General features: G+C 54.9%; 93 protein-coding genes, 3 tRNA genes and 1 other RNA gene (2 of these 97 cut by a window edge). 45 read left to right on the forward strand and 52 right to left on the reverse strand.

What is annotated here, in order from left to right; all coding sequences use genetic code 11:
- The 14 genes from SH678x_RS18115 to SH678x_RS18180 all read right to left on the reverse strand — a co-directional run.
- Positions 1–1016, reverse strand: the 5' portion of a protein-coding gene (locus tag SH678x_RS18115; protein ID WP_496919860.1) for a lipopolysaccharide biosynthesis protein. The gene continues 502 nt to the left of window position 1, outside the view; only the first 1016 of its 1518 coding nucleotides appear in the window; its start codon is at positions 1014–1016; its stop codon lies beyond the left edge, outside the window.
- Positions 1017–1106: 90 nt separating this feature from the next.
- The gene (locus SH678x_RS18120) at positions 1107–2624 is read right to left on the reverse strand and encodes an MraY family glycosyltransferase (protein WP_496919861.1); all 1518 of its coding nucleotides are present in this window, start codon (positions 2622–2624) and stop codon (positions 1107–1109) included.
- Between the two features lie 626 nt (positions 2625–3250).
- Complete coding sequence (locus tag SH678x_RS18125) at positions 3251–4942, reverse strand: hypothetical protein (protein ID WP_496919862.1); 1692 nt, start codon at positions 4940–4942, stop codon at positions 3251–3253.
- Between the two features lie 98 nt (positions 4943–5040).
- Complete coding sequence (locus SH678x_RS18130; RefSeq protein ID WP_496919863.1) at positions 5041–6258, reverse strand: class I SAM-dependent methyltransferase; 1218 nt, start codon at positions 6256–6258, stop codon at positions 5041–5043.
- A 13-nt stretch (positions 6259–6271) separates the two neighbouring features.
- Entirely contained in the window at positions 6272–7036 is a 765-nt protein-coding gene (locus tag SH678x_RS18135) for a cephalosporin hydroxylase family protein (RefSeq protein WP_496919864.1), read from the reverse strand.
- Positions 7037–7098: 62 nt separating this feature from the next.
- Positions 7099–8037, reverse strand: coding sequence for an NAD-dependent epimerase/dehydratase family protein (locus tag SH678x_RS18140; protein WP_496919865.1), 939 nt, complete (start codon positions 8035–8037; stop codon positions 7099–7101).
- Positions 8034–8561: a dTDP-4-dehydrorhamnose 3,5-epimerase gene (gene rfbC, locus SH678x_RS18145; protein WP_496919866.1), complete on the reverse strand. Its 528-nt coding sequence runs from the start codon at positions 8559–8561 to the stop codon at positions 8034–8036. Before rfbC ends, SH678x_RS18140 begins: the two co-directional genes overlap by 4 nt.
- A gap of 14 nt (positions 8562–8575) precedes the next feature.
- Positions 8576–9838, reverse strand: a complete 1263-nt coding sequence (locus tag SH678x_RS18150; RefSeq protein ID WP_496919867.1) for a class I SAM-dependent methyltransferase — start codon at positions 9836–9838, stop codon at positions 8576–8578.
- Entirely contained in the window at positions 9760–10803 is a 1044-nt protein-coding gene (locus SH678x_RS18155; protein ID WP_496919868.1) for a GDP-mannose 4,6-dehydratase, read from the reverse strand. Before SH678x_RS18155 ends, SH678x_RS18150 begins: the two co-directional genes overlap by 79 nt.
- Before the next feature lie 38 nt (positions 10804–10841).
- Complete coding sequence (rfbF, locus tag SH678x_RS18160) at positions 10842–11681, reverse strand: glucose-1-phosphate cytidylyltransferase (protein WP_496919869.1); 840 nt, start codon at positions 11679–11681, stop codon at positions 10842–10844.
- 110 nt (positions 11682–11791) lie between these two features.
- Positions 11792–12862 carry a TIGR00180 family glycosyltransferase gene (locus SH678x_RS18165; RefSeq protein ID WP_496919870.1) on the reverse strand — a complete coding sequence of 357 codons (1071 nt, stop codon included), beginning with the start codon at positions 12860–12862 and terminating at the stop codon, positions 11792–11794.
- Positions 12863–12888: 26 nt separating this feature from the next.
- Complete coding sequence (locus SH678x_RS18170) at positions 12889–13761, reverse strand: hypothetical protein (protein WP_496919871.1); 873 nt, start codon at positions 13759–13761, stop codon at positions 12889–12891.
- Between the two features lie 76 nt (positions 13762–13837).
- Positions 13838–14611, reverse strand: a complete 774-nt coding sequence (locus tag SH678x_RS18175) for a glycosyltransferase family 25 protein (RefSeq protein ID WP_496919872.1) — start codon at positions 14609–14611, stop codon at positions 13838–13840.
- Positions 14612–14627: 16 nt separating this feature from the next.
- On the reverse strand, positions 14628–15686 hold the full coding sequence (locus tag SH678x_RS18180) for a glycosyltransferase family 4 protein (protein ID WP_496919873.1): 1059 nt from the start codon (positions 15684–15686) through the stop codon (positions 14628–14630).
- A gap of 227 nt (positions 15687–15913) precedes the next feature.
- Here SH678x_RS18180 and SH678x_RS18185 point away from each other — a divergent pair, with 227 nt between their 5' ends.
- From SH678x_RS18185 to SH678x_RS18195, 3 genes are read left to right on the forward strand one after another with little or no spacing between them, the layout of a single operon-like run.
- Positions 15914–18157 (forward strand): lipopolysaccharide kinase InaA family protein, encoded by a 2244-nt coding sequence (locus tag SH678x_RS18185; RefSeq protein WP_496919874.1) that lies wholly within the window; start codon positions 15914–15916, stop codon positions 18155–18157.
- A gap of 57 nt (positions 18158–18214) precedes the next feature.
- Positions 18215–19174: a M28 family peptidase gene (locus SH678x_RS18190; protein ID WP_496919875.1), complete on the forward strand. Its 960-nt coding sequence runs from the start codon at positions 18215–18217 to the stop codon at positions 19172–19174.
- A gap of 38 nt (positions 19175–19212) precedes the next feature.
- A complete protein-coding gene (locus SH678x_RS18195) occupies positions 19213–19869 on the forward strand; it encodes a hypothetical protein (protein ID WP_496919876.1) in 657 nt (218 codons plus the stop codon).
- 660 nt (positions 19870–20529) lie between these two features.
- Here SH678x_RS18195 and SH678x_RS18200 read toward each other — a convergent pair.
- The 3 genes from SH678x_RS18200 to SH678x_RS18210 form a co-directional block, all read right to left on the reverse strand.
- Complete coding sequence (locus tag SH678x_RS18200; RefSeq protein WP_496919877.1) at positions 20530–23025, reverse strand: beta strand repeat-containing protein; 2496 nt, start codon at positions 23023–23025, stop codon at positions 20530–20532.
- Between the two features lie 173 nt (positions 23026–23198).
- The gene (locus SH678x_RS18205) at positions 23199–24599 is read right to left on the reverse strand and encodes a WS/DGAT domain-containing protein (RefSeq protein ID WP_496919878.1); all 1401 of its coding nucleotides are present in this window, start codon (positions 24597–24599) and stop codon (positions 23199–23201) included.
- Positions 24600–24668: 69 nt separating this feature from the next.
- The gene (locus SH678x_RS18210; RefSeq protein ID WP_496919879.1) at positions 24669–24983 is read right to left on the reverse strand and encodes a hypothetical protein; all 315 of its coding nucleotides are present in this window, start codon (positions 24981–24983) and stop codon (positions 24669–24671) included.
- A gap of 215 nt (positions 24984–25198) precedes the next feature.
- Here SH678x_RS18210 and SH678x_RS18215 point away from each other — a divergent pair.
- From SH678x_RS18215 to SH678x_RS18245, 7 genes are all read left to right on the forward strand, one after another.
- Positions 25199–25271 (forward strand) — tRNA-Gly (locus SH678x_RS18215).
- Between the two features lie 230 nt (positions 25272–25501).
- Positions 25502–27010 (forward strand): trigger factor, encoded by a 1509-nt coding sequence (gene tig / locus SH678x_RS18220; protein WP_496919880.1) that lies wholly within the window; start codon positions 25502–25504, stop codon positions 27008–27010.
- Between the two features lie 119 nt (positions 27011–27129).
- A complete protein-coding gene (locus tag SH678x_RS18225; protein WP_496919881.1) occupies positions 27130–27786 on the forward strand; it encodes a ClpP family protease in 657 nt (218 codons plus the stop codon).
- An 83-nt stretch (positions 27787–27869) separates the two neighbouring features.
- On the forward strand, positions 27870–28469 hold the full coding sequence (locus tag SH678x_RS18230) for an ATP-dependent Clp protease proteolytic subunit (RefSeq protein WP_496919882.1): 600 nt from the start codon (positions 27870–27872) through the stop codon (positions 28467–28469).
- Positions 28470–28653: 184 nt separating this feature from the next.
- Positions 28654–30078, forward strand: coding sequence for a hypothetical protein (locus tag SH678x_RS18235; RefSeq protein ID WP_496919883.1), 1425 nt, complete (start codon positions 28654–28656; stop codon positions 30076–30078).
- A gap of 131 nt (positions 30079–30209) precedes the next feature.
- Positions 30210–31700 (forward strand): hypothetical protein, encoded by a 1491-nt coding sequence (locus SH678x_RS18240; protein WP_496919884.1) that lies wholly within the window; start codon positions 30210–30212, stop codon positions 31698–31700.
- Between the two features lie 349 nt (positions 31701–32049).
- On the forward strand, positions 32050–32601 hold the full coding sequence (locus SH678x_RS18245) for a helix-turn-helix transcriptional regulator (protein ID WP_496919885.1): 552 nt from the start codon (positions 32050–32052) through the stop codon (positions 32599–32601).
- A gap of 130 nt (positions 32602–32731) precedes the next feature.
- On the opposite strand, the gene gap is transcribed toward SH678x_RS18245, so the two are convergent.
- On the reverse strand, positions 32732–33754 hold the full coding sequence (gap, locus tag SH678x_RS18250; protein WP_496919886.1) for a type I glyceraldehyde-3-phosphate dehydrogenase: 1023 nt from the start codon (positions 33752–33754) through the stop codon (positions 32732–32734).
- Positions 33755–34005: 251 nt separating this feature from the next.
- On the opposite strand from gap, the gene SH678x_RS18255 reads away from it, so the two are divergent.
- Positions 34006–34788 (forward strand): class I SAM-dependent methyltransferase, encoded by a 783-nt coding sequence (locus tag SH678x_RS18255; protein WP_496919887.1) that lies wholly within the window; start codon positions 34006–34008, stop codon positions 34786–34788.
- On the opposite strand, the gene SH678x_RS18260 is transcribed toward SH678x_RS18255, so the two are convergent.
- The 4 genes from SH678x_RS18260 to SH678x_RS18275 all read right to left on the reverse strand — a co-directional run bounded on the left by SH678x_RS18260 (position 34789) and on the right by SH678x_RS18275 (position 43502).
- The gene (locus tag SH678x_RS18260) at positions 34789–38094 is read right to left on the reverse strand and encodes a sulfatase-like hydrolase/transferase (protein WP_496919888.1); all 3306 of its coding nucleotides are present in this window, start codon (positions 38092–38094) and stop codon (positions 34789–34791) included.
- A gap of 147 nt (positions 38095–38241) precedes the next feature.
- Entirely contained in the window at positions 38242–39909 is a 1668-nt protein-coding gene (locus SH678x_RS18265) for a PQQ-dependent sugar dehydrogenase (RefSeq protein ID WP_496919889.1), read from the reverse strand.
- Between the two features lie 193 nt (positions 39910–40102).
- Positions 40103–41611, reverse strand: coding sequence for a hypothetical protein (locus tag SH678x_RS18270; protein ID WP_496919890.1), 1509 nt, complete (start codon positions 41609–41611; stop codon positions 40103–40105).
- A gap of 364 nt (positions 41612–41975) precedes the next feature.
- The gene (locus SH678x_RS18275) at positions 41976–43502 is read right to left on the reverse strand and encodes a hypothetical protein (protein ID WP_496919891.1); all 1527 of its coding nucleotides are present in this window, start codon (positions 43500–43502) and stop codon (positions 41976–41978) included.
- A 474-nt stretch (positions 43503–43976) separates the two neighbouring features.
- Here SH678x_RS18275 and SH678x_RS18280 point away from each other — a divergent pair, with 474 nt between their 5' ends.
- The 5 genes from SH678x_RS18280 to SH678x_RS18300 all read left to right on the forward strand — a co-directional run bounded on the left by SH678x_RS18280 (position 43977) and on the right by SH678x_RS18300 (position 49471).
- Positions 43977–44861 (forward strand): sulfotransferase family protein, encoded by an 885-nt coding sequence (locus SH678x_RS18280; RefSeq protein ID WP_496919892.1) that lies wholly within the window; start codon positions 43977–43979, stop codon positions 44859–44861.
- 104 nt (positions 44862–44965) lie between these two features.
- Positions 44966–45979 (forward strand): GDP-mannose 4,6-dehydratase, encoded by a 1014-nt coding sequence (gene gmd, locus SH678x_RS18285; protein WP_496919893.1) that lies wholly within the window; start codon positions 44966–44968, stop codon positions 45977–45979.
- A gap of 13 nt (positions 45980–45992) precedes the next feature.
- A complete protein-coding gene (locus SH678x_RS18290; protein WP_496923083.1) occupies positions 45993–46997 on the forward strand; it encodes a GDP-L-fucose synthase family protein in 1005 nt (334 codons plus the stop codon).
- A 55-nt stretch (positions 46998–47052) separates the two neighbouring features.
- Positions 47053–48360 carry a glycosyltransferase family 4 protein gene (locus SH678x_RS18295; protein WP_496919894.1) on the forward strand — a complete coding sequence of 436 codons (1308 nt, stop codon included), beginning with the start codon at positions 47053–47055 and terminating at the stop codon, positions 48358–48360.
- A gap of 121 nt (positions 48361–48481) precedes the next feature.
- Positions 48482–49471 (forward strand): NAD-dependent epimerase/dehydratase family protein, encoded by a 990-nt coding sequence (locus SH678x_RS18300; protein WP_496919895.1) that lies wholly within the window; start codon positions 48482–48484, stop codon positions 49469–49471.
- 87 nt (positions 49472–49558) lie between these two features.
- Here SH678x_RS18300 and SH678x_RS18305 read toward each other — a convergent pair whose 3' ends face one another.
- Both SH678x_RS18305 and SH678x_RS18310 read right to left on the reverse strand, forming a co-directional pair.
- Positions 49559–50005: a heavy-metal-associated domain-containing protein gene (locus SH678x_RS18305; RefSeq protein ID WP_496919896.1), complete on the reverse strand. Its 447-nt coding sequence runs from the start codon at positions 50003–50005 to the stop codon at positions 49559–49561.
- 116 nt (positions 50006–50121) lie between these two features.
- Positions 50122–50853, reverse strand: coding sequence for a hypothetical protein (locus tag SH678x_RS18310; protein ID WP_496919897.1), 732 nt, complete (start codon positions 50851–50853; stop codon positions 50122–50124).
- Between the two features lie 329 nt (positions 50854–51182).
- Here SH678x_RS18310 and SH678x_RS18315 point away from each other — a divergent pair, with 329 nt between their 5' ends.
- From SH678x_RS18315 to SH678x_RS18340, 6 genes are all read left to right on the forward strand, one after another.
- On the forward strand, positions 51183–51995 hold the full coding sequence (locus SH678x_RS18315) for a hypothetical protein (RefSeq protein WP_496919898.1): 813 nt from the start codon (positions 51183–51185) through the stop codon (positions 51993–51995).
- Between the two features lie 123 nt (positions 51996–52118).
- Positions 52119–53531: an FHA domain-containing protein gene (locus SH678x_RS18320; RefSeq protein ID WP_496919899.1), complete on the forward strand. Its 1413-nt coding sequence runs from the start codon at positions 52119–52121 to the stop codon at positions 53529–53531.
- Between the two features lie 118 nt (positions 53532–53649).
- Positions 53650–55710, forward strand: coding sequence for a serine/threonine-protein kinase (locus SH678x_RS18325; protein ID WP_496919900.1), 2061 nt, complete (start codon positions 53650–53652; stop codon positions 55708–55710).
- Entirely contained in the window at positions 55707–56654 is a 948-nt protein-coding gene (locus SH678x_RS18330) for a hypothetical protein (RefSeq protein ID WP_496919901.1), read from the forward strand. The genes SH678x_RS18325 and SH678x_RS18330 overlap by 4 nt, the downstream gene beginning before the upstream one ends.
- A 32-nt stretch (positions 56655–56686) precedes the next feature.
- A complete protein-coding gene (locus tag SH678x_RS18335; RefSeq protein ID WP_496919902.1) occupies positions 56687–57325 on the forward strand; it encodes an RNA polymerase sigma factor in 639 nt (212 codons plus the stop codon).
- A gap of 2 nt (positions 57326–57327) precedes the next feature.
- A complete protein-coding gene (locus SH678x_RS18340) occupies positions 57328–57741 on the forward strand; it encodes a hypothetical protein (protein WP_496919903.1) in 414 nt (137 codons plus the stop codon).
- An 8-nt stretch (positions 57742–57749) separates the two neighbouring features.
- Here SH678x_RS18340 and SH678x_RS18345 read toward each other — a convergent pair whose 3' ends face one another.
- The 6 genes from SH678x_RS18345 to SH678x_RS18370 form a co-directional block, all read right to left on the reverse strand.
- On the reverse strand, positions 57750–58919 hold the full coding sequence (locus tag SH678x_RS18345) for a rhomboid family intramembrane serine protease (protein WP_496919904.1): 1170 nt from the start codon (positions 58917–58919) through the stop codon (positions 57750–57752).
- 72 nt (positions 58920–58991) lie between these two features.
- Positions 58992–60374: a GNAT family N-acetyltransferase gene (locus SH678x_RS18350; protein ID WP_496919905.1), complete on the reverse strand. Its 1383-nt coding sequence runs from the start codon at positions 60372–60374 to the stop codon at positions 58992–58994.
- Positions 60375–60588: 214 nt separating this feature from the next.
- The gene (locus SH678x_RS18355; RefSeq protein WP_496919906.1) at positions 60589–62124 is read right to left on the reverse strand and encodes a hypothetical protein; all 1536 of its coding nucleotides are present in this window, start codon (positions 62122–62124) and stop codon (positions 60589–60591) included.
- A 59-nt stretch (positions 62125–62183) separates the two neighbouring features.
- The gene (locus SH678x_RS18360) at positions 62184–62978 is read right to left on the reverse strand and encodes a glycosyltransferase family 2 protein (protein WP_496919907.1); all 795 of its coding nucleotides are present in this window, start codon (positions 62976–62978) and stop codon (positions 62184–62186) included.
- A 200-nt stretch (positions 62979–63178) separates the two neighbouring features.
- Positions 63179–63970 carry a Nif3-like dinuclear metal center hexameric protein gene (locus tag SH678x_RS18365; RefSeq protein WP_496919908.1) on the reverse strand — a complete coding sequence of 264 codons (792 nt, stop codon included), beginning with the start codon at positions 63968–63970 and terminating at the stop codon, positions 63179–63181.
- A 104-nt stretch (positions 63971–64074) separates the two neighbouring features.
- On the reverse strand, positions 64075–66714 hold the full coding sequence (locus SH678x_RS18370) for a hypothetical protein (RefSeq protein ID WP_496919909.1): 2640 nt from the start codon (positions 66712–66714) through the stop codon (positions 64075–64077).
- Between the two features lie 26 nt (positions 66715–66740).
- Between SH678x_RS18370 and SH678x_RS18375 the strand changes: the two genes are divergently transcribed.
- On the forward strand, positions 66741–67538 hold the full coding sequence (locus SH678x_RS18375) for a sugar phosphate isomerase/epimerase family protein (protein ID WP_496919910.1): 798 nt from the start codon (positions 66741–66743) through the stop codon (positions 67536–67538).
- Positions 67539–67935: 397 nt separating this feature from the next.
- On the opposite strand, the gene SH678x_RS18380 is transcribed toward SH678x_RS18375, so the two are convergent.
- A tRNA-Val gene (locus SH678x_RS18380) sits at positions 67936–68009 on the reverse strand.
- Positions 68010–68273: 264 nt separating this feature from the next.
- Here SH678x_RS18380 and SH678x_RS18385 point away from each other — a divergent pair.
- A complete protein-coding gene (locus tag SH678x_RS18385; RefSeq protein ID WP_496919911.1) occupies positions 68274–68444 on the forward strand; it encodes a hypothetical protein in 171 nt (56 codons plus the stop codon).
- Positions 68445–68503: 59 nt separating this feature from the next.
- Here the strand turns inward: SH678x_RS18385 and der are convergent, their stop codons facing one another.
- Positions 68504–69967, reverse strand: a complete 1464-nt coding sequence (gene der / locus SH678x_RS18390; protein ID WP_496919912.1) for a ribosome biogenesis GTPase Der — start codon at positions 69965–69967, stop codon at positions 68504–68506.
- A 180-nt stretch (positions 69968–70147) separates the two neighbouring features.
- Between der and SH678x_RS18395 the strand changes: the two genes are divergently transcribed.
- On the forward strand, positions 70148–70975 hold the full coding sequence (locus tag SH678x_RS18395) for a uracil-DNA glycosylase (RefSeq protein ID WP_496919913.1): 828 nt from the start codon (positions 70148–70150) through the stop codon (positions 70973–70975).
- A gap of 278 nt (positions 70976–71253) precedes the next feature.
- Complete coding sequence (locus SH678x_RS18400; protein ID WP_496919914.1) at positions 71254–71823, forward strand: hypothetical protein; 570 nt, start codon at positions 71254–71256, stop codon at positions 71821–71823.
- A gap of 63 nt (positions 71824–71886) precedes the next feature.
- Here the strand turns inward: SH678x_RS18400 and hemW are convergent, their stop codons facing one another.
- From hemW to nrdR, 5 genes are all read right to left on the reverse strand, one after another.
- On the reverse strand, positions 71887–73017 hold the full coding sequence (gene hemW, locus SH678x_RS18405; protein WP_496919915.1) for a radical SAM family heme chaperone HemW: 1131 nt from the start codon (positions 73015–73017) through the stop codon (positions 71887–71889).
- Positions 73018–73101: 84 nt separating this feature from the next.
- Positions 73102–73174: transfer RNA gene (locus SH678x_RS18410), tRNA-Ala, on the reverse strand.
- A gap of 73 nt (positions 73175–73247) precedes the next feature.
- Positions 73248–73598 carry a type II toxin-antitoxin system PemK/MazF family toxin gene (locus SH678x_RS18415; protein WP_496919916.1) on the reverse strand — a complete coding sequence of 117 codons (351 nt, stop codon included), beginning with the start codon at positions 73596–73598 and terminating at the stop codon, positions 73248–73250.
- Positions 73591–73803, reverse strand: coding sequence for a hypothetical protein (locus SH678x_RS18420; protein ID WP_496919917.1), 213 nt, complete (start codon positions 73801–73803; stop codon positions 73591–73593). Before SH678x_RS18420 ends, SH678x_RS18415 begins: the two co-directional genes overlap by 8 nt.
- A gap of 69 nt (positions 73804–73872) precedes the next feature.
- Positions 73873–74343 (reverse strand): transcriptional regulator NrdR, encoded by a 471-nt coding sequence (nrdR, locus tag SH678x_RS18425; protein WP_496919918.1) that lies wholly within the window; start codon positions 74341–74343, stop codon positions 73873–73875.
- 238 nt (positions 74344–74581) lie between these two features.
- On the opposite strand from nrdR, the gene SH678x_RS18430 reads away from it, so the two are divergent.
- Complete coding sequence (locus tag SH678x_RS18430) at positions 74582–75220, forward strand: PH domain-containing protein (protein ID WP_496919919.1); 639 nt, start codon at positions 74582–74584, stop codon at positions 75218–75220.
- A gap of 42 nt (positions 75221–75262) precedes the next feature.
- Here the strand turns inward: SH678x_RS18430 and rpoN are convergent, their stop codons facing one another.
- The 4 genes from rpoN to ffs all read right to left on the reverse strand — a co-directional run bounded on the left by rpoN (position 75263) and on the right by ffs (position 79370).
- A complete protein-coding gene (gene rpoN, locus SH678x_RS18435) occupies positions 75263–76774 on the reverse strand; it encodes an RNA polymerase factor sigma-54 (RefSeq protein ID WP_496919920.1) in 1512 nt (503 codons plus the stop codon).
- Between the two features lie 310 nt (positions 76775–77084).
- Entirely contained in the window at positions 77085–77453 is a 369-nt protein-coding gene (locus tag SH678x_RS18440; RefSeq protein ID WP_496919921.1) for a YbaB/EbfC family nucleoid-associated protein, read from the reverse strand.
- Positions 77454–77456: 3 nt separating this feature from the next.
- Positions 77457–79232: a DNA polymerase III subunit gamma/tau gene (gene dnaX, locus SH678x_RS18445; RefSeq protein ID WP_496919922.1), complete on the reverse strand. Its 1776-nt coding sequence runs from the start codon at positions 79230–79232 to the stop codon at positions 77457–77459.
- A gap of 43 nt (positions 79233–79275) precedes the next feature.
- An RNA gene (gene ffs, locus SH678x_RS18450) (signal recognition particle sRNA small type) lies at positions 79276–79370 on the reverse strand.
- A gap of 313 nt (positions 79371–79683) precedes the next feature.
- Here ffs and SH678x_RS18455 point away from each other — a divergent pair.
- The 5 genes from SH678x_RS18455 (at position 79684) to mutS (ending at position 85910) form a co-directional block, all read left to right on the forward strand.
- The gene (locus SH678x_RS18455; RefSeq protein WP_496919923.1) at positions 79684–80568 is read left to right on the forward strand and encodes an alpha/beta fold hydrolase; all 885 of its coding nucleotides are present in this window, start codon (positions 79684–79686) and stop codon (positions 80566–80568) included.
- Positions 80565–81398, forward strand: a complete 834-nt coding sequence (locus SH678x_RS18460) for a triphosphoribosyl-dephospho-CoA synthase (RefSeq protein ID WP_496919924.1) — start codon at positions 80565–80567, stop codon at positions 81396–81398. The genes SH678x_RS18455 and SH678x_RS18460 overlap by 4 nt, the downstream gene beginning before the upstream one ends.
- 105 nt (positions 81399–81503) lie before the next feature.
- Positions 81504–81989 carry a 6-pyruvoyl trahydropterin synthase family protein gene (locus tag SH678x_RS18465; RefSeq protein WP_496919925.1) on the forward strand — a complete coding sequence of 162 codons (486 nt, stop codon included), beginning with the start codon at positions 81504–81506 and terminating at the stop codon, positions 81987–81989.
- 137 nt (positions 81990–82126) lie between these two features.
- Complete coding sequence (gene fliG, locus SH678x_RS18470) at positions 82127–83119, forward strand: flagellar motor switch protein FliG (protein ID WP_496919926.1); 993 nt, start codon at positions 82127–82129, stop codon at positions 83117–83119.
- Positions 83120–83261: 142 nt separating this feature from the next.
- Complete coding sequence (gene mutS / locus SH678x_RS18475; RefSeq protein WP_496919927.1) at positions 83262–85910, forward strand: DNA mismatch repair protein MutS; 2649 nt, start codon at positions 83262–83264, stop codon at positions 85908–85910.
- Positions 85911–85944: 34 nt separating this feature from the next.
- Here the strand turns inward: mutS and aspS are convergent, their stop codons facing one another.
- The 3 genes from aspS to SH678x_RS18490 all read right to left on the reverse strand — a co-directional run bounded on the left by aspS (position 85945) and on the right by SH678x_RS18490 (position 90562).
- Entirely contained in the window at positions 85945–87711 is a 1767-nt protein-coding gene (gene aspS / locus SH678x_RS18480; protein WP_496923084.1) for an aspartate--tRNA ligase, read from the reverse strand.
- An 83-nt stretch (positions 87712–87794) separates the two neighbouring features.
- Positions 87795–88808 (reverse strand): NAD-dependent epimerase/dehydratase family protein, encoded by a 1014-nt coding sequence (locus SH678x_RS18485; protein ID WP_496919928.1) that lies wholly within the window; start codon positions 88806–88808, stop codon positions 87795–87797.
- The gene (locus tag SH678x_RS18490) at positions 88805–90562 is read right to left on the reverse strand and encodes a fatty acid CoA ligase family protein (RefSeq protein ID WP_496919929.1); all 1758 of its coding nucleotides are present in this window, start codon (positions 90560–90562) and stop codon (positions 88805–88807) included. Before SH678x_RS18490 ends, SH678x_RS18485 begins: the two co-directional genes overlap by 4 nt.
- 126 nt (positions 90563–90688) lie before the next feature.
- Here SH678x_RS18490 and panB point away from each other — a divergent pair, with 126 nt between their 5' ends.
- On the forward strand, positions 90689–91516 hold the full coding sequence (panB, locus tag SH678x_RS18495; protein WP_496919930.1) for a 3-methyl-2-oxobutanoate hydroxymethyltransferase: 828 nt from the start codon (positions 90689–90691) through the stop codon (positions 91514–91516).
- A 102-nt stretch (positions 91517–91618) separates the two neighbouring features.
- Positions 91619–92839 carry a TolB-like translocation protein gene (locus SH678x_RS18500; protein ID WP_496919931.1) on the forward strand — a complete coding sequence of 407 codons (1221 nt, stop codon included), beginning with the start codon at positions 91619–91621 and terminating at the stop codon, positions 92837–92839.
- Here the strand turns inward: SH678x_RS18500 and SH678x_RS18505 are convergent.
- Complete coding sequence (locus SH678x_RS18505; protein ID WP_496919932.1) at positions 92776–93204, reverse strand: thiol-disulfide oxidoreductase DCC family protein; 429 nt, start codon at positions 93202–93204, stop codon at positions 92776–92778. The two genes, SH678x_RS18500 and SH678x_RS18505, sit on opposite strands and share 64 nt — an antisense overlap.
- Positions 93205–93455: 251 nt before the next feature.
- Between SH678x_RS18505 and SH678x_RS18510 the strand changes: the two genes are divergently transcribed.
- The 9 genes from SH678x_RS18510 (at position 93456) to SH678x_RS18550 (ending at position 105446) form a co-directional block, all read left to right on the forward strand.
- Positions 93456–95117: a hypothetical protein gene (locus tag SH678x_RS18510; RefSeq protein ID WP_496919933.1), complete on the forward strand. Its 1662-nt coding sequence runs from the start codon at positions 93456–93458 to the stop codon at positions 95115–95117.
- A 287-nt stretch (positions 95118–95404) separates the two neighbouring features.
- On the forward strand, positions 95405–97408 hold the full coding sequence (locus tag SH678x_RS18515; RefSeq protein ID WP_496919934.1) for a hypothetical protein: 2004 nt from the start codon (positions 95405–95407) through the stop codon (positions 97406–97408).
- A gap of 211 nt (positions 97409–97619) precedes the next feature.
- Positions 97620–98093, forward strand: coding sequence for a hypothetical protein (locus SH678x_RS18520; protein WP_496919935.1), 474 nt, complete (start codon positions 97620–97622; stop codon positions 98091–98093).
- A gap of 329 nt (positions 98094–98422) precedes the next feature.
- On the forward strand, positions 98423–101011 hold the full coding sequence (locus SH678x_RS18525; protein ID WP_496919936.1) for a TolC family protein: 2589 nt from the start codon (positions 98423–98425) through the stop codon (positions 101009–101011).
- Complete coding sequence (locus SH678x_RS18530) at positions 100944–101918, forward strand: helix-turn-helix transcriptional regulator (protein WP_496919937.1); 975 nt, start codon at positions 100944–100946, stop codon at positions 101916–101918. The genes SH678x_RS18525 and SH678x_RS18530 overlap by 68 nt, the downstream gene beginning before the upstream one ends.
- 82 nt (positions 101919–102000) lie before the next feature.
- The gene (gene tmk, locus SH678x_RS18535) at positions 102001–102609 is read left to right on the forward strand and encodes a dTMP kinase (RefSeq protein WP_496919938.1); all 609 of its coding nucleotides are present in this window, start codon (positions 102001–102003) and stop codon (positions 102607–102609) included.
- 326 nt (positions 102610–102935) lie between these two features.
- Positions 102936–103880, forward strand: a complete 945-nt coding sequence (locus SH678x_RS18540; RefSeq protein ID WP_496919939.1) for a 4-(cytidine 5'-diphospho)-2-C-methyl-D-erythritol kinase — start codon at positions 102936–102938, stop codon at positions 103878–103880.
- 28 nt (positions 103881–103908) lie between these two features.
- On the forward strand, positions 103909–104475 hold the full coding sequence (locus tag SH678x_RS18545; RefSeq protein ID WP_496919940.1) for a septation protein SpoVG family protein: 567 nt from the start codon (positions 103909–103911) through the stop codon (positions 104473–104475).
- A 755-nt stretch (positions 104476–105230) separates the two neighbouring features.
- Entirely contained in the window at positions 105231–105446 is a 216-nt protein-coding gene (locus SH678x_RS18550) for a carbon storage regulator (protein ID WP_496919941.1), read from the forward strand.
- A gap of 157 nt (positions 105447–105603) precedes the next feature.
- On the opposite strand, the gene SH678x_RS18555 is transcribed toward SH678x_RS18550, so the two are convergent.
- Complete coding sequence (locus SH678x_RS18555) at positions 105604–105834, reverse strand: hypothetical protein (RefSeq protein ID WP_496919942.1); 231 nt, start codon at positions 105832–105834, stop codon at positions 105604–105606.
- A 498-nt stretch (positions 105835–106332) separates the two neighbouring features.
- On the opposite strand from SH678x_RS18555, the gene SH678x_RS18560 reads away from it, so the two are divergent.
- Together SH678x_RS18560 and SH678x_RS18565 are read left to right on the forward strand one after the other, a co-directional pair.
- Positions 106333–106770 carry a secondary thiamine-phosphate synthase enzyme YjbQ gene (locus SH678x_RS18560; protein ID WP_496919943.1) on the forward strand — a complete coding sequence of 146 codons (438 nt, stop codon included), beginning with the start codon at positions 106333–106335 and terminating at the stop codon, positions 106768–106770.
- 107 nt (positions 106771–106877) lie between these two features.
- Positions 106878–107768, forward strand: coding sequence for a hypothetical protein (locus tag SH678x_RS18565; protein WP_496919944.1), 891 nt, complete (start codon positions 106878–106880; stop codon positions 107766–107768).
- 68 nt (positions 107769–107836) lie between these two features.
- On the opposite strand, the gene SH678x_RS18570 is transcribed toward SH678x_RS18565, so the two are convergent.
- From SH678x_RS18570 to SH678x_RS18595, 6 genes are all read right to left on the reverse strand, one after another.
- Positions 107837–109408: an endonuclease NucS domain-containing protein gene (locus SH678x_RS18570; protein ID WP_496919945.1), complete on the reverse strand. Its 1572-nt coding sequence runs from the start codon at positions 109406–109408 to the stop codon at positions 107837–107839.
- 464 nt (positions 109409–109872) lie between these two features.
- Positions 109873–110205: a type II toxin-antitoxin system RelE/ParE family toxin gene (locus SH678x_RS18575; RefSeq protein WP_496919946.1), complete on the reverse strand. Its 333-nt coding sequence runs from the start codon at positions 110203–110205 to the stop codon at positions 109873–109875.
- The gene (locus SH678x_RS18580; protein WP_496919947.1) at positions 110202–110471 is read right to left on the reverse strand and encodes a hypothetical protein; all 270 of its coding nucleotides are present in this window, start codon (positions 110469–110471) and stop codon (positions 110202–110204) included. Before SH678x_RS18580 ends, SH678x_RS18575 begins: the two co-directional genes overlap by 4 nt.
- Positions 110472–111266: 795 nt before the next feature.
- Positions 111267–112370, reverse strand: a complete 1104-nt coding sequence (gene ribD / locus SH678x_RS18585; RefSeq protein ID WP_496919948.1) for a bifunctional diaminohydroxyphosphoribosylaminopyrimidine deaminase/5-amino-6-(5-phosphoribosylamino)uracil reductase RibD — start codon at positions 112368–112370, stop codon at positions 111267–111269.
- A gap of 86 nt (positions 112371–112456) precedes the next feature.
- Entirely contained in the window at positions 112457–114583 is a 2127-nt protein-coding gene (locus SH678x_RS18590; protein ID WP_496919949.1) for a YecA family protein, read from the reverse strand.
- Between the two features lie 106 nt (positions 114584–114689).
- A protein-coding gene (locus SH678x_RS18595) for a transaldolase family protein (protein ID WP_496919950.1) crosses the window boundary here: on the reverse strand, positions 114690–115343 show its 3' portion. The gene runs 402 nt beyond the window's last position; only the last 654 of its 1056 coding nucleotides appear in the window; its start codon lies beyond the right edge, outside the window — the gene reads right to left on this strand; the stop codon is at positions 114690–114692.

The following is a 115343-nucleotide window of genomic DNA, read 5'->3' on the forward strand; positions in this document are numbered from 1 at the left end:
AAGATTGGCCCAGATTCCTCATAGCCGTGCCCGAATACGATAGTGACTATCTGATGCGCCATTACGGCCACAAAAATCATGATAGGACATGATACTATCTGCAAAATTGCAATTGCTTGAAAATAGGCTTCACGATATTTCTTAGGCTGCTTAATGACTCGACTAAGGGCTGGAACCATTAAATGAGTTAAAGGTGCATTAATTTGCTGCAACGGCGCCATCATAAGCTTATAAGCACGCTCGTAGAATCCTAGAAGCTCCGCTCCCCACCACCAGCCAATCAGCATGTTGTCACCAGACCGAGCGAAATAGTTGAGGAAATTGAATCCGGTAAGGTTTGCTCCAAACCCAATCATGGTGCGAACTCCAGCACCTTTTCTCGGTCGATTCGGCAACCATCGACAAGCGATCCAAGTTCCTGACGCTCGAACCGCGGCAGCAGAAATCGTTAAAACAACTAACGCCCAGTAAGAGCGATAGTACCAAGCGATAGTAATAGCAAGAACGTATGAAATAAGAGTGGCGAGAACTTGAATTAAACTGATCTGTCGTAGCCTCATAGTCCGACGGAGTAATGCTTGATGCTGGATAGTAAGGCCAGCCAAAAGTGGTGTTATCGCAAGAGCTAAACTGATAGGCAGTAAGCGAGGCTCACTATAAAACCAGGCGATCGCTGGTGCAGCTGCCGCCATGATCAGGGAAATCACCAGTCCTAATCCTGCAGCGAGCCAAAACAGATTACTCACTTGCTGATGAGTGATCTCGTCTCTTTGGATAGTTGACATCGAAAGACCGGCGTCGACAAACATCGCTGAAAAGCCGGTAAAAACTGTTACCATGGCCACAAGACCGAAGTCTGTTGCATCGAGGAGCCGAGTTAAGATCGGAATGCTAATAAACTGCATCGCAACGATCATTCCCTGCGAACCTAAAGTCCAAAGCCCTCCTCGCACGGTTTTGCCTTTGAGGTCCCTGCGCAGGTTTTCAGTCGAAAAATAGTCGATTGAACGGCTCAATCTAGTCGCCTTCGGGATAACAGGTATTGTTAGGAGTCGCGATCTCTGTGGTCTGCCGACTAAACACAAGCAATACCGAGAGAGCTTACCTCATGCCACGGGCACTTGGGAGGGGATGCTGGCGGGGGAACTTTGTGGGGCAGGAAGCCTGGAGATATCCTTACCGCTATTGTTTGCCGCGAGAGCGACAATTTCTGCCTCCAATGGCTCAAGAAGCTCCATCAATTGATTGATCGTTTCGCACGATGACATTCCCACGGGTCTGTTACCACAGACCGATAACCGCCCGATGACATGCTCTCCCGAGAAAAGCGGGACTTCCGCTCCCCAGCGTTGCGACTTCTCGGTGCGACTCGGACGACGCCACGAAGCATGAAAACCTTCTTGGAGGGCCGCGAGATTCACGTCGAGCTTCACTTCAATGAGATCAAGCTTCTCGGCATATTCGATCACCGATTGCCACATCAAATTCCAGTCACGAGAACCCTGTAGTCGGAACACATACTGCCGCGCTCCTCCGGATCGGAAGATAGACATCAGCAATCCTTTTAGCCGACTGATCACCATGACCAATTCAATATGACCGAACATCTGCGTGAGGATCAAAATGAATAATACAGAGAGTATCGTGAGCAAAGCAATAATGTCATTGCTCATGAAAATGCTGATCAAAGCCCCAGCACACGTTATTGCGCAACATACGGCAACCACGGCCAGCACCCGTGTGTTCTTGCCGAAGACAGCCATCAGACGATGGTGCAAATGTCCACGATCGGTGGCATAGATGCTGCGACCGGAGAGCTTGCGACGAACAATTGCCGCCACAGAGTCGAAGATCGGTAACGCCCAAATCGCTAGTGGAGCCGCCATGGCCACCGTCGCCGGGCCTTTCATCGAACCACCAATAGCCAAGGTCCCCACAACCAATCCGATCAACATGCTTCCAGCATCGCCCAAAAACATTCGGGCAGGCGGGAAGTTGAATGGCAAGAAGCCAAGCAGACTACCCACAAATACGGCAGCAACAACGGCCACGGCAGGTTGGGTGAAGAAAACTGCGATAACTGAGATCGTGGCACACAAAATAATACCGATCGTCGTGGCTAGACCATCGATCCCATCAAGCAAATTGAGGGAATTAATAGCCCCCAGGAGCCAGAACACCGTAAACGGTATCGAAAAGTACCCCAGCGATAACTTGTAGTCGAAGACGACAATACTATTAATTTGAAGGCCAGACGCGATCACAATAAGCGTTGCTATAAACTGGCCCACCAGCTTGTAGCGGCCTTTCATACCGAAGCGGTCGTCCCATAATCCCAGCAAAACAATCCAACCACAAGCGAGCAAAAGTCCCCCCAAAAGGGACTCGTTCTCACCCAACAATTTTTGCAATCGCGAGGATGAAAAGTATTCGACCGCAAAAGTGATGGCGGCGGCCAAGAACACTGCTAATCCGCCGCCCAAGGCGACTTCCCGCTTGTGGCTTTTGTGATGTCCATCAGGACGATCAACCAATCCCCAGCGCGGGGCAAAAATGCCGACAAAGTTTGTGATCGTGTAACTCACAAACGCAGCAATGCAGCAAACAGCCAAGAGGTAAAACATGTTGGTAAAGACTCCTCAGCGTTACCGCTGATCAGCATTAAAATCCCTGCTGAGTCGCTTGTGATCTACTCACAAATCATTGTAATTAATCTTGTTAAGGAACTGGGAACGTATTGTTGGGAAGTATTACTTCAAAAATCGCCATCAAGATCGATGGTCGAATTTCCTTTTGAATACTCGTAATTCTCTATTCTCCATAGCCACATCCCCAGCCGTAAAGGCCTTACGTTTCCAGGGAATAAAAAGAAGTGGCTCATTTGTCGGCGAACTTGCTTCAACCCACTTCACGCGACCAACCCTCAAAACCCGCAATCTCCGGTTTCCGTTGATCCTGCCCCGCATCAAGGCAACTGGCGGGCCAGAACCACGAATTCCGCGAAATCTGGACATCACGCCCTTGGAGGAAGCAGCACGCAACCCATTATTTGAAAAGCAGTTACCTGCAGCCAGCCTAGCAGTAAAACGAGCCTGTCTGCTTCAATTCATCTTTGCGGGAACCCCAAAACGTGTCAACAAATTCGACACAAGAAGAGTAAATGCTGCAAATTCTCAACGCACTCGCTACCAAGACATTTGGCGAATATCGTTTAGAACTTAATAGTTAATGGTGATAGCATCCGCGAAAACTACTCGCCGATCACCACTCGCAAGGGCTGTGATCGCAATCCATTTTCGCCTGCGGCGACGGCCATTAACGTAACGGGTCCAGATCCAAGATTGCTTTTCTCAATTGTGAATGGCCCTTCGCCACTGGGCACTTTGGCAACCTCCACTCCGTTGGAGATGATTGAAGTAGGGGCTGGTTGCGTCGCAGAAAGTCTAAAACTCAAAGTTGGCAATTTAGTTTCCGATGTCATAGAGAGTTGGATCGCATTGCGACCATTTTTGATGTTTAGCGAGCCGATCCAGCGGCCCTGAGTTTCAATCGGAGTATTGTCCGTGGCCACGACGCGAACTTCGTGATAGCCGTCAGCGAGCTTGGTCGTATCGAGTTTGAATCGCTCGCCAGGAAATATTTGCTGATGCATTAGCCCGTCAAGAAACAACTGAAACGATGCAACTGGCTGAACTGTACCATTCGTAGAAGGCACAATTTCGACTTCGCCCTTGGCAAATTCTCCCGCGGCGATTCCTGTCACGTTGACCTTAGGAATCTTTGCCCAGGGTTGGCACAAGGGATCACCCACCAAAATCTGTTGAAATGGACTGGCCACTGCCTGATAAAACGATTCGGCAAGCGAGCAGCCATGCACATAATGCACATGCAATGATGCATTGGGGAACTTTTGAGGCAATGCCGTCGGTTCAACGACCGTACCACAAGCGCCCGCTGCACCCATCCTCAAAAACTCGCTAATGACTGTTTGACCTTTATCCGGCAAGAACTGCCCACCCGAGCTAGTCAAATTGTCGCAGAAGGCCCCGGGAAGAAATCGACTTCCCGAACCCGCGGGATTCACATTGCTATGACCACATGTCACGCCCGCCATGTCTTGCCGATTTTGAGGAAAAAATTCCTGCACGATCTGGGCTCGCACACCTGCCAATTGAATTAGTCGCACGGCTGCGGGAAAGTCTTGGTCGCGAACTCTAGAACGAATCGTCTTGTTCGCGGCGAAGTAGATCGTCCCACCAGGAGCACTACCATCGGCGGGCACGGAGCGTTCTAAATTCCAGACAATCTCAGCTACAGTATTGCCAGGCACTGTGTTAACGCCCAATATGGCCGACATCATATAGGGAAGGCCTTCTTGTCCTGCACGCTTACCGCCCAGCGACCAACGATAGTTCGCTCGAAAGGCCCTCGACACTACCACGAGAGGATCAAAAGGCGCAGCATAGAAATTGGCATTGAGACCAAACATTTCCTTGCGATGTTGTTGAACAAAAGCATAGAGATAGGTGGCACTCGTGAGTGAACACATCGGCGTGAATGAGCGCCCTAAATTCTCTGCGGCGAACTGTTTCTTAAAATCCACTCGCCAAGGAAAATCACACGAGTAGACGACGCAGTCGATTTGCTTTGATAACTTGCGCTTTTCAATCTCCAGTAAAATAGGCGCTAGAATTCGTTGCTCGAAAAGATTGCTGGGAATCGAAACCCTACCTGGGGGAAACTTCAAATAAAAAACATTCTGCGACGGAACTTTGCGTAAATCGATATAGTAGTTAGCAACCGTCTTCGACGCTTCGCTGTTCGCATTGACAACGAGTAACAAGTTTTCGGGCCCCCCACCAGCGCGGCAGACTAGCGGGCAAAGCACAGCACTTTGAAAGCTGGCGAGTAAACAGCAGCAAGCAAATAAAGAACGAACCATAACGGCCTACATTTCGATGGAGCTGGAAAGTCTCACATCGATTGTAGGCGTTCTAGCACACGCGAACAACTTGCCCAAGGATATTCAAGAGGTATCTGTCAGCTTGCCACGGCAAGATTGCCCAAAGGTTGGCAACTGGCGTTTATCAAGATGGGATCGACACCTTGCGCTTCGCAGCAAGAGAGGATTTCTCGCCAGTAATTCTCGTTCATTACAATCACAACTATTGGTTTTTGTGACTGAGCTTGCAATACTGAAGGTGCATCAATTCGGTGACCAACAATCGGCGTATAGCAACCTTGCTTATTGGGATTGATGTCGATTCGATAGTCAATCAGCGTCGCTTTGGGATCCACCAAGTAAGAGAACAAAGTTCCTTTGGTAGCCATTCCCCAAAGCACAATCTGATAATTCTTGCGCTTTAGATCTAAAAGATGTTCGCGAGCATTCTCAATGAGCGAATCTTCTTGACGCACATACTGCATCGCTTCTGAAATTAATCGCTGTCCCGCCGTGCCTGTATCGACCGAAGCTTGAAAGGAAGATGTCCTTGCCTCAAGCCACATATATTGGTCGCCAAACGCTGGCCGTACCTGTTGCACTCGCATACCTGCCAACGTCGCAGCCGTGGCTAAGCTCGTAGGCGTAAAATAGTTGCAATGCTCGTAGCAATAATCCCAAAAGGCTCGTTCTTTGAGAATCCAACCCAAATCCGGCACTTCCACAAACATCGGTACATCGGGGAAGGCTCTCAGCGCTTCGTGAATTGTTGCAAGAAACTCGACCGGCTGAGGAATGTGTTCCAGCACATGGCGGCAAATGACTAAGCTTGGCTTTTCTTGCAGCTGTCCTTCGGCAAAAAAATCGCGAATGAATCGCAAGCGGCCTTGGTTTTCTATGAGATCCCCTTCGTAGCTAGGATCGATTCCTAAGCCACGGACATTGGGATATTTTTCGCAAAGGGCTTTCAGGAATGTCCCTTTACCGCAACCGACGTCGACGATGAATCCTTCATCGTGGAGATAAGTTTTGTTGAAATAGTCTGCCAGGCTTCCGTAGTAGTTGGCCATCGCCGTCGAAGGAACACTGTTGTCATATCCTTCATCGTACGTCAGCAATTCGGGATCGAACTGGCCGTTGAATGCGAAACCGCAGCTCTCACAAATGGTCAACGCGAATTGCCCCGGCTTCACGGCATGCGCAAGTTCCGCGCTGCGATACACATAATTTTGCATCGCTGGCAAGCGATGACGCTTAACGGTATTGACCGTTGGCTGGTTCTTACAGACGGGGCATGGTGAACTATGATCGCTCAAGATGACTCTCCGCTTACGCAACTCGTTTCAGCCACGCACTTGGCCAGTGAGTCACGTTGTCGCACAATGGACTTTCGTTAAAGGTCCATTCGGGTTGCTCCAGCAGAAACTCGGGATGCTCCTCGGCAAATTCCACAGCAGCCGCTTCAGGATGATCATCTTTCCACGTTGGATTACCACGAGGTACGTCATGGACGAATTTCATGATGCCGTCGGTGGCAACGATGTAGGATCCCAGCGAAACGAGTGGATAATAGGCTTCTAGCTCGGCACGCACGTGAGACTTGGTGTGGCAGGAGTCGAGGATCACTAAGACCTTTTCACCTGGCTTGATGAGCGACCTCACTTGGTCCAACGTTTCTGATCCTGCCGAATCCCCTTCAATAAGCGAAATGTATGATGCCAGCTCATGGTTCTCGATGGCCTTGCGGTTGTGTGGGCGGATTTCGATATCTACGCCAACCACACGGCCTTTGCCCAAAACTTTGCAAAGGCTAGCATAAAAAATCAACGAGCCGCCGTGGGCCACGCCCGTCTCTAGAATCACATCGGGCTTAAGACGATAAATGACTTCCTGAGTCCGAATCATATCTTCAGGAAGCTGGATAATCGGGCGGCCCAGCCACGAAAATGTATAGGGATATTTTTGATCCCAGCCAATTCTCAGCCACTCGCGCGAAAGAATGTTAAATGCTTCAGGTGAATAGAGCTTCATCGTCCGGTGTTCGCCATCAATTTCCGTCAGCGTGCCGGCAACGGTATCGATCGTCAATTTCATAAATTCATCCCTGAAAGTCTCGACGGAAATACGCGGCTATCCGAATCCGCGATTGGATAATCTCAACTGGCTCCACTTTTCGCAAGATCAACACCCTGAGTGCTGGCATCATGGGAACTCCAAGCGGAAATCGTCGCTTGTAGTCCCTCGGCAAGCGAAAATCGTGGTCGCCAACCAACCTCTTGGATCAAGCGAACGTTATTTCCTTCGATCAAAGCCGGGTCGTTCGGGCGAGTTGGCAACGCCCCGAGTCTCAAGAGCGACTCACCATCCATAAGTCTTGCCGCTTGCTCGGCCATTGAAGCAATCGAGATCGCCGATCCTGAGCAAACATTGATCGGTCCCGTCGCTCCACTCTCTAAGATCGCGACAATCGCACGAGCAACATCTTGAATGTAAAGGAAATCCCTCCGTTGCTCGCCCGTTGAGCACAATGCCGGTTCGCCACGAGAGATGGCCGAGATCACCGAGCCAGGCATCCGGTCAATGCTAGCGCCCGGGCCATACATGAAAAACAGTCGTGTCCAGGCCGTGCTTATCCCTTGGCGACCTAATTGATCCAGATAACGCCCCGCGGCTAGTTTTGCTTCACCGTAAGGCGTAGTGGGGCGGCAAGGCGTTTCATGCTCTGTGCAGATACCCTGGTTCCAATCGTATTCCGCACACGAACCGAGCCCAACAATTCGTGATCCGCCGCATTCAACAAAAGTTTCAAAGAGTTCAAGACTCGCTTCCAGCCACTCGTGGTTATCCGGCGAGTGCCAAAAATCTTTGGGATTGGTACACCAAGCAGCATGCAACAAGTGCGTGGGCTTCACATTTTGCAACAGCGCCCGAATTTCGCGCGGCTCCTTCATGTCGGCGCAATGCGAATGAACCTGCGGAATGTGTTCATCTATGTTGCGCGAGACGGTATGAATTTCCCATTTCTGCCGATCAAACCACGGCAGGCAAGCGCGGCCAACAAACCCTGTCGCTCCAGTTATTAATAGCCGCTTCATGCTAACCTCGGCCAATCTTGATCTCGCTGCGAAATCACTTTGACCTCGCCCGGCCAGTCGATGCCCAGCGCAGGATCATCCCATCGCAGTCCTCGCGCGCTTTCAGCAGAATAGCCTGTCGACATTTGATAGTAGACTTCCACGTCATCGCTCAGGGTGAGAAATCCGTGGGCAAACCCCTCGGGAATGTAGAGCATGTCGCCATTCGCCTGATTGAGCTGAAATCCTTGCCAACGGTAATACGTGGGTGAATCGGACCTCACGTCCACCACCACGTCGAAAATGCTTCCGCGGTTACAGCGAACGATTTTGATCTCAGCATGCGGGGAGATTTGAAAATGCATCCCTCGCAGTGTCCCTCGCACACGATTGTGCGAGACATTGATTTGCGTCAAGTTCGTGTTCAAACCTTGTTCCGCAAACTCACGTTCGCACCATAAGCGTGCGAAATAGCCACGCTCGTCTTCATGACGTTCGGGCTGTAAGAGCATTACGCCATCGAGTTCCGTAGGCAGAAATCGCACACGCCTCTCCCAGGCTATGCCACGCGCAGTTCTGGGATCGGAATAATGAATTTCCCACCGTTAGCGCGATATTCGTGCTGTTGTTCGAGAATTTCGTCTGCAAAATTCCAAGTCAACAACAAACAGTAGTCGGGTTGATCTTCAACTAGTTTCTCAGGATGACATATCTTCAGATGCGTACCAGGAGTGTAGTGGCCTTGCTTGACCGTGCTACGATCGACAACGTACTCCAGCACCTCGGAGCCAATTCCAAAGTAATTGAGCAGCGTGCTTCCTTTTGCGGAAGCGCCATAAACCGCGATACGCTTGTTGTCGGATTTCAATTGCTCTAGCAAACCCACGAGTTCCCGGCGAAGCCTAGCGACCCGTGTGCCAAAGCCAAGGTAAAATTCTTCGCTCTCAACCCACTGAGCCTCTTCAGCCAACAATTGCGAAACAGCAGGCTGAATCTCTGCTACCTTGCTGGGCGTGGCAAAAATGCGAAGCGAACCGCCATGAATCGCCAACTTCTCAACGTTCACAATCGTCAGACCATGTCGTTGGAACAACTTGTCTAATGCAGTCAATGAGAAATAACACAAATGTTCGTGATAGATCGTATCGAATTCGACGTTCTCGATCATATCATGCAGGTAAGGGCACTCCACGACTGCCATGCCCTCAGGTTTGAGCAACTTGCTAAAACCTTCGACAATTCCGTTTAGATCGGCCACGTGAGCCAATACGTTATTGGCGTGTATGATGTCGGCGCGCTGACCTTCAGCAGCTAGTTTGGCGGCAATCTTTGAACCAAAGAATTCGGAAATCGTGTTAACGCCCCGTTCCTTGATTGCCACCGCTGCGATGTTGCGGGCCGGTTCGATTCCCAAGACCGGCACACCTGATCGGTGATACCACTGCAACAAATAGCCGTCGTTGCTTGCGATTTCCACAACGAGGCTGTCGCTGTTTAACTTGCGTTCGCCTATCAGTCGCTCGGCAATCGTCTTCGCATGCGAAACCATCGTGTCGGAGAACGAAGAAAAGTACGCATAATCACGGAACAGAATCTCGGGTGCCACCGTCTCGGTGATTTGAACGAGCGAACATTTAGGACACCATGCCAAATCTAAAGGCCAAGTCGGTTCTTGTTCGCCGAGTTGCTCGTCGGTGAGCAATCGATTGGCGAGCGGTGTACGGCCCAGAGTAAGGATTTCCGTCAGGCCATCTTGGCCGCAGGAACGGCAGCAGACGTGCTTGCAGGTTTCTGATCGCCGTGAAAGTAGTTCATGTACCATTGAATCGTCCTTGATAGTCCTTCATCCAACGTGAATAGTGGCTGCCAATCGAGCACCTCACGCGCTTTCGTAGCATCTAAATACTGATGCTTAATTTCATTCGAAGCTTCGCCGAGAATTTGAGGAGTAAGTTTGGAATCCAACTGCTGCAATACGCGTTCGACAAGATCCAATACTGTCAGTTGAATTTCATTAGAAAGATTAAATGCCTGTCCGATGAGGCTGGAATTTTCCACCATTTTTTCAGCCAGATGCATGTAAGCTGCCGCGCCATCTTCGACATAAAAATAGTCGCGCACGAATGTCCCATCCGATCGAATAACCGGACGCTGACCACGCAATAACGACCGAATCGTTCCAGGTAGGATTCGATTCCAGTTCAAATCGCCGCCACCGTAAAAATTTCCGCACCGCGTGATACACACGGGCGTGCCGTAAGTGTGCGCATACGTTTGTGCAATCAGATCACTGCACGATTTGCTTACGTCGTATGGGTGTTGCCCTGCCAGCGCGGTTTCTTCCGTATACGGCAAAGTCAGACAATCTCCATAAGCTTTGTCCGACGAAGCAACAACAATCTGTTTGACACGAGGACTGCGACGGCAGGCTTCCAGCAATTTCCAAGTTCCACCAATATTTGCTTCAAATGTCGATAGTGGATTGCGATTGGCAATCCCAACGATCGTTTGGGCAGCCAAATGCATGACTGTCTCGATTTCAAACTCGCCTAAGGCACGTTCCAAAACAGTCGAATCGCAAATATCACCGCGAACTATCGTAACTTGGTCGATCATGCTGCTACGCATGAGTTCAGCCTGTGGAGTCCAATCTCGCACCAAGCAAACAACGTCGGCCTCAGCTTCGAGTAACCGCCGCACCAACCAGCTTCCAACCAAACCCGTAGCGCCCGTGACAAATACGCGACGATCTCTCCAGAAATCACGATTGGGCGTGATGTTGACCATTCTCAATTGCTTTCGATGCTTCGGTTGTTCGTCTACTTTTAGGCCGATTGGCGCAAGATATTCATTTGCTCGTTCTGAGGCTTGAGTTCGAGACGAGCTGGCTTGGTTTCATCCCAAGTCTTCCACGGAGCTTCTCCAGATTGCCACAGATTCTCGAGGGTGTGCTTGTCGCGAAGAGTGTCCATACACTGCCAAAAATCCTCGTGACGATAAGCAGCCAGTTGATCGTCAGCGGCTATTTTCTCCAGCGCATCGATTTCGAGACTGAATTGATTATCCTGCAGATAATCAAACACGCCGGGTTCAAACACGAAATAGCCTCCGTTGATCCAGCCCTCGCCAGCAACTGGTTTTTCGGTAAATCTTTCGACTCGGTCGCCATCCAATACCAAACCGCCAAAGCGAGCCGGCGGACGCACCGCCGACACCGTAGCCAACTTGCCGTGGCTACGATGAAAATCCAACAGTGCTCTTACGTCGATGTTGCTAACACCATCGCCATAGGTGAGCATAAAAGTCTCACCTTCCAACCAACGCCGGAGACGAAACAACCGTCCCCCTGTCAGGGTATGCAATCCGGTATCAATCAAATTGAGTCGCCATTCTTCGCTTTCAACGTCTTCACGTGTGACCATTCGCCGAGCGAAGTCCACCGTGAGATTTCCGTTGAGGTTGAATCCTTGCAAGAAATAATTCTTGATGAACTCACCCATGTAGCCAAGCGCAACGTAGAAATCATCACATCCATAGCTGGCGTAATGTTTCATGATGTGCCAAAGAATCGGTTTGCCGCCGATCTCCACCATAGGCTTGGGGCGAAATGACGTCTCTTCTTGAAGACGTGTGCCCATGCCTCCCGCAAGTAGCACCACTCGCATCGATATTATCCCCTGGGTCAATCCTTGATCCGCCGGAATGGACCCGCAGATACTACTTCAGAGGCATAGCAGCGACAAGATCAGGTTCTGCTAGCACTTATTCCAGATGCTCACGCAGCGGCAGTTTGATCGATTTGAGATCTCACGAAGGGAGCCTCAGTTTCTGAAATTCCATTAGGAAATTTACAGATCAGTCGATGAGCGCATTGCCAAGCCGGGTCCTGCCATTTGGGATTACGCGGAGTCAGGGTGCGCCGTTCTAAGTATTCGTCTTTCTTAAACATTCCTTCGATACGACGCACGACTCGCATGATCTCGGATTTCACTTTTGAGGTCAGTCGTTGATTGGAAACACGCCCATTGATCAACGAAGCAAAATTCCTATCAACAATATCCAAACAAAGATCGTGGTTCAGCTTGGAATAGCGCGCCAACTCTGCGGCCAAAACCTCTTGGAAATGCTCATAGTGCTTGATGCCAGCTGTCAATTCTTGCACGGCAGGCAATTTACGATGCTCGTTCAAAGCATGAGTTTGCCAAACACCATAAATCTCTGGGAAAAATTTGACTTTACCCAGAAGCACGGCCATCTGTGATAACATAAATTCAGGATAGATTCGTGCTTGTTCGTATTTGGGGCCTTCTAAAGTGACGCGAAAACATTCTTGTAATTCCGCAGTTCGATTGACGGCATAAAACGTCGAATACCAATACTTAGCAATTTGCTCGAAACGATGCACCGCTGAGTTTGAAGATAGATCGTAACCTCGCATGATTCGGCAACGATAATCAGTGACCGAACGTACGCTGACGATCATTCCTTGCGCGCACACATAATCCGGCGACTGACGTAGTATTTCCAGACTTGTGTTCACACCCGTCGGCAGAATGAAATCGTCGTCCGCACAGAAGAATGCAAATTGCGTCTTAACCAAATTGGCAGCTGCTGCCATCTTCACGATGATCGGCAAATCAATGTGCTCATAACGCAGTGGTAAACGCCGCGAAAACTCCCGGGCGATTCGCTCGTTTTCCCGGCGTGCGTCCCCTTTACTCGAATCGACAACGATGATCGGGGCTGGCGCAGAGACATGGTCCCAAAAGGTGAGCAAGCGACGCATAAAAGCCGGACGGTTATAAGTCGGGACGAGGCACGTCAGATCAGTAGGAATCTTGGTCATGGCATTCTACGGAATAAACGAATCTTTTATGCGGCGTAACGAGATGACAAACGATCTTCATCTACCAGGAACTTGGCCATCGTCACCCGTGGGTCGAGGTACTCTTTTGCTCGCTTCCAGTTGTCCAGCAAAAATGGCCGGCGGCTCTCGTACTCTTTGATATCTGCTCGCTCGATGGCTTCGCGCATCTCTGTCTCATTGCTACAGAGAATTAGTCCTCGAGGATCAAAGAAATGCGCCACGTCAGGCGGTCCCCAATAAATGGGTAGGCAAAAACATAACAGGCTATCAATCAGTTTTTCGGTGAAATAACCTTGTTCTCGGCAATTCTCAATCACAACCGAATAACGATATGGCACGAGACCGTCGGACTTTCTCTCTAAAGGAGAGTATCCTCGCCCTAAAAGTTTTAGATCGACTCCGGACTGCTGAGACCAATCGGCCAAACGATGTCGCAAGCGATGGCCCGATGTTTTTCGTTTCTTCGAAGCGATCATCGAAATCCGCTGCGACTTTTCATCGTAGTCGACGGGCAGATCCAAAAAACAGCCGCCATGTGCTTGAAATCGCGCATTCGGAATACGGCTTAGTAGCGATGTGTTGTAGGTAAATATCCTATGGAACTTGTGCGATATATACGGCAAGACGTGATAGTAGCGGCCGTGAATCGCGGGCGGCTCGAACAACGCCAACGACAACCGGCAACTCAATCCGCTGCGATTAGCCAGCAGCGCCCGTGAGCTCACACACATGATGACATGATCTTTGGCAGTCAAATCTCCCACAACGCCTTGCGTACGACTCTCACCCAACGGCCAATTCAGGTCCGTAAGTTTGATGTCGGCAAGCCGTTCGAATTTGCAACTAGGCAATCCGTATGGAAGAAATCCTACTGCCATAGAGGCTCCTTGCCCCAGTGAATACTTTTTTAGATGAGATATTGTGACGGCATGCTTTCAAGGGTGTCGTATTGAACTAAGCGGCACGGCTTTTGGCCGCGCCGACGAATTCTTCGTTGTTTCTCCAGGATTGATACCAGTACGAATAGGCACACAGTTTGGCGCGATAAACTGGTCGCATCAAGTTGCGGTGCAGGCGACTCAAGAGACTTCGCGACTTCTGACGTACAGTGGTGCCTCCCAGATTCCGCGAAATCTCCGCCACATAGGAGGGGCTTACAACGTGGGTTTCAATCTGCGAGAGCCATTTCATCTGCACGAACGTGTCGATCGGCCGATCAAACTGCTCGGTGCACTTCAAAAGTCTTCTCGCCGCTTCTCGGCCCACCAACTGCGAGGTGGCCCCTAATGGCACGATACTTGTCGGTGCCATCGAAGCAGGCTTGCTAGGATGCTGCTCACCCCAAAAGACCCGAAATTGGATGTACGACTGAGTTTTAAGGTGCTCGATTGCTAACTGCAGTGAATTCGCAAATCCCGGTAACTCCAATTCGATATCGTCTTCCAGAATCAAACCCGCATCCAGGTTACGTTCTACAATCGCGGCCCAGGCCTTACGATGGCTGAGGAAAGCACCGATTTCGCCTCGCTGCAATTCAAACGGATATTTCGGACGATAAATGTTCTTTTTGTAAACACGAGCGATTTCTTGATCGCTCAACTGGCTGCCATCCACCGCCTCGATCACATGACAAGGCAACGGACAATCACGCTGAAGCTTAGCAACCTGCGCATGCCGCTCTTTGGCCCGAGGCAGTGAGATCACAAATGCTTCCACGCGAGACTTCATCAATAACTCGGCTTTCCTAAGCGGCCTTATTCCACATCTGCTTGTAAACGTCGACTATTCGTTCGGCTTCGATCTGAGCGGAAAACTTCTGTACGACCCGTTCGCGGCCAGCCTTGCCCATTTCGATCAAGCGTTCTGGTGACTTCATGATCCCACGCAACGCTTGCGTCAATGTTTTTTGATCGCCGAGGGGTACCAATTCGCCCGTCACACCAGGAACTATCACATCGGGGTAACAGCCTGTGCGACTCGCCACGACCGCGGCACCGGTGGCCATGGCTTCCAACGGCACGACTCCAAATCCTTCATACAATGGCGGCGCCACGCACAAAGCCATCGCCGCGTGAAACCGTGGCATTTGGTCGTAAGGAATTTCATCCAGCCACAAAATCCGCCCCGTCAAATTGGCCGCTTCGATTTTCTTGACCAGCCGAGCACGAAACGCAACATGTTCGGGTGCGGTTCTACCTACAATGCATGCCGTGAACTCGGGATGTTCTGGCAGGACTTCTAGCATGGCTTCGACAAAGAAATGCGTTCCCTTTTCAGGTCGAACACGTCCGTAGATTCCAATGCCGTACTTGCCGGGGATACCAAGCTCTCGAAGCGCTTGCTTCCGGTCTGCAATGGGATGAAATCGCTCGCAATCCACCCCATGTGGAATCACAGCGGTGACATCATCCAAATAGCTGGCGGCCTCGTCGCTAGTGGCGATCACGGCATCCATTGCGGAAATCAGTTGCCGGGGGACCCAAGAATGTTTGCGTATGGCACAGGAAGTCAGCACGACCTTCAACCGGCAACGAAAAACATGCTTGAACACCAAGGCCCAAAACATTTCATTATTTCGCCGAGCGTGCCAAATTCGAAAAGGTTTTCTCTGCGGCAATCGGCGGCATGTTTTCAAAGCGTCAACGATTCCAATAGCACCACGTTTCTCCTGATCGAGATTGGAGACCAACGCCGTGGCTTCGCGCGCGGCAATGTAAGGCATAAGCGTACGAATCGTCGTACTCACGCCCGTAATCCGGCGATGCAAATCGGAAACCATAATTTCGGGGTCATTTTGTGACATAGCGTCGCCTGCTGACACTCAGCGCTCTCAAGTGAGTCAAGGTTGAAAATACTGTCAAAAATATTGGACTCGGCAAAGGTCAATCTGCACTTCTACACAGTGCTGGCACTTTTTGGTCACAAGCCGCTCTTGCGGCAATGTGGGCCTTCCTCCACAATCTCGCCGCTTTATCAGATATCCCTGAATTGAGATCGAGTCTTACTTCGTTATCACGAAAGCCAACTCGCATGCGCCTGCCTGCTGCCAAAGTTCAATCGCATAGCCCCCCCGAGCCCCGGCAGCTGAAGCTCTATCTCCCTGAAGAAGGACTGCAAACAAATCACTTTCTCTATGGCTTCGAAAAACTCGATGAGCAAACTCGCTTTTCCGGTGAACTCTCGAAACGCTTGTGCATCCCCGAATTCAATCAGTGGCTGGAAGAGCTGACGGCCGATCTTGAGAATCACTCCGATGCGCTCATCTATCGCGTTCGAAACCGCATCTATCATCTCGACGATCCGTTGAAACTCTACCCCAATGGGTTTTGTCTCAAGGCGTTCAAAACACCTTCCGTCTTACGATCGATTCATTATCGCTCCTATGGCAGCAAGGCGGCACGAGCACATCGCTACGCAGCGCATTTGTTCGAGAACCAAGTTAGCAACGCCGAGCCGCTGGGTTATTTCGAACGCTGGCAAGGACATCAACTCGCCGAAAGTTACTTGCTGACCTCGTTCGTCAGCGGTTCGACAGACCTCTTCTCCGAAACCAACAGGCTCCTGGCAGAGAACCCCGACAGCACGACTTACCTCAATCTGCTTCAGTTCGCGGCCAACTCCATTCGCCGCATGCATGACAGCGGATACATCCACTACGACCTCGGCGGGCAAAACTTTCTGTTTCAGCAAACAGCTGCCGACGGTTGGGATCAACCCACCTTCATCGATCTGAATCGCGGACGCTTGCTCGATAATGTGACGCTCCGCCATCGGGCTCGTGATCTGGCCAAGCTTGAGATCCCATCGCATTATCTCACCATCTTTTACCACATGTACTTCGAGAACCATGATCTCCCGCGAGAATTTAAGCGTTGGGAGAAGTGGTATCGGTCGCGGATATCATTTCATAATCGAACCCGTAAATACCGCCATCCCATTCGCGAATATCGGGCAAGCCGCACTCAGAAAGTTGTCTCCACGGGCAAACCCGCGGAACGCGATTTTTGGCTCTGGGACGAAAAGTCAGGCCAACCAGCCGTGGTCTTCAATTCCAAAGACCGCCATCGCTTCCGCCGTTCGGCCGATTGGCTCAACGTCGCTTGGAGTTCGTTAAGCAATGCTCGCACGATTCGCAATCACTATCGCCAGTTGTCGTCGACCGTTTTCTCGCAGTCCGTCGACATGCGGCAACGGTTCGGCATGGCCATCGAAGTCACTGAAGACTTCCCCGAACAATTGAAGCTCGTTTCGCAACTCCCCGGCATGCCCCTGCTGGTGCGGTGCTATCTCCACAAAGGCGCTACTGGACTCAACGCCTGTGAAGCCGCCGTTAAACAACTTTATGAACGTGGCCACGAAGTTTCGCTCGGACTTGTTCAATCTCGCCAAGCCGCCGTCAAACCAGAGACCTGGCGGGAATTTACAAACGACACCCTAACGCGACTCCACGACAAAGTCCGTTTCGTCGAGTTCGGCCATGCGGTCAATCGGGTCAAATGGGGTCATTGGAACCTCAAAGAAACCTTGGCGAGCTTCGATGATCTCGCTGAGATACGCAACAAATACCCTCACCTGACTTTTCTTGGCCCAGCGGTCAACGATTTTGAGTACTTCTACTATCCTCCGCTGCTGAACAAAATGTCGTCGCTCGTGGATGGCATTTCGTGTCATCTCTACGTCGACCGTCGCGGCCAGCCCGAAAATTTCCAAGGTAAGTTTTCGCTTCTGGAGAAATGCACTCTCGGCCGCGCGATTGGGGCCAACTGGGGTGACAAACGTTTCTACATCACCGAAACCAATTGGCCGATCCAAGGCACGAAGGAATACTCGCCCATCGCTGGGGCTTATACGAAGGACAACTATCGCGAAAGCCCGCTGCATATTTCGTTGGATGATTACGCCTCGTTCATGGTTCGTTTCGGACTGATCTCGCTCTGCTCAGGCATGAGCGAACGTGTCTGGTGGTGGCGGCTCGCGGCACGTGGTTATGGCGTGCTGGACGACGTCGGCGGCTTGCAACTTCGCCCCGCTTGGCCGGCCCTCGTACATTTTCATAACACCGTGGGGAGCGACCGTTTTTTGCAACGCGAAGAGCGCGATCAGGTGATTTGGTATCACTTCGAGCACTGTAGTCTCGCGTATTCACTCACACCGACGACCACCACTGTTCCCGACGGCTACCGCCAAGTGACCGACATTGGCGGCAATCCGCGTGCTGTTCAGACTGGTTCCAACCTGCAAATAACGGGCTCTCCCGTCTACTTCCTCCGGTGATATGTGGCTCAGGAAGCTCATCTCCCCCGCTTCAAGGCGACGACCTATAATTCAGCCATGAATCGCACTCCTCTGATTGGCTGTCTTGTTGTGCTCTATGCTCTCGCTGTTGGGCAAGCGTTTGCGCAAACATCCCCCTCGGCGTTCGACGGTCAGCAGGCTTACGGCTACTTGCGCGAAATCTGTTCCTTTGGCAATCGCATGAGCGGCAGCAAAGGAATGCAGCTTCAACAGGAATTCCTGGTGAAGCATTTCAAGGAACTTGGCTACGACGTTGAGTTCCAGCGCTTTGAAGACAAGCATCCGCTCACCGGCCAAGCTGTGCCGATGGCCAACATCATCGTGCGATTCTTTCCGGAACGCAAAGAGCGCATTCTCATGTGCGCCCATTACGACACCCGTCCGCTCCCCGAAGAAGAAACCGATCCTCGCCGTCGGCAGCAAGGGGTGTTTCTGGGTGCTAACGACGGGGCCAGTGGCGTGGCCGTGCTGATGGAACTCGCTAACCATGCCAAGAATTTGCCCGACCGCTATGGGCTCGACTTCGTGTTCTTCGATGCAGAGGAACTCGTCTATGGCCGGCGCGGAACCTACTTTCTTGGCAGCGAGTACTTTGCCCGCGACTATGCCAAAGGGAATCGCGACTACGAATACATCGCGGGCGTGTTGCTCGATATGGTCGGCGACGCCAAGCTCAGCATCTTCCAAGAACGCCACAGCGTCGGTTGGAAAGAGACTCGCCCGATCGTTCAAGGGATTTGGGGCACTGCCGCACGGTTGGGGATTCACGAATTCATCCCTCGCGTCGGCTACGAAGTGAGCGACGACCACCTGCCGCTGTACCGGATTGCCGGGATCCCCACGATCGATGTCATCGACTTTCATTATCCTGACCAATTCAACAGTTACTGGCATACGACCAACGATTCCCCCGGCCGCTGTTCGGCGGACTCCCTCGGCAAAGTCGGCACGGTCATGCTCGAATGGCTCCGTTCGGCGGAAGAGTCTCCCCAGTGACCCTGTTCCCATTCGTCCGCTCGGGTTAGCATAGCGGGATGCTTCCCGATCCTTTGCGACTGACCATTGCGTTTCTGCCTCTGGCTTCTTATTGCCTGCTGCTCGGCATTTTGAACGCGCGGCGGAAACCATTTCTCACCTCCGGTGGTGCGGACCTCGCGACACTTGGTGCCGCGATGTCGGGGATTGTCTTCATCGGTCCCATCGAGCTCTTCCGTCCCGAAGCGGCCTCAGCTGAATTTGGGAGTTACGTCTGGTTCTTTTTGTTGATGTTGTACTGGCTGTGCATTTGGCTCACGGTGCTGATCGCGCGCCCCAGGCTGGTGATTTACAACATCAGCAGCGAGGAACTTCGTCCCGTGCTCGCCGAAGCGGCCCGCAGTCTCGACCCCCAAGCCCGCTGGGCGGGGGACAGTCTCGCGATGCCGACGATTGGTATTCAGCTTCACCTGGAAACCTTCGAGATCATGCGCAACGTGTCGCTCGTGGCGAGCGGCGGCAAGCAAAACCTCGCCACCTGGCGGCAACTCGGCACGATCCTCAGCGAGAAACTCGAAACCCTGTCGGTCGATTCCAATCCCCGTTGGCTCGGCATCGTTTTATTCGCCATCGTGCTACTGGCCACGAGCTTCATTCACATGCTCAACCACCCGCAGCAAATCGCCCAAGCGATCAGCGAAATCTTCGCGCACTGATCGCGACGGGCCGATTCTCATTTCAAGACGTCCAACTTGTCCAACTCTTCCAACTTGTCGGGGTTTATTTTGATTTGTCAGTAGTTCGCGTTTAAGTCATTCTGAGGGACCGAAGAATCTAGCCTCCACATCCAGACGGCTTGGACACGCGTTAGGTGTAGGCCGGAACAAGCGGTGCGCAGTTCCGGCATGGCACTGTCTGTTCTGCTTCTGTGCCGGAACTGCGCACGGCTTGTTCCGGCCTACATGTTCTTCAGCTTTGCGAGCTTGGCCAGCTTTGCGTGGTTTGCAGCCTCTTAAATGTTGCCAAGCTGACAGAGGGACTGTAGACCGTGGACGGTAGACAATCCTTACTTTCCATCGTCCACAGTCCTTCCGTCCACAGTCACTTCTACCACAATCACGCGGCCAAATCTTCCGAAATCCTTGGCCACTTGGAAGAAGAATTTTCATGCGGAGACGCTGAATCCGCGGAGGGGAAAACAACTCGCTCCGCGTTGCTGCGCGACGCGTCGCGTCTAACGAATCGCATCACCGACGCCGCCGATAGGTTTGAGATTACCTTGCCGTTCACCGTCTACGGCGACAGAATCCCCGAACCGGGGACGCTGGGCATGTGCTCTCTATTGGGAATGTTCGTCGTTTGTCGGCGACGATGAGTTATCGCTTGCAGAATGCCAGCGCACTCGCTGCGGCCAGTAGGAGTACCAAGCTGTTGGGCTCCGGCACGGTGCCGACCGATGCTGTTTGCGCAGCAAGATCGGGTGATCCGCCAGCCAATCGTTGCCAAGTAAGAAAGTCACGCCCGTCGACGTCGCCATCACTGTCGGCATCGCCTTGAGCGCGTGTGGTTCCCGTGGCGTAGCCGGCTTGCCAAATCTCGAGATCCTCGCCATTGACTTCGCCGTCGAGATTGAAGTCGGCGGCGAGCGCTGCGACGACCGAAAGAGTTCCCGTTTGATAAAAGTCGCTGAGATCCCACGCCAAGCCCTCGAGTTCGGGGAGACTGATCGCGGCGAAATTGCCGGTGAGAGTTCCCCAATCGAGGATATCGAACGACATCCCGGCCGTGGGCGCGAAATCATCGAGCAATGACACATCGAGCATTCCACCAACCGTGAGTGCATCACTGATATCGAGGTGATCGTAATCAATTCCTTGAGTCGTTCCGCCAAGCTCGATCTTGAGCGTCGAGAGATTCTCGAAGACAACAGGACCAGCGACCAAGCCACCGCCAGCGAACGTTCCTGTAACATCCAATTGACTGGCGACAATAGTTCCACGATCCAACGACACGTTCCCCACGACCAGGGGCTGGTTGGAATCGTTTACGAACGTCGATGAGCCGACAGTAAGCGATCCTGCGATTGTTGCCGGACCACTAACAAGAGTCGCGCCGCTCAGAACGATCGAGCTGCCAGGAGCGCTTGTCAGACTGCCCAGCACATTTCCTGTGAGATCTAGTGTCCCCGCGTTGACTTGCACGGCAGCGGTGGCCCCCTGATTGAGCACAAGAGTTCCGGCGTTAACATTCAAGGCAGCCGCCGAGATAGGAGCGTTCAGCGTGGCGATGCCGTTCGTTGTTTTATTGACCGTGCCGGTGAATGTGGGGGCGGAAATGGTTCCCGACTGGAGAGCGAGTGACGTTGGTAAAAGAATGCCATTCGTGCCACCAGAGATTGTGCCTCCTTGCAATGTGACGGCTCCTACCTGTTGCGGATAGTTACCGAGATTGAGCGTCCCGCCGGCTGCCGTAATCGGCCCCGTGGGGGCCAGCGTGTTGGCTGTACCGAGAGTAAGCGTGCCGGCTTCGATGCGGGTGCCACCCGTGAAGGTCTGCTGTTTGGTGAAAACCTGCTCGCCGAGGCCTTGCTTCAAGATGCCGCCGGAACCACCGTTGTTCGAGATGACGCCATCAAAGGTGAACGCTCCGCTCACAGGCGAAGTGATTGTGAGTGCGGGTGTGCTGCCAGTGTTGCGAATCTTGATGCTTCCCGAAACGCCGGGCTCGTTGGTCAATGACCCAACGGTCGCGGTGGCCGAGTCGATGACGAGCGAGCTCGTTGAGGAGAAAAATCTGAGCTCGCCGGTCACAGCGAGCGAGCCGCGGTCGGTGATCGTCACGGTGCCCGTACCACCTTTTTGTGCCGAATTGAAGCCACCCAGGGCAAGGAATGTAGTTGTGACTGACGAATCGACGTTTTCAATGTTGAGCGTACTGCTGACTCCAGTGAGCATCCCGACTGCCATTGCGGCTGTTTCGACAGTTCCGCGGTCGCGAATCATCATCGAAGAATTGCCGTTGAAACCGTTCACGATCAGGCCGATGTCTCGCAGGGTTGCCCAATTTTCCACCGTGAGGCTGTTGGCTACCGAGCCGCTCGCGCCCAGGAAAACCTGACCGAATGTGGCGACTTCAGTCTCTTCTCCCGTGATGACGAGACTCGAAGCGATTGATCCGCTGGATTGGATGACAAGATTTCCTCCGGAGGTTCCCACGATGTTGGCATTTTTAGAAACGGTCACCGTTCCAGCCCCGATGTACATGGCCGAATTGGCGTCGAACGATTGGCTTGTGAGCGAATAAGTTCCTTCCAGGAACTCGGTCTTGCCCCCATCGTTGAGTAGGTTACGAATGCTGTTGTTGGAACCTATGTTACCAAACTCAAGCGACCCCTCACCTGACTTGTGAATTCCGAAAATCGTTGGCGTGGCCGTGTTGATCGACCCCGTGACGGTTAGGGTGCCGCTGGCGATGTTCCAGGCCGCTTGATCGGCAATGACGACGTTGCTATCGATGCGGTGGTTGCCCCCTAACAAGCTGGTGATGTCACCGCTGGAAAGCGTGAGCTCATTATTGGAGAGCCGGTAGTTGTTGGTGCTGTTAAATGTCAGGTCGACAATGCTACGGTTGCCGGCAAGATTGATCGTGCGATTGCCTCCCGCCGTTGGCAGAACCACCGAATCACCACCGACAGGTGTTCCCGCGGGCGACCAATTGCTGCCGACGCCCCAATCGCTGCTCGTACCGCCGGTCCAAGTTTTTGTGGCCGCGATCAAGGGGGCCTCAATTCCCCAGACAAGTAACAACAAAAGGCAGAATAATCTGAATGCGGGCGCAGGGAGAGCGTGGATCGAGCGGATATGATGAGTCATGGGTGCCTTGAACAGTATTGGAAGAATGAGCAACGACGGGTCGATTCTCTATTAGCCGCGAGGTCGTATGTTCAGCTGGTCTAAGCAGAATACACACCACCAAATCGCAAAGCTACAGCGAACCGCCAGTTGGTCGAATTTCAGACAGCTGCCGTTGGCTCTTCGTACGATTGCTACTGCCAGGGTTGAATGGCAACTCCTGAATTGCGATCTGTGGTGGATTCGAGTAAGTGAGTAACAAAGCCGTGAATCAGCTCCTGAGCCTCGGTGTGCGTAAGGCTGCTTGGATCGTAGTGCAGAGCAACGCTCAGTTGATCGGCGTAAGACAAAACTCCAAAGGCCGCTGCAGTGCCGGGTCGCACGGGTGGTAAAAATTCGATGCCGGTGAGTTCACATTCGCCCAGCATGATTTTCCCATTGCGACGCGGTAGCGAAGTCTTGCTCAGCGGACGCATCAAATTGCTAAGCACCGCCGTGCAGCGGCAGCAGGTGTCGCTACTCATCCGCTGCATCCGCTTTTGATAACCGGGTAAAGAGGTAAAGAGGTGTAGTGACAATGGAAACGTCAGACCTAACTCCAGGTCTTTGATCTGCTGCATTTGGTCGTGAATACCTCGCAGCAACTTCTGTTTGTCGGTGAGATCAGCGGCTCGGCGGTCAATAAATACCATGCTGACCACATTGGCGGCAGAGAGACATTCATCGCCCGCGCGACGCAAGTTCATGGGGATTGAGAGACGCAGCCAATCACGATCGCAATCTGCATTTCGAGTATGGCGGAAATCGGCCAGGGCAGGCAATAACTTACTGATCAGCCAATTATTCAGCGTTGTGCCTGCTAGCCGGGCCTGAGACAACAACTCACCGCTGGAGGATTCGGTGAGATTGGCGGACCAAGCGGCGGGATAAAAAGGAAATGCCTCGTGCCCACGATCGGCGGCTTCGCTCAGCGGGACAGGAGTCCTCATCAGAAATTGCCATGCTCCAATCAATCCGACGGCTTGCTGCTTGAGCTTGGCGAACAACTGCCACCGCGTGAGTCCGAACTTGGCTCGCCGAGCTAAACGGTGCGGATCGATTGACCGCCAGTCAGACGGCGGCACTTTGTTAGAAACCTCATCAGCGCGCTTACCGAGACGTTGGGCGAAGCAAAGCAACATATCTTCAATCAGCTGCAGTCCGCCGATGGCATCGCAGCAAGCGTGATGGAACTGGAACAAGAGTTCGACGCCACTTGTCGATTGGGTACCATAGACTCTCACGCCCGTCTCATTCTCAAGGTCAATACTCGCGGCGGCAGGTGGTTGGCCATCAAGAAATTCTGTTTGCCATTTTACCTGGGCGACATTCTCAACGGCGAGTTGCCAATAGAGACGATTGCGACCGTTTCGGACAACGACGGAAGATAAGAGGGGATGACGCGCGACAGCTTGAGCCAGTGCTTCATCGAGCAACCCAGTATCTAAGGACCCCGCGAACTTAAGTCGCAGAAAAAAACACATGGGATGCGAAGGAGTATCTTCGCAGAGCATGTACTCTTCAAACGGGCCCAATGGCAAGAATTGGTCTGACACGAGACCTATTCTAGGAAATGGAATTCATTCTTCATATTACGCGCCGCGGCACTGGGTCCGCCGCGGGGGCTAACCGGGGGCGTTTGCTTCCTGCAAATGAAACACCACACGGTAGGCCTGATATCCCGCGGCGATCTTGTCGGCATAGAGAGCGTCAAGTTCCGTGCGAAGGGCCGCGGCGGTCGGAAAACCGTCGGGAATCGCGTCGGCATCGGTCAAGTTGGCGAGCTCCACTTGCTCGACGCGATCGATCGTGATGTAACCCGCACCGGGGATGTAGCTCCGCTGGCCGTCGCGCATCATGCGGTGCTTCCACAACCGTATGGTCTGCGTCTTTTCGCCGGCGCGGATGGCGGGCAAGAATTTTTTCTTGAACAGCAGCATGGACCTATCGTAACCTCGGGATAGAGGCCGGGACCACTAATATCTCCCCCTGCTTACGCAGGGGGCTCGCCGGAATCCCCAAGTCCTAAACTCTGCAATTTCACGAGTTTTGTGGCCCGTGAGTCCCCTTGCGTGATGGCGTGAGGGGCCTATAATTCGGAGATTGTTTGTGGGGGACCTTCCGGTCAGGGAGAGTTGCTTCCGCAAACCAAACTGCGGGTGTAGCTCAGTTGGTAGAGCACGACGTTGCCAACGTCGTTGTCGTCGGTTCGAACCCGATCACCCGCTCTCGGCGAAATCTGACTCAATAAATTTTTTGAGTACAAAAGCCGGACTTTTTGAGAACAAAAAGCTCCGTTTTGAGTGGATTATTGCCACAAGAATCTGCATTTATGGAGCCCGCCTCCCGATTATTGCCTTCCCGCAGAGTGGGCAGAATTGGTCGCGGGCTTTGATTTTTTTCAGAGGCTGCCTTACCTCGTAGGGCCCCGAAAATCACGATTTTAGGCTGGAAGACCATGGCTAAGAAGAAACAGGACGAACTGGAATCCGATACCCTCACCGCCGAAGCACCGGCCGACATCGAACAAGGGGGCGAAGAGGAAAGCACGCCGCTGAAACTCGAGGTTCAAATCGCCAGCCCCAGCGCCTGCGAGCGTCACGTGACCGTGACCGTGTCGCGCGAGGATATCGACCGCTATCTAAACGATGCCTACAGCGAATTGATGCCCTCGGCCAATGTGCCGGGCTTCCGCATCGGCCGCGCCCCCCGCAAGCTCGTGGAAAGCAAATTCCGCAAGGAAGTGGGCGAACAGATCAAAGGCTCATTGTTGCTCGACAGCTTGAGCCAAATCAGCGACGAACAGAAGTTCACCGCGATCAGCGAGCCCGATTTGAAGCTCGATTCCATCGAAGTCCCCGAAGACGGGCCGATGACGTTCGAGTTCGATATCGAAGTGCGTCCCGAATTTGAAATGCCCAAGTGGAAGGGTGCCAAGCTGGAACGCCCGGTCCGCGAGTTCACTCCCGCCGATGTCGAGCAGCACTTGGAAAAGATGTTGACCCGCTTCGGCCAATTGGTTCCGTTCGACGGCGCAGCCAGCGAAGGGGACTTCCTCACCGTGAATCTCTCGACGAGCTACGATGGCGAGCAGCTTGAAAAAGAAGAAGAACGCGTGTTGCGGATTCGCCCGACCTTGAGCTTCCGCGACGGCGAAATCAAGGATTTCGACAAGTTGATGGCTGGCGTCAAAGCTGGTGATAGCCGCTCGGCGGAAGTCGAGCTCATGCAAGACGCCCCCAACGAAGCACTGCGTGGCAAGAAGGTGAAGGTCGATTTCGAAGTCTTGGAAGTCAAGAAGTTGAAACTGCCAGAACTGACCGAAGATTTCCTCTCGGAAATGGGTGGTTTCAAGACCGAAGGGGATCTCAAGGACGCGATCAAAGCCAACTTGCAGCGTCAGCTCGAATACGATCAACAACAAAAGATTCGCTCGCAGATTTCGGCCCTGTTGACTAAGGCCGCCGACTGGGATTTGCCCCCCGGCTTGCTGAAACGTCAAAGCGCCCGCGAATTGGAACGCACGGTCATGGAATTGCGTCGTGCCGGTTTCAGCGAAGCCGAAATTCGCGCCCGCGAAAACCTGCTTCGCCAAAACAGCGCGGCCTCGACGGCTCGCAGCTTGAAGGAGCACTTCATTCTTGAGCGCATCGCCGAAGAAGAAAGCATCGAAGCCGAAGAAGGAGATTTCGAAAAGGAAATCTTCCTGATCGCCATGCAAAGCGGGGAATCACCTCGTCGCGTGCGGGCTCAGATCGAAAAGCGCGGCCTGATGGACGTTCTGCAAAACCAGATCATCGAGCGCAAAGTGCTGGAGCTTGTGCAATCGAACGCTAAGTTCACCGACAAGCCTCATGAACCCGAAAATCTAGATGTCGAAGCGCTGCATCTGGCTGCCGGTGGTGGCGAAGCCGCGGCTTCGATTCCCGAGGCAAAAGAAGCAGCCGCCGAGAGCACTGAAGCTTGAGCGATAAAGCTTGAACATAGCCGCAGGCACTGGTCAGCGGTAAAATTGGGGTGACAACCGGAGGCGTCTGCCGACGGCTCGCATGCTAGGAAAAGATTACCCCTGTTGAAGGAGTAGCAATGAAATATAACGCGTCGCCTGCTTACCCACCCCATTTCGATCCGCAATTGGCCGCGGCCATGCGCGACTATCAACGCCAGCGTCAAATGACGCTCGGCGATTTGCTGCTCGAAAACCGGGTCATCTTCCTACAAGGCGAGATTTACGACGGCAACGCCAACGAATTGGTGATGAAGCTCTTGTATTTGCAGAGCGAAAATCGCCGCAAGGATATTCACTTCTACATCAATTCACCCGGCGGGAGCGTCACTTCCACGCTTGCCATTTACGACACGATGCAGATGATTTCCTGCCCCGTGGCGACCTACTGCGTGGGCCTCGCGGCGAGCGGTGGTGCGGTCCTGTTGGCCGGTGGCGAAAAGGGGAAGCGTTTCTCGCTCAAGCACGCCAAGGTGATGATTCATCAACCCCACGGCGGCGTCGGCGGGCAAGTTTCCGACATCGAGATCCAGGCCAACGAGATCATCAAGACTCGCGAAATTCTCAACGGCATCTTGGCCGAGCACACCGGCAAGACCGTGCAAGAGGTTCACAAAGCCTGTGACCGCGACTACTACATGTCGGCCTCGGAAGCCAAGGAATTCGGCCTCGTCGACGACATCCTGCTCAAGCAGCCTTCTTTGGGCGGCGGGCCTGAAGAAGACGACGATGATTGATCATTGGTTGTTGCTCGCGTTCGCAAACCAAAGTTCAATTTGGCAATTTGAGATTTGAAATTCCCTAGAAACGGATTGCTGTTATGTCGCTGATACCATTCGTGATTGAAAAGTCGGGCCGCGAAGAGCGGGCCATGGACATTTACAGTCGGCTGCTCAAGGACCGCATCATTTTGATGGGCTCGGGCGTGAATGACGACGTGGCCAACAGCATCGTTGCACAGCTCCTGTTCCTGCAATCCGACGATCCCAAGGCGGATATCCATTTCTATATCAATTCGCCCGGTGGCAGCGTCACCGCGGGCATGGCGATCTACGACACCATGCAGTTCGTCACCTGCGATGTGGCCACCTATTGCCTGGGCCAAGCGGCTTCGATGGGAGCTTTGTTGCTAGCAGCTGGTGCTGCCGGCAAACGATTCGCGCTCCCCAATTCGCGAATCATGATCCACCAACCTTCCGCTGGCATGGAAGGGACGGCCGAGGACATCATGATTCACGCCACCGAATATCGCAAAACCAAGGACAAGCTCAACCGGATTTTGCTCGAACATACGGGCCAAACCTTGGAGCAAATCGAACGCGATACCGACCGCGACCACTTCATGTCGGCGGCCGAGGCGGCTGAGTATCGCATCATTGATAAAGTCGTCGAAAAAATGGAACTCCCCAAGCCAGCCTAAGCCGGTTTTAGGGTTCTCTCTTTGCTAGCACAGCCGCGTTTCGCTTGACGCCGCTGGGGCATTTCCCTATTTCTTCCCCGCCAGAAATGGTCGTGGCGGGTGTTTGCGCAGTGACTGCGCCGCCTGCTCGTTAGTCGGGAACCTTTTCTCATCTGAAACTCTCGGGTTTCATACGAGCAACATAATGGCACACGCTCACTCATCGTCGAAACAGCAGGGGCTGCGCGGCATGGACATCATCATGGCAGTGGCGCTCTGCGCCGGCATCTTATCCAACAACGGTTGCCGCACGGCTCGCGACAATCAAATCGATATCCTCGAAAGCGAATTGCGCACCCAGGAAGATTACATTTACGAGCTGGAAAACTATATCGTCGAGTATTCCGAAAAGCTCCGCCAATATCGCTGCGCTCAAATGGAAACGGTGATCATCGACAACAACTCCTCGGAGCCGGATCTCGCAATTCCCCCGCGCTCGCGTAGCAACACCTCGGGCCCCACGAGTAAAGAGCTGCTCAAATCACTCGATAAGCCACAAACCAACCCCGAACCCTCGGTCACGACACCCGAGCCGCCGTTGGAAGAGCTGAACGAATCGCCCGAGAATCTAGAGATTCCCGAACTAGAAATCGGCGAGCCCATCGGTGCCACGGAAGAATTCTACGACAATGCCACGCCGCTGGCGGAAGCCGCGATAGAAGGCACACTGCTGGCCAATGGTGCATTCATTCCCGATCCGAGCGCGTATCAAGTCGCCGCCCTGGAAGAAACCACCGCTGAAGAAGAACTTTACGTCGAAGAACCGGAAGTCGATGTTCCGCCACTGGAAGAAGAAACCACTGAAGTCGTTGAACAAGAAGCCGTAGGCGATTCTGTCGAACCGTTTGAAGAAGACATTACCCCCACAAAGGGTCGTGCCCCCGAGCGATTGGTCGTCTCCCACGTGTTCCGCAACAGTTCGGAAACCGAGGATACAACGAGCTTGTTGTCGGTCGTGGAAGCTCGTGATGCGAGCAACGAGCCAGCCGACTTCAACGGCAAAGTCTCCCTGATGGTTATGCGCGTTGGCGAAGAGAAGCCTCAGCGCGTGAAACGCTGGGACTTCACGCCGGAAGAAACCAATGCCGCTTGGCAATCGTCGAATCTAGGAGACGGCTTGCATCTGGAATTACCGCTTGAAGGGGTTGAGCTACCCGCGGGTTCGCTGGAATTGTGGGTCCGTTTGGAAACGACCGACGGCCGCAAACTGCTTTCGCAGCTGGCCTTTGACCAAACGACCCTTGTAAGCATCGACCAAGCGGAAGAACATCTGGCCGAGGTGGATGATAAGGTCGACGGGGCGTCACACATCACGTCGGCGAATCCCCTGCGCGGCACCAAGCCGGTAATCAAAACGTCGCCCTTGAGCCAAGCGGACGCGGAACCCAAGTCCGAGCCCCAATGGCGAGCCGCCACGCATTACAGCACCAACGGCACAAGCAGCGGCTTTGCCACAACGGCCAGCGCACAGCAATGGTCGTCACGCCCGATTGGCAGTAAGGCAGCAACTACTCCGGCGGCCGATGCCAAGCCTACAGACCCGCAGCACCAATGGCGGGCTCGCAAATAATAGCGTTTCCTGCGTAGGTTTTGAAATCCTCTCGTCGCCGGTGATAGTAGCCAGCTCTCTAGGTCGCTACAATCAGTGCGCACACCCTTTGTGCGTCACTTCTCTTGCCGCCAGACTTCGCGAGGTTCACTATGCGCGCTTGCTTTCGTGTCGGGTTATCCGTGATTCTTTTTGGTTGTCTCTCACTGACACTTCAAGCGAGTGAGTTTGATCCTTTGCTGCTGAAGGTTCCCGCTTCCGCCAATGCGCTCGTGATGATCGACGTGGAAAAGACGCTCTCTAGCGAGCTTGCCCAACAAGAAGGTTGGGGACAAAAGCTTGAGCTCGCTTACGTCAATCGGCCCGTGTTTCTGCCGCCTGAGGCCAGCCGCTTGGTGATCGCCGCCGCTCTGCAACCCACGGCCGACTTTGCCCAGCTATGGGAAGTGGGCATCATGCAACTCACCGAGCCGCTCTCGATGCGAGCCATCGCACGCAGTGAAGGGGGCTACGTCGACACGATCGACGACCTCCCCGCGGCATGGACCCCCAGCGATGCTTACTTTGTCGACTTTGGTCAGAATGTCCTCGGCGTGCTATTTCCTGCCGAGCGGCAGTTTGTCTCACACTGGGTGAAGAAGGCTAAGGCCAGCACCACGAATCAGCTTAGCGGATATTTAGAAGAAGCTTCGCGGCTCACCAACGAACAGATTCAAGTTTTGCTGGCCATCGATCTCGCCGACGTGGTGCAGCCGCACTCGGCCCAGCAGCGCATCGAAGATTCGCCCCTGTTTCAGAAGGCCAATTTGACCCCCGCCGAGGTGCTGCCAATTTTGACCAGCCTGCGCGGCGCCACCTTGCGCATTGCGGTCGGCAAAACAGCCCAAGCCCAATTGCGGATCGACTTTGGTACCGACATTACGCCCATCAAGGCAATCGCCAAGGAACTGGTCTTCGCCGTGCTCGACGATTTTGGGGCCAACGTAGCCGGCATGCAGTCGTGGACAATCGAAGTCAAAGACAAGGCCATTCACATGCAGGGGCCGCTTTCGCAAGACGATCTGCGGCGCGTGTTCAGCGTGATCGAGCTGCCGTCCACCAAGTTCAGCACGCTCAAGGATACGACCGGTGAGGGCCAACCGACCGAGGAAGCTTCGGAAAGCGTAATGCGCGATAGTTCGATCACGTACTACCGTTCGATCGACGTGCTCATCAAAGATCTCCGCCGCGAACTGCGGGGCAATAAAGCCTCGGCGGCGGTGATGGAGCGTTACGCCCGCAAGATCGACCGCATGCCAATTTTGAATGTCGATAAGGAGTTGCTCGATTACGGCGGGAAAGTCGCCAACACGCTCCGCGGAATGGCCCTCACCAAACGGCAAGGGGGCGTGGCTTACGGCGTGGACACCGCAGGAATGGGTGGCGGCGGGTACGCCAACTACTCGGTTAGTTACGGTTATTTTGGTAACGAAATCGGTGATCCCTACGCCGGCGCACGAACAAGCGCCGCTGACCGGGCGAGCATGAAAGCCAGTGCCATGGCTGATGCCAACTACGCCCGCGTGGAAGGCTTCAAAGGGATCGAAGAAGCGACCGCCGACATTCGGCGCAAGATGACTGAGAAGTATCACGTGGAGTTTTGAGAAAGATGGTGATATCAGGCAGACGCAAGCGGCCGCTAGAAATGGTGTTGACATTTGTCACCGGCAACCGATAATTAATTAAAATAGTTATGGCTAGGCCGCGACATCCCAACAAAGAAATCGAAGCTGCTGTGCAGTACGCGATCTCAAAAGGGTGGCGTTGGCAAAAGGCATCGGCACACGCGTGGGGACGCTTGCTATGTCCTCTGGAAGATCGCACTGGCTGCAAAATCTCTGTGAACTCGACTCCGCGAAATACTCATGCCCATGCTGAGAGAATCCATAAGGTTGTTGATAGCTGCCCGCACAAGAAGTTCACTCGCTGAATACTTTTAGAATAGAATTCGATATGGTCAGGTCTAAAAAAGAGCAGAACGTTTACTCGTTTACGTTGATTCTTGCAGGAGACGTCTCCCTGGAAGAATTAGAGGCCTCAATTTATGGAGCTGGCTGTGACGACACTCTCGTGGGCATGCGCAATGGAATCGCGTTTGTAGATTTTGACCGAGAGGCTGAATCGCTATCCGCTGCGATTATGTCGGCCATCGACGACATTAAGGCCATCAAAGGTGCTACTGTTCTCCGAATCGAGCCGGATGATTTGGTGAATATGTCGGAGATTGCCGCCCGGCTTAATCAATCACGCGAGAGCATTCGCAAATATATTAATAACGAACGCCGTGCAGGAGGCTTTCCGGCGCCGATTTCTAACGTGACGGGGCGCTCGATGCGTTGGCGGTGGAATGAAGTTGCCAAGTGGCTGATCGCCAACGGCAAGCTTGCCGATGATCACACGCTGCGTGAGGCGACGCTTGTTTCGAAGCTTAACGCGGCACTGGAACTCCGACGAATGACTTCCAGCAAGAAGGAGCTGCGCGAAGTGTTGCACCTGGTCGAATAAGCTATTCCCGGATCGTGTGGCGATCCGGCTAAGGAAATATGCCAGTCAACAAAAAAACCTCGGCCCAATTGGACCGAGGTTTTTGTAATATCTTTTACTGGTTTCTAACCTGCGCGGGAATTACCGTGATTTACCACTTGCCGATGCGGGCGATCAGGTCGGCGGTGCGGCAGCTGTAGCCCCATTCGTTGTCGTACCAGCTCACGACCTTGAGCATGTTGCCGTCCATGACTTGCGTCCAGTCGGCGGCAAACAACGAGCTGCGATCGTCACCAATGATGTCGGTCGAGCAGATCGGGTCTTCGGTGTAACCCAAGAAGCCCTTGAGCGGACCGGATTCGGCGGCGGCCTTCATCGCGGCGTTCACTTCTTCCTTGGTCACGTTCTTTTCCATGATGCAGGTCAGGTCGACCACGCTGCCGGTTGGCACGGGCACGCGAAGCGAAATGCCGGTCAGCTTGCCTTGCAGGGCGGGGATTACCAAGCCCACGGCCTTAGCGGCACCGGTCGAAGTTGGAATGATATTCTGAGCGGCGCTCCGGGCACGATAAGGATCTTGGTGAGGCTGATCCTGAGTCGGCTGATCGTTGGTGTAGGCATGCACGGTGGTCATGAGACCTTTCACAATGCCAAACTTTTCGTGCAGCACCTTGGCCACGGGAGCCAAGCAGTTCGTCGTGCAGCTGGCGTTGGAAATGCACTTCAGGTCGGGGGTCAGCTTGTCGTCGTTGACGCCCAACACACAGGTCAGGTCGGCACCGTCCTTGGCGGGGGCACTGAGCACAACACGCTTGGCACCGGCTTCCAGGTGGGTGTCGTAACCGGCTTTGCCGTCTTTGGCACGACCGGTGAAAATGCCGGTGCTTTCGACGACCACGTCGACGCCCATCTCGCCCCAGGGGAGCTCAGCCGGATTGCGAACCGCGAGGGCCTTGATCTTCTTGCCGTCAACGATCAGATGCTCGGCATCGTGCGCGACGGTGCCCGGGAAACGGCGGTGCGTGCTGTCGTATTTCAGCAACGTGGCCAACATTTGATTGTCGGTCAGGTCGTTGATTGCCACGACCTCGAACTCGCTCGACCGGGCGTGCAGATTGCGGAACGTGAGACGGCCAATGCGTCCAAACCCGTTGATTGCTACTCGAATTGCCACTCTATTTTCTCCTTTGCGATTTGGAAAATCGACCGTCGCGGCCCCTCAGGGGGCTCGACGAACATAATATAAAACTCGGCCTTCGGCGGGCGCGTTCACCCTGCTGGCCGTGGTGGGTGAAAACCAAACCGCTGATTATACTGCGGTCACAATGAAGCCACAATTGGCTGAATTTTGCTGAGAATTGCCGGTGCTATACCTTTTGCTGCCCAACATTTCGAAACGGTAATTCTGCCAATCAAAGGCTGACGATGCCCGAACATGACCGACCAACCTGGAAGCTCCCCGCCGGGGTGTCACGCGCGACGTGGGATTACGTGCATCACCCTTCCATCGCCGACGACTACGACGATTACTTCGCCTTCAACACGCTGTTCGAACATGACGAGCGGGTTCTGGCTGAAAGCTTTCGCACATTGGGTCTCGTTGCTGATTTAGGCTGTGGCACAGGCCGAGCGCTCGTGCCCCTCGTGCGCGCCGGCCATCGAGGACTGGCCGTCGATTTGTCGCAGCACATGTTGCGCATCGTGCAAGAGAAGGCGGGAATCGAACAACTACCGATTCAATGCGTGCAAGCGAATCTTGTAGAACTCGATTGTCTCGCAGATCAGTCGGTGGAAAACGCGATGTGCATGTTCAGCACGTTGGGTATGATTCGCGGCCGAGCCAATCGCCGCTGCGCGCTGCAGCACTTTAGACGAATTTTGAAACCGGGTGGCCGCTTTGTGCTGCACGTCCACAACTATTGGTACAACTTGCGCGACCCCGTCGGACCCTTGTGGCTAGTCAAGAATTTGTGCAGCGCGCCGTTCTCGCGCGACGTCGAGATCGGCGACAAATGGTTTCCGTACCGCGGGCTGCCCAGCATGTTCCTACATGTGTTTCGCTGGCGCGAACTCGCCGCGGATTTGCATGCGGCCGGGTTTCAGATCGCCAAGCGAATTCCCCTCGACATGGCACGCCGTGATCCCTTGAAGCACGCGTGGTTCTGCGAATGGTTCCGCGCGAACGGTTGGATCGTCGTGTGTGAGTGATTAGGCTAGACGACGACGGAACAATAATCCGATGGCGAGCAAGCTGTTGCCGAGGAGTAAAGAGCTTGGCTCGGGAACAGATAACCCAGCGAGTTGAGTGTGGTTTTTCGCGTTTCTCTGCCAGTACAGAAAATCGCGACCATCACTATCGCCATCGCCGTTGGAATCGCCGCCGTCGTCCACTCCATAGGAAGCTTGCCAAGTGGCGAGATCCGCCGAATCAACGATTCCGTCGCCATTAAAATCCGTCGTGGCGGCATGAAATTGTCTTTGCCACAGCAAGAAATCTCGGCCATCGGTGTCGCCATCCCCGTCGGCATCACCTTGATTATTGTGGCCGAAAGAAGTGTGCCAAATTTCAAGGTCGAGTGCATCGACCAAGAAATCGTCATTGAAATCGGCATTGGGGGGATCGGGTAAAAACTGCCGCTGCCAGATCAAGAAATCACGGCCATCAGTGTCACCGTCGCCATCGGCGTCCGCACCCGCATCAAGACCGTAGGACGATTGCCAAGCAACCAAATCGGTACTGTCGAGTCGGCCGTCGCCATTCAAATCTGCAGATGGACCTGTTGGAGCAACTACTGTCGTCAAAACACGAAATTGAAGCATCGAGTCATTCTGCACCGCGAGGTCGAAAGAAATCGTTTGCCGATCTGAGCCAAATTCCAAACTACTTCCATGGCCGAAACCGAATCCTCGGGTATTCTCGTTGCCATAGTTTCCGAGCGAACCCAGTACACTATCTGTCTCTGCAAGGAGTTCAGACTCCCAAATGACGCCCAGGATTCGGCCACTGAAGGTCAGCGACCCCGTCACGTTGCTTATATCTGAACCAACTTCCTCCGGATCGAAATGGAACAAATAACTGGAAAATGTCGTACCTGCTGCCAACACGCCAGGTGTTCCTAACACATTTTGGTCGAGTGTTGTTGCACCGTTTATCAAACTATCAACCGCCAATGATGTATCAAGTGTGTCAACGCGTTCCTGCATGACCAACAGATTCGGCGATGTGAGCTCGCTGAAACTGACGTTCGCGGGGCGTACCGCCGGGAACGCGATATCACCGCTCTGTGAGTGCGACCCAAAATCAACGGGATGCAATTTTGCATTGTAGTTGGCTAGAATTTGTTCTGAGGCAACGGAGAAGTTGTTGAACCGCATCGAAGCCACTTGCCCGCGCAACCCACCAACAAAGGGCAACTGTCCCGTGCCACCGTTACCACCCACGCTTTCCCCAGCCATTTGCCCCAAGCCCGCCAAATCATAGTCATCCCACCGCAAGCTCTCATCGGCACCAAGCAGGCCAGTCAATCGTCCAACAGAAGCCCCATTCACGAACAGTTCGGCGTAGCGATCATTGGAATTGTCGCTGAATATAGCCGCGACGTGAACAAAATCTGCCAAAGGATTCGCGAAGCGATCGAGCGGTGCAGTGATGGTCAAATCTCTTAACACTCCTTCCGCACCCGTGTTGGTCCCTGCCCTGCCCAGAATACGCAGGCGAAGGTCGTTCTTTACACCATCTGAGTCGGCATCACCAACCGTCAGCGATAATCCGCTTTCCTCACCTCCCGTTTCAAACAGAATTTGATCGTGAGCGAGTGAATCCAAACGCACCCAAAATTCCATCGATGCCGATCGATCGAGGTCAGGCGTGCCGGAATTAGGACTGTTTCTTCTTGGGCCACGATCACCCACGTGAAAAAACAGCTTTTCCATTCCGTCGTTACCGTCGAAATGATATGCAAGCTCCGACAATCCTGGTTGATAATGCTCGGTCTCCTGGAGTTGGGGCGCGTCGGTTTCAGTACCCAATTTCCAGATTTCACGACCTTTGTACTTAAGATCGATTGTTGACCGCCAGTTCTTTACTTCTTCACCTGGTGCAGAAGCATCCCAATTCATGGATGCCGGGGCTTTTACGTCGTAGGCAAACGAGGCATCAACGGTTTCTAAATAAGTGTTCAGCTTTGTGAGCAATTCAGCCGTTTTCTGGGGCATGGTGCTCGCCAGATTAGTGGTTTCGGAAATGTCGTTCGTAATGTTGTAGAGAAAAACGCTATCCGAACCGCCGTTCTCGCCATATTCAAGAAACAGCTTATAATCGCCGTCACGAATTGCTGAGGACGGTTTAACGCGAAAACTTTTGCTAGGCCCAAAATTTTGAGGCCAATGCCAATAAAGCTCGCCTCCCTCATGAAAATTCCGTGCGAGATGATCAGTCCCTTCAGGCAAGCTACCGCTGTTAAAAAGGACAGGAGTCAAATCGGCTCCTTCCACATTAGCGGGTAAAGCGTCATGAAATCCAGTCAATCTCGCAACTGTCGAGTAGAGATCGGTGGTTGTCACGGGAACGTCGCTGAAACTACCTTTCGCAATCCCTGGGCCATCGATCATGAAAGGCACACGAATTCCACCTTCACGTAGGGTCGACTTGCCTCGATAAAGGGGTAAACTGCTGCTCAGCCCGAGAGGCGCTCCATTATCCGAGGTGTAGATAATATAGGTGTTCTCGCGAATTCCGAGTTGGTCGAGTTTGTCGAGAACCATCCCAAAAGATGTGTCCAGATCTTCGGTCATGGCTGCATACTCGGGATTGGCATGAATCGAACCCGGAGGCAACGCCGCATATTTGTCGCGAATTTCCGGACGCGACTCAACGGGGTCATGCACGGCATAGTGCGATAACTGCAGAAAAAACGGCTTTTCCGCTTGAACGCTTTCTTCAATGAAGATGTTAGCCGATTCCGCCAAATGAAAAACGCGCTTGGGATCAATCGCCGCTGAAGCATATGCACCTTTGCGAACGCTAGTGTCATAGCCCACATCTTCTGGGAAAAGCTGCGACGAGGGATCAAGGTGCCACTTGCCAAAATGTGCCGTTGTGTAGTCGGGATTCGCCTGTTTAACAATCAGCGGGAGAGAAAAAATATCGGACTGAAGTGGTTCACCGGCGGGTGGCGTCAGCGGCAATCCTTCTTGGTGACCGGCCCAACGTTCGTGACCGGGGTAGGAAATTGGTAGGTCCGTCATCTGCAGCTGAGCCGGACTTTGTCCGGTGAGAATTGCCGCTCGTGTTGGGGAACACATCGATTGCGAAGCGTAACCGTTGTAGAACCGCATCGCGTTGGCGGCAAATTCTTCTAGCCGCGGCGTTTGATAGAAATCACTTTTTGAATTCGGCATCTCAGGATGCATTTGCACCGACGTGCCGTTCCAAGCCTGGTCATCGATCAAAACGAGCAAAATATTCGGTGCCGAGGCTGCCCGCAAATGGCACGGCTGAAGCAATATGAACATCAGCGCAAGGGCGTGACGAATTCCGAATAAAAAGAATCGACGACAGTTTCTGAGCTTTGTGAATCGGCGCACCTTCCTACTGACCCTGCCGACATGAAACGCCGAGAGTCCCCTGCTGCTCGCCCCCAGGTACGACAAAGGCATTATCTAATTGCAACCATGCAATGATGTACGGCGCGAGGCGAACCCACAAGCCAACAACCCGATCAGTACGATCGATGCTGGCTCGGGCACACCCACCACGCTTGAAACAGGTATTCCAGTGCCATAGTTTCGCTGCCAAATCAGAAAATCACGACCGTCACTGTCGCCATCGCCGTCGGCATCCGAATCGCCATTGGTCCCGTAATCACCTTGCCATTGAGCAAGGTCAAGACTATCGACATCGAGATCCCCGTCGAAGTCTCCGGGGGGGCTCAAGTTAACTACGGATTGAATCTTGTAGATAGTCAACTTGTTGGCTTCCTCGCCCATGACGTAGATTTCTCCGGCATCGTCCACGCCGAAGCTGTACAGGGTGATATCTAGGGCAGGCTTGATCGAAGAATGTGAGTCGAAGATCGCCTGGGTACTAGCCGAAAAGCGAAACTCAAAGATCGAGACATCACTCGGGTCACGTAAATTACCCTCGCTGTCGAACGGATCGAGCCAGAACAACCGTCCAGGGCTAGACCCAAAGCCTCCAGTGCCGAAACTAAACTCTCCAAACACATATTTCCCATACAGCTCAGGGATCGACGAACCACGGTAGACAAAACCACCGGTCACCGAACGTCCATCTGCATGGGAATAGTCGGCGATTGGATCGGTCAGCGTGGGTACGGGAGGATCTGGACTGACGGTCCCGGCAATCGCACCCTCCCGATAAGGCCAGCCTAGATTTGCTCCTGCCCCAAATGCACTCACCTCTTCGCGGGCCCCTTGTCCAACGTCGCCAGCAAACGCCAAACCAGAAACGGGATCAACACTCATGCGATAAGGATTGCGCAACCCCAAGGCATAAATTTCATCGATGGCCGATGGGGTTGAAACAAACGGATTGGAAGCGGGGATTCGGTACTGACCGTTGGCGCTGATAGTATCAAGACTTGTGGGCTTCAAAGCGGGTGCCACGGGGTCAATTCGCAAGACCTTACCCTGGATATTGTTTAACGACTGGCTAAGCACTTCTAACCCGGGAGGCGTACCAGTTGTAACGTAAAGATAGCCATCGGGACCGAAATCGAGTGCCCCACCGTTATGAATTCCTTCACGTGGGTGGGCTTCGCGATAAATCTCGCGACGGGTTGTGACATCAACCAAATTGGGATTGCTGGCACTCACTTGCCATTCTGTCAGCACGTTATGATGAGTGACGGTCTCTCCTGGAACGCTGAAAGTCGCAGGCGTAGCAAGATTGGTAATAGTTGAGTGATAAGTGTAGAGCTTGCGGAACCCAGGATCAGTGGGATTAGAGTAGCCGGGGTGAAACACCATACCTAAGAATCCCGCACCGCCCCCCGCTGTCAACACTTCGCTTGAAATGTTGAGAAACGGAGTTGATGATAACTCGACTCCATTATCGAACTTATGAATTCGGCCCTGCAAACCAGCGACAAAATAATCTCCCGAGTTGTCATTCGGGCTACCGAGTGCGGTCGGAAAGCGTAGACCAGAATTCGTGTTGTTGAACACGGGCCGGGAAAGCGTGACTTCCAGATTCCCGAGCTGCACCAGTTGTGCATGCGTAAGCCCTAGGTTCCCGCCGAACATGAGCAGCGTGGCGGTCGCAAGAATTATGAATGATTGTCTATTCAAGAAAGAGATAGATGTCATGGAAAAAAAGCCTCAGGATATCAGCAGTGGTGAGCTCAAAAGGTTGGCGCGGCTTTCCGAGGGTTACCCGCACGCCTGAGAAAACTTTATCTTAAATGATGTCTTCTAAAATAGGCAAGGATTTTCCCCGGAGATTCACACGAATCTAACACTTTCCCCCTAATCTCGGTGCGAGAATCCGTAAAGCCAGAAATTATCTTCTACGAGAACGCAGGAAAGGCAAGTTGATCGCTGCAAAACCAACGACAGCTATCAAACTCGTAGGCTCTGGCACGAGGATGGCCACCACCTCGAACATGTGATTGGAACCGCTGGAATTCGCTCCCAGACGGGTATGCGGGCCATTGGTCACAATGCCGCCAAAAACGTGTCCCAAGACGGTCTCACCACTCGCCAGTTGATCGAAATCTATCACCCCATTTTCGAATACGGCTACGTCAGGAGAAATCAAAAACTCGGCATTCGTACCAAAACGCAGGCGAACTCCCGCGGTGTCGAAGAGTTCAGGAAAATAGCCCAAATGGTGCTGGCTGTAATTTCCTGCCGCGTCGATTTGAATCGAAGTCACGTCGTTAACAAACGGTAAGGCTTGATCGGTCACAACTTGGCCCGTATTGGGGTCAAGAAACTGCAAGCTGATCCCACCGAGCAAAACTTCATGCATCGCGCCGCTGGATTCGGAATACATACCCACTTTGGCCGAATGATAACCATTAAAGCCTTGCTTGAACGTATTGGGGTCATTGGGATCGGCCATTGTAGGTTGGCCATCGGCATCAATTTCGACGGGAACCGTCCAGGCTCCAAACGTGTTCGTAAAAACACCTGACAAGGCCACCAGTTTTTCTTCCGTTCCGCCTAAGCCATCCGGGCTAAGGATGGGCACGATATTGAGATCGCGGCGCCGATAAGCGTCAACAATTGGCGTTGATGAAATATTAGCAACGCTCAAGCTCGTACCGTCGTCGACAATCTCAAAACTACGCACTTGCCGTGTGTAGGTGCCGTCGCCAAAAGGTGTGTAAACTCCCACAAAATCTTGCCCAAAGACCAAATGTGTTTTGCCATCGATTTCGTGCATCGCTCCGCCGGTCACACGGAAGATTGGATCGTGAATCTGCCGTATATTCTCAGCGGCCGAACCGGCACCATTCATGACCCACTCTCCCAGACCGGGCAAATTGATCGCCGAGAGCGCATCAAACGTGCTGAAGTCCACCCCGTTCACAAGAACGCCATATCCGCCAGTCATGTAAAGCGTTTCGCTCTTTTGATAAAACTGGTTGTTGGTGGTCGCCAACGAAAGTATCTGGGCTTCGCTCAGTCCTGACGTCGGATCATCGAGCGGTCGTGACCAACTTTGCTTTGTATCCATATCAACGACCCACACGTCTCGATTCTGATGCTGAACAGGAAAATTCTCTTCCGGGAAAAGTACGGAATCGAATCCATGCATGCCGTTGGTACGCCCTGAAATGAAGAGCCACTTATTGTCAAAGCTGCCCACGGCATACGAATGCAGGGTCGGTAAGTCGACGTTGGAGTAGTCAACTTCGCGCACTTCGATGCGATAGGGAAGCGCGCTCGCAGGCTGTAGTGGTGAAACACTCGCGGTTTGGTTAGCCGCGTACACATTCATCGCGCAGCAGACCGTCAAGAACGACGACGCTAAAGCAAACCGACACCGCTGGACTATTTGCATGAAGATTGTTGCTTTCATAGGCTGGCTGGACGTCTTTCCTAGGCGAATTGCAACCGCTCGTGCGCGCGACAGAAATAATCCCGTTGCGCGATTATCATTGATACCGATGAATAAGCATCGATTCGGATGATTAAGCAGATAACATCGAACTCTCAAAGCGACATTGGATGAATAAATGTCCGCCGGAGCGAAATACTTCGATGTCTAGGAGAGACGGCAGTAGGTCTACCTGTATTGAGACATTATTAGCAGGAACCAGTCGTTACTTAACCGGTTCTCAGATGACTGGTCAACTTTTACCTTAATCTCGATGCTATTCGACTCTGTTAAGTTCGTCAAATACTTTATGGTCTGGGATCCGATTTCAGGGAATAGTCCGCCAAAATAAAGGCATGAAAAGCCAGATAATCGCCAAAATGGCGGCAGACGGCTCGGGGACTGCCCAGCCTTGCACCGCGGCCATTTGCGATGCCAGCGGGGGAGCCGACATCGCATAGGGATAATTCCAGGACAGTCCATTCTCGCTAGCCCAAATTAAGATATCAGTCTGATCGACGACTCCATCCTTATTCACATCAGTAGCTGCGTTGTAACCATACGACTGCTGCCATTGAGAAAACTCCAATTGATTGATAAGTAGATCACCATTGGCGTCAGCCAAATTCGTGGATGCCAGTCTTTGCCATAGCAAGAAATCACGTCCGTCCGTGTCGCCGTCGCCATCGACATCCGCTCCATCATTGAGACGATAGGAATTCTGCCAGTGCTGCAAATCAGAGGCTGTTAGCACACCATCATCATTCAAATCCAAGAGATGAAATCGTGCCTGGTCTTCAGAACTGAGCACCGATTTGTAATCACGCTGCCACCTCAAAAAATCCCGGCCGGAGACATGGCCATTGCCATCGGGATCGTAAGGATCGGTAATTCCCAACGATCCCTGCAAGATGGCCAGATCGCCTTGATCAACCACGAGATTGTCGTCAAAGTCAGTTCGCAGAGGCGCCGGCATATCAACCCCCGAGTATGCATGCTTGTCGAGCACGTCACGGATGGTTTCTAGAATCGCTGCTTTCTGGGCATCGTTGAGAATCGAAGAGCCGCCAAAAAAATCTGCAGGGACATCGAGTCCAGTTGGATACTGTCCTAAAATTGTCGCAAATGTTGTCGCACCGGCCATGAATCGACCGGCACCATAGCTGAGATGAAGGGCATCCCGATACATCTGATTGATGTTCGTAAATCCCGGAATCTGGCCGGCTCGCATCCTGACATCCAATTCGAACATGACTTCTCCCACGGGAATCATGTAGACATTGGCATCAGTTTCAGCGCGGACGTGTTCAATCAAATTATCGTAATATTCACGCCGCCGTACCATTTGTGAGTCCAACTCATCGGGAGATGGTGCCGTCCACTGAGTTTGGTAGGAAGCCGAACCACGTTGGGGCCAGGCTTGATAAATATAAAAATTCGTATTTTCATTTGCGGGGTTGGTTCGTGTCAGATTGATAAACGACAACACCGAATCAATATCTTCCCCTAAAGTCGTAAAGGGATCATTGCTAGGGTGTGGCTGAATGGTGACGACATCCCAGGCATTGTTGGGCAGCGCTTGAGTGTATGTACCGAATTCGTTCGGGTTCACTGACGTATCAGAGGGATTGTCGAGAATATTTCGTAGTGAAGAACTACTCCGAATGTGAAACCCCACTTCGTGATTAAAACCGCGACTTGCCGCAAACGCCTCCATGGATTCAGGCTGACTATCGAAAGTCAGGCTATTGCCGATGTGATACGACGTGGTCACGGCCTCAGCCTGGAAGTGGCCGTGCAATAAAAACACGGCAACGGCCATGAGAAACGAAGAGTTTGAAAGCACTTTGGTCATGCGGAGACAATTTGTGATGGATAGTCCGACAAAGTCCACTCTTTACGTACGCGACTTGGCCTGCCGGTGGATGTATGGGAAGGGCGCAGAAGAATCTGTTTAGCGATTAGCATCAACCTTGGTGTAGCAAGCGACTCTCTGCCGCAAGCGTGCGATTTCGCCAAACGGTTTAGCCCTAAACCGCCGCGATCAAGCCCCTCGATGAGTTCCCCAATTGGCCCGGGAACTGAATTCTTGTTCCGTTAGGAATTTGCCGGAGCGAAATCCCAGCCTGATTATAACCTTTGCCTCCAATTTATCAAACATTTGGCCTATTGCCGAATACCTACAGATTTGTCATCCGCGACGGACATGCGACACCCAAGAAACTCTCATTCGCTATGATCCGGGTAATCCGCACACAAGCGGCCGGTCATAGGAGACTATTGGCGTGAAACTCTGGAAGCAGCAGGAATCGGCTGTTATCCTCGAAAGATGGCCAGCGAACCCGACAATCCCTTTCTCGACCGCCCGATCGTGGTGATTGGCTCACCCCGCTCGGGGACGACCCTGCTCGGCAATCTGCTGGGTTCGCATCCTCTGCTAGCTCACCTCGAAGAACCACGGCTCACTTGGAAGTTTGGCAACGACGACAAATCGGACATGCTTCGTCCCGAGGACGCCCGGCCGGAAGTCTGCCAGCACATCCGCGCGACATTCGCCAAGGCCGTCCAAGCCGCTGGGCGACAGCGCCTGATCGAAAAGACACCGAGTAACTCGTTGCGAATGGAATTTGTCGACCGCGTGCTACCGGGTTGCCTATTCATTCATACGATTCGCGATGGTGTGGAATCGGTCCTGTCGATTCGGCGCTTTTGGCAAGAGCATGCCCGAGGCGTTCCGAAAGACAAGCTGGTGGAACGGCTCAAAGAAATCGATCTTAGACGGGCTCCTTATTACTTCAAAGAGTTTGTGCGACGAGTCATGCCGCAACAACTTTCGGGACTAGTCGGCAAACCCGTCTGGGGACCACGGCTGCCGGGGATCGACGGCATGCTTGAACAACTTGAACTGCTGGAAGTCTGTAGTCTGCAATGGCGGATGTGCGTGGAGCAGGCTTGTCTCTATGGTCGCCAACTTCCCTCGGACCGCTATCTGGAAGTTCGTCTGGAGGACATGTCGCCCGAGCTAGTTCAGCGTGTATTAGAATTTTGCGGTCTGGAGATGACCCCGGAAGTCCAACAGGGATTTCAAGAGATGTTTGATGCGGGGCTGACTACTCGGCGGAAAAGCCACGCCAAGCCGGATGATTTAGCGACGATTCGTCGGTGGATCGAGCCTACTATGGTTTGGCTGGGCCAAGAATTGCCCCCCAATTAAGGCTCCCCTATCAATTGCTCATCGATAAATGATCTGGATAATAGAATAATTGCTGTATTGAGAATGACTCTACCCTTACAACTCCCAATATACCCAATCAATTTATGACCAAACGCGCATTAATCACCGGCATCACAGGCCAAGATGGTTCCTATTTGGCCGAACTGCTATTGGCCAAAAATTACGAAGTCCACGGACTGATTCGCCGTAGCAGTTCGTTCAATACGGGCCGGCTCGACACGGTGTATCAGGATCCTCACAGTTCCGGTACGCACTTATTTCTCCACTACGGCGATTTAACCGATGCGCAAAGCCTCACCAACCTAGCGCTCGATATCGAGCCCGATGAGATTTATAATCTGGGAGCTCAAAGCCATGTGAGAGTTTCTTTTGATTCACCTGTCTACACCTTACAGGCAACTGGTGCGGGAACTTTGAATGTTCTCGAAGCGGCTCGCCAATTGAACAAGAAGAAGGAAGTGCGGGTTTATCAAGCCTCGTCGTCGGAGATGTTCGGTGAGGTTGTCGAGACTCCTCAAACGGAAAACACGCCTTTTCGTCCGCAGAGCCCCTATGCTTGCGCCAAGGTTTATGCCTTTCACCAGACGGTGAACTATCGCAAGTCTTATGGAATGTTTGCTTGCAATGGCATCCTCTTTAATCACGAATCTCCCCGTCGCGGCGAAACGTTTGTCACGCGTAAGATCACTCGAGCTGCAACTCGTATTAAGCTAGGCCTCCAAGAGAAGCTCTATCTAGGCAATCTCGATGCCAAGCGCGACTGGGGTTATGCCAAGGATTACGTCGAAGCGATGTGGCTCATGCTGCAGCACGGCGAGCCCGAGGACTTTGTGATTGCCACCGGTCAAACGCAGTCCATTCGCGATTTTCTGGATTACTGCTTCGAAGCCTTGGATCTGGATTGGCATGAGTACGTCGAAATCGATCCCCGTTATTTCCGGCCTTCCGAAGTAGATCTGCTCTTGGGTGATTATTCAAAGGCCAAGCAGCTACTTAACTGGGAGCCTAAAACAACCTGCAAGCAACTTGCAGAGATCATGATCGCAGCGGACTTAGAACTCGCGGAACGAGAAGCCAGCATGGCTTCTGCTCGCTAATTAACCGGCCAAGATATCCGTTTCGTCGCTCGCCCATTTTGACGGGTCACGCACTATGTATGAACTCACTGACAAAAAAATCTTTGTTGCGGGCCACCGGGGCATGGTCGGCACCGCTGTCAGGCGAAAGCTGCAAGCCGTCGGTGCCAACAATATCGTGATCCGCACCAGGCAAGAACTTGACCTGTGCAATCAGCAAGCGGCAAATCAATTCTTTGCCGACGAACAGCCCGATGTTGTCGTCTTTGCGGCCGCGCGCGTGGGCGGCATTTTTGCCAACATGACTTATCCGGCGAGCTTCATCTACGAAAACCTCGCCATGGCAGTCAACTCAATCCATGCGGCTTATGCGCATGGTTGCCAGCGGTTTCTCTATCTGGGCAGCACTTGCATCTACCCTCGTGAAGCCCCCCAACCCATGCCCGAGAGTTGCTTACTGTCGAGCCCTTTGGAAACAACGAACGAAGCCTATGCTATCGCGAAAATTGCCGGCTTGAAGCTTTGTCAGTATTATCGCCAGCAATATGGAGTCATGTTCCATTCAGCCATGCCGACGAATCTGTACGGCCCTGGCGATAACTATCATGCGGAAAACTCTCATGTTCTGCCGGCACTTATTCGCCGCTTTCACGAAGCGACGGTCGAGCAATCCGAGGAAGTCGTGATTTGGGGCACCGGCAAACCGCGGCGTGAATTTTTGCATGTCGATGATTTAGCGGAAGCAGTCACATTTCTGCTCCAAGTGGATACGCCCCCTGATCTGGTCAATGTTGGAACTGGCGAAGACATCAGTATTCAAGAAGTGGCAAAACTGGTGGCCGAAGTTATCGGCTATCGCGGCAAGATTACCAACGATCTGTCCAAACCCGATGGCACGCTGCTCAAGCGTACGGACACGAAACTGATTAACAGCCTAGGTTGGCGCGCTAAGATTAACCTGCAGGAAGGCTTGGCTGAGACGTTTCAGGACTACCTCCGAACGAGAGAAGCCAGCGAACTTCGTCAAGTTGTCATGTAATCAGATATCGTACGCCGCTATCAAATCTAGCTCGATAACAAAACCTCAATTGATCATGCCTAAACCCGTCGTGCTCGTGCTGTCTCAAGTCTATTCGCCGGACACCCCGGCGGTGGGGCAATATATGCACGAGGCTGCGCGAGCGATCGCCGAGCGCGGCCACTACGTGCGAGTTTATACATCGTCACGCGGTTATGAAGATCCTTCTAAGCACTTCCCAAAGTACGAGGTCCTGGATGGCGTTAATATACGCCGCTTACCTCTCTCAAGTTTTGGCAAAGGCTCGATCTTGATTCGCCTCATCGGTGGTATCAGCTTTACCTTACAATGCCTCTTCCGCGGGCTATTCACGCGAAACTTGCAGCATATCGTGGTGAGCACGTCGCCACCGATGTGTCCCTTGGCCGCGGTGGTGATCAACATGTTTCGCGGCACGCCAATTACGTATTGGGTGATGGACCTCAACCCCGATCAAATGATCGAGCTGGGCAAAGCTTCGCCAACGTCGCTGCAAGTCCGGATCTTTGATTGGCTCAATCGACAAATTTTGCGTCGAGCACAGACCGTGATTGCTCTCGACCGCTTCATGGCGGAGCGACTCAACCGCAAGGTGGAGATCGCAAATAAACTTGTTGTCTTTCCGCCCTGGCCACTTGAGGATCACGTCGAACCAGTTCCACACGCTGAAAATCCGTTCCGCAAGGAACATGGCCTCGCAGGAAAAGTCGTCATCATGTATTCGGGTAATCTCTCGATTGCCTCACCCGTTGATACACTGCTCGAAGTTGCGAAACGAGTTACCGATTTACCCAATTTGTTGTTCTTGTTTATTGGCGGCGGATTACTAAAAAAGCAACTCGATGAACTCATCGAACGCGAACAGCCAGTTAATATTCGTACGCTCCCCTATCAACCGATTGAAAATCTGCGCTTTTCACTCAGTGCGGCGGATGTCCATCTGGTTGCCGTGGGTGAAAAGATCGTTGGCATCTGTCACCCTTGCAAAGTCTACGGTTCGATGGCAGCGGCACGTCCCATTCTTTCTTTGGGACCCGCGGAATGTCACGTTTCAGATATTCTGGCCCAAGGCGAGATTGGTTGGGCCATTCATCATGGCCAGGTCGAGAATGCCGAGCGCGTCATTCGGGAAATTTATCATACGAGCGAAGCACAGCGCATGGAAATGGGCCGTGAAGCACGCGATCTCATTGATCGGCTCTACAGCAAACGTCTTCTCTGTGGACGTTTCGTCGATCTTGTCGAACATGGCCCGCAAACTGATGCAGTCTCACCAGCTCCCACAACTCAACCTCACCCAGATCCGCCTGAAACAGCAGCTCGTCTCTCAAAGACGTTGAGCTAGCTTTATGTCCTGCCCATAGAATAAGCAAGCATCTATAATTTTGTATTCTTGAGTTGAACAGGGCTGTGCGCAGTCGTCCCACGCAGCCCAGGACCCTTAGAAATGTTAGGAACATAGTCGGATGAGCAAGAAACCCATTCTCGTAGCCGGTGGTGGTGGATTCATCGGCGGGAATCTGGTCGCACGTTTGTTGAAAGACGGTTACAAGGTGCGCAGCGTCGACGCCAAGCCGATGGACCAGTGGTATCAAGTCTTTCCCGATGCCGAAAATGTTGTGGCTGATTTGAAACACATCGACGAGTGCCATAAGGCCTGTGACGGCGTGAGCGATATCTACAATCTGGCCGCCGACATGGGGGGCATGGGTTTCATCGAAAACAACAAAGCCTTGTGCATGTTGTCGGTGTTGATCAACACCCACTTGCTGCAAGCCGCGTTGGCCGCCAAGGCCGATCGTTTCTTTTATGCCAGTAGTGCCTGTGTTTATAATGCTGACAAGCAAAAATCAGAAGACGTCGTGCCGCTCAAGGAAGAAGACGCTTATCCGGCGATGCCTGAAGATGGCTACGGCTGGGAAAAGTTATTCTCGGAACGGATGTGCCGCCACTTCCGCGAAGATTTTGGGCTCCATACTCGGGTGGCCCGCTTCCACAATGTCTACGGTCCCTATGGTACGTGGGAAGGTGGCCGCGAAAAAGCTCCCGCCGCGACCTGTCGCAAGATCATTCACGCCAAAGAGAATGGCGAAACCGAAGTCGAAATCTGGGGCGACGGCAAACAGACCCGCAGCTTCATGTACATCGACGATTGTGTGAAAGGTATCCTCGCGATCACCGACAGCAACATTCTCGAGCCAATCAACTTGGGTTCCGATGAGATCATCACCATCGAAGGCCTCTACGACATGGTCGAAGAGATCGCCGGCATCAAGCTCAAGCACAATCATGACCTCAAGGCCCCCAAAGGTGTGAATGGCCGCAACAGCGACAATACCAAAATCACCGAGTACTTGGGCTGGGCCCCGAGCATCCGTCTGCGTGACGGCATGAAGAAGACTTACGATTGGATCTATGGCGAATACATGAAGAAATACGCCACGCAAACTGCGTAAGGTAAGGTAATCGTTACTGAAACAAAAAAACGCTAAGCCGCGAGCGACGCTTGCGGCTTAGCGTTTTACTTTTTAAGGATTATTGATTCAACCCTTTTTGGTTTCTTCCGCCGCATGATCGTGCTGCGTCTTCTGCGCGGCCTTCTTTGCCTCGGCATCGGCTTCGATCACGCCCGCGGGACCGATCAACTTGATTGGCAGAATCCCTGACGCTTCCGTGGCTGCCCACAAGGCCTTGGGATCGACTTGCTTGTTCTTTTGCGGGGTCACGATCGTGACGTCGATCTTAATATCCGACCGCACCTTCACGACACCTTTCACGCCGTAGAGCTTGCGTGCCACCTTCTTGGCACACCCGGCACAATGCATGTCGCCCACGAAGATCGCTGTCTCGCCATCACGCAGCTTGAGAGCCTTCTTCACCGCGGCAATGTCGGTCGATTCCGAAAACGGTGCTTCCTCCGCTGCAACGACTGGCAGAGTCACTAAACAAACAAGTAAAGCAAACAAACTATAGCGAATGAACGATTGCATGTCATGAATTCCTTTTCTAAAGAAACCAACCACAAAGCCACGAAGGTCACCAAGAAAGAACTAATGATCTTCTTTGTGACCTTCGTGACTTTGTGGTTAAGTAAAAATGGTTGAGTTTACTTACGAACGTAAACACCCGTGGCTTTGACCACGAGCATTCCCCCTTCGAGGACTTGGGCGGTGCCCTTGACTACTACGGTGTCGTTCTCTTTCACGTCGAACAACTGGCGTGCATCCACAGGGATCGGTTTGCCATTCTCATCGACGAGTCGCACCATAGCGAACAATTCCGAATTCTCTTCCGCATGCGCGGCACAGAAAGCACATTCCTCACCCGGGGCATGTACGTGACCTTCTTCGGCATGCTCGGCGACGGCTTGAGGATCGGCGAGAAAGAAAATCGCAAAATTGGTCGCAAAAGGAAATTCAGGTTGCGTTTCTTCCCAGGGATTGGCGAGCCCACCCACTTGGCCGACCATGGCAACTTCCTTCGCTTCCGTGGGATACTCGTGATCGTGATGCGCATGATCATGGTCATGCTCTTCGTGATCGTGGTCGGCGTGTTCTTCCCCTGCGGCATGGTCGTGATCCGCATGCTCGTCATGCTCTTCGCCCTCTTCGTGGGCATGCTCCTCGGCCGCGTGATCGTGTTCTTCTTCGGTGTGCCCCAACAAAACTTCACGCACCTCGTAAACCGTCTGTACCCCGTCGGGCTCGGCGGCGAGCGTGAATTTGTCCTTGTGCTTTGCGAGCAAGGCCGGGTCGACGGTCGATTTCGTGCAACCAACTTGGCCCGTCAGCATCACTGCCAGGGTTAAGAGAACAAAACAAACCAAAGGGCGAAGCATGGCTTCCTCGCGAGGGGGATGGGCAGGATAGGAATTTGCGGAAATTCGGGCAGCCCAAGAACGCGGCCACCGCCTCCAAGGTCTCAAAAAGACTCGTTTTCAGGCATTTCGTCAACACCGGTCAGCGCGCACCGCGGGCCACCATCTGCGGCTAGTACGAGAATTCACGCCTGAGGGTTCAGAATTTTCTGTCCGATCCAGCCAAGATCGCCCCCCAAGCTGCGAAATCCTTCTTAGGTGGCCCGACACGTCAGACGCGCCATCACGAGATTTTCCGGATTCAGCTTGGCCATCGCGGCCAGGGAAAACAGTTTTGGAGGGCGTAGGCCATGTTCAGAAAACTTGTCTTTGGTGTGTTGTTGGTGGGGCTCTTAGGAGGCTTGGTGCTGGGAAAAGGGGCGTGGAGCTACCTGACAACCGGCTACGAGCGTGCGAGCCAAACGGTCGAGGATACCGTCCCCTTGGATTTCCAGATCGATCGTGCCCGCAAAATGGTCCGCGATCTTGAACCCGAAATTCGCCGCTCGATGCACGTGATCGCCAAGGAAGAAGTGGAAGTCGAATCGCTCGACAAGCGGATCGAAACCGCCGAGAGCAAAGCCGGTAAGGAAAAATCGGAAATCATGCGTCTGCAATCCGATTTGCAAACCGGCGACAGTGTCTTCCGTTACGCGGGCCACAGTTATTCGGCCGATGAGGTGAAGCAAGATTTGTCGCGTCGTTTCGTGCGTTTCAAAACGTCCGACGCCACACTCGGCAGCCTCACCGACATGCGGAACGCCCGTCAACGAAATCTCGATGCTGCTCGTGAAAAGCTGGCGGCGATGATGAGCGCTCAGCGTCAACTGGAAGTCGACGTCGAAAACTTGGAAGCCAAGCTCAAGCTCGTGGAAGTCGCGCAAGCTTCGAGCGATCTCAAGCTCGACGACAGCCACTTGGCTCGTGCGAAGGAACTGATTGTCGACATCCGCACGAAGCTCGACGTGGCCGCCAAGTTGGCCAATGCGGATACCAACTTCAAGGATGAGATCCCGCTGGACGAACCCGCTGCCGAGGACATCACCGAGCAGGTGGCCGAGTACTTTGAGCTCGACCAACCTCGAGATGCCGAAGTCGCTGTAGTGAAGTTCCAAGAAAAGTAGGTTTCCCCAAACCCAGCGAGCGGGGGATGTTAATCCCCTGCAATGATTAAGTTAAGTCCCCCCGCTTTCAATTGCAGGGGACTTACGTCCCCCGCTCGCCTTTGTTTCCATGGATGAAGTTCTATGTTTCCCGCGTGGCGTATGAAAATCCGAGCCGCTCAGGTCGCCCTCAAGGAAGGACGCTGCGACGAGGCTTCCGCGCTCTTGCGACGAGAATCGCTGCGTGGTTTTCTCCCCGCCAAGCGACTCTCTCATGAGGTGGCTTCGCAGTTGGTGGATCGTGCGGGCCGCAAGCTGGCAGCCGGCGATAGCGTTGCGGGCTGGCACGACATTCAGCAAGCCTTGCAGCTCGACGGCAGCGAAGACCTAGTCAATCGCTTTCGCGAAGAGCAAGCTCGGCTGGGCCTCGAACAAACCCGCCGACTTTTGGAATGTGGAGAAACCGCCTTGGCCGAGCGACAGATCGCCAAACTCGAACAACGCCGACTGGGCGGGGATGAGCGACGACGCTGGAAGCTCGTCGTTCATCTCATCTCTCAAGCCAAAGAGCAGGCCCACGTCGGCGAGTTCACGATTGCCTGCGAATTGCTTGATCGAGCCACACGGTTGTTGCCCTCCGAGAACGATCCGCTGGCGAGCGAAATCACGGTGCGCCAGCAACTGTTGATGGAAAATGCCAACAAGTTACGTGCGCTCTCACCCACCCTCCATGCGGCGGTCGCGAGCGAGAATTGGGCCGAGGTACTCACGCGGGCCGACGCGCTGTTAGAATTAGCAGCTAGTTACGCCCCCGCGTTAGAAGCCCGTCGCCGCGCCTGGCAAGCCGTCGGCATGAAAGCGCCGGCCAAACCGTTGGCTCAATTTGCCCAGCGCCGCCGACAACCCGTGTTCGCCACCACGATTGCTTGGCGAAAAAATGGCAGCGACGACACGATGACCACTGAACACACTCGCGGCAAACGCTTAATCGCTTGGATCGATGAAGTCGGTGGATTTCTCATCTGCTTGGGGAACGAGGTCGTTATCGGCCAACCGACGCCGGGGAGCGAAATCGATATTCCCATCCGGGCCGATCTTTCCCGCCGCCATGCGACGATCCGCCGCGAAGGCGAAAACTACATCCTCACGCCCATTCATCAAGCCAAAGTCGACGGTCACACGATCGTCGGTCCCACGTTGCTGCGTGACGGCTCGCTGGTGGAGCTTGGTGACTCGCTCAAGTTGCGATTCACCAAGCCCCACACGCTGAGTGCAACTGCCGTGCTCAAGATCGAGTCGAAACACAAAACGGAACCCGCCGTCGATGCGGTGGTTCTGATGAGCGAAAGCTGCGTCCTGGGTCCCAAGCAGCACAGCCATATTCGCTGCTCCGCGTGGGAAAGCGATTTGGTGCTGTTTCGCCGCGGCGAGGAAGTGCAATTTCGCTCGAAAGAGATTTTGGAGTTGAACGATCATCCCGGCTGCACGAGCGGCACAATCGCGGCAAATTGCCGCCTGGCGGGAGAAGAGTTCGCCCTGAGCTTTGAAGAGGTTTGAGAAGAGCCGCCCTATCAAGGTAAGATAAACAAGAGGTGCCCAGCCGAGTGATACGTCAGTTGGTTCGGCACCACCAGCACAGGTAAAACCCGTGTTCGCCCTAGCATCCAAACCGAAAATGAACGTCCAACCCCTTAAATCTGAGTCCGAAGATCGGCCCCTGGGGGCTGATCCCAAGAATGGTGGGCGTTTTACCTATCCCAGCGGTTCGCGGCCACTCGACGGTTACACGATCAAACGTGGCGTCGGTCGCGGCGGCTTTGGCGAAGTCTATTACGCCGTGAGCGATGCCGGCAAGGAAGTCGCCCTCAAGCTGATTCGTCGCAACTTGGACGTCGAACTTCGCGGCGTGACCCATTGCTTGAATCTCAAGCATCCCAACTTAGTCGCGCTGTACGATATTAAAACTGACAACAACGACGACCGCTGGGTTGTGATGGAATACGTCTCGGGCGAATCCTTGGAAGACGCCATCAATCGTCACCCGCACGGCATGCCGGCGGAACTGGCGATTGAGTGGTTCTCTGGAATCGCCGCGGGTGTGGCCTATCTGCATGACCACGGCATCGTCCACCGCGACCTTAAGCCGGCCAACATTTTCCTCGATGAAGGCACCGTCAAGATCGGCGACTACGGCCTATCGAAGTTTATTTCCTGTAGCCGTCGCAGCGGGCAGACGGAAAGCGTCGGCACGGTCCACTACATGGCCCCCGAGATCGCCAATGGCCGCTATGGCCGCGAGATCGATACCTATGCCTTGGGCATCATCCTGTATGAAATGCTCACCGGCCATGTGCCGTTTGAAGGTGAAAGCGTCGGCGAAGTGCTGATGAAGCATCTCACGGCCGAGCCCGATTTAACGGCGCTGGGTGAACCTTACCGCGACATCGTCAAAAGCGCGATGACCAAAGACCCGGAAACTCGCATCCGCAGCGTGGCTGATATGCTGGCTTCGATGGGGGCCGCGAATCCGCCGAGTGTGACCAACAACGTCGGCGTCAACTACAACGCCGCCACGGAAACCACGGGACCCTATTCCGAACCCAATCCGCAGCAGCCGACCTGGCGTCCGTTCATGGGCAACGCCCCGCAGCAGGAAGCTGACTATGAGGTCGAGGAGCCGATCGCGGCCTTCGTCAAGCAAGGCGCGGAGATTCTGCGCAAACTCTATGCCGAAGTTCCGCTGCCACAGTTTTTGAAAATGATCATCGTCGCGGTGATCGTTGTTAATATCGTGAGATCGTTCTCGCTATGGGTTCCCTACGTGATACCCGTGGCGATGACCTACTTCGTTTACTTCGCGATCTGGAACGTGGTTGTACAGCCCTCGCGGCCTAAGAAGCGCACGTTTCATCGGGGTCCCAGTTATCCTCCGGCCGGTTCTTCAAACAACATGCCCGCGATGCCGGTCGCTGGCCTTTCTCCCACAGAGAACGTCACAAAAAAAGAAGCTAAGCGCCGCCGCAAACAAAGTATGCAGCGGCAACTCCGCGATCATTTGGCCGCCAAGTCGTTCAATCAGCGCATGACCGAAATCGTCGGGAGCATGTTCCTGGCGGCGGTCGTCTGCTCAATTGCGGCGCTGGTGATCTGCTTGATCGCCGCCGATCCGTTCAGCACGGAATTGTTTGTCTGGCTCGCGGCCGTCGGTTCAATCGGCTGTTGGGCGATCATGGTCCCCGCCAAGCTATCCGAAGGCAAGGTCGAAGATCAGGCTCCGCTGCGATTTATTCAACTGCTCACCGGTGCCGCCGTCGGCGTGTGTGCCTGGGCGATTGCCGATTGGTTGATGCTTCCGCTGATGCAATGGAACAGCTGGGGCGTCTGGCCTAATGAAAGCTTGATGAGCAACACCGTGGGGCTCGCCGCGTTTGGACCCAAAGAAAATGCCGCGGAGTCCGTGCGCACATTGCCCCTGCAAATGTTTGCCGCGTACTTTGCTTTCCTATTTGTGCTGATCGCCTGGTGGGAGCAAACCGAAGCGACTCGCAGCCCTCGCGTGAGCATCTGGACCATCGCCTGGTGTGGTTTGGTGGCGTGGTTGCTACACTTCATCTTCTGGTTCCCCCAACCCCTGGGACTATTGCTCGCGGCCATCATCGCTTTCACGTTGCAGTTCGCCACCCCCTGGCTCTCGCCCAGCCGTCGCCGTGCGATTGCCGATCAGGGGGTTGTATGATGATTTTTGCAGCATTTAATCTCAGTTGGGTTGAGTTCTCAGTAATACTGGTGGTGTTGGTTTTCTCCGCGTTATTAATCGCCACATTTGTAGGATCATTCGTTAATTACAAGAAGCGAATGCCGTTCGCTCCGATGTTGGCCTGCCTGCTCATAGCAGGTTGGGGTTTCTTTGGTATTCGCGCCGATGACTCGCCCACGGCGATCACTCCCGTCGCACACGCCATCACTGCCAAAGCCGAATCCGCCTCCGATCCCACGCTCGATGCCCTGTGGGACCAAATCACCAAATCTCGCATCAACCTAGATGGCGCCGACGATTCCGCACCGCTCGCTGATCCCAAGGATGAAGTTGCCAAAGAGACGGTAAAAAAGTTCTTTGGGCTCGATGAACAGGGAGAGCTACCGCCGAATTGGGTCATCCATCCCCCAAAACGTGTCGGTAAGGTCTTGCGTGAAAGCGTGGCCTCGGACCCCTTCGTCACGCAAGCCGAATGCCGCCGGCAATTGGAGGAGGTACAACTCCCTCAAATCGTCGCCCGTCAAATCGGCTATCTCGCTTCCGCTAAAATAGGACACACCATCACGGTCGATGACCCAGTGTCAGTCGGCGTGGGGCTCGATTACATCTTCCGCGAAATCTGCCGCGACGAATTCACGACAACGATCGATTCCTCGGTCGGTAATATGAAGAAGGTTCACGTCCTCGTGGAATTCAACCCCAAGGTCGATCAGTATCTGCTGGACTCTTGGTTACGGCAGGAACGGCACCAGCGACTAGCTTCGTTTGGTAAGCTGTTCGCCATGTCCATCACCGGCCTCGCGGCCGTTTATGGGCTTTTGCGATTCGACACGTGGAGCAAAGGTTACTACAGCAAGCAGTTGCTCGTGGGGGGTGTACTTGCGATAATCGCTGTTGCCGTTTTTTTGTTGAGAATTAGCTGATCTTCCATGCGACTTTGCCGAGTCGCGGCTCAATGAATGATTCCTCCCAAGCCACCGTCTTGCTTGTCGAAGAGATTCGCCGGGGCAAGCCCGCCGCGTGGAACGAGTTGATCGCCCAATACGAAGGGCGGCTGCTCTCCTTTGTCGAAAGCCGTCTTCGCCGTCGTGACGCCAGCGAAGACGTCGTGCAAGAAACCTTCATCGGTTTTCTCACGAGCTTGCCCAATTACGACACTCGGCGGTCGCTGGAAAGTTGGCTCTTCACGATTGCCGCCCACAAGCTCACCGACCACCTCCGCCGCGAAGGCCGGCGACCGGCACTGCCGTTTTCCTCGGGTGAAGGTTCGTCGGGGAATTGGGAACCGACCGGCAGCGACCGCGAAGCCAGCAGCATCGCCCGCAGCGGTGAGCGCCGCGGGTTAGAAGAAGACGCCGTCACGGCCGGCATTGCCGAGCAAATCGAACGCTGGCGATCCACGGGCGATTGGCAAAAGGTTAAGTGCATGGAGCTGTTGTTTGTGCTGGGCTGGGGAAACAAACAAGTGGCCGAGGAAATTCAGCTTTCCGAACAGCAGGTGGCGAACTTCAAGTTCGATTTCCTCGAGCGCTTGCGCAAGATCATCCGCGGCCAACGCTTGAGCGAAGACATCTTTCCGGAGTTACAGTCGTAATCATGAGCAATCCCTTCACCGACGCGGAACTCGCGGCCTATCTCGACGAAGACCTGTCGCAAGAACGGATGGCCAGCATCGAGCAAGCCTTGCGCGAAGATGCGACCCTCGGCGAACGTCTTACCGGGATCGTGGGGAGCCAAGACGCGGGCGTACACACCGTGGGGGCGATGTGGCGGCGCAATCGTTTGAGTTGCCCTACCCGCGAGCAGCTCGGCAGTTATCTGTTGGACGTGCTCGACAACGATCAGACCGATTACATCCGGTTTCATCTCGACACGGTTGGCTGCCGCGTTTGCCACGCCAGCCTCGAAGACTTGCGCTCACAGCATTCCGCCGATGAAAAAACAGCCACCGATAGCCGACGGAAGAAATATTTTCAATCCAGCGCCGGCTATCTCAGCAGCAACGGCTGACGTGCTGCTCAAATCACGTCGTCGAGTTCCACTTCCCCTTCTTCGATTTGCTTTTGAGCAACGGCAGATAGCTTTTTCCGTAAAAGATTTTGATTCTCGTTGAGTTTCGCGGAATCGAGTGTTCCGAGCAGCTCCAGCGTTCGTGCAGGGCGCTGAAGTTCCACCAGGCAAATCTGCGCGAGCCTCAACCGCACGGCCTCCGATCCTTCGGGAAACTCTTCCAGGTACTTCGTCATCAACGGCGCGGAATCGGCCCATTGCTTGTGCTTGTCGAGGCCGGCGATCAGTTTGAATTGCTCCTGCCGGCTTAACTCCAACGGAAGTTTCAAGTCTTGTACCTTCCGCCAGACGAGCATAGCTTGCGGTGCTTGATCGATCTGCAAGTAGGCCAGGATTCTTTTCTTTGCTTCATCGGCGCGTTGACCTTGGTAGGCTTGAATTTGCTGCTGTGAGAGTGGGGCTAGCTCTTCTTTGGGGGGCTTACCCGCTTCGTCACGCCAGACCGCGAAAATATCCCAATGCTCGCAATCGACTTGCTTCCGCTTTAGCAAGACTATGCCGAGTACGGCTCCCAATACGACCCCCATTAAATGCAACAGCGAACTTCCCAGAAAGCCATGCCCCGTGGCCAAGTGGACGCTGCTGACTAGCACTGCCAGTGCGAATTCAATCCCAACATAGAATGCGGCGAGCGCTGCGACTCGCACGTCGAATGAGATGGGAAAATACAAAAAGAATCCAAACATCTTCACGCTGTTCATGGGGGCCCACACGCAGGCCATCGCCATCAGCCCATAAATGGCCGACGATGCTCCGACCGATCCCGGCTCTGGTGTTGAGCCCAACATGATGGCCTGTTCGATGGCTGATTGCCCCAAACCGATAACAAAGTAGCAGGCCAGAAACCGCCACCAACCGAGCTTCCCCTCAGTCACCAACCCAAACACCCACAAGAAAAACATGTTAGCCAGCAGGTGGCTGAAATCAGCATGCGTGAACAGCGACAACAGCCATTGCGTGGGATGCATGCCTTGGCCGTACATGAGCACCCAGCCATCAAGTGGATCGATCGTGCCACTGGCCATTCCGGCAAAGACGGCCACATTGGCGACGATCAGCCCGACCGTCGCATACGGCAAGTGATACAGCAGCGCATCGCAAGAGAGCGGCAAGAACATGGCGGCCAAATTCCCTCGCAGTCACTCAACAACAAGTGGAAAGCACCAATGCCTTCCGCCTGCTCATTGTAACTACAGCCGCAGCAGTTCAAACGGGGATTGCCAGAATAATCGGGGTGGAAACAGTGCCGCCAAAATCGCGGCCTTGGCGGAATCCTCGACCCGCAACAGTCCCCGCTCGCGGGCCGTGGTCCAGGCCAGATTGCTGGTGAGCAATTCCTGGAACGTCAGGGCATCGCAGGCGACCTCCGTCGGGGTTGAAGGAAGAGCATGCTCCAATCGCACGCTCCGCCTGGTGAACAGGAACCGGTAGCACCGCTCATCGACCGCAAAACCAATCTCCAACGGTCGCGGGATGCCGGCTTCCTTCGCCCGATGATAAAGCTGGGGGTAAAGACGCTCGACCCATTTTTCCGGCGAAAGCAATTTGTGCATCCACGGCGAGCCATGCTGCGCTCCGCAGGCATGCCAACTTCCCCCCGCCGTGACCAACAGCTCGTGCATGGGATCGGTCGCCGGAGTATGCAGCGACACAAAATGGTGATCGCGGTCGATGGCATCGCGGCACGCTCGCGCGATGAGCATCAATCTCACCGACGCATAACCAGGGAGCGTCATCATCTCCACAATGCACGAATCTCGCACCACGGCGTAACCTACGGCGTGCAGTTTGTCTGACTCTCCCGTTTCCTCAGCTTTGTGCCGTACGGCAATCAAAACTTGATCGTGCGCCTTGCGCCCCACCAACCACCGCCAGGCGTCATCGCTTCGGTGCAAGGTTCCCCACATTGCAGTTGCGACTTGATCGTAAACGGGCTGAATCGCTTCCAATTCAAAATGCCACCACGTGCGAACTTCGATCTGCGAATGGCGATGTTTTCTTGTCGCGAGTTGGGCTGTGATATGAGCCAGCAGGGCCCGCGTGTTGGCTTGCGTGTGGCCTTGCGCCCGGCAGGTGCTCCAACCGTTGGCGGCGAACAATTCCGGCTGATCGGGACGCGCCACCGCCAGAATGGCCCCTTCGGCCAGCGCGGTCGATTCGGCCGTGGCTAATAGCGGGGTCATCAATTCCGCGGGATGCATTTCGGGCAAGATTGCGCAGTCGCGAATCGCTGCCATGGGGATTCGTTCCCGCTCGAACCATGCCGACTGCCGAGAAAGCTGCAAATGACCGATCAAATCACTCCCGCGCACGAGCAACATGCGATCGGAGGGCTCATACGAGGGATCGTCCAACCGGCTTTGAAAATCTTCGGCGAGCGGAACTTGATAGTGCTGCGTCAAAAACGCCAGCACGCGGCTATGATCTCCCGCATTGCCAACGACGATGCGCGTGCCGAGACCCAAATCGCATAAACAGGGATTCGTGGGCCGAGAAGCGGCCTTCGCCACGCTGTGGCCGTTGGCTGCCGTGGCAACACGGAGCGGCGCTACGCGATTGATCTGCTGGTGCATATCGGCCATCCTTTCCGCTCCACCAGACGAACGCGCATCGGAATGACCGCGTGAGCTCCGGCAGACAAACGTCCTGAACGCCCGATCCTTTAATAGGACCCTAACCCAACACACTTGGACGTTGTGTGTTCGCCCCCGCAAAACACACGAACTTCATGTCTGCTTCTAACTTAGGCGATAGCGCAACGAAAATCCAGCAGGCAGCGCGAAAGAACTACGACTTTTCCGTACGCAAGAACTGTTGCAGCAAAGCTGGCGGGAACAGGCAAAACGCATATTCACGCGAACGACGCAATTGCTCGATGCTTGCTGCGTGTTTGGCGTCGACGATGCTTTGCTGCAATCGTTCCGCACGTTTGCTCAAATACTGTTGCAACTCCGCATTGGCAGCAACGATTGACTGATGACGCTCGGCGGCATTCGCCATCGTTTTGGAAATGTCGATCCACTCCTGTTTTTTTGCCAGCAAGTCATGCATACGGGACACTTCTTCGACCGGTATGATCATTTCGTGAAGAAATCGTTCAGGATGATACTGCTGGCTGCGCAATTCCTGCCGCAATTCGCGCGGCGAATGCACGGGGACATCGGAAGCAGCAATCGGCAATCGCAAAGTTCCTGAAATCGTCGCATAAGGAGGCAACTCGATGCCAAAAAACTTCTCGCCAATCGCATCGGTCACTTGGTCGTATTTGGCCCCGCCGATGCCGTGGATAAACACGTCGGCTAGCAGTAACCGTGCAAACAGCGTTGTCGCCAAGGCACGCGTGCGAAACTTGATCCCTTGGCGTTCCAACTCAGCAAATTGCTCGACCGCCAGCGACGGATTCGTAGAAAGCACTGACGAAATTTGCTTGCGATCGGTAATTTCCGCCTGATTCTCGACACGCCGCACATAAACACCGCGGCGCGTGGGGTCGGATGTGCTCCACAACCAAAACGGCGTTTCCACCCAGCCATCGTGTTCGGTCAGATCCGGCACGGGTTGGGCCTTGTTTTTCAACTGGTGGGCCACGCGATAGTCGGCCACCGCGCCATTATATGCCGTGCGAAATTCTATGGCTCGATTCAATAACTCAGACGCAAACCAACGAAAAGCTTCACTCTGGCAAACGCGCGATTGCGGCAGCTCCAGCGAGCGCGAACCCCAGGCGATTTCCAATTGATGCCGGGCTTCGGCCAACGCGTATCCAATCTTTTCTTGCTTCCGCGAAGCGGCCAGCACGCTCGGCCACCATTCCTTGACGAGCGGCTGGTCAACGAGTCCCGCCATTTTATGAGCAACTCGGGAACCGAAGGATTGCCACAACTCCAGGTCCGCGATGCCGCGTTCCTCAAACGGCAAGTCGATCAATGCTTGGTCATAGCGGACAAGTTCGGTTTGCAATTCCGCAGGGGAACCCGTCGGCACGCGAATCGCCGACGCCCGCCAGAGATCGCTATCGATGATGAGATCGATGGCCGTTCCGCCAACTTGCTTCGCCAACTTCGCCGCTTCAAAATTTTTGAGCCACACCCCCGGATGAAACAATTCCGGTTGATGGCCCGTGATAACCAGCGGTGCCTCAGCACTTGGGGGATCGGCCACGTCGGCATACTGACGCGTGTAGGCGATCGCCTCGTCGAGAATCTGTTGCCGCGCGAGATTCGCAAGTTCCGCGAGCGAACGGCCCAACCATTCCACTTGTGCTAATTCCGCCCGCTGCCGACCACGCGCCACGAGCGCCAGCAACTCGCCCCGAGCAGGCACGCAAAGAATTTCCCCATCACCAGGGGGCGCGCGAAATCTCGGGTAATCGCCCGAAGGGATCATACACAGGGCTGGCAACAAAGCTCGGGCAAGGGGGCATCCGTCGTCACGGGCCGCACGGGACCACACGCCGCCACGGCACGGTCGATCACCTCGCGGTAATACTTCAGCCGCAAATCGGCCGCATCGAGCGCCCCGCCAAAACTCCGCTTTTCATCCAAGTAGATCAGCGGTACCGATACTTCCGTGATTCTCAGCCCATGCCAAGCCGCTTGCACCCACAGCTCCAAAGGCATCGCATAACCGGTTTCAGTCAGGTTCAACTTCGCCAATGCCGTCGTGCGATACGCTTTGAAACCACAAAACGCGTCGGTGATGTCGAGACCCAACTGTTTGTTGAGTTCAGCGGTAATCGTGCGATTGATTGACAAGCGGTCGCCAGGAACCATTTCAGTCGATTGGGTTGTTTCCAAATAACGGCTTCCCGAGGCAATATCAAAATGCCGGCAGGCCTTGGCGAGATCACAAATCCGCTGAGGTTCGTGCTGGCCGTCGCAATCAATCGTTACAACTAATTCGTAACCATGCTCAATCGCGTAATCGAAGGCCGTCTTGAGTGCCGCGCCGTAACCACGGTTCTTGTCATGCAGCAGAACTTTCACGTCGGTCCGCTGGGCAAGCAATTCACGCGTGCCGTCGGTCGAACCGTCGTCGACTACCACCACATCGGTGGCATACTTCGTAACTTCGTTCAATACGTCGGTCACATGACCAACTTCATTGAACACGGGCAGAGCGGTCAGGAAGCGACACTCGCGTTGGTCGCTCAAGCGACCGAGGTAGGGCAGGCTCATGATGGCGGGAACTCCGTCGAGTTATTTGTTGGTCCCGCGGCGTTCCGAGCCCAGGGACCGACCCTCTTGTACGTCCACTTAGCGCGAGTGGTTCGCCCGCGACAAGCACCTCATTCTAGATGCCAGCTTCAGAGGGTCAATCGACAGAACCGTGATGTCGAAATAAGAATTAACTCGCTAAATGACCATAAGCAAACGACTTACATCCGGCGAACCGGGTCACTTTCGCTACGACTCGCCCAAACCGTCACCCCCGGCAGTAAGTCGGCCAGATAATCCGCCAACGACAACAGGGCAAACCTTTCGCTCGCAAAATGCCCTGGCAACACCAAAGCCACTTTGCGGGCTGCCGCTTCGAGGCAGGTGTGATACGTCGTTTCGCCCGTGATTAAACAATCGCAGCCCTGCTCAATGGCGGTCTCAAGAAATGAGCCGCCGCTGCCACACACAATCGCCACGCGATTGACGATTTGCTCGTCGGCTCCCACGACCTGCAGACGTTGAATCCCCAGGAAGTTCTTCACCCGTTCAACCATCTCTGTGAGTGTCACATCTTCGCCCAAGGTACCGCACCGCCCTACCCCCACATCGGGGTCGTCGCTGGAACTAGCGACCAACGGGGCGATCTCTTGCAGGCCCAAACCAATCGCCAAATGCTGATTGATCCCCGCGCGTGCCGAATCAAACGCCGTGTGCGGGCTGTAAACGGCAATCTTCGCGGTGATGAGTTGCAGCAGCAAACGCCCCACGGTGCTATCGGTGGTCAGCGTCTTGAGCGGATGAAATGGCAGCGGATGATGCGTCACGATCATATTCGCGCGGCCTTCCACGGCTTCCGCCACGGTCTCTGGGGTGACAGTCAGGCAAGTCACGACCCGCTCGACCGACCAGGTGCGATCCCCCACCAACAGGCCGACATTGTCCCAATCTTCCGCCAACCGCGCGGGGGCAAACTGTTCCAAACATTCCGCGACTGTAGCGACCGTGGCCATAGGAGTTCCAAGAGATTTGAGAAAGGCGACCACCGCATGGTAGTGAATGAAATAGCCGTCAACAAGCCGCGCTTGGCAACTGACAGCACATTGCCGCGTGGCGATTATTGCTCGACCGTAATGCGATGATTGAACACGCGCCGCATCCCCCCCTGCTCTTCCACTTTGAGCAAGAGCTCTTCGCCCAACAATTCCTCGCCATCCAGATAGGTGTAAGTCTTGGTATCCCAACCATTAGTGAGTTGAAACACCTGCATGCGTTGCTGCCGTCGTCCGGGGGCATACAGCAAACACTTGAAATCAATCGGTTTGTTATCGCGGTTGAGCATGCGTTGCTCAACGACCAGATTGCCGTCATCGCCCAGCCGGGTGTTGAGTTCCAAGTCGATGTCCTTATCTCCGACGTTCACCTCGCGGTAGGTGCTGAATCGATAAGGCTTATCCGCGGCGACTTCAAAATCGATACGTAGTGTCGTGTTGCCGCTGTTCGCATCGAAAGGAAGCAATATCTGGAACGGCCGCCGCGCCTTCTCGCCAATCGCCAATTTAAAGTCGATGCGATCGGGCATGACCTGCCAGCCCTCGGGGGCGATGATGCGAACCGTGCCACCGATCCCTTGCCCGAAAGTATTTTGCAGTTCAATGCTGTTGCCGTGGGCAATTTCAAACACGCTGGGGATGTCGGTCTTGGCCAGTTTGGCTCCCAACCCCATGCGCGCGATCGCACCGTTGAGCCCAATCACGAACTTCGGCAGCGGCGTGACCTCGATGATGTGACGGTTGTCCTTCATCTGGGGTTTGGAAGAACGCCCCCACACGTCGATCACACTGATGCCGTCCCCCAAGTACAAAGCTTCCTGCCCTAACTTTTCGTTCCATAACACCATTACCACTGTGCCGTTCTGGGTTTGGAACAGCCGGTTCTCGCTCCCACGTGGCAACTGAATCGTGCCCAAATATTCGGTGCCGCTCAACAGCGAAGCCGTTGTCCGCCAAGGCAACAGCAAGTCACTGGGGGTCCCCACGTCTTTCATCAAGCCGGCTTCATCGTCAAATGGCTTGGCCGCGAAGATCGCATCGGCCCCGTGGATTTTGGCCGAGATCATTTGCTGCACGAGATCCTGAGTGCGCGCTTCGAGATCGTATTCGCTGCGTTTCAGCGGTTTAACCAATGCCCACCGTACAACCCCTTCGCGAGTTGGCAGTTGCAGATAGCTCGCCAATTCGTCGCCCGTGAGCGTTGGCTCGGCCGACATCTGCTCGAAATCCCAAGAGGCTTTCGTTTGACTTGACGCCGCCTCAAGCCACGGCCAACCCAAGCCCAAGCTCACGTCTTGGCCGAAACGGAACATCATTTCGCGGAGCTTGCCAACTTCTTGTTCACAATTCGGAAAATGAGCGTAGCTCGTGTCATCATCGGTCCCTAATTGCCACCACCGTACCCGCAACGAAAGTCGCGTTAACACTTCATCCAAGGATGGCAGCCAGACCGATGAATCCACGTTGGAAAGCAAATCGGCGATGCTCGCGTCGGAAGGAATTTCTTTACCAAAATCCAAATCCGCGGGGGGACGATCCAACACCCCCACCACGTCAATTTCCTTGGCGGCGAGTTGCTCGGTCAGCATCACGAGCTGTTCGCCACGATCCATTTCGCTCGTGCCGTACCAAACCGGCAGCTTCACCCAACTCACACCCGCGCGGGGTAGCAGCATTTGCAACTGATCGAAATTCAGCGGAATATGATCACCGGCCAACGACCAACCGAATTCACCGCGCGTTGCGGCGGGCATCGGCGGCACGACGGCGATCGATATCTCGCGTTTGTCCAAGGTTCCTTGAGCCGTCTGCATCGAGACTTCCACGCGATAGAAGCCGTATTCTTTGATCGGCGGCTGCCAATGAGTCTTGCCCGCATAGCCGGCCGGAAGCGGCACCGAGCGGTCGATGTTGAGCATGTCGGACGCCTTGCTCAACTTTTCAGTGATCAAAGTGCCTCGCATTTGAATGGTATTGTCATCCAATTCCCGGCTGCTGGCATCGAACAACTGAAACCGAATATCGGGATCCTGTTCGCGAATACCCGATAGTTCGCACGACACGACCACTTGCTTAGGATTGTCGTAAACATTGAACGGGCTGTTAGTGGTCACTGCCATTTGTGGCAAGCGTGCCAGCCAGACGTCGCAAATCGAAAACGAACCGTTGAGGTCGACTTGCTCGCCATCCTCAATCTCCAGCGTGATAATCGCCAGCCGCACATTGGGATTGGTCACAGTCACGGCATCAATCTTGATCCGCTCCCAACCTTCGGTATTCTTGTACCAGGGAGTTGTGGCCGATTCGAGCACGTTACGTTCTTCGTCGCAGAAATCGAGCCGCAGGTGGGCCCGGGAAAACTGAACCCCGTCGCCCCGCAGCCGCGTTTCGACGACATAGCTAAATTGATCCGAAATCGCCACCGCGGGACTGTTAATCGCCACTCCACCGCCGTTGAGATGCACTTTGAGGCAGCGCCCCGCGATGGCGGACTTGTCTTCTTCGATCGCCGCTTTCACATAGCGGGGCAGCGTCGGTCCGAATTGGCGTTTCCAAGTGTCGGGCCAACCATCATAGTTGACGTCCCATTTCCCACGCTCGCTGAAATCGCAGTAGAATATCTGCACCGCATCAACGTTCCGCTCGGCGCTTGTTGGAGCCGCCAAACCGCAACAGAGCAACAAACTTGTCAAAATGCTGAGCATGATACGGTGAACGCTAGCGCGTTGGGATGAATCGCTGGAAATGCAAAGGAAAACAGATTGTGACGGCTTTACGGATCGCAGCAGAGACCCGCTGTTTCGCGCAACCCTTCAAGAAAGCATTACACACGGCAGCGTCCCTTGGTGCCGATGGCGTGCAATTTGATGCCCGAAATGAACTTCGCCCGGCGGAGCTTTCGGAAACGGGACTGCGGCAACTGCGCAAAATGCTGGATGATCTCAATTTGCGGGTGGGATCACTCAGCTTCCCGACCCGTCGCGGTTATGCCGACCCCACCGACCTCGACCGCCGTGTCGAAGCCACGGTCGCCGCGATGAAGCTCGCGTCGCAGCTCAAAGCCTCGGTGCTCGTCTGCAATCTGAGTTTGAGTTCCTCCACCGAAAATTTAGCCGAGGTCTTTACTTCGCTCGGCGCACACGGCTTGAGGCTCGGTGTGAAACTCGCCGCCCAAGTTCATTTCAGTTCGTTCGACGAAGTTGCCGAATTCCTGGCGGCCCTGCCCGAAGGATATTTGTTCCTCGATTTACACCCCGCGCATCTCTTGTCCCAAGGGCACTCGCCGATGGAATTCGTGACGACTCTCGGGCAGCACATCGCCCATATCCATGCCGTGGATGCGGTGCGCGATTTTTCGACGGGCCGGAATTTCGAAGTCGAACTAGGCCGCGGCTCGGCCGATTTTCCTTCGCTGCTGGGCCAACTCGAGGAATTCGACTACCGCGGCTGGGCCACCGTCGAACGCAACGGCTCAGACCAAGTCGTCGACGACTGCGCCAACGCGGTGAAATATCTGCGAGCAATCTAAGAAAATCTTCTCTGCGATGTCGTTACCGCGCAGGGCTAACCGCCTACCCGACCGGCAAGAGAAAAACCGCCACAGTGGCGGGCGAAAGAAGGCCACTCCCGAAGCACGAGGAGCGGCAAGCGAGAAGCTTACTTCTTGCGGTGCCGAATCTTGGCACGCATCCGACGCTTTTTGCGGCCTTGTTTGCGCCGCCCTTTTCCTGATTTCTTCGTTCCCACAGAGACTCCAACTTGGATTGAATGATTGTATTGGCCACCCTTCCGCCGGGTGAATCGCGTATTTTAACCTCTGTCAGCAAACCGGGGCAAGCGCGGACTTGCCCTCCGACCGTTCCAGTCAGAACAGGCCGAAACCCTCGGGCCAAAGTTTTTGGCCCTTGCTGACGAATATCCTCAAGTGGGCGATACAAGACTCGAACTTGTGACCCCTAGCTTGTCGAGCTAGTGCTCTAACCAACTGAGCTAATCGCCCCCACAAAAAATCCTGCCAAAACACCTTAAAACTTAGGTAAGCTTAAGTGCCGCCTAGCGAATAGACTTTCAGCTAGCAGCGGCGGAGCTTGGCAGACCCCAAAGTGTAGCATCCCCAAAGGCCCTGTGGTAGGGTCTAGAAACAACGAAGCGGACTTGCGGGCGAGAACCGATTCGGTGATATTCACTCTTTGGCCGCTGCATTAACGGCAGCCAAAGCGAACGGATTGGGCTACCAGGGGTGGGATTTTAAGGCTATCGATCAATGCTTAAGGACAGGCAAGAAATACTGGCTGTGGGCGAGTTGGCCCTCTTTTTGGCAACATGGTTTGCAACCGTGTGGGCCGCCGTGGATCATTTCCGCCACAACGACATTTCCGGCAACAGCTTGGCCTCGTCGCAGCGGATCGAACGGTCGATCGAAGAGCTGGATTAATCGTCACGTTCGCTCATCTCTGTCAGTTCGGCAGAGTTTCCACTCTCCGCAACTACAGATCAATTCGCTTGGATCTCTTCGTCCGTTTGCGGATCTTCAAAGTCGAACTCCGTCTCTTCGCCAAACATATCGTCGGTCGGTGTCTCAAGGGCATCGCTTTCGATGCGGCCCGCAGTACCAATTTCGTCGCGTTGATCGCTCTGCTGACGTTTACGTAAATACAACTTGATCGGCACTTCCTCGAAGTGCAGCTGGTCACGCACGCAGCCCAACAGATAACGCTGATAGTTGCGTTCGATGCCCTGAGGATCACTGCAGAACAACACGATCGTCGGCGGCTGTGCGCTCACCTGCGTGGCGTAGTAAATCTTGGGCCGGCGATTGGCGTGCATCGGCGGCGGGGTGCGAGCAACGGCATCGCGCATCAGCCGGTTGAGTTGGCCCGTTGGGATTCTCATCCGCGATTGCTTAAACAGCATTTGCCCATGATTGAGCAGCGCTTTGACGTTTTTGCCCGTTTGCCCCGTAATAAAGGCAATCGGCGCGTACCGCATCGTGCGAAATGAATCGTGCAAGTAACGCACCCACTTGTCGGTGGTCATCGTCTTGGCCATCGTGTCCCATTTGTTCACGACCAAGATGCAGGGCTTGTAATTCTGGCTGATGTAATCGCAAAGCTGCTTGTCGACCTTGCTAATCCGCTGCGTCGCGTCGAGAAACAACAACACGATGTCCGCCCGGCGAATGCTCCGCTGAGCCCGATGTGTTCCGTAAAAATCGATGGAAGATCCCCGGCTTTCGGGCCGGCGGATGCCCGGCGTATCAATCGCCACGAACGATTTGCCGTCGAGTTCAAACCGCACGTCGACGCTATCGCGTGTCGTGCCGGGAATCTCGCTGACGATCATCCGCTTCGATTGGGCCAGCGTGTTCACAAACGTGCTTTTGCCCGTGTTGCGACGGCCCACGATCGCCACCTTCATCTCCGGCTCGCCGTCGGGTTGGTCCGTGCCGTCTTCCACCGGAGGCGGCAGTCGCTCGAGAATCAAATTCAGCAGCACCGACCGATTGCGGTTTTGCTTGGTGCTAATCGGCGTGATTTGCCCGCGTCCCAAGCGATAGAACTCATTCGCCTGATCGTCAAACTTCTTGTCGTCGGCCTTGTTGGCCACGCAAATCACGGGGATCGACAAATGCCGCAGCCGGCGGGCAACCTCCTCGTCGAGCGTCGCCATCCCTTCGCGGGCATCGACTACGAACAAAATCACGTCCGCCGAGTCGATCGCGATCTGAATCTGATCTTCGATGTGCTGCGACAGACGGTCTTCGTCGATGATGCCGATCCCACCCGTATCGATGAGTTCGAAGAAGCGGTCTTCGTACTCCATCAGATATTCGACGCGGTCGCGGGTTACCCCGGGCCGATCTTCGACGATGGCAATCCGCAAACCAGCGAGCCAATTCAACAGGCTACTTTTGCCCACATTGGGGCGGCCAACGATGACCACGCGGGGAACTGCCATTAATCTGCCTACCTTAAGATGCCCTCTGCAATTGAGTCTTTTATCATAGTCGAGCCGCCGCGGATGAGCCACGCGCGAAATCCGCAGGGCCTTATAGTTCCGGCGAGATTGCCCTAAAATAAGCCCTGCACGCTGCTCGCACAGCGAAACTAGCACTGCATCTTGTTGGAAATTCCTCCCATGGCCGAGCAATCCGATTCGCCCCTTGCTCGCCAAACGCTGCAATGGCTCGAAAGCCTCCATGCCGCGGGGGTGCAGCAACTCCCCAAGCCAAGCCCCCTACGTCGAGCCGTGCCGCCTCCCGCCGCCGAACCGGTGATTGCGGCCATTCCAACACTGCCAACGCCACCGGAGCAGCCCCAGGAGATCACAAGCGGGACGCCAACCGTTAAGCCGGCCGCTTTGTTTGAAACGGGTGAAGTTCCACTATCGGAACCCGTTTCACCCGCCTCTACCCTAGAGATCCTGAGTGCCGAAGTCGCCGCCTGTGCGAAATGCCATGAACTCGCCACCACACGCACGCAGACCGTCTTCGGCGTCGGCAACCCTCAAGCACGCTTGGTTATCTTGGGAGAAGCCCCCGGGGCCGATGAAGACCGCCTGGGCGAGCCCTTCGTGGGTCGCGGTGGGCAGCTTCTCAACAAGATATTGGAAGCCTGCCGGCTCAAACGCGAAGAGGTTTACATACTCAATGTGATTAAGTGCCGCCCCCCCGGAAATCGCAATCCCACGCCGGGGGAAGCCGACAATTGCCGTCCCTATTTGCTCCGGCAACTGGAGCTCATCCAGCCGGAATTCATCTGCTGCCTGGGGACGGTCGCCGCTCAGAACCTGCTCCGCACCGCCGAATCGATTGGTAAGCTCCGGGGAAAAGTCCATGATTACCATGGCATCAGCGTGGTGTGCACCTACCACCCCGCCTATCTGCTGCGAAATCCCTCGGCCAAGAAATACACCTGGGACGACATGAAGCTGCTGATGCGCGAAATGGGCCAGCCGGTCGACTGATTGCTCGCCCCATAGATTTGGCCGAGGCTGTTAAAATCTGCCAGCATCTCCGAACTTGCTGGCAGAAACTGGGGGGAGATTACCGGTCGTAACGGTCAGAAGTGAGCCTTTTTACAATCTCCTGAATTCCAGGCTCCAAAAACATTTTCACACCCGAGGTTGGTTGATAAAGTCAGACTTGTGGGCCACGCACGGCGGAACTGACCGCTGGTGGACCAGAGCGATTTTGCCATGGTTGGCTCCCCAAATCTGCTTTTTCTGTGATCTTATTTTTGTCTATGAGACCATCTGAATTTTCATCTACTGACGAAGTCGAACACCTGCTCCGCAACGCCCAGTTGCGCGATGCGTTGGAACCGCTCTTCGACGAATCGATCGGCTGCGTGAACGCGGAAGTGATGTCCACTTCCAGCGAGAATGAGTTTTTGGAATCGATGCTCGAATGGGAACGTGCCCCCATTAAGCCAATCTGCGATTGGTTCGATCCCAAGCTCATATTGCCCAGTCCCGACCAGCTCGACGACGAAACGTTGCACGAAGTCTTGCACAATACGATTGAGCAATTATTCACGAAGCGGATCGTGCTGGACTTTACCGAACACCTCACCGACCGGCAGTTGTACTGCCTGATCTATCGCGATATTTTGCCGTCGTACGAAAAGCAAATCGAACGCCGTAAGAATTATCTCCACTGGGATTGTGCCAACATGGGGGACGACCCCGAGATTTGGCTTCGCTATTACGCGAACGAGGAAGAACGGCAAGCGTGGGCCGATGAAACCGACGGCTATCCCCCGCAGATCGAGGATCCACCCTATCCACGACGACTGCCGCGGGCACCGTTATAAAGACCATCAAATGACTGAACGCCCAGGGATTGCAATCCCTGGGCGTTTTTTTGTTTCAAGCCTTCAAATCAACTCGGGCCACAAACTGTCGCTCACCAACAGCCCGTCTCGCGAAAGCTTGATTCGCTCGCCGTCGTCGAGCAGCATTCCCAGTTCCACGAATCGCTTGATCGTCGGCCCGGCCAGATCATCAATCGAGTCCCCCGTACGGGACTCGAACTCCGTGCGAGTAACTCCTTCCAGACGCCGTAGGCCAAACACGAGCGATTCCCGCGCCCGCGCTTCATCATCAAGGCATTCTTCTTCGGCGACCGGTGAGAGTCCTTGCCGCAAGCGTTCCAAATAAGCCGTCGTGCTGCGATGGTTCGTTTGGCGAATGCCATCGACATAGCGGCTAGCCCCCGGCCCGGCGGCATAATAACCACGTCCCGACCAATAGGTTTCATTGTGCCGGCTCCGCTTGCCGGGCCGCGCGAAGTTGGAAACCTCGTAGTGCTCGAAACCCGCCGCCGCGAGCGTATCAATCGCCGTGAGATACATCTCGCGTTCCAGCCCTTCATCGATTTCGTGCAGCTCGTCGCGCTGCCGGCGATTCCAGAATTGCGTCCCTTGTTCAAAAGTCAGTCCATACGTCGAAATGTGATCCGGCGCAAGGTCAATCGCCTTTTGCAAATCAGCTCGCCAATCTGCAAGCGTTTCTCCCGGAACCCCAAAGATCAAATCAAGTGACACACTCATCCCCGCTGCGCGGCTGAGCGCGACCGCCCGTCCAATCGCCTCCGCATTATGATCGCGTTCTAAAACTTTCAGCTTTCGCGCATCAAACGATTGGCTCCCCAGACTCAACCGATTCACGCCACACTCAGCCAGCACGGCAATTCGCGCTTCATCAAGATCGCCCGGATTGGCCTCGACGGTCCATTCATAACCGAGAGCGATCGGATGCCACTTGAGAGCCAGCTCACACAAGCGCCGCAAAGTCGGGGGCGCGAGATAGGTCGGCGTCCCCCCACCAAAATAGAGCGTGTCGACGGAGCGAGGCTCGCCCAGCCAACCGAGTTCCGTGGTAAGCGCGGAGAGGAACGGTTCCACAAGATCATCGCGATCCGCCACGACCGTGAAGTTGCAGTAGCCGCAACGATGCACGCAGAACGGAACGTGAATATACGCGGCGCGAGGAGGAAGAAATTTCATGCCGCATGCGGCTTAGCGAGCAATTCTTACACAAACCAAGAAGTTTGGCTTGATTCAAACAACAATTCGATCAAACAACTTAAGTGGAGCGAAAGGGAGTCGAACCCTCGACCTCTGCATTGCGAACGCAGCGCTCTCCCAACTGAGCTACCGCCCCAAGTGTGAGTTTCGATTTTAGAAGTCCGCCCGAAAAGTGTCCAGCCACTGGCTCGCACTGACTTTTCAGGGCCTCAAGCCATGATGGCATCAAGCGATTGACGAATGCGGTCGACGACCACGGGCGAAACCTTACCAAACTTCTTGACCACGATGGCTTTGGCAAGGGTGTAAACTTTATCGCAGCGGACGTTCCCAGGGCGATTCAATGATCCTTCAACAAGATCGCTTGAAGAGATACGGAAGCTATGCGGAGTGGGTACTGGATTCGAGGTCATGGCTACGACAATGACGTCTTGTCCCGAACGATTGTAAGCACTGTTGGAAAGAACGATGACGGGTCGTCGCTTCTGCGAGGACAAATCCGTGAAGGGTACGGGCACGAGAACGATGTCGCCCTGTTCAGGAACGCCCTGTTCAGGCATTGTTCCAGTCCTCGTCGTCCGCAGGGTTTTCCCAAAAATCCGTGCTGCTTAACGCACACGAAGTGAGTTCGTCGATCGTTGTGTCCTGCTGGGGAACTACGTAAACCGTCACTTGCGAGCCGGCAGCGATTGGGACTTGCACTTCAATCCGCCCGTCGAATGGCACCTTCAAATCGCATCGGAATGGCTGCTCGGAATTGTTCATCGCTAAAAATCTTTGCTTAAGTGGACTAATCTCCCCCACCAAGATTATAGACCATCACGAAGGAACTACCTAACGCGGATGACTATTCCCCTTCGCCAACAGCGGGCGAATTTCTTCGACAAAGTCTCCCGCGTCGGCGAATTGCCGATAGACGCTGGCAAACCGCACGAAGGCCACCTCGTCGAGATCGCGCAAGTGCTCCATCACGAGTTCGCCCAGTCGGCGGCTTTCGATCTCTAGATCGAACGAGGTGTAAACGTCGTTCTCAATCGCCGCGACGGTGCGTTCGATGTCGCGATCGCTGATGGGACGCTTCCAGCAGGCGCGTTCCAAACCGTACTTGATCTTCTCGCGCGAGAAGGGAACACGCGCGCCGTCGCGCTTGACGACTTTGATGGTCGATTCTTCGATGCGCTCGTAAGTCGTATAACGACGCTTGCATTTCAAGCATTGCCGACGGCGGCGAATCGAAAAGCCATCCTGACAAGCTCGAGAGTCGATGACGCGGTCATTATCAGTGCGACAAAAGGGACATTTCATGGTCCCCACTATACACGAGTCCTAACAACAGTAAACTACTGGCGCTTGATCCAAGTGCCAAAGTTTTTGCCGCAAAATGATCGCACGAGAAAGAGATGCCCCATGTTGACGAGTTGCATATTAACAATCCTCTTGGACAGACATAATTGGCAATCTGGGAAGGATTTGAGCGAATCACCTTTCATGAATCCTCGATGCATTTCTCTTGACAATCACGCGAAACAGGAAGTTTTCATTCATGCAGTGTCCTCATTGCGGTGAGCAGATCATCCGGCAAACGCGATTTTGCGGTCATTGTGGCGGCAAGCTAGCCACCGGTAAGAATCAACCCGATGGCGCCGCGCCGCAACAGAAGCTCCGTTCAGCCGCCCAGCGTACCGGTGAAGAATCTGTGCCGGAAGAAGAACTGTGGCACGGCAGCTATTCCAAATTCGCCATGCTGGGTGCTTGGATCGGTGCCGGCGTATTATCGCTCGCCTCGATCGCCTTGGGGCTCTTTGGCACGGTGACGCATTCCGCGTGGCTAGCCATCATCGCGCTCAACGCGATTGTCTGGGCCGGTCTGTTGGCTAAGTACTTCTACTTACGATTCAGCCAACACTACACGCTTTCATCTCAACGATTCACCCACATGCGCGGGCTTTTGTGGCGGCAGACCGACCGCATTGAAGTGATCGACATCGACGATGTTTCGTTCACCCAAGGGCCGGTGGAGCGAATGTTCGGCATCGGCACGGTAAGGATCACTTCCAGTGACCAGTCGCACCCGGAGTTGGCCCTGCCCGGCATAGAGAACGTGCAGATCGTGGCTGGGCTGATTGATGATGCCCGCCGCAACGAACGCCGCCGCCGCGGCCTTTATATCGAATCGGTGTAACATTTAGCCGCATCGTCCCGATGCGGAAGAAAACCGATGCCGTTACCCCTCCGACCAATCCCGTCGCTGGCGGCTGCTGGGGATGTTCATCGCCTTGCGATACTTTGTCACCGTGCGGCGAGCAACCGTGATGCCCGCTTTCGCCAGTTCATCGACCAGAGCATCGTCGCTCAAGGGTTTGGTTTTATCCTCGTTGTCGACAATGTCCTGGAGCTGGAGCCGCACCTTGTCCCAGGCGACTTCCTCGCCGTCGGCACTGGTCGTGCCACCCACAAAGAATCGCTTGAGCGGGAAGATGCCACGCGGAGTTTGCATCCACTTGTCGTCGACCGCTCGGCTGACGGTGGTCACATGCACGCCCACCTTGTCGGCGATTTGCTGCATCTTCAGCGGTTCGATGTATTCGGGGCCATTGTCGAGAAACTTGATTTGATGGTCCACAATCGCCTGCGACACCCGCGTGAGCGTGCTGCGGCGTTGCTCGATGGCTTCGATGATCCACTGAGCCGAATTGACTTTGCGCTTGATGTACTCGCGTGTCTCGGCGTTGGTGTCGGGATCTTGCAGCAACTTGCGATACGTGGGGCTGATATACAACGACGGCAATTGGGCATCTTCCAGCCGTACTTCGTAGCCGCCCCCTTCTTTGCGATCGACGTACACGTCGGGCGTCACCATCGGAGCAAACGTCTCGTTGAACTCCGCGCCCGGCTTCGGCTTCAAAGTCCGCAGGTCTTCCCACGCTTCTTGAATCGTTTCAATCGAATAGCCGGTCTTCTTGGCGATCAACGGCAGGCGGTTGTTCTCGAGATCTTCCAGATGACTCTCGATCAGCACCAAGAGCTCTTCATAGAACAGCAAGCCCGGCGTGAGTTGCAGCATCAAGCATTCTTTGAGATTCCGCGCGCCGATCCCCGGTGGGTCAAGCCGCTGCACGATCGCGAGCGCTTCTTCGGCCAGCTTCAATTGCTCGGTTCGCCACGCCTGGACATTGCCATTCACTTCGGCCGGCGGTGGCGGCAGCAATTCTTCGAGCGGCGATTTCAAATAGCCATTCGTATCGAGATTGTAGATAATCCGCTCGCACATCTTCTTGAGCGGTTCACTCAGTTCGAACCAGCTCAACTGGTGATCTAAGTAATCCAAGAGCGATTCGGGCCGCGATACCATGTTGGCCATCGCGTCGTGCTGACGATCGGATTCCGCCTCCATCTGGCCCCGCGAGGGGCGGCTCCGCTCTTCGTACTCGTCGGGCAGATTGTCGGCCATGTTCAGCAGCCGCTCGAAATCCGCCTCGTTGTTGTTGTCGTTGGCGACAACCATTTCCCGTTCCGAATCGGTCGGAGCATCGGGATTGATGACTTCCTCTTCGAACTCGGCCGGCTCGTCGGTGTACTCGACTTGATCGAGCACGGGATTGTCTTCCATCTCCTGCTCAATCCGTTCCTGCAGCGCGATGATCGGCAGCTGCAGAATTTCCATGGACTGGATCATCCGCGGTGCGAGCACCTGCTTCTGAGCCATGTGCATGTGTTGGCCGAGTGAAAGACGCATCGTGTTTCTTCTAACTATTAGTGTGTTGAAAGCCCAAGGGATCGGAACGAGAAATGCTTCTCACCGATCTGTAGCATAATGCCGATGCCGACCGCAGGTCAAATTCCGCGGTGGCATTGCTGGCATTCCGCTCCCCCAAAAGCCGCTGGAAAGCCCGACATAATTCTACCGCAATAAACCGCGGCATGTGGGAAAAGAATACCGCTGGCTAGCCGAATCAGAAAGAAAGTTCAGCATACGCGGCATGACAAATTCCCGAGTCCCCATGACCACTCCCTTGACAGATGCCAAAGTATGATCATCGAGTGCGTCACTCGGTAGGCGTGTTGCCAAATTGTCCTAACGCATCCCCCAACCCCGGCAGGTTCAAACCTCCGGTAAGAGATTGCATCTGCTCGGCGTAAAGCTCTTTAACTTTTTGTTGAGCCGCATTGATTGCCGCCGGCAACAAGTCTTCGATAAACTCGCGGTCCTGCTTGGCCATGAGCGAGGGGTCAATTCGCACGGCCAGAATTTCGCCCACTCCGTTGGCGTCGACCTCCACCATCCCTGCACCGGCGGAACCGGTCACCCGCTTCGCCTTGAGCTCTTCGTTAATCTCGCGCATCTTGCCGCCCATTTCCTGGGCTTGCTTCATCAGGTTTCCCAAGTTGGCAAGATTGCCTAAGCCTTTGAACATGATTTACTCCGTTTCCTTATTTGCGGGAGGCGTATACCGAATGCGATGGGGATCGCCATTGAATAGTTCAAGTGCTTTTTTCACGAACGACTGCTCGGCCACGTCGGCTTGCTGTTGCCTTCGGGAAGGGGGAGGAGCCACGTTCGCGACAGGAGTATCCACGCGCTGACTGGCTTGAAAAATGAGTGCCACGCGCCGGCCACAAACATCCTGCAGCGCCGCTTCCAAGCGGCTACGATTCGCCGGTCGCTCACACGCATCGCGGTAAAAGGAGTCCGAAAACTTAACCTGCATCCGTCCCGCCGAGTCGAGTGTCACTTCGTCGACGTGCGAAGCATTCTCGGCAATGATCCCCGTGAGCGAAGCGAGGGCCTGCTTCCAAATTTGTTCGACATTCTCCGCCAACAGTTCTATCTTCTTGACCGCTGCAACCGGTTCCTCCGCGTGGCCATTCGTCTCCGCAATTTCTTCCGGCGCGGCCTCAACGGGCGGGGCAACCGCCGGGGCAGGGGAGGGGACACTTGGTGGATTCAACGTCCGCGCGGGAGGCGGACTAGCGGGGGAGTTTTTTTTTACTGCGGGCGCGCTTTGATCGATCGTGCCATCCCGCAGTTGCTCGATTAGGCTCGCCAATTCGTCGAGATTCTCCAGGCTGCAAATCCGCACGATCGCCATTTCGGCGAGTGTCCGCGTGTGCGTGCTAATTCGCATCCGTGCGGCGGCTTGATCGAGCACCTGCCCAATCGCTAGCAAGGTATGAACTCCCAATTGCTGGGCAATCTCACGCACTTCCTGACGCTGGCTGGGCAAGGCATAAAGCAAGCGACTTTCGTCGCAACCCACGGCCTGGGTCATCACGTCGCGAAAATAGCCCAACAACTGATCAATCAACTGACCGACGTCAGCCCCTTCGGCAAGTGCGGCATCAAGTTCCGATAAGGCGGTCGCTGCATCACGGTTCACCAACGGCATCACAAGTCCCGTCAGTCTCGCCGCCGGGGCGATCCCCAGCATGTTGGTGACATCCGCCGCCGTAATGGAACCGCCACTTCCAGACAGCAATTGCTCCAGCAGCGACTGGCTGTCGCGCATCGAACCCGCCGCCCGCATGGCCAGGATTTGCAGCGCGTCGGTTTCGATCTCCACCCCTTCGGCCGCCGCAATCTGCGCTAGCCGCGTCTGGATGGCATTCGCCTCGATCCCCGCGAAGTCGAACCGCTGGCACCGTGACAGGATCGTGATCGGAATCTTGTTCGCTTCCGTCGTGGCGAAGATAAACTTCACATGCTCGGGAGGTTCTTCCAAAGTCTTGAGCAACGCGTTGAACGCATCGCGTGTGACCATGTGGACTTCGTCGATGATATAAATCTTGAACCGCGAGCGACTCGGCCGGATCGCCACGTTCTGCCGCAACTGCCGGACATCATCGATGCCGCGATTGCTGGCACCGTCGATTTCGAGCACGTCGACGTCGCTCCCGGCGGTCACTCCCTGACAGCTTTCACACTCATTGCACGGCGTGATCGTCGGGCCATGTTCGCAATTAAGAGCCTTGGCGAGAATCCGCGCGGCGGACGTTTTGCCGACACCCCGAGCCCCCGTGAACAGATAAGCATGACCGACGCGGTCGCTTTCGATGGCCCGCTTGAGGGCCTGAGCCACGTGCTGCTGGCCGATCAGCTCGTCGAAACCTTGGGGCCGATAACGCCGCGCGACGACGACATAGTCACCGCTTTTAGGTTCCGTGCCGCCAGGTGCTTGTGAAATTTCATTCGACATGTTTTTGCCGCTTGCGGCTGAGCGGTAAAAGCTTCGCGGCTGCTCGTGAGAGGCCCCCACACAAAGAGACGCAAGTTTATGGCTGCTGTGTCTCCACCCTGACCAGGTTCACAAGGCCCCCATTGCAGAGACCTCTCACGAGCGGTCGCGCTGCTGCGAAGTTAGACCCTACTTTGTACGCTTTTTGTCACCCATCGTCAAAGGCCCGGCAGGAATTGCTATACTAGCCAATTCGCTGAATATCCAATTGTTTTTATTTTATGTTCACAACGATGCTTTTTCGTCCGGCCACAATCTCGCTTGCGGTTTCGCTGCTCAACTTGCTGATTTGCCAGCAACACCAGGCGCCGGACAAATCCCAGCAAGCCGCCAGCGAAAGCAATCAATAACACAATCCCTCACCCCCCAGCCGAGCAGACCGATCTCCGCGACCACATCCGATTGGCGTTCCTTGTATCCCTTCACCTCGCAGTGGTGCGACGTTGCCGGTGCACGCATGCACTATGTCGACGGAGGACCGCGAAAGGCCGACACGCCGACGCTGCTCTTCGTCCACGGCAATCCCACGTGGTCCTTTCATTGGCGACGGCTGATTACAGCCAATCAGGAACACTACCGCTGCGTGGCTCCCGATCACGTCGGCTGCGGGCTGAGCGATCTCCAGCCCCATCCCCTGCGGCTCGCCGATCACATCGACAATCTGGCAAGTTTAATCAAGCAGCTCGATCTCAAGCATGTCACGCTCGTCGCCCAAGATTGGGGGGGCGCAATTGGACTCGGCACACTTCTCCGGCATCGGCAACGCTTCGAGCGAATCGTGCTGTTCAATACCGGCGCGTTTCAGCCTTGGTTCATTCCCTTTCGCATTCGCGTGTGCCGTTGGCCCCTTGTTGGCAAACTTGCCCTGCAAGCAGGGAACGCTTTCTCGCTGGCGGCTTTGCGAATGACGCTCGCTCGCACGAAAAAACTCGACCCCGCTGTCGCCGCCGGCTATCTCGCTCCGTACAACAACTGGACGCGCCGCGCCGCGGTCTATCAGTTCGTCAAAGATATTCCGCTTAATTCCTCGCATCCGACTTGGCAAACTCTCGGTGAGATTGAAAACCAGCTGCCGCAATTGTCTAGCATGCCGCAACTGTTGGTCTGGGGTATGCAAGATTGGTGCTTCACTCCCGAGTGCCTCGACAAGTTCGTCGCCGCCTGGCCGCAAGCCGAAGCCCACCGCCTCGCCGACGTCGGCCACTGGGTCGTCGAAGATGCCCCCGAAGATGCGCAGCGGTTGCTAGTGAACTTTCTTGCTCGCACCGACGACAATGCTTCTGGAGCAGTCCCATGAACGACTTGGCCCTCCAAGCCACGCTCGCCTGCATCTGGGAAGCGACCGCCGCCAAGCCGGGCAACGTCTATCGTGGCGCCGATTTCGAAGATGCCACCTACGCCGATTTTCTCACCAGTGCCGCGGTGATCGGTCCGCAAATCGCATTGGCGCACGCTTATGGCGTTGGCCATGCCGTTTTCGAATCCATCAAGGCCATTCACCATGCCGTCGGCACCAACACCTACTTAGGCACCGTTCTGCTGCTCGCGCCCCTCGCGGCTGCGAGACCCGACAAACCACTCGCCTTGGGCTTGCCAACGGTTCTAAGTAACCTCTCCACCACCGATACACGGCTTGTGTACGAAGCAATTCGCCTGGCCGCGCCCGGCGGGTTGGGGAAAGTCGACGAGGCGGACGTTGTCGACGCCCCCCCAGAAATCACACTTGTCGCAGCGATGCAACTTGCCGCCGACCACGATCTTGTCGCTCGCCAATACACCAACAACTTTGTCGAGGTCTTTTGGGTGGCCGACCTCATCGCAGCAAATAAAGCTCCACTTGCCCAGTCGATTGTCACGGCGTTCCTGGAGCTGCTTGCCAAACAACCCGACACGCTCATCGCCCGGAAGTGCGGCCTCGCGCTGGCGCAAGAAGTTTCCAACTACGCGGCGCGTGTCCTCTCGTACACCGGCGAAGATTACGAAGCCGCGCTTGCCGATTTCGATTTCTGGCTCCGCGCCGATGGCCATCGCCGCAATCCCGGCACGTCGGCCGACATCATCGCCGCCGCGTTGTTTGTGCTCTTGCGTGATGGACGATTACAATGGCCTGTGAAGTTTTATTGTTAGTGTCATCCTGAGAGAGCCTAAGCGACTGAAGGATCGAGTCTGCGTAACCTTCACGTATTTAAAGCGTGTGAGGATTGAAGCAAGATTCTTCGTGAGGACCACAATTTGCCTGAAACCTACTCCATCAAACTCGAAAAAGAACGCTTCGTCTTCAGCGCGGCTCACTTCATCACGTACAACGACGACGTCTGCGAGCCGCTCCATGGCCATAACTACCATGTCACCGCGGAAATCCACGGCCCGCTCAACCAGAATCACTATGTGCTCGACTTTATCGCCGTGCGCGATGAACTCCAGCGGATCGTCGACGGCCTCGATCATCGGATGATCTTGCCGACGCAGCATCCGACGATCCGCGTGGTCGAAACCGACAGCGAAGTGACCGTCATGCACGGCTCCCGCCGCTGGATCTTTCCCCGCCAAGATTGCGTGTTGCTACCACTCGCCAACACCACAGCGGAACTGCTAGCCCACCACATCGGCCAGCTTTTGAAAACAGCCATCACGGCCGCATCCGGCACCACGCCCGGCAAAATCACCGTCGCCGTCGACGAATGCGACGGCCAATGGGGCGTCTGCACGCTTGAATAATCGCGTGCTAGCAATGCTGCGTTTCTCGCGGCGTTAAACTCGCCTCAAGTCCCCCAGTCGTGCGGGCCGATTCTACGACTAACATTCTCGCTGCGCCGTTATCGCTGCGCACGATCGTCTCCTCGTCACCAGCTCTTATGTCCGAACTACGCAAAGCTGCGATTCTGGTTGCCTCGCTCCCTGAAGAACAGGCGGTCGACGTGTTGTCGCGGCTTGATCCCAAGCAGGTCGAGCTGGTATCGATTGAAATCGCCCGGCTCAAAGGTGTCTCGGCGGACGAGCAGGATCTGGCGATCAATCAGTTCGCCCAGTCGAATCCTGGCTCGAGCGGTTTCGATGCAGGAGGCCTGGAACGCGCCAAACAGCTCGTGCAGCTCGCCCTCGGCAAGAATGCCAGCACCGCGCTCGACAACATCCGCCAATCGATCGAAGCCGTGCCGTTCGCGTTCCTGCGTAATGTCGACAGTCAAAACATTCTCACCTACGTGATCGACGAGCATCCGCAAACGATCGCGCTTGTGCTTTCGCATCTTGCCCCTCCGACAAGCGCTCAAATCCTCGCTGGCTTGCCGCCCGATCGGCAACTCTCGGTGATCCAGCGGATCGCCGCGATGGGACAAACTAGTCCCGATATCATTCACGAAGTGGAAAAAGGTCTCGAGCGCCGCATGTCGAGCGTCATGAGCCAAAGCTTCGACAAAGCCGGCGGCATCGACGCCGTCGCTGAAATCTTGAACGTGTCGGATCGCGCGACCGAACGAACCTTGCTCGAAAATCTTTCACAGGAAGATCCCGATCTGGTCGAAGACATTCGCCGCTTGATGTTCGTGTTCGAGGACATCGGCCGGTTCAGCGACAAGGACATGCAGATCGTGCTCAAGAACGTCGAAAGCTCGCAATGGGCCATGGCGCTCAAAGGAGCGAGCTCCGAACTCAAGGACAAGATCTTCAAGAACATGTCGCAGCGCGCCGGCGACATGCTCCGCGAAGAACTCGGCTTCCTGGGTGCGGTCAAGCTCTCGGCCGTCGAAGCCAAGCAGCAAGAAATCGTCGACGTGGTCCGCCGCCTGGAAGATTCCGGTGAGCTCGACCTCAGCGCGAACGACGCCGAAGAAGAATTGGTGCAGTAGTTTTTCAAGCGACTCTGCCGATTTCAGCGACTCTTACTCCTGGAAATTCTTTCTCCAAGACAATTTCCGAGTCGCGCCCCTGCAACTCTGCGCCGCTCTTGGGTAGCATGAACCGCCGTTCACGTTCCTGGAGTTTCATGCCATGTCCGTCACCCCCATGATGCAGCAGTATCACGAGGCCAAGCAGGCCGCGGGAGAGGCCCTGCTGTTGTTTCGGATGGGGGACTTTTACGAGCTGTTCTTCGACGATGCCAAGACCGCTGCGCGGATTTTGGGACTCTCGCTCACCAGCCGCGACAAAAGCGAGAATCCGACCCCTATGGCGGGCTTTCCCCACCATCAGCTCGATGGCTATCTCGCCAAGATCATTGCCGCCGGGATGCGGGCCGCCGTTTGCGAGCAAATCGAAAACCCACGCGATGCCAAGGGAATCGTCAAACGAGCCGTCACCCGCGTGGTGAGTCGCGGCACGGTCACCGACGACGTGCTGCTCAATCCCCAGGAAAGCAATTATCTGTTGGCCGTTGCCCAGCGTGGTGACGAATGCGGCCTCGCCTGGATTGATGTTTCGACGGGCCGTTTTGAAGCCGCCGTTGTTCCCGGCGACAAGCTGGGAGATGAGCTGGCGCGCGTGGCCCCCGTGGAATTGTTGGTCAGCGAAGATGCCCCTGCCTTTCCCACCCTGTGGAGCGAAGGGCGGCTCGTGACGCGGCGACCCCCTTGGACCTTTGGTCACAAAGCCGCCGAGGCTGCGCTTACTAAGCACTTCGGCACGCAGTCGCTCGAAGGGTTTGGCTTTGGCGACGAAGATGGCCCTGCCCTCGCTGCCGCAGGTGCGATCCTCGATTATTTGTGCGAAACACAGAAGTCGTCGCTCGCGCATATCGATCACCTCGCCCCTTATCGCCTGGGAACCCGGCTGGAGATCGATCAAGCCACCCGCCGCAGTTTGGAAATCTCGCAATGCCTGCGCGACGGTCGCCGTGAGGGTTCGCTGCTGGGCGTGGTTGATCGTACGGTGACCGCAATGGGTGCCCGGCTGTTGGGCGATTGGTTCGCTAACCCGCTCACCGATGTGAATTCCATCAACGCCCGGCTCGATGCCGTCGGCGAGTTGGTCAGTCATGCAGCCGTCACCAACGACCTCCGCACCGAATTGCGTTCGATCTACGACATCCAGCGTTTGCTCGCTCGCGTGACGACCTCGCGAGCCACTCCCCGTGATCTCTGCTTCTTGGCTCGCACGTTGAAATGCCTGCCCAAAGTAAAAGCCAAACTGACTGGCCGTTCCGCCGCGCGGCTCAATCAACTCGAAGCCCGCATCGATCTGTGCCCCGAGATTCGCGGCCGGCTCGAAGCGGCGCTCTCTGACGATTGCCCGCTCAACGCCCGCGAAGGGGGCTTCATTCGCGAAGGCTTCCACGCCGAGCTTGATGAACAGCGCGATCTGATGCGCGGCGGCAAAAAATGGATGGCCGAGTATCAAGCCCGCGCGATCACCGAGAGCGGCATCCCCAGCATCAAGATCGGCTTCAACAAAGTCTTTGGCTATTACCTAGAAGTCACGCACACGCATCGAGAAAAGATTCCCGACAATTTCATCCGCAAGCAAACGCTCAAAAACTGCGAACGCTACATCACCCCGGATCTCAAAGAGCACGAAGAGAAGGTTCTCACCGCCGAGGAACGGGCCCTCGACTTGGAATACAACTTGTTCGTCGAGCTGCGCGAACTTGTGGCCACGGCGGCCCGCCGCTTGCAAGGCACCGCTGACTCACTTGCCGAACTCGACGTTCTTGCGTCGCTCGCCGAACTCGCCCGCGCGCGAAATTACGTGCGTCCCACGATCACCGACGAATCAACGCTGGACATCATCGACGGCCGCCATCCTGTCCTCGACATCACCGAGGCCGAGGGAACCTTCGTGCCAAATGGGATCAGTTGTGAGGGGCGAGGCGCGAGTTACGAGAAAGGAATTACGAACTCGGAACTCGGAACTCGGAACTCGCTACTCCTCATCACCGGCCCCAACATGGCGGGCAAAAGCACATACATTCGTCAAGTGGCGCTGATCACGCTGCTGGCGCAAGTGGGAAGTTTCGTCCCGGCACGTGAGGCGACCATTGGCATCGCCGATCGGATTTTTGCTCGCGTAGGGGCAAGCGACGATCTGGCCCGCGGCCGCAGCACGTTCATGGTCGAAATGACTGAGACCGCGCGGATTCTCAACACGGCCACCAACCGCAGCTTGGTGATCCTCGACGAAATTGGCCGCGGCACGAGCACCTACGATGGGCTGTCGCTTGCTTGGGCGGTGGTGGAGTATCTCCACGACCGCATCGGCTGCCGCACGTTATTTGCCACGCATTATCACGAGCTGACCGACCTAGAAGAGTCACTCCCCGGCGTGGCGAATCTCAACGTGGCAGTCGAGGAATGGCAGGGACAGGTCGTGTTCCTGCACAAAATCATTGCCGGCGCCGCCGACAAAAGTTACGGCATTCACGTGGCCCAACTCGCCGGTGTGCCCCGCGAAGTCAACGAACGGGCCGAAGAAATTCTCAAACAACTCGAAGCCCAACACGAAACTCTACCTTCCTCCCTCCCCCATCCCCCTTCCAAAAACGGTCATCACATGCAGATGACGCTCTTCGAAACGATGGATCACCCGCTGCTGGAAACAATCCGCGGCATGGATCTCAACAACACGACGCCACTCGACGCGCTGCGACTGGTGCAAGAATGGCAAGAACAACTGGAAAACGACGGCGCAGTAAAACGCCCACGCTAAGTTAACCAGCAATGTCTCATTGCCGATCCAAAGTTTACTCCGCCAGCTTGATTGACAATTCTCGCAGCTGCTTGAGGTCCACCGCACCGGGGGCCTCGGTCATGAGGTCGCTTGCCTTTTGCGTCTTGGGGAATGCGATGCAGTCGCGGATGTTATCGAGCTGACCAAACAACATCACCACGCGGTCGATTCCCAGAGCAATGCCACCATGGGGCGGGGCTCCGTATTGCAGCGCATCGAGCAAGAAGCCGAAGCGATCCTTGGCCGTGGCTTCGTCGATACCCAACAGCGAAAACACTTTGCTTTGAATCTTGTCATCGTGAATACGAATCGTGCCGCCACCGGCTTCGTAACCGTTCACGACCAAGTCGTAAGCCTTCGCGCGGCACTTGCCGGGATCGGTCTCCAACATCGCGAGGTCCTGGTCCCGTGGCGCGGTGAACGGATGGTGCATCGCCGACCAACGCTTCTCTTCGTCGTCGTATTCGAACATCGGAAATTCAACGATCCATGAAAAGTTCATCGTTGCCGGATCGTAGAGCTTCATCTCGCGGCCAATCTTCGAGCGCAACGCATACAGCGCCTTACAGGTCACCGCGAAGGTGTCGGCCACAAACAACAGCAGGTCCCCCGGCTCGGCATTCAAGCGAATCCCGAATTCCTTGAGCAGCTCGGGCGTAAAATTCTTGGCAATTGTGCTATTGAGCGTGCCATCTTCTTCCACGCGGAACCAGGCAAGCCCCTTCGCGCCAAACTCGGCGGCATATTCCGTGAGTCCGTCGATACCACGGCGGGAATACTGTTCTGTCCCCTTTTTCACGTTCAACGCTCGCACGCGGCCACCAGAACTCGCCACGCTTTGGAACACGCGGAACTCGGCCTTGGCGGCAAGGTCCGTACAGTCGATGATCTCCATCCCAAACCGCAGGTCGGGCGCATCATGGCCGAATCGCTCCATCGCCTCGTCGTAAGTCATGCGGGGCAGGGGAGTAGGCAGATCAATTCCCAGATGCGACTTAGCCAGTTGCTTCACCAAACCGTCGATCATGCCGATGACGTCTTCGGCGTCGACAAAAGCCATCTCGACGTCGAGCTGCGTGAATTCCGGCTGACGATCGGCCCGTAAATCTTCATCGCGAAAACAGCGCGCCACCTGCACGTAACGATCGTAACCAGCGATCATCAAAATCTGCTTGTACAACTGCGGCGACTGCGGCAACGCATAAAACTTGCCCCGATGCACGCGGCTGGGCACCAAGTAATCGCGAGCCCCTTCGGGGGTGCTACGGCCCAGCACGGGCGTTTCGACGTCGATGAAATTGTGTTCCTCGAAGTAATCGCGCATGTCCTTAACGAGCGCGGCACGCAGCAGCATAATCTTTTGCATCGCCGGGCGACGCAAATCGAGATAGCGATGCTTGAGCCGCAAATCTTCGCCGGGGGCTTCGAGCGAGCTCGGCGAAACCGGCGGCACCAACGACTTGTTCAATAACTCGAGCGTCACGGCCCGCAGCTCGATCTTGCCGGTTGCCATCCGTGGATTCGCCATTCCCTCGGGCCGCGCGGCGACGATGCCCGTCACCTTGATCACATATTCCGCGCGGAGCGATTTGCTTTGCTCGATCACCTCCGCCGAAGTGTCGGGAGGATTGAACACAATCTGCGTAAGGCCATAGCGGTCGCGCAAGTCGACAAACAATCCGCCACCATGATCGCGATAGCTATCGACCCAGCCACAAAGTGTGACGGTTTCGCCCGCATGTTGTTCGGTCAATTCTCCACAGGTATGGGTTCGATACACGGCGTCCTCGGTCTGGCGGTCTATAACTGGCAAAAGCGGGTCAAAATCAAGCTGCTGATTGTAATTCGACCGGCGAAAACCGGCTAGGTCGTTGAAACGGCGAGCCATTGGGCGAGCCGCTGCATCCCCTCGGCCGTGGAAATCCGCGGTTCGTAGCCAAAATCCCGCTCTGCGGCGCCGATGTCGAACCAATGCGAACTGGCAAGTTGCCACGCCAAAAACCGGGACATCGGGGGCTCGCGCGTGGTTCGCACGAAGCCGTAAACCGCCTCGCAGAGTCCGCCGAGCCGCAAAGCCGCGCGAAACGAAATCGACTTTTTCACCGGCGGCAAGTTCGCCAGCGCCAGAATCTCGTCGATCCACGCCCAGCAATTCACGCTTTCGCCTTGGCTCAGAAAGTAAGCCTTTCCGCCAACGGGCGAGTTTGGTTGCGTTAAGGCATCCGCCGCCGCCAAATGGGCCGCGGCCGCGTTGTCGACATAAATGATGTCGACTTTGTTCGTGCCGTCGCCCACACGACGCAAACGGCCCGACTTGGCCCGCGCCATCAAACGGGGAATGAGATGCTGATCGCGTGGCCCCCAAATCAGATGCGGCCGCAACGCACAGGTCGCCAGTTGCGAACCATTCGCCGCCAGCACTCCGGCTTCGGCCACGGCCTTGCTGCGCGAATAGTGGCAATTGTTCGCGGCGAGCCAATTGAGATCAGGCACAGCTTGCTGTTCATTGATGCCGCATTGATCGCGTCCCGCGAAGGTGACGCTAGGGCTGCTGGTATAAACGAGCTTGGGAACGCCCTGCGCACGACACGCAGCCAACACGTTTTGCGTCCCCACGACATTGGCTTCGTAAAATCGTTTCCAAGGCCCGCCAATCCCCGCGATCGCGGCAACATGAAACACACAATCCATTCCTTCGCATGCTTTGCTGACAGCGCCGGCATCACGCACATCGCCACGAATGACTTCCACGCCCAGCGCGACAAGATCTGGATACGCGCCGCGGCCAAAACTCCGCACTTCATCACCGCGCGCGCGAAGTTGCTCGACGATCGCTCGCCCGAGAAATCCTCCGCCACCTGTGACCAGTGCTTTCATGTTTTCCGCTTCACGAGCTCCATCTCCGCCCACGCCGCCAATGCCTCACGATTGATCTTTGAATTGTGCCGCACGTCGACGGGAAACTGATTGTGTCGCAAGAAAATACCGATCGTAAATCCATGTTTCTCGGCGATCCCTTGCATCTCCCCTGGAATCTCACGAAACACATCCTCAGGCATGAGAGGTTCGCCGTGGGCTGGATAGATATGTGTAATTGACTCTGTTTCGTAAATGACAATTGGAACCTGTGATCCACGCGGCCCAATACCAACCAACGCCGTTCGCTCGACCCAATTTGCCTGATTAAAAATCGCCTCCACACACTCGGTAAACAACGTGCCGTTGGCCGTCTCGACACGATGATTCTTCCGGCCGCAGTACCAGAAGCGGCCCTGCTTGTCGAAATAGCCGACGTCGCCCATGCGATGCCATACACTCGGGCTCGGGGACGAGCCGGCTCGCTTGTCAACGATCTTTGCCAGTGAATTGTGTTTCGCAGAATCTCCCGTCACATACGTCGGTGAAACCTGTCTCCCCTTCACAATCAACTCGCCAATCTGACCCACCGGAAGTTCTTCAACGTCAGCGATGCTTTGGATCGGCTCATCCGTGATCCGAATGATCTTCCACTCAACGGTTTCAAACTTCCGCCCAACACAAACCCCTTTCCCGCGTGCCGTCTCGCTGGCGGTTTCGCCGAGAACTTCGCTCGCAGCAATCGTCGCCACGGGCAAACTTTCGGTCGCCCCGTAGGGCGTGTGCATCTCGGCATAGGCGTCCGTGCAAGCAAGCGTTCGTTGCAAAACTTCCGCTGACACCGGCGCGCCACAGGAGAAAATCTTCCGCAGGGTCGGAATCTGTTCGCCCTGCACCTCACAGTAGTGGCTCAACTTGTTCCACACGGCCGGCGAAGCAAACGCCTGCGTCACCCGCCAATCGTGCGCGGTTTCTAGCAGCTTCTTGGGATCCACCGACGCAGGCCGCGAGAAATCCATCTTGGGAAAGACGGTTGTCACTCCGAGTGCCGAGTTGAACAACCCAAACAACGCGAAGCACGCCAAATCCGCCCCGCCGGGTTGCAGATCGTATTCCCGTTCGATCTCCGCAACCTGCGTTTCAAAAATCTCGTGCGTGTAGAGCACTCCCTTGGGCGGACCAGTGCTGCCGCTGGTGAAAATAATCGCAGCAGTGTCGCTGCCTTGCGCGACTGGTAACGACGTAGTCGAACTTCGCCCCGCTTTGAGCAATTGCTTATAAGTCTTCCCACCCCAAAACCAACGCCGCCCCACCGTGACATTGAGCTTGGCCAGCGGAAATCGCCGCCGCAAAAGTGTCCGCACGGCTTGGGCCGGTGAGATCGCCACAAACCCCGCGGGTTCGACCGCCGACAGACAATTCACCAAATGCTGTTTGCCCATCCCCGGATCGATCAGCACCGTGGTTGCCCCCGAACGAAGCAGAGCAAACACAAGTTTCACGAACTCGATCCCCGGTTTCACCAACAGCACGAGCCGCATCCCCGGCGTCACGCCCAAATCAATCAGCCCCCGCGCAAGGGCCGTGGCATCAGCCTCAAGTTCCGCAAATGTGCAAGTCGCATAGCTGTGCTGGCCCGCCACGTCGCCGTACCCAGGACAAGCGACCGCCACCGCCGTGGGCATCGCACCAGCAATCCGCGTCAGCCGATCAGCCACATTCAAATGGTTATTCAAAGCCGCTTGCCGGCTTAGCGATTCAAAAGTCTCAAACATGAACCTTATTCTGGCAATCGCGTCCCTGTGAGGGAATGGCCGCGAGCCGGGGCGTCTCGCCCCCGCAGAGGTTCCATGCTTGTTCGACCCCTATCTTCCGCTTCTCGTGTGAGTTAGCCTGCATCTATGGCCACAGAAAATCCTCACGACAAATCGCCACGCCGTAAAAGCCGAATGACGGTCCCCAAGTTCGCCTCGCTCAAGGGCACGGGACAGAAGATCACCATGGTGACGGCCTACGACTATCCGTTCGCGCGGCTCGTGGATCAAGCCGGCGTCGAAGCCGTGCTCGTCGGCGACAGCATGTCGATGGTCGTGCAAGGTCACGACAGTACGTTGCCGGTGACGCTCGACGAAATGATCTATCACGCCGAGATGGTCGGCCGCGCGGTCGAGAACGCCCTGCTGGTGGTCGACATGCCGTTCCCCAGTTATCACTTGGGAACGTACAAGGCGATTGAAAACGCGGGGCGAATTCTCAAAGAAACTCGCTGCCAGGCGGTGAAGCTCGAGGGGGGCGCCGATCAAGCCGACACGATCAACGCCCTCGTGTCGGCGGGGATTCCCGTGATGGCCCACTGCGGCCTGCGTCCACAAAGCGTACATCAACTCGGCGGCTACCGCGTGCAGCGCGACGAAGCGGCCCTCCTGCACGATGCCCGCGCGGCAGCCGAAGCGGGGGCGTTCGCCATCGTGCTGGAATGCATCCCCTCAGAAATGGCGACTCGCATCACCGAGAAGACCACGATCCCCACGATCGGCATCGGCGCCGGCCCCGGCTGCGATGGCCAAGTGCTCGTGTTGCACGACATTCTCGGCCTAAAAACTGATTACCTGCCGAAGTTCGTGAAGCAATACGCGAATTTAGAATCGGTGGTCACCGACGCCGTGAAAAACTTCCGCGACGAAGTCCGCAGCGGCGAGTTCCCGGCCAAGGAACACGGATTTCAGTGATACAAAGAGGTTTACCTGGATAAATTTCGTTAGTAAGCTGTCGACAAGAGGCACTAACTCGGTTCGACTCATAATATATGATATATGTAACGCTGTGCTTCGATGCTGCGTGAATTGAATCAGGGAGCACAAATGCGCAATGAAAAAGCACTTTCGTCTTGCGGCTGGGCAAACGCGATTTTCTTTTTGTATGCCACGTTCTTCAGTGGGTTATCCGAAGCCACCGCAGCTTATCTTACACGCGTACATGTTTACGATGGTATTACCAGTCAGATAGTTCACCGCTCGTCGAACTACATTCTCAATGTAACGACTGCGGGAAATATAGTCGCTTGGCAAGAGCATATCAACAATAAGAGTCAAGTTTTGATGTACGACGGTCAAAAAGTACTACAACTCTCCAACGACGATTTAGGTGGCAGTGGTCCTCAAGTCGATGGACCAAACGTCTTCTGGTCTAGCTCCGTCAACGGCATTTTTGAACGCTTTGTCTTCGATGGCGAACACACGATTCAAGTAACACAAAATGGTCAGCAAAGGCCTGTACTAGAACTACCAATCAGCACTCGGCTGAGTATCCTGGGCCACAATATTATCGCGTACAGGAACGGTGTTCTGACACAAATCGCTCAAATCGACCCTTCGACTACGATATCAGGCTCACACTCTTCAGGACATCGAATCGTTTGGAGCGGTAGGCGAATAGGAGAAAACGATGCTGAAATCTTCCTGTACGATGGTCAGAGTATCCGTCAACTCACTGACAATTCCTCAACAGATTACTTCCCACAAGTTTCCGAATCACTCGTTGGATGGATTCGGCCTGATTACAGCAATGGGGGTAGCTCACTCTACGTATTTGACGGAAGCAATTCGTATGCGATAGCATCTTCGGTACTAAATTTTACCTTAGAAAGTGACCGGCTTGCTTACAAATCGGGCTATGGAAATTACGGGGAGTTTTTCGTATTCGAGAATGGGGCAAGCTTAAGACTGACCTATAATGACCGCGACGATTCTGGCCGCGTGTCGAAACGATGGGTGGCATGGGCCACCCGAGATTACGATCTCGGCGTAATTTCAGTAAGTGTATACGACGGTAAATCAATTTTCGAGATACCAAGTAAGTCTCGAATGGGCGGTCCGTATGTTACAGATTCTATGATTGTCTTGTGGGAAAGTATCCTCGTGCCGGAGCCGCCAAGTATGTCGATCGGAGTGGTTCTAGCTAGCTACATTGCTTTTTTCCGGCGATCGCATCATCGGTGCAAACTGCACGTGCCCCCGTCGTCGCAAGCGGCGGTCTTCCCCAAAAAGCGGTAACGGTTTTTCGCCACCAATCGATACAGCGGTCGCCAGAGCAACATGCTCCCCGGGAAGTACGCAAATGGCGCGGCCCACCACAATCGCCTGAGCCGACGGGTGAGATAGCGAACCGCTTCCGGTCCCCAGTAGCGGTGGCCAGCGCGGTCGATGATGCACATTTCTTTCATCAGTCGGTCGTGCGAAATGTCGGACCACCGACGTTTCACTTCCGGATCGTGTAGTGACAAATACGAGAGCTTCTTTTGGCAGTCCCAAAAGAGCAGGCTCTGCACCCCTTGCCGGCAAAATCGGCAATGTCCGTCGTAGAGCACCACGTCGGTGTCGGGTCGTTCCGCAGGGCTGGGCAGATGCTTTTCGGTCATATTTGTATTCCTAGCCGGTTCACCACGCGATCCGGTAGCTTGTTCTCTCTCTACGTATCTTACCGCATATAACCGCCGCCTTTAATCGGAACTTAAGAGAACACTAATCGCCGCTAATTACCACTAATAATCCTGATTAGCGCGAATTAGCGGTAATTAGTGTTCCTAGGGCCTCCTCTACCCAGCGTGACTTAGCTCCCCCCACCCGATAAAATGAGGGCGTCACTTCCTGCTCCGCGTCCGAGGCAGCCATGGATCAGATTCTCGCTCAAGTTTCCCGCGCCCGTCAAAGATTGTGGCTTGAGTTGTTTTTGAATCGAGCGCTTACCTGCTTGTTCGTCACGCTCGCCGTGGCGGTGGTAGCGATCGCGGTTCCCAAATTCTTTGTGATTGAGAATCTGCCCGGCAATTGGACGGCCCTCTGCGCCGTGACCGGAGTCGTTGGCGGATTACTGACCGCGCTCGTTTGGACTCTTGTTCGTGGTTTGAGCACGCTCGATGCCGCCGTGGAACTCGACAATCGCTTCGACCTGCGCGAGCGCGTTTCCAGCAGTTTGGCCCTTTCCCCCGACGATGCCGCCACCCCTGCGGGGCAAGCATTGCTGAGCGATGCCGCGCGGGCGATTGAGCGCGTGGAAGTCGGTTCGCGATTTGGCATCACCCTGCCCCGCCGCAAATGGCTCCCTGTGCTGACAACTGCTTTCGCGTTCGTGCTGATGAGTTTCGTCGGCAACCCCACGGCACAAAGCAGCGTCGATCCCAACGCTGTGGCACAAGCCAAAGAACAACGCGACAACGTCAGCAAGAATCTGAAAAAGCGGCTCGTCGAACGCAAGAAGCAGGCCGCCGCGAAAGGTCTCAAAGAAACAGCCGGACTGTTTGACCAACTCGAAAAGGAAACTGAAAAGCTCCGCAAGAATCCCGCAGCCGATCAAAAGCAATCGCTCGTCAAACTCAACGACTTGGCCAAGCAACTCGAAAAGCGCCGCAGCGAAGTCGGCAACAAGGATTCGATGCGCAAACAGCTCTCCAATCTCGACAAGCTCAATCGGGGCCCGGCCGAAAAGATGGCCGAAGCGATGAAAGAAGGGGATTGGCAAAAGGCGCTCGAAGAACTCAAGTCGCTGCAAGAACAAATGAAAACTGGCAAGCTCAGCGAAGAGCAAAAGCAGGCACTCGCGGAACAACTCAAGAAGTTGCAAGAGAAATTAGCCGAGGCCAAGCAAGCCCGCGATCAATCGATGGATGAGCTCAAGAAGCAAATTCAAAAGCAGCAAGAGCAAGGCAACCACGCCAAAGCGGGCGAGATGCAGCAAAAGCTCGATCAGATGCAGGCCCAGCAAAGTCAGATGGACAAGCTGCAAGGGCTCGCCTCGAAAATGGGCGAAGCTCAGCAAGCAATGAAGCAGGGCGACATGCAAAAGGCCTCCGAGGCCATGGATCAAATGTCGCAGCAGATGGAATCGCTCGATCAGGCGATGAAAGAAGGGGAAATGCTCGACGCGGCCATGTCCGAGATGCAAGCCGCCAAAGAAGCGATGGCTTGCCAGGAATGCTCGGGCCAAGGTTGCGAAACGTGTCAATCAACCGCCAAGGGTGCCTCGAACAAACAAGCCAAGAAGGGCGGCGGCAGCGGCATGGGTAAGGGCACCGCCTGGGGACAACGCGACGACAGCGACATCGACGCCAAATTCCGCGATTCGCGCGTCAAGCAAGAAACGGGGCAGGGCCCCTTGGTGTATGCCGGTGAAGCCGATGGCCCCAACATCCGCGGCAAAGTTTCTGCCGCCGTGCAAACCGAGATGGCTGCTGAAGGGACAAGTCCGACCGATCCCCAGTTGATCGACGAACTCCCCAAATCGCGCCGCGAACACGCCGAAGAATATTTCGATCTGTTGCGCGAAGGCCGCTAGCAGAATTTCTTCGCCCCTAGCCGGATCGCAACGCGGTCCGGGTCTTCCTCCAGCGTTGCCTTTTCGCCACACCACGTGTTCGTTTCGCGAAAAATCAAGAAAAGACCGCAGGAGCTGGACAATCGGCGTAGGACAGTCAAACTGGGTGCACTATACTTGCATGCCTGGTGACTAGGAAAGATGGAGAGGCGGCATCTGGTTTGCTATATTGCCAGACCGGCAATCCCAACCCGCCTTATTTCTTAGTCCTAACTTACCCGGCCTACTTTTCCGACGAGGATCACGTCGTGTTGCACCATTTTTCCCAGCGCGTCAACGGCTTGGCGCTGTCCGGTTTTTTCCTGTTCGTATTCAGTAGCGCGGTCCAAGCGCAGGCTCCCACCCCGGCGGATGCCAAACCGGCCGATTTTACCGCGGCTGCCGTCGGCCACAAACCGATCTCCGACGAGCGCTTCGCGCCCTATCGCCAAGAGTTTGTCGGCAGCGCCCGCGCTTTGGAAAAAGCCCTCGGCCCAGGATCACAATTGGAAAAGGATTGGAAGCGCTACCTCAAGTGGGATTTGCTGGAACCGCAACTCGCCGACGATGCAAAAGTCGACGGCGCGAGCCTTGAGAATCTAGGCCATGTGCTCCGCCGTTTCCGCTCGAATCACCCGGGCTTGGAACTCCCCGTCTTTACCCGCACCGCCAAGGCCATCGATAAGTACCGCGATCTGGCATACTGGCATACGCTGGCCTCGCGCCGCGACACGGCTCCGATCTTCTCGGCGTTTGCCAAAAATCTCGACGAACAACTTCGCCGCCATACCGAAGAACCAACGGTCGAGACGACGTTGAAAATCGGCAAGGCGATCGCCACGATCGACAACTTGGGAGAAGCCACCGATCAAGTGGGGGTTATCCGAGCAAGCTATTCCCAACCCAACGTGGTCACCGATGTCACCACCGATGCGCTCAATGAACTTGCCGGGCCCGTTTGCCAGATCCGCCCGGTCCGCGATTGCATTCTCGGTGCGACGATTCGGGGCACGGCGATTACCAATGGCCTCGTGACTTTCCAGCCACAAGAAGCCTCCGATCAAATCAAGCTCGACATGTTCCTCACGGGTGTCATCAATTCCCGCACCGTGGCTCACAAGAAACCGGTTAACGTGTTTGCCAGCGGCACGACCGATTACTGGGCCAGCAAGCGGCTGATGATCAGCGATGAACAATTCACCACTGTCGGTCTCACGGTCGACGCTCATACACGCACACACATTCGTGGCGTGCAAAAAACGGGCGGCAAGTTCGGCAAGCGGCTTATCGAAAAAATCGCCTGGAAAAAGGTTCGCGAAAGCAAGTCTCAAAGCGAGCGGATCGCCTCGCGGCACGCCGAACGAAAGATCGCTGAGAGTTTCGACGATCAGGTGGTCACCGCCCTTTCTAACGGGCGGGTTAGCTATGAAGAGAAGCTCCGTTACCCGTTGCAGCGCGTGGCTCTGCTCACTAATACGATTGATCTGAATTCCGATAAAGAAGGCATTCACTCGAAATTGATCTTGGCTTCGCATCGCCAGATCGCGACCGATACCAAACCACCCCAGCGTTCGCCGGAAAATGATCTTACGGTCCAACTTCATCAAACGGCCGTGAACAATTTCCTTCCGACATTGCTGGGTGGCGTAACATTACGGCAAGACACTCCTGACGAAGCACCACGGCTCGAGGGAAATGTCCCACCGTGGCTCCGTGAAATGTCGACCAAGTCTCCCCGGGAAGCGGCTGACGACGACGAGATGCCCACGCCGGAAATCGTGATCGTGCCCGCTCCTCCCGCGCCTCCCAAGGAAGAGAAGTCAGAATTCCGTCCTTGGCGGTTCTTGCTCAATAGCGAAGCCCCGGCGAGTGTGAGCTTTGCCGATCAAAAGCTGTTCATTCGCATGCGGCTGGCCGAGTTGCAAGGCAACATCGACGATGAGAAGCTGCTCAAGAACTGGGACTTTCTCGTGACCTATCGCATCATTCAAGACGGCAACGAAGTCGTACTCGAACGCGAAGGCGACGTGGAAGTCTTCCCCACGGGCTTCGACCCCCGGTGGGACGAACGGCTCACCGGCGAACAGGTTGGCATTCGCAACAACATCGCGAAGAACCTCAACCAGCGTGCTGCCGAAGGAGCTGGCTTTCCCAAGGAAATCCCGTTGCCAGCCTTGCGACTTCCCAAAAAGGGCGAGGAAAAGCTCACGCTAATTCTCACGCAACTCGACTGCGACAATGGCTGGTTGACGTTGGGTTATCGCGTCCCGTAAGCTGATTTTGACCCCACTGCATCGATTTGGTTGAATTTGGCTTTCAGCCAAAAAGTGCTGAGGCACATCTATTCCTGGGGCGATGCCCCAGGCTACGATGCGAGTGGCCGTTGGCCAGATTTTTTGGCCGAAGGCCTTCATCACCGTAGCCTAGGGCAACGCCCTAGGTTCGTGCCGTGTAACGAGGGTTTGGCTGAAGGCCATATTCAAGATGGAACCTGTCGTCGAAATAACTTTCGATTGTCTCCCTTTACGAGCCGTCGGACGATTGGATGCGCCGATTGATGCGTCCCCCGTGTATCGTGCCCGCTACGAACATCTCGTGGCGGCGCTCGAAAAATACGGTCCCGAGCGGACTTATTTCCTGTACGACGCCCGCTGCATCTTCCGGCTGGCCAACAGCGAAATCGAAGGGATGATTCGCTTCGATTTTGAAGGAACCGTCCGCACCGACGCGAGCGACATGCTCACCGAGCAGGCCGACCTCAACGTCACGCTGATGAGCGACACCTGCGGCGGGCTGCCCGAGGCTGTGCTGTCCTGGTTCAAGGGCCGCGTCGAAAAGGCCGTGGCGATTGAATTCGATCGCTTTATCGCCGCCGGGCAACTCACCGAGCGCACCACCGATCTAGGCCAAATCGAACGGCTCTCCGATCTCACCGGCTTCTCCGGCATGAATTTGTAGCTAAGACTCAGTGGCACTAGCCGGACCGCCACGCGGTCCGGGTCCTCCTGCTAGCGACAGCACTGCTGCACTTCGGATTCTTCTTCAGGAATGTCAAAGTCTAACGGTTAGGCCGCCGATAACGGTTGTACTGTCTTTCTCGACAGCCGTGCGCGCACTCTCTCCCGAGAGGGTGCCGCCTGCTAGCGAGTGAGGCCGCCCGGGGGGATACGGGACCACGACAACGGCGTGCAGCACAAAGTGCGTGCCGGGGACGAGGTCGCCCTTGTCACCCCCTGGTGGTTCGTGGATCGGTTGCGACAACCGAACCGCGAAGCAGGAAACGCATCATGACGCGGCAAAATCGGTCGGCCATCTCACTTGCACTCTGCGTGCTGACGCTCGTCAGTGGGTGTGCGCCGACTCAACCCTATTTCTTTGCCGAGGATGGCAACATCTTGGGCAAGGGAGATTTGTCGCACTATCTCGACGTCGCCACCGAAATTGAATATCCCGACGTCGATTCGGTTCCGCTCGACGAAGTCTCGGGCGCGCTCGCTCCGTTGACGATCTCCAATTCAGAGAACTTCGACATCGTCGACATGACGCTCGAAGAAGTGACACGGATCACGCTCACCAACAGCAAAGTCATGCGGCAACTGGGCGGTCGGATCACCGACGGCGGCAGCAACATCGCGGTCGCGACGCCTGAAGTTCTCACACAAAACCCTGGCGCCGTGCCCACGGTGTACGATCCGGCGCTGGTGGAAAGCGGCAACGGTACGGGCACCGGCAGTCCCTTTAGCGGCACGGGCGTGGAAGCAGCTCTCGCGGAATTCGATGCCACGCTCGACGCTTCCGCCACGTTCAACAAAAATAACCGCCCCCAAAACTTTGGCGGCTTGGCCGACACGCTGTTCGCCCAAGACTTGCATCAAGACTTGAATACTTACACGGCAGGAATTTCCAAGACTGCCGCCAACGGTTCGACGTTTGGTTTCCGCCATAACACATTCTACGACTTTAACAACAACGGCAGCCGTATCACGCGCGGCGACTGGTTCACTAACTTCGAAGCGTCGTTCAATCAACCGTTGTTGCAAGGTGCCGGCACGCAGTACAACCGCATCGCCGGTCCCATTTCGTTCCAGCAATATGCCAGCGGCGGAGCCAATCAAATCGACGGTGTGATCATCTCGCGGATTCGCACCGACATCGCGCTCACCGATTTCGAGCAAGCCGTCCAAGAGAACATGTTCGAGGTGGAAGAAATCTATTGGGAACTCTATTTCGCTTATCGCGATCTCGATGCCCGTAAGATTGGCCGTGATAGTTCCCTGGAAACGTGGCGCAAAGTACAAGCCCTCAAGGGCGTGGGTACTCAAGGTGGCGAAGCCGACAAGGAAGCTCAAGCTCGTTCGCAATACTTCTTGTTCCGTTCGCAGGTGGAATCGGCCCTCACCAATTTGTTCCGGATCGAAAGCCGCCTCCGTTACAAGATGGGCCTTGCCGCCACCGACAGTCGGCTGATTCGCCCCGTCGACGAGCCGACGACCGCTCAAGTCGCCTTCGACTGGCCATCAGTTCATTTGGAATCATTAACCCGCCGGACCGAGATTCGCAATCAAAAATGGCAAATCAAACGACGCGAGATGGAATTGATTGCCACTAAGAACAACCTAATGCCTCGCTTGGATGCTTCGGGAACGTATCGCTGGCTCGGTGCTGGTGAAGACCTGATCGGCAGTTCCAATACGGCCCCCTTCGGACCTGGCTCGAATGCGTTCAGCGTGTTGGAAGATGGCAACTATCAAGAATGGCAGTTGGGCGTGCAGTTCACGATGCCCCTTGGTTTCCGCAGTGCTTTGGCTGGCGTTCGTCATCACCAACTGTTGTTGGCTCGTGAGCGGGCCGTGCTGGAAGACTTGGAACTCAACATTTCTCATCAAATCAGCGAAACGATTCGCGACGTCGATTTCAACTTTGTGAATACTCAAAGCCTGTTCAATCGCCGCGTGGCCAGCCAGGACGAAGTCGACGCGATTCGGACGGTTTACGAATCGGGCCGCGTGCCGATCGATCTATTGCTCGATGCCCAGCGGCGTCGCGCCGAGGCTGAAAGTGCCTATTATCGTTCGCTTGTCGACTACAACCGAGCTATAATGCGTGTTCACTACCGCAAGGGGTCGCTGCTGGAATACAACGGCGTGTACCTGGCGGAAGGCCCCTGGCCAGCCAAGGCTTATTTCGACGCTCTGCGTCGGGCACGCCAACGCGATGCCAGCACGTTTATTGACTACGGCTACTCGCGTCCCAACGTGATCAGCCGTGGCCCCGTGGGTCAGTTCATGGATATGCCTGCTTCGTCGGGGCAGCCTGAAGCCATGCCGACCCCGATGCCAACACAACAAGGTGTGCCAACACCACAAGGTATGCCAGCACCCCAGGGCGTTCAATCGCCCGAGGACAACTCGCTGGAGATGCCCATGCCCGAACCACAGTCGACGGACGGCGGTTCGTATAACCCCAACGGTGCATCGCTAAATACCAACGTCCAAGACATTAATTTTGCTAACCTCCCTGTTGCCGAGGATAATTTTTCGTATGGTTATGCCGAGGTGCCCGCGACGGCCGCAGCGCCCACACCACTGAATTCCGCGCCGCTGAATACTGCACCCGTCAGCCAAATCGGCTTTGTCACCGACGCCGTGCCAGCCACACAAGCTGTCGCTGCTCCAACAGCAATTCCAACGAACACACCAGCAGTCAACGCCACACCCGAAAACCCGTTCCGCAATCCTAACCGTCAAGAATCGACCCAATGGGTCGACTCGACAACTCAAGGATTGCCCGGAACCGCCAAACCAAACGATGAATCTCACGAGAATCACACGTCTGCTGAAGCTGCTGCAAACGCTCCAGGCGGGGAGCGGCCGTGATGCTGCGGGACTCGCGGCTTCCTGCGGCGTGAGTCGTCGCACGATTTTTCGCGATCTGGAAACTCTCCGTACCGCCGGAGTGCCGCTGCAATTCGATAGCAATCAAGATCGCTATTTTATCCCCAGCGCGTTCTTCTTGCCCCCCACGAACTTCACGGCCGAAGAAGCCCTGTCAATCATTGCGCTCGCCAGCAAGATCACCACAGGCGAACGCTTGCCGTTTAGCGAACCGGCCCGCCAGGCGGCGCTCAAACTGGAAAGCAGTTTCCCCGCGGCACTACGCGAAGAGCTCCGTGAAGTGACCCGCGCGATTCAAATCAACTTGAATAAAGTCAGCCCGCTCGAAGGGCAGGACGACGTGTATCGCACGCTGGTGGATGCCATCGCCAAGCATTTCGTGGTGCGTATTTCTTATGGAAGTCTCACCGAATGGGAAACGATTCGCACGAAGCTGCGTCCCTATCAATTGCTCTTCAGTGGGCGGAGTTGGTACGTGATTGGCCGCAGTTCGCTGCATGGGGAGATTCGCACGTTCAATCTCGCGCGGATCAAAGAAATCAAACCTTTGCAGGAACGCTACGCCATCCCGCGTGACTTCAGTTTGGAAAAACATTTGGGCAACGCCTGGCATCTGGTTCCCGATGCGGGTCCCGATCATCATGTGGTGGTGCGCTTTCATCCGCTCGTGGCACAAAATGTCGCCGAAGTCATGTGGCACAAAACTCAAGAGCTGCATTGGCAGAGCGACGGCACGCTCGAATTCCACGCCCATGTTTCAGGCCTGCAGGAGATCGGCTGGTGGATCCTTGGCTACGGCGATCAGGCCGAGGTGTTGCGTCCCGCGAAGCTCCGCAAGCTCGTGGCCCAACGTGCCGCCAATATGTACAAAATCTACGCGGGCTCGTAGCGAGCCGCCAACACTCCCACAAGCGGGCCCAATCGTGTACAACAATCGCTCACTTCCCTAGCCCGCCACGAGTACGCACGGCATGTTTTTTTCCTTTGACGGTATCGACGGCGTCGGCAAGACCACACAGATGCAGCTCTTTCAGGAGTGGCTTGTCGCGGCGGGACGCCAGATCGTCACTTGCCGCGATCCGGGCAGCACTTTGCTCGGCGAGCGGGTGCGCGAAATCGTGTTGCACAGCGACGAATCGGTGCAGATCGCCCCGCGCACCGAAATGCTGCTCTACATGGCCGCCCGGGCTCAATTGGTCGCCGAAGTGATCCTCCCGGCCAGGGAAACTGGTCAGGTTGTCATTTCCGATCGCTTTCTACTCGCGAACATCGTGTACCAGGGGTACGCGGGCGGGGTCGACATCGGCGAGATTCGCGACGTGGGCCGAATCGCCACGGGGGGGTTGCTCCCCGACTGTGTCTTTCTTTTGGATATGCCCCCCCACCGAGCCCGGGAACGCATGGGAGACGCGCTCGACCGCATCGAGCAGCGGGGGGACGACTACCGCCAGCGGCTCCGCACGGGGTTCCTAGCAGAAGCCGAAGTGATGGGAAGTTCAGTCCACGTAATCGACGCCGACCGCCCGATCGACACAATTCAAACCGAATTGCGTGCAATTGCGGCAAAGTTGCTCGGGTGAAGTACCAGTTGGGATTTCGCCCCAGACTTCCGTTGACCTGAGCCGCGAATCGTCTTAAAATTTGCTGGCACTTGAGGTTAGGCTCGCCGCAATGTTCACACCAGCGGTCGCCTTCACTTCAATGCAGTTATCATTCGCTTCTCATGATTGACAATTTATACCTATAAGATTTTAAGCTGACTGTACGCATTGATCCTGATACGCAAGGGTGTGGCACGCTGTTTTTAGTGGGTCACAAGCGGTAGATCGGAATTCAAAAGTCGCGTTGGAGCCGAACAGTGGGTTCGGCCAGCGACTTCTGCTGATATCGATTCTGGACGTGCACCATGGTTCCCCGCAAGGTTGGTACCGCTTGGGAGGTCGTGGCTCCGGCAAAGCTCAACCTGTACCTGGAAGTACTTGGCAAACGAACCGACGGTTTCCACGAGTTGGAAACCCTCCTGGTCCCGGTGCGAATTTATGACCAGCTAACATGGTCACCTTCCAATTCTTTGTCGCCTAGCCTTTCCACCGAGTGCTCCCTCAGTATCGAATCCTGCCATCCTCAAGGCGGTTCTCGCCCTCAGGTGTCACTCGATCCGCACCACAATCTCGTCACCCGAGCCGCCAAACTGCTCGCGGCCAAGGCGGGCCTCAAACCCCACGGCCACTTTCATCTGGTGAAGCGAATTCCTCAGGAAGCCGGCCTGGGGGGCGGCAGCAGCGACGCCGCGGCCACTTTGCTCCTGGCCAACGAAGCCTGGCACGCCGGGCTTTCCCACGCGGAATTGGCCCATCTGGCGGCCGAATTGGGGAGCGATGTCCCCTACTTTTTGAATCAAGGCCCGGCGATCTGCCGAGGTCGCGGCGAACGCATTGAACCCCTGGGCGGGCTGCCTCATTTGCACTTCGTGGTGGTCAAACCCGACTTTGGCTTGTCGACGCCGCGGGTATTTGCCGAACTTGGTGAACGGGGCGCTCTTTCATCCGAGCGGGCCGAGAAATCCGCTTCGTGTTTGTCGCAGCTCATCGCCGCACTCAACCGGGGCGCGATTGCTCGGGCATGCCAGTGGATGACCAACCGGCTCGAAACCGCGGCGGCGCGACTCGCGCCCGAGATTTCGCAAATCAAAACAACGCTCGCGCAAGCGGGCTGTTGGGGACAACTCATGACGGGCAGCGGTTCCACCTTGGTGGGAGTCGCCCGTTCGGCAAATCAGGCACGGCGGATCGCTCGGCAGCTTTCCGCACAAAAATTGGGAACTGTGCTGGCAACTTCCAGCGGCTGGTAAGGCGTTTCACCTCGCAAGGAGACTTACCGTGGAAATTACCGAGGTGCGAATCAAACTCATGGAAGATCCGGGCGAACGTCTCAAGGCGTTTTGCTCGATCACCTTTGACAATTGCTTCGTGGTCCGCGATTTGAAAATCATCGATGGATCGAATGGGCCCTTTGTCGCCATGCCAAGCCGCAAACTCACGGCCCATTGCGGCCGGTGCGGGATGAAAAACCACCTGCGCGCGCAGTATTGCAACCAATGCGGCGCGGGGCTTTCGCAAGATCGCATGCCGCTGGATGCCGATGGCCGGGCGAAACTCTATGCCGACATTGCCCACCCGATCAATTCGCATTGCCGCGAAATGATTCAGGATCATGTGATCAACGAATACTACGACGAAATCGAACGTTCCAAGCTCCCTGGGTATATCTCGCGCTACGACGACGTGGACATCGATTTTCAAGACGATTCCAACGACGCGATTCCGGCTCGCGGCCGCGTCGACCGCGCTCACGGCCGGCCTGCGCCGCACGATTCCCATGGCAAGACGCCTCGCACTGCGCCACCACGCGACAAGGGCGATTCCTTCGGAACGGGCATCTTTTAGCTCAACAACACAACGCCCGGGGACTGAGCTCCCCCGGTGCTAGCACGTGTGCCACAGCTGGCTCGCCCAGCAATGCTGCATGGGATTTCATTAGCGCTAATCAGCGTCCATGAGCGGTTCACTCGCTTTTTCTCTCTTGAACCATTCCGCCAAAATTCCGTTTGGCGTGCGCTAGCATTCCTGCTTTAGTAGCCGGCATATCTTGCCGATACATTACCCTGTCGCCATATTACCCAGAATTGCCAAGCTACTGAAGAGTTACATTTATCCAATCATTCCGCCCTTCATTGGAGGTGAACAAACTCAAATGCTGGAGCGCCACGAACGCATTCAAAACTTTGAGCAAATTCGCTGTTACGTCCTCGAAACCTTAAGCCAACTGGAACTATTAAAAACCGACTGCTGCCAACTGATTGTCAGATTGCTCACGAGAGCCGGCCGACCCTGCGGGGTGTACTTTTGCCTTTACGGCCCGCGAGCAGTAAGACTATCAGCGATCTGGGAAACGGATTCTAACTCGATTCTGTTTTACGGATCACGCGGCGAGCGGGTGCAACGCACCAAACTGGTCGAAGCCCCCGAACTCCCCCAAGAAATTAGTTAGCCGGAGTTGTCCCAACTCCGTTAACGACCGCTAGCAAACACAAGAAGTTATTGTCCGGGCCAACGCGAAACATGGGATTGAAACTTCGCGGCAACCCAGTTACTATACATAAGTTCACATGACCCATCGCGGGAAAACAAGGAGGTCTCAAATGCTCGTACTCTCAAGAAAAGAAGCTCAGCGGATTCGTCTCGGAGATTCGATCGTCATCACGGTGGTTCGCATCGGCGGCGACAAGGTCCGCATCGGGATCGAAGCCCCCAAGGATATGCTGGTGTTGCGTGACGAGCTCGAGCCTTTTGAAAAAGGTCAGAACAACGTCCTGGAAATCGAAACCGATTTGGCCAACCTCCAAATCGCTGGCTAAGCCAGGAAAAATTAGCAGGCCCGCCGCAGCCTAGCGCCCTCCCCCGTAATGCGGCCGCTCCTCGCAACTCTCTTCTTCAAAATTTGGCGACAGCAACAAAAAAAGGCCGCCGGACAACAGCCGGCGGCCTTCAAATGGATCATACTTTCAGCGTCGCTCAGTCACGCGGACGCACGGCACCGGTCAGACCGCTGTAGTCAGCCCGGTCATCGGTGTGCCACAAGGGATGGCCCGAGCGGATCCGCTCGGCCAACACTTCTAACTTCTCGCGTGAACCGGCGGGAGCTTGCGTGCTCTTGAACTGGTCGTCAACGCGGGGAGCAAAATCTTCGTCATGGCCATACTTGAGAATGGCTTCAAACACGTTCTTCAGTTTTGGGTCAGGCATGTTTCAGACTCCGTCAGCTGTAAAGTTGGTCTCCGGCGGGGCAAGCCACTCGAAGGAGCTTGAACGACCAACTCGGGTGAGGTGGATAAACTACCACGATGGATCAGCCGCGTGGTCTGCCGCCAGGCCCGATCCATTCGGCTCGCCGACAGCGTCTTCCCATCGGCTCTGCCGATAGCACTTTCTTGCCGGCCATTTCGCTTTTGTTAACGTTCAAGTAAGAGATTATTGCTACAGGATTTACGATGTCAAGTTTTTTGTTAACAGGGATTGACAATTCGCGCAACGAAATGTGCGCCGTTTGTGAAACTTTAACACGTGGGTCATCGGGACCAGCTTTTTCCCGAGGATTAAGCCCCTGAAACGGTTACTCACCCAAGCTTTCGACTCCGAAATCTTCTGTTGGACATTTCGTTTTGTAGGAATGAGAACACGCCACAAAATGACTAGAATCTAAGGTGCTAATAATAGCCCTCACCGACATTCACGAAAGCAATTATGCCCTGGATCCAGAAACAACTCGAACTCAAGCCCTGCCCGCGCGGGTTTCATCTCATCACCCGCGAACTTCTCGAGGCCTTGCCCGAAATCGAAGGCATTCAAACCGGCCTTTTGAATTTGTTTTTGCAGCACACGTCGGCATCGCTTTCGATCAACGAGAATGCCGATCCCGATGTGCCACTCGATTTAGAAAGCAGCTTCAACGTAATCGCGCCGGAGTCGTTCGCCTACCAACACACCTGCGAAGGCCCCGACGACATGCCCGCGCATGTGAAGTCGTCGATGATCGGCTGCTCGCATTCAATCCCCATCGCCAACGGCCAACTCTGCCTCGGCACGTGGCAAGGCATTTACTTATGCGAACACCGCAACCACGGCGGCCGCAGAAAAGTCATCGCGACGATCCAAGGCGAAGCCGGCGAGCGGGGGACGTAAGTCCCCTGCAAGGTCCCCTGCATGGCCCCGCACAATCCTGCACACCAAGTAAAACATCATCCCATTCACGCATCCCATTTCAAAACAAACTTTTGTAAAACAAACCCATGCTACGCACCCTCCTACTGACCTTTGCATTCTTAATCTCCAACAACCTCATCGCCGCTCCACCAGAGGAAGCTGCACCCATCACATGGGAAACCACCGCCGAGGGCGAAACCGCCTTCGTGCCGATGAAGTCCGCCCCCTATCCTCATCCCACCCGTGCCGAGGGGCACACTTACGACAAAGTCACGTATCCCGCCGATCCGCATTACTCCGACAGCACAGTCGGATTGTTCGTGCCGCGCGACTTTCGCCGCACGCCCAAAGTGAATCTGCTCGTCTATCTCCACGGCTGGAACAACAATGTCCGCAATGCGCTGACCAAGCAAAAACTCCGCGAGCAGATTGTCGCCAGTGGCCAAAACATCATCCTGGTCTTTCCCCAAGGTCCGCGTGATGCGCCCGATTCCTCCTGCGGCAAACTCGAAGACACCGACGGCCTCAAGCATCTGGCCGAGGAAGCGCTCGCCACGCTGCATCAGGCAGGAAAAATCGACGAACCCCAACTCGGCCAACTGCTGATCGCCGGCAGTAGTGGCGCCTACCGCGGCATCGCTTGCTCAGCCGATCATGGCGGTCTCGAACAGCAAATCACCGGCATCGGCCTCTTGGACTCGAGCTACGGCAATCTCGACATGTTCGTGAACTGGGTCAAAAAGAATCCTGAAGGAAAACTCTTCAGCATCTTCACCGACCATCTGTCGAAAGAGAACGTCTACTTATTCACACACATTCAAAAGCTCGACCCTGCGAGCAAGATGCTGATCGATACCGACGTGACCGACGAACAACTCGCCAACGCGCGCACGCTGTTTCTGCATACCGAAACGCTCAGTCACGAGCAAACGATAGGTTGGCTGGAGAGGTGGCTGAGGACGAGAGGGTTGGAGTAAAATCCCCTTACCAGTAGTCTAATGAAGAATGTATTGAAGCTAGCTTCAGCAGCAGAGCAGGCGCGACATTAAATACCTAGACTAGTTTTCTTGTGCATTTCGTCTACAAAGTTCTTTATAAAAACTGGATTCTCTTCAATGAAATCAATTAATGACTTACCATCTTCTGTTGAAGTTTCGGAAATTTTGCCTGTTCCTGAATCTTCTACGTAAGATACTGCTTGCGTGATTGATTGATTATTATCAATCTCCCCTCTGACAGTTGCATAATACATTCCGTGCGTCGCAAGTAAATCTTCATCGCAATCCCAGGCTTCATGCATTCCTAGGGCAAAAAGATAACCTTCCAGATCACCTAGCTCGCCAGAATAGACGCTGTCTACTGACTGATGGCTGAAAGTGCCGTTCCATTCAATCCTTCCCAACAGAAATAATATCTTTCCCTGATCTTTGTCATAAGCGACCAGCTCCAGGCACGGTAAGTAGCGAACATCACCCAAAGCAGCCAACATGAAAAGTGAATGCGGAAGAGCTAAAGGGTTGTAGATGGCAATGGAAATCGTTGCATTAGGAAATTTCTTTGCGATTTCATCTAAAAAGAATATACAAGCCTTTGTCCACCGATCATTACCTTTAAGGCAATAGATCATTTGTTTACGGGTAGCCTCCCAATTTGAATGCAATGCAGGAGTTGATAGTTTATAGAAAGAAATGGCATTTTGACCTCCAATCCCAGATATTAGTTCAATCACTTCGCGGTCATCTGCTGCTGCTTGATTCGGAACCGCTCCGTACCGATCAATTCTCTTAGCATGCCACCCTTCTGCAATCATTGCGGTAAACTTCTCTGGATAGCCTATCTCGTAAGTATCCCAGGGACTATCACAGCCATCTGTAATCATGCAGTGGAAGCCGTCTTCTATCTGAAGATCTCGTTCATCCTCTGTTATGTCACTTTCAGATAATTCGCACTCTTCTTGAAGCTGGGCGATAACTTTCTGGCGAACTGCGTTATTTAACTCTCCTGGCACCAAATAAATCGCATGAGGATGCACAACTCGTTCATCATCCTTATCGGCGTCTAGAAGAACTAAGAATCCCGCGTCACTTCCCGCAGCTTCAACTGCCGTTTTAAGTAACTCCGAGCATGCGTCACGTTGCTGCTCGTCCTTAAAAAGAAAGCAACCATGTGCGCGAAAAATCTTCAATGGTGTAGCCAACGCGACAGCTTTAACCTCAGAAACATTTATTATCTCTCCATCTTGATTAACTTCAATATGAAAACCGCTTGTTTGGATTTTGGATGAATGAACAAGCTCCGAAAAAGGCATGGTCAATTCATGCCAATCGGTGGAAACTATGAAGCACCGAATTCGGTTTTCTTCCAATCTATTTTCTTCTTTGAACAATGCGACGTATTTAAAAATCTCGTGTATAGCTTGCCGGGCGGCTTGATTACTACGCTTTAGTTCAATGATTACACGATTGCCGAAACTGTCCTTAGCAAGAATATCAATGAAGCCTCTTGCTCCGATCGCTGCTGGCAATGGATACTCAGCCTTAATGAGAACAAGCCCATTTTCCAACAATTCAAGATGCTGCGATAGATAGTCGCGTATTTGTGCTTCTGTAGCAGCCATATTAACCTAATTTGATTAAATGTTATCGAGGACAATTTTTAAGTATGTCTAATTACCAAGAGCGATAAGAGCAAGTTGTGTAAGAAATAGTTCGAACGATATTAATAAATCATGTAGCAACAATGCAAGTTAGGCACTTTCCATGTAGATACCAGGGGCTGTTCTTAAACAGTCTATTCCGGTCGAAACTAACTGAGCAAGTAATTACAAACCAATAAGCAGGAGATCCATAAGCTGCGAGGCTGGTAACGAAAACCTTTGACTGTACTGTATGTACAGAATAAATCTGCAACTTTACTAACCTGTGGTCGAGCAGTGGCCAAAATCCGCACACGAAATGGCCGCACGGATGTGGTAGAACGAGGACGAAGGGCTTTAGGACCAGGGATCGTTGACTGATGAACCCCAACGCAGTTCCGGCAACGAATACGTGAAGTTTACCCCATACCTTTTTACAATTATTCCTAATCAAGCGTTTCTGGAAGTCTCTCCGACTGTGGCAATCGTCGCCCCTGGCGAAAGCCGACTACGTGAACCGCCGCGTTGGCTTCGTCAATCGAATAGAGCGCAAGATAATTGCCGATCACTTGCTGACGAATCTCATAATTTCGTTGACCGTTTTCGTCCGCCAGCGCATGCCGTTGCGGAAAGAAATCGAGTGTGCCGATTTTGCCGTAAACGTGATTAACCCACCGCTCGGCCGTCTCCGGCATACCAGCTACTTCTGCGATGTATCGATAGTATTCGGCGATGCTATCCGCGGCGACCGGAGCGACGACAACTCGGTAAGACTTCATGAATCACGACTGGCAAGAGTGCGACGGCGCGCTTCTTCGACGCTTAGCCCTTCACCGGAACGGATTTGCTCCATGCCTAGATCGATCATGGCCAAGCTCTCTGCCAGTTCTTTATCAATCAGCGGAGCGAACACTTCGTCGACATTTGGCTGCTCGGCCAAAACATGAACAAACTCAGTTACGTATTGCTCAACGCTACTAAAGCCTGCCGCACTAGCCTGGCCAGCGAGTTTTTCAGTGGTATCGTTAGAAAGATCGATCTGCATTTTTATCTCCTCACACTCAGCATATCACGGCTCGGGTGGCCAAGTCAAAATTACCCGCAATGGCAGCCAAGCAAACGCTCTGTTGAGAAATCGACTTCCTATCTCCGCGTTCTCCGAGCCTCCGCGTGAACAAAATCCCCACCGGCCAAAAATCGCACAAGAAATGGCCGCGCGGATGGGGTAAAATCGAGCGAAAACCATTCGTCATGAAAACTTTCGTGCCCGAATGGCGAGACGTTCTTTGACAACCAGGAAAGCTCTTAGCCAGACGGTTCAGCGATCAATGTACGTACGGAGGGGAGTTCCCTTTTCTCCAGCCACTAGCCACTAGCCTCTAGCCCCTTTTTTTCTTTGGCCCCTTCGGCAAAGCTTGGCCGCTTGGGCAAAAAGTCGAGAATTCGTTGGCCGCTTCGAGAAAACCGCGGGGTTTACAGGAAACCGCTCGGCAAGTTGATCAAACCGCAGGCATGATCAAGTTGCAAAAGTTGAGCAAGATGACAAAGTTCGATTGCGTCTGCTTGGCAACATTGAAGAGGCCGCAAACCAAGCAAACCTCGCCAAGCTGGCAAACCTGAAAAGCTGTTAGCGATTAGCCCTTAGCTTTTAGCCAGAAAGGGATCCTGGTTTCGGCACTAGTACGTGTACAAACCGTGTGAATCAGGAGACTAGATTCTTCGGTCGCCTAGGCTCTCTCAGAATGACTGGTATCCACGAACCACTGACAACAATCGCGAATAAACCCTGCCAAGTTGGAAGAGTTGGAAAAGTTGGAAGTCTTGATCGACCGTGCAACACCTACGCGCGGTCCACGTACCCGTGGACATGCACGTCGCCGTCGAGCACGTTGATCTCCACGTCGACGATCCGTTGGGCGGCCATCATGTCGGCTAAGCCTTCACCGGCGAGCGCCGAAGGAGCGTCCTTGCCACCAGCCAATTTGGGAGCAATAAACGCATGGACTTCATCGATCGCTTGGATGTCGGCAAACGCCCCCAACACGAGCGCGCCCCCTTCGACCATCACGTTCGTCATCTGCCGCGAACCGAGTTCTTCGAGCAGCCGCACGAGTTGTTCTTGCCAAGGGACGGTGGGGAGTTTGAAGATTTCCACGCCCAATTGCTCAAGTCGTTTGATCCGTTCCAAGGGTGCCGTTTCCTTGGTCACGATCAACAGCGGCGCTTGGTCAATGGTTCGCACCAACTGGCTTTCGAGCGAAATCGATGCTTCGGAATCAAGCACGATCCGCGTCGCGACGCGCGGACCAGCAGGGCGAGCCGTCAGCAGGGGATCGTCACGTTCCGCGGTCAAACGGCCAACGAGAATCGCGTCGACTTGCCCGCGGACTTTGTGGACGAGCGCGCGGCTGGCTTCGCTGGAAATCCATTGGCTCTTGCCGGTGTGGGTCGCGATCTTGCCGTCGAGCGTCATCGCCCATTTGGCGATCACCCACGGTTGGCGCTGCGTGATCAACTTGCGAAAGGGGGCAATCAGCTTGTTCGCCGCCTGTTGGTCGGGCAGCACTTCGACGGCGATGCCCGCTTCACGCAGCTTCGCAACGCCTTGCCCAGCGACTTGCGGATTGGGATCCTCGCAACCGACTAACACCCGCGCGACGCCCGCTTGAATCAACGCCTCGGTACAGGGCGGCGTCTTGCCGTGGTGACAACAGGGTTCGAGCGTCACATAGAGATCGGCCCCACGAGCTCGTTCGCCAGCTTGCGCGAGCGCATTGATCTCGGCATGCGGCCCGCCATATTGCTGATGCCAACCTTCGCCCACGACATGGTCATCGCGAACGATCACACAACCCACGAGCGGATTCGGCTCGACGCACCCCTGCCCCGCCTCGGCAAGGCCAATCGCATGTGCCAAAAACTGTTGATGGTTTGCGTATGCCATAAGAGAGAAACCACGAATCTCACGAATGATTTTTTGTCTTTCCATTCATTCGTGAGAATTCGTCTTATTCGTGGTTCACAGATCCTTTACGGTGTCCAGATCGCGGATTTGCCTTGCGGTGCTGCTTCGGCAGCTTCGCTGCCAGGGGTCCACAATCCACTGCGGCTCGCGGCAGCATCTGTCCGGTTGGCAGGCATGGCGAGCGGAGTGGGCGAGCCAACACCGCCACGCGGCGAGATCAACCCCGCGGCATACAACAAACGATAGGTTGCCTCGGCCACGCCTGGCTCGTTGATGTGATTCATGCGAATCTCATCGAGCAGATTTTGAGCGAGTGGCGAATCGCCGCGCTGGATCGCAATCTCCAAGGCCATCAAGACCCACTCGGCAACCGAACGATTGTTGGCGTGCGACCACTGACGTGCTTTCTCAACCCATTCTTGCGCCTTCGCCAAATCGGGTTCAATTCTCGCGAGCTGACGAAATGCCGAGCTGAGATCGGTTTTTTCCTCGTGAGTCGGACGCGACACCAATTCCCCGGCGACGACAAGCGTAGCCAAGTTTGCTCCCAACATGGTCGAGCGCTCGATCAGCTTCATCAATTGAGCATCGCTCAATTTGCTCAGGTTCAAATGCGGCACGCGAACTATCGAAACCTGCGCGACGTCGACGTCCGCGGGATCGATCACTTCGGCCGGAGGCAAACCCAAGACTCCGCGCACGCGGTCGAACAATTCCAGCTCGCTCGGTTCACCGGCCGCTTGTTCGATGATCAACGCACTGGCGAGCAACGGGATCCGCAAGTCGGCGTCTCCGGCGGCTTCCTTGGGACTCTTGCCATTGAGGGCCGCACGAGGGCTGGCCGTCCAGCGTTCCATGATCGCGCTGCGGCGTTCTTCGGCCACGAAGCGGCGGCGCTGTTCGATGGGCGTTCCCGGTGGCAATCGCCACCGCCAACTCAGCGAATCTTCGCTTACCGATTTTTCGGCGACGACTTCTTCTTCCAAAATCTCGCCAAGTGTTTCGCCCGCGATTTCAACGAGCAACTTTTTGACGTCTTCAAACTCGGCCGTGCGGTCGGTGGTGAGTTCAAGCTGCGCTGCACGATCGGTGCGCTTGCCATAGAAACTCAAGAAACCCAGCACGCTGGGGATTTCGTCGCGTTTGAGATCGGGATTCGCCGGAGGCGTGACCTTATCGAGCAAGATATGCGTGCTCCGCGGACGCACGGCATCTTCTGCCAACTTCGTCGGATCGAGCGGATACTCTTCGATACGCTTGTCGCTGGAAAGTTTTTCGGCGAGTGCGTCCTCATCTTTCACAGTGTAAGCCAATCGCACGGTTTCGAGCACCGGATCAACGAGCTTGGGATTTACAAGCTGAGCCAACGCCTCGGCTTCCACGGACTGATGTTCGGGCACATCCAGCCGCGCGAACTCATGCAACCCGGCGGCAAAGCGTTCAACATCGCCCAACCAACCGCGCACCAACGCGAGGTTATAAACAATCGCCGGTTCGGGACCGACTTTATCGCGCAGCGACGAGAAGATTCCTTCGGCCGCGCGCCATTGCCCACGGCCCGAGGCTTTGAGCGCGGGGTCGAACTCAACCTTCCACGCTGCGTCAGTGGGAGCATCGTGCAGCAGCAAGTATTCCCGCATCAACAAAGGCAAGCCAGCTTGCAGGTTCATCCGCAGCAGCAACTCGAGCGCGAGATTGTCACCTTCAGGAGCAATCCCCGCATAGAGCAGCAGGTGCCCGCGGGCAGCCACCAACTCGCCTTCAATCAACAACGCGTGCCCCACCGAGCCAATCGCCTCGAACACCCGCAGGGGCATGTCGTCGTTCAGAAGTTCGAGCGCATCCTGCAAAGGACCAATCGCGGCCATCCCCTCACCGGTCGCGGCGAGCAGAACAGCCCGCTGCGCGTGGGCGGCAGGGTTCTTGGGTTGCTTCGCGAGATAGTGATTGATTGTCTTCTCTGCGGCGTCGAACTCATGCATCGACAGTTGCAGATTGGCTTGCAGATCCAAGAGCGATGCACGATCGGGCTGCTTTTCGAGCAAGGCCTCGACGTGCTTCAAAGCGGCATGGGGTTGCTCGCCGGCGATCATCTTCTGGACTTTTTCAATATCCGGTGCGAGGTCGCTGCAACAAAACTTGAGCTTCTTACCGCTGCCGCAGGGACACGGGGCGTAAGGATCGAGGGCCATGAGAGTCCGCCTGTCGAATGTGTTACAAAGGGCAATTAAACAGCCTGAATCGTAACACAATCCCAGGGCAGGGGGGAACCTGCGTCTTTGCCGCGCGGAGTGCTAACTAGCTGGCCAGCTTCGCCGATTTTTCGGCGATTAAAGCCAGCAGCGCCTTTTGCGGATCGGCAAACTTTTGAATCCCTTCGCTCATCAGGGTTTCTTCCAACTTTTTCATGTCGACGGCGGTAGAAATCTCGTTCATCACCTCCGTCGGAGGAAAGACATCCACGGTCCGCTTGAATTCGACATCGCTTTTCGCCACGGCTTCGTTCGTCGCGGGAGGATTGGTTTGAATGTCGCTCCCCGCAAGTGCGATCACGTATTTCCAGGGGGGATCGTTGGCGCTTTTCGTGCCGGTGCTGGCAAAGACGATTTCCTGCTTAAGCGGCGTCGGGTGCTCGGCCCAGAACTGTTGATTGGCTTTCCAAAGTTGCTTGGCATTGAGAATGCCAACTTGCCCTTGCGCTGCACTCGACAATCCCGGGACGTGCTTCTGCGTGTAAACGTCCACCCGTGAAACAAAGATGCTGTAGACGCTCTTGAAGTGGTCCAACGAATCAAGCTTCTGTGCCCCTTGCCAAATCGCGTCGCGAGCCTCTTCGTATTGCCGCATCGAAAAGATCAGCGTCACATTGAGGGGAATTCCTCGTGCAGCCAGTTCAGGTAGTGCCGCTAATCCTGCCGGGGTCGCCGGCACTTTGATCATGCGATTCTTGTG

Source organism: Bythopirellula superficialaquae, assembly GCF_059632245.1.

Bases quoted from the DNA above. Each gene is read 5' to 3' on its own strand.
- SH678x_RS18120 (WP_496919861.1), bottom strand. From the start codon at position 2,624: ATGTTTTACCTCTTGGCTGTTTGCTGCATTGCTGCGTTTGTGAGTTAC.
- SH678x_RS18340 (WP_496919903.1), top strand. From the start codon at position 57,328: ATGAGCAATCCCTTCACCGACGCGGAACTCGCGGCCTATCTCGACGAA.
- SH678x_RS18430 (WP_496919919.1), top strand. From the start codon at position 74,582: ATGCAGTGTCCTCATTGCGGTGAGCAGATCATCCGGCAAACGCGATTT.
- SH678x_RS18500 (WP_496919931.1), top strand. From the start codon at position 91,619: ATGCTGCGTGAATTGAATCAGGGAGCACAAATGCGCAATGAAAAAGCA.
- SH678x_RS18210 (WP_496919879.1), bottom strand. From the start codon at position 24,983: ATGCTGCTGTTCAAGAAAAAATTCTTGCCCGCCATCCGCGCCGGCGAA.
- SH678x_RS18265 (WP_496919889.1), bottom strand. From the start codon at position 39,909: ATGACATCTATCTCTTTCTTGAATAGACAATCATTCATAATTCTTGCG.
- SH678x_RS18165 (WP_496919870.1), bottom strand. From the start codon at position 12,862: ATGACCAAGATTCCTACTGATCTGACGTGCCTCGTCCCGACTTATAAC.
- SH678x_RS18140 (WP_496919865.1), bottom strand. From the start codon at position 8,037: ATGAAGCGGCTATTAATAACTGGAGCGACAGGGTTTGTTGGCCGCGCT.
- SH678x_RS18460 (WP_496919924.1), top strand. From the start codon at position 80,565: ATGAACGACTTGGCCCTCCAAGCCACGCTCGCCTGCATCTGGGAAGCG.
- SH678x_RS18370 (WP_496919909.1), bottom strand. From the start codon at position 66,714: ATGCTCAGCATTTTGACAAGTTTGTTGCTCTGTTGCGGTTTGGCGGCT.
- SH678x_RS18385 (WP_496919911.1), top strand. From the start codon at position 68,274: ATGCTTAAGGACAGGCAAGAAATACTGGCTGTGGGCGAGTTGGCCCTC.
- SH678x_RS18300 (WP_496919895.1), top strand. From the start codon at position 48,482: ATGAGCAAGAAACCCATTCTCGTAGCCGGTGGTGGTGGATTCATCGGC.
- hemW (WP_496919915.1), bottom strand. From the start codon at position 73,017: ATGAAATTTCTTCCTCCTCGCGCCGCGTATATTCACGTTCCGTTCTGC.
- SH678x_RS18270 (WP_496919890.1), bottom strand. From the start codon at position 41,611: ATGCAAATAGTCCAGCGGTGTCGGTTTGCTTTAGCGTCGTCGTTCTTG.
- tmk (WP_496919938.1), top strand. From the start codon at position 102,001: ATGTTTTTTTCCTTTGACGGTATCGACGGCGTCGGCAAGACCACACAG.
- SH678x_RS18320 (WP_496919899.1), top strand. From the start codon at position 52,119: ATGTTTCCCGCGTGGCGTATGAAAATCCGAGCCGCTCAGGTCGCCCTC.
- SH678x_RS18155 (WP_496919868.1), bottom strand. From the start codon at position 10,803: ATGGTCAACATCACGCCCAATCGTGATTTCTGGAGAGATCGTCGCGTA.
- SH678x_RS18510 (WP_496919933.1), top strand. From the start codon at position 93,456: ATGGATCAGATTCTCGCTCAAGTTTCCCGCGCCCGTCAAAGATTGTGG.
- SH678x_RS18350 (WP_496919905.1), bottom strand. From the start codon at position 60,374: ATGCACCAGCAGATCAATCGCGTAGCGCCGCTCCGTGTTGCCACGGCA.
- SH678x_RS18590 (WP_496919949.1), bottom strand. From the start codon at position 114,583: ATGGCCCTCGATCCTTACGCCCCGTGTCCCTGCGGCAGCGGTAAGAAG.
- der (WP_496919912.1), bottom strand. From the start codon at position 69,967: ATGGCAGTTCCCCGCGTGGTCATCGTTGGCCGCCCCAATGTGGGCAAA.
- SH678x_RS18485 (WP_496919928.1), bottom strand. From the start codon at position 88,808: ATGAAAGCACTGGTCACAGGTGGCGGAGGATTTCTCGGGCGAGCGATC.
- dnaX (WP_496919922.1), bottom strand. From the start codon at position 79,232: ATGTCGAATGAAATTTCACAAGCACCTGGCGGCACGGAACCTAAAAGC.
- fliG (WP_496919926.1), top strand. From the start codon at position 82,127: ATGTCCGAACTACGCAAAGCTGCGATTCTGGTTGCCTCGCTCCCTGAA.
- ribD (WP_496919948.1), bottom strand. From the start codon at position 112,370: ATGGCATACGCAAACCATCAACAGTTTTTGGCACATGCGATTGGCCTT.
- mutS (WP_496919927.1), top strand. From the start codon at position 83,262: ATGTCCGTCACCCCCATGATGCAGCAGTATCACGAGGCCAAGCAGGCC.
- SH678x_RS18255 (WP_496919887.1), top strand. From the start codon at position 34,006: ATGCCCGAACATGACCGACCAACCTGGAAGCTCCCCGCCGGGGTGTCA.
- SH678x_RS18195 (WP_496919876.1), top strand. From the start codon at position 19,213: ATGCTTCCCGATCCTTTGCGACTGACCATTGCGTTTCTGCCTCTGGCT.
- SH678x_RS18565 (WP_496919944.1), top strand. From the start codon at position 106,878: ATGCTACGCACCCTCCTACTGACCTTTGCATTCTTAATCTCCAACAAC.
- SH678x_RS18540 (WP_496919939.1), top strand. From the start codon at position 102,936: ATGGTTCCCCGCAAGGTTGGTACCGCTTGGGAGGTCGTGGCTCCGGCA.
- SH678x_RS18170 (WP_496919871.1), bottom strand. From the start codon at position 13,761: ATGGCAGTAGGATTTCTTCCATACGGATTGCCTAGTTGCAAATTCGAA.
- SH678x_RS18555 (WP_496919942.1), bottom strand. From the start codon at position 105,834: ATGCCTGACCCAAAACTGAAGAACGTGTTTGAAGCCATTCTCAAGTAT.
- tig (WP_496919880.1), top strand. From the start codon at position 25,502: ATGGCTAAGAAGAAACAGGACGAACTGGAATCCGATACCCTCACCGCC.
- SH678x_RS18275 (WP_496919891.1), bottom strand. From the start codon at position 43,502: ATGACCAAAGTGCTTTCAAACTCTTCGTTTCTCATGGCCGTTGCCGTG.
- SH678x_RS18420 (WP_496919917.1), bottom strand. From the start codon at position 73,803: ATGAACAATTCCGAGCAGCCATTCCGATGCGATTTGAAGGTGCCATTC.
- nrdR (WP_496919918.1), bottom strand. From the start codon at position 74,343: ATGAAATGTCCCTTTTGTCGCACTGATAATGACCGCGTCATCGACTCT.
- SH678x_RS18360 (WP_496919907.1), bottom strand. From the start codon at position 62,978: ATGAGCCTGCCCTACCTCGGTCGCTTGAGCGACCAACGCGAGTGTCGC.
- SH678x_RS18175 (WP_496919872.1), bottom strand. From the start codon at position 14,611: ATGAAGTCTCGCGTGGAAGCATTTGTGATCTCACTGCCTCGGGCCAAA.
- SH678x_RS18325 (WP_496919900.1), top strand. From the start codon at position 53,650: ATGAACGTCCAACCCCTTAAATCTGAGTCCGAAGATCGGCCCCTGGGG.
- SH678x_RS18490 (WP_496919929.1), bottom strand. From the start codon at position 90,562: ATGTTTGAGACTTTTGAATCGCTAAGCCGGCAAGCGGCTTTGAATAAC.
- SH678x_RS18315 (WP_496919898.1), top strand. From the start codon at position 51,183: ATGTTCAGAAAACTTGTCTTTGGTGTGTTGTTGGTGGGGCTCTTAGGA.
- SH678x_RS18185 (WP_496919874.1), top strand. From the start codon at position 15,914: ATGCGCCTGCCTGCTGCCAAAGTTCAATCGCATAGCCCCCCCGAGCCC.
- gmd (WP_496919893.1), top strand. From the start codon at position 44,966: ATGACCAAACGCGCATTAATCACCGGCATCACAGGCCAAGATGGTTCC.
- SH678x_RS18245 (WP_496919885.1), top strand. From the start codon at position 32,050: ATGGTCAGGTCTAAAAAAGAGCAGAACGTTTACTCGTTTACGTTGATT.
- SH678x_RS18530 (WP_496919937.1), top strand. From the start codon at position 100,944: ATGAATCTCACGAGAATCACACGTCTGCTGAAGCTGCTGCAAACGCTC.
- SH678x_RS18395 (WP_496919913.1), top strand. From the start codon at position 70,148: ATGGCCGAGCAATCCGATTCGCCCCTTGCTCGCCAAACGCTGCAATGG.
- rfbF (WP_496919869.1), bottom strand. From the start codon at position 11,681: ATGCGAGTGGTGCTACTTGCGGGAGGCATGGGCACACGTCTTCAAGAA.
- SH678x_RS18225 (WP_496919881.1), top strand. From the start codon at position 27,130: ATGAAATATAACGCGTCGCCTGCTTACCCACCCCATTTCGATCCGCAA.
- rpoN (WP_496919920.1), bottom strand. From the start codon at position 76,774: ATGCGTCTTTCACTCGGCCAACACATGCACATGGCTCAGAAGCAGGTG.
- SH678x_RS18190 (WP_496919875.1), top strand. From the start codon at position 18,215: ATGAATCGCACTCCTCTGATTGGCTGTCTTGTTGTGCTCTATGCTCTC.
- SH678x_RS18180 (WP_496919873.1), bottom strand. From the start codon at position 15,686: ATGTCACAAAATGACCCCGAAATTATGGTTTCCGATTTGCATCGCCGG.
- SH678x_RS18235 (WP_496919883.1), top strand. From the start codon at position 28,654: ATGGCACACGCTCACTCATCGTCGAAACAGCAGGGGCTGCGCGGCATG.
- SH678x_RS18560 (WP_496919943.1), top strand. From the start codon at position 106,333: ATGCCCTGGATCCAGAAACAACTCGAACTCAAGCCCTGCCCGCGCGGG.
- SH678x_RS18150 (WP_496919867.1), bottom strand. From the start codon at position 9,838: ATGGTACATGAACTACTTTCACGGCGATCAGAAACCTGCAAGCACGTC.
- SH678x_RS18310 (WP_496919897.1), bottom strand. From the start codon at position 50,853: ATGCTTCGCCCTTTGGTTTGTTTTGTTCTCTTAACCCTGGCAGTGATG.
- SH678x_RS18135 (WP_496919864.1), bottom strand. From the start codon at position 7,036: ATGAAATTGACGATCGATACCGTTGCCGGCACGCTGACGGAAATTGAT.
- SH678x_RS18330 (WP_496919901.1), top strand. From the start codon at position 55,707: ATGATGATTTTTGCAGCATTTAATCTCAGTTGGGTTGAGTTCTCAGTA.
- SH678x_RS18575 (WP_496919946.1), bottom strand. From the start codon at position 110,205: ATGAAGTCTTACCGAGTTGTCGTCGCTCCGGTCGCCGCGGATAGCATC.
- SH678x_RS18200 (WP_496919877.1), bottom strand. From the start codon at position 23,025: ATGACTCATCATATCCGCTCGATCCACGCTCTCCCTGCGCCCGCATTC.
- SH678x_RS18520 (WP_496919935.1), top strand. From the start codon at position 97,620: ATGGAACCTGTCGTCGAAATAACTTTCGATTGTCTCCCTTTACGAGCC.
- SH678x_RS18365 (WP_496919908.1), bottom strand. From the start codon at position 63,970: ATGGCCACGGTCGCTACAGTCGCGGAATGTTTGGAACAGTTTGCCCCC.
- SH678x_RS18415 (WP_496919916.1), bottom strand. From the start codon at position 73,598: ATGCCTGAACAGGGCGTTCCTGAACAGGGCGACATCGTTCTCGTGCCC.
- SH678x_RS18570 (WP_496919945.1), bottom strand. From the start codon at position 109,408: ATGGCTGCTACAGAAGCACAAATACGCGACTATCTATCGCAGCATCTT.
- SH678x_RS18525 (WP_496919936.1), top strand. From the start codon at position 98,423: ATGACGCGGCAAAATCGGTCGGCCATCTCACTTGCACTCTGCGTGCTG.
- panB (WP_496919930.1), top strand. From the start codon at position 90,689: ATGGCCACAGAAAATCCTCACGACAAATCGCCACGCCGTAAAAGCCGA.
- SH678x_RS18580 (WP_496919947.1), bottom strand. From the start codon at position 110,471: ATGCAGATCGATCTTTCTAACGATACCACTGAAAAACTCGCTGGCCAG.
- SH678x_RS18260 (WP_496919888.1), bottom strand. From the start codon at position 38,094: ATGTTCATATTGCTTCAGCCGTGCCATTTGCGGGCAGCCTCGGCACCG.
- SH678x_RS18280 (WP_496919892.1), top strand. From the start codon at position 43,977: ATGGCCAGCGAACCCGACAATCCCTTTCTCGACCGCCCGATCGTGGTG.
- SH678x_RS18345 (WP_496919904.1), bottom strand. From the start codon at position 58,919: ATGTTCTTGCCGCTCTCTTGCGATGCGCTGCTGTATCACTTGCCGTAT.
- SH678x_RS18295 (WP_496919894.1), top strand. From the start codon at position 47,053: ATGCCTAAACCCGTCGTGCTCGTGCTGTCTCAAGTCTATTCGCCGGAC.
- SH678x_RS18230 (WP_496919882.1), top strand. From the start codon at position 27,870: ATGTCGCTGATACCATTCGTGATTGAAAAGTCGGGCCGCGAAGAGCGG.
- SH678x_RS18400 (WP_496919914.1), top strand. From the start codon at position 71,254: ATGAGACCATCTGAATTTTCATCTACTGACGAAGTCGAACACCTGCTC.
- SH678x_RS18375 (WP_496919910.1), top strand. From the start codon at position 66,741: ATGAATCGCTGGAAATGCAAAGGAAAACAGATTGTGACGGCTTTACGG.
- SH678x_RS18305 (WP_496919896.1), bottom strand. From the start codon at position 50,005: ATGCAATCGTTCATTCGCTATAGTTTGTTTGCTTTACTTGTTTGTTTA.
- SH678x_RS18440 (WP_496919921.1), bottom strand. From the start codon at position 77,453: ATGTTCAAAGGCTTAGGCAATCTTGCCAACTTGGGAAACCTGATGAAG.
- SH678x_RS18550 (WP_496919941.1), top strand. From the start codon at position 105,231: ATGCTCGTACTCTCAAGAAAAGAAGCTCAGCGGATTCGTCTCGGAGAT.
- SH678x_RS18505 (WP_496919932.1), bottom strand. From the start codon at position 93,204: ATGACCGAAAAGCATCTGCCCAGCCCTGCGGAACGACCCGACACCGAC.
- SH678x_RS18335 (WP_496919902.1), top strand. From the start codon at position 56,687: ATGAATGATTCCTCCCAAGCCACCGTCTTGCTTGTCGAAGAGATTCGC.
- SH678x_RS18125 (WP_496919862.1), bottom strand. From the start codon at position 4,942: ATGGTTCGTTCTTTATTTGCTTGCTGCTGTTTACTCGCCAGCTTTCAA.
- SH678x_RS18240 (WP_496919884.1), top strand. From the start codon at position 30,210: ATGCGCGCTTGCTTTCGTGTCGGGTTATCCGTGATTCTTTTTGGTTGT.